Raw genomic sequence first — 113774 nt, 5'->3', positions numbered from 1 at the left:
CTTCTTCAGCACCGCGCGCGCCGCCTCCTGAATCCCCAGTTCCTACCGGAAACCCGTTTTCCTCATCCAAGACGTACGAGGTCCCCCATGAGCAAGCATCTCACCACCACCGTTTCCCGCACCCTGCTGGGCCTGGCCGCCGCGCTGGTCCTGGCCGCCGGCGCCCATGCCACGCCGAAGATCGTCAAGAAGGTGCCGCCGGAGTTCCCGGCCGAGGCCGCCCGCCAGTCGATCTCGCAAGGTTCCGTGCGCGCCAAGATGAACATCGAGCCGGACGGCAAGGTCTCGGGCGTCGAGATCCTGGAAGCCGAGCCGCGCAAGGTCTTCGACAAGGCCGTGACCCGCGCGCTGATGGACTGGAAGTTCGAGCCCAGCGGCCAGAAGGAAACGCACGAGGTCAAGCTCGTGTTCAAGAACGAGGACTGATCGCCGCCGCCGGTCCCCTGGGCCGGCCGCTCGATGTCACCGAAGGGCCGCGCAAGCGGCCCTTGTCTTTTGCGGCCGGCCGGCCGCGTCGTCCGCATCGAATCCCCAGGCGCGTGCCCGCCCCTGTGCCGATCCGGAACCGGGCGTCACATCGTGCGCTGTCGCTTGGTCGGCGGCTCGGTCACGACGTTCGGCGCGAGTCTGGCCTGGATCTGCCTCAGTGCCGGGAGCAGCGTGTCCAGACGAGTCTGGCGGAGCGCCGCGTCGATCGCCTTCAGCTTCTCGAAGGTGGCCGCTTGCAGCGCCTCGTCCTCATCCTCGCCCTCGCCCTCCTCCTGCAAGCGCTCGTAGTCCCTCAGCACTTCCTGTCTGGCCTCGCGCAGGGCCTTGCAAGCGGGTTCCTGGTCGACGCGGGACTGCAGCATCTCGCCCAGCGGATCGTTCTCGACCGACAGGAGAAGCACGACGCCGGGGCAGTCGTCATCGGACTCGGCGGTGACCAGCGCGAGCGCCGCCTCCTGGAACTTCTCGCTGCGTTTCGCCGAGTTCCAGTCGTCGCCCGCGCCGACAGCACCGAAGACCGGCTTGTCGGCGACGCGGACCCGATCGGCGCCGAGCAGTCCGGCGAGCACCCGGGACACGTGCCAGCGCAGCACCATGGCCTCCTCGAGCACCTCGTCGAAATCGGGCTGGCGCTGTACGCAATCCGCGTCAACGCGCGCGAGGCAGGCCTGGACGAAGACGTTGCCGGCCACTTCGGACAAGGAGTTCGCCTCCGTCGCATCCCGCATCGCTGACATGGCCGACAAGGTCAGCATGCCGGCGTCCACGCAAGGGCCGACCGGCCGTTCGACCATGGCGCGGCAGCGGCGCGCGAAGTCGGCATCGCTGGCGAGTCCGTCGACGATGGTGGCGAGGTGGGCGCAGAAGGCGATGTCCCTGGCGCTGAACTCTCCGACCACCGCGCGCAGCTGACGCACGTTGGCGATGTAATACAGAACCGGTTCGCCGTCGGGCAGCACGTTGACGGCGCGCGCCCGCAGCGCGGGCGGGAGACGGTCTTCCGGCCACAGCGCCCGGATCGGTTCCAGGCGCTGCCGGTTGGCGTTGCGACGGCGGTGGAAGAGCACCCCCTCGACGCCGGTGGTCCAATCGGGCGGAAGGGCGTCGGGCGGCAGCGTCCGGCCGCACTCCGGCAGCCGGATCAGATAGAGCGACGGCAGGGCGCCGCTCAGGTGGCGGATTCGCCTCGCCAGGTCCGCGGGTGCCAGTGCGTGAGCGTGGTGCAGCGTGACGACGGAGATGTCGGCGTCACGCAGGCTCGAGGGGAGCGTCGAATGCGTCAGCGGCGGCGTCGCGATGTCGATGTGACGGACGCCCAGACGGTCCAGCAGCTTGGCCATGCCATCGCTGTCGTGCAGCCGTTCGCCGCGCCAGATCAGCGTGCCGCGATCGTTCAGGCTGTCCGGCGGCACCAGTTTCAGCAGCGCGTCCATCGGGGGCAGCGCACAGCCGCGGCGCAGCATGGGCGCGGACAGCAGGATCCGTCCGTCAGGGTTGGCCGCTCTCTCGCAGAGCAGTTCCACCCAACGCTCCCGGCGCACGCCTTCACGGCCCTGCGCCTGACGGGCCCACGCGACGAGTGTGGCGGCGGTCTCGACATCCCCGTTGTAGCGCGACAGGGGCGCACCGCTGATGCCTGCCACGGCCGGGGCATGCGCCACCCTGGTCATGCGCAGGTGGCAATGCGTCGCCAGACGCAACAGCGACATCTGCTCCGGTGACGGGGTGGCGGTGGGGTTGTCGGTCAGATCATCCAGGACGGCAAAGGCCTGCGCGCGCAGCCATTCGTGCGCTGCGGTGATCAGGTTGCGATCCAGGGACGCCAGGTGCGCGCGCAGGGCTGCCGGACCGTCGAGCGAGCGCGGGATGACGGCGAAGTCCAAGGCTGCGCCGGGACTGTCGAGCGACAGCAGGTTGGTCGACGGCAGCCACTGCACGGATTCGAGCGAGGGCAGGTTGGCCTCGGACGCGACATGCGACTCCCGCGGGCTGCGACTGCTGGTCAACAAGGGGGCGAGGCCCGTCGCCTGGCGGCGTACGACCAGTGACGGTGGCCGCGACGACGTGTGCTCATCGGAGACCTGCCCGGACGTCGAATGCCCGTCGCCGTCGGGATCCTGCGTCTCGATGTCGCTCAGCAGACGTTCGAAGAAGGGGATGTTCAATCCCGCGCCAGGAGTCCTGGGCGGTCCCTCGTGGACCGGTCCGGGGGGCGTCACGGGATCGATCGCATCGATCCCATCGATTCCATCGATCGTCGGCCAGACGGCACCGAGCGACGGCAAGGGCCGGCCCGGGGTGAAGGGCGTGCCAGTCACGCTCACAGGCGTCTGCTGGCTGTCGATCGACGACAGACTCGCGATCGATGACGTCGGTGGGGAGCTCGACGGGTCCGGCGAGGTGGGGCGCGGCAGGCAGGATGGCGGCATGTCCCTGGCGGCCTGGAGCACCTCCCCCAGCAGCATCACCCGTCGTGCCGGCAATGCGTCGGGTTGTGGTCGCGCGTGTGCAGCCGCCAGGGCCGCAGTGAGGTCGTCTCGCATTACGCGGTCGACCAACTGGCAGATCTCGGCGGCGGTGGCTGCGGAGATGGGCGGACAGCTTGCGCCGGCGGTGGCGCGAATCTGATCCAGCAGTTCCGGCACGCCCGCCGCATTCAGGCGTCGCCATGCAATGCGAGTGCCCGAGTGCAATTCGGCCATCGGCCCCAGCGCCGCGATCGACGCCCGGGGATCGCCTGCCTGCAGCTGCCGGCCCAGCATGTGACGCAGTTGGCCAGGGCCATCCGTTCTGACCGTGCCGGCGATCTCCGCAGGCGCAGCGGCGCCCGCCCATCGGGCAAAGACGTCGCTCGCCGAAAGCAGGCGAATGCCGGGCTCCGATCCGGCCGGGCAGGACAAGGCGGTCGGCGCGAACGACGTCGGCAGGTTCGATGCCAACCTGTCCAAGTCGCCGAAGTCGGAATGAGGATGAGTGGATTCGGGACGAAGAGGGTTCATGGGGCACGTTCTGGGGTCAGCGGAGCTCCCTCAGTGTTCGCACGGCTCCACTCGACCTGTCCTACACTCGTGCTCCATGTCCCGCCTGAACGCACCCGGTCCGCGCCGGCTCCTCTGGAGCCGCTGGCTGGTGCTCGCGTTGCTGAGCCTGACCCTGCCGTTGCAGGGCGCGCTGGCCGCGACGATGGGCATCGGCATGGCGCTGATGCCGTCGAACGCCGGCGCGGCCGTGATGACGATGCCGAGCGACTGCCAGGACATGGGTCACGACATGTCCGCCATGGCGGGGATGTCGCAGGACATGCCTGGCATGGACCACGCCGGCATGACCGCGACGGGCCACGGTGCGTGGCAGGACGACGGCGCGGATCATGCGTCCACCTCCGATCATCATTGCGGCATCTGCCTGCAGTGCTGCATCGGCGCCGCGATGCCGGTCGCCCCGCTGACGCCGGTCGCGCACGACCTGCGCGACCCGGCTCCCTCGCTCGACGCCCACGGTGCGCCCGAGCAGTCTCCCCAGCCGCTTGAGCGGCCTCCCAAGACCCTCCTCGCCTGAACGCCGGCGCCCGTCCTGGACGAGGCGCCGTCCGAGCCGTCATCCGTCTGCACCTTCGCAGCGGATCGGCATCGATCCTGTTCATCTGCGAGGACGCCATGTCTTCTCGTTTCATTCCCGCACTCGCGTTGACGATGTGCCTGGGCGCCGCCATGGCCGCGCCGCCCGATCCCGCCGACGCGCGCCAGGGCACCGCTCCGCCGCGGCCCAAGCCCCCCGCCGCCGCCTCGAGTGCCGCGGTCGTCGATCCCGGCGTCGGCGACTGGCGCCAGGCCAACCGTCGCGTGCTCGACGCCGGTGGCTGGCGCGCGTTGCTGCGTGAGAGCCAGGCCGCCTCGGCGCCGGCCGGCGGCCATCATCACCATTGAGGAGCGTCCGATGCCCTCCACGATGATTCCTGGTCGACCCGAAGGCCGATACACGCCGCGACTGCTGGCACTGGCGGCGGCCTTCACGCTGTCGGCCTGCGCCTCGCTGTCGCCGGAGCAGGCCGTCGCGCCCGTCCAGCAGAAGAGCCGCGACTGGCTCGGTGCCGATCTGCCGCTGCAGCGTTCCGACGATCAACGCGCCGCCGCGCGCGCGCGCACCGAGGCGCTGCTCGCGCAACCGCTCGACGCGCAGGGCGCGGTGCAGCTGGCGCTGCTCAATCACCGCGGCTTGCAGGCCGGGCTGTACGGCCTCGGCATGGCGGAAGCGGAGCGCGTGCAGACGTTGCTCTGGCCGAACCCGGTGCTCAACATCGGCCGGCTGGTCCGGGGTGACGAACGCGAGATCGAACGCGGCCTCCAGTTCAACCTGCTGAGCCTGCTGGGCCGCGGTGCCCGCCAGGACGCCGGCGCCCGGGCGCTCGAACGCGAGCAGGCCCGCGTCGCGCAGCAGTTGCTCGACGTCGCCGGCCAGGCACGCCGCGGCTGGATCCAGGCGGTCGCGTCGCAGGAGCAACTGCGGCAGGCGCGGACGGTGCTCGACTCGGCGTCGGCAGGCGCCGAGCTCGCGCTGCGGATGCGGCAGGCCGGCAACGTCAGCGCGTTGCGACTCGCCCGCGAGCGCACCGTGCTCGCCGAGGCGCAGCTCGCGCTGGAACAGGCGCAGCTGCAGGCCGAGGGTGACCGCGAGGCGCTGATCCGCGCGATCGGCCTCTGGGGCGACGACCTCGCCGCGCTGAAACTGCCCGGGCGCCTGCCGGACGTGCCCGCCGATTTCCGGACCGCGGACGACGTCGAGCGCCAGGCCGTCGCGCAACGGCTGGACATCCTGGCGGCGAAGCGCGAGTCGGAACAGCTGGCCGCGCAACTGGGGCTCACGCGCCGGACCGGCCGGGTCAACGTGCTCGAACTCGGCCTGCAACGCAACAGCAGCAACGAGGAGCCGACACAACGCGGCGTCGAACTCAGCATCGAACTCCCGCTGTTCGACTGGGGTCAGGCGCGTGTGGCCGGCGCTCGCGAGGCCTACGGCCAATCGCTGGAACGGACCGCGCAGATCGCGATCGAGGCGCGTTCCGAAGTGCGCGTCGCGCGTGCCCGCGCCGAAGCCGCCTGGCGCATCGCGCGGCGTCATCACGACGACGTGCTGCCGCTGGCCAGGCAGGTCTCCGACGAGACCCTGCTCCGCTACAACGGCATGCTGGTCGGCGTGATGGACCTGCTCGCCGACGCGCGCGCGCAGGCACGCGCCGTGTCCGCGACGCTGAACGCGCAGCGCGACTTCTGGCTCGCGGAATCCGAGCTGTCGCAGAGCCTGCTCGGCCCCTTGCGCGACGGCGCCGCCGCGGCCGCCCCTTCTTCATCGACCGCCGGCGCGCCTGAAGCCGCTGGCGGCGCCGCGCACTGAGCGCGCGGCATCGAAAGGACCTACCGATGATTTCCCGGAGAAACCTCTTCGCCCGAGCGGCCGCCGGTGCGGCGCTCGGCGCTGCCGGCGCGGTGAACGCGAGCGGGGTCTCGCGCGTCGCCATGGCGGCGCTGCCCGAGCCCGCCCAGCGCGACAACGCCGAGACGGCCCCGCCGCTGGTGCCGCCGAACGGCCGGCCCTACAACCCGGTCGTCACGCTCAACGGCTGGACGCTGCCCTGGCGCCTGCGCGACGGCGTCAAGGAGTTCCACCTCGTCGCCGAGCCGGTGCTGCGCGAACTGGCGCCCGGGTGCACGGCGCACCTGTGGGGCTACAACGGTCAGTCGCCCGGCCCGACCATCGAGGTCGTCGAGGGTGATCGCGTCCGCATCTACGTGACCAACCGGCTGCCGGAGCACACCAGCGTGCACTGGCACGGCCAGCGGCTGCCCAACGGCATGGACGGCGTGTCCGGCCTGACGCAGCCGGCGATCAAGCCGGGCGAGACCTACGTCTACGAGTTCGTCGCGCGGCGTCCCGGCACCTTCATGTACCACCCGCACGCCGACGAGATGACGCAGATGGCCATGGGCATGATGGGCTTCTGGGTCACACATCCGAAGGGCCGGCATCCGCAGATCGCCGAGGTACAGCGCGACTTCTGCTTCCTGCTGTCGAGCTACGACATCGATCCCGGCAGCTACACGCCGCGCACGATGACGATGACCGACTTCAACCTGTGGACCTGGAACAGCCGAATCTTCCCCGGCATCGACACGCTCAACGTGCGCCAGGGCGACCGGGTGCGGATCCGCGTCGGCAACCTGACGATGACCAACCACCCGATCCATCTGCACGGGCACGAGTTCGAGGTCACCGGCACCGACGGCGGCCCCGTGCCGAAGACGGCGCGCTGGCCGGAGGTCACGACCGACGTCGCGGTGGGGCAGATGCGGCAGGTCGAGTTCCTCGCCGACGAGCCCGGCGACTGGGCGATCCATTGCCACAAGAGCCATCACACGATGAACGCGATGGGGCATGAGGTGGACACGCTGATCGGCGTGGATCACCGCGGTCTCGCGGCGCGCATCAACAAGGTCATCCCCGACTACATGGCGATGGGCGAACGCGGCATGGCCGACATGGCCGAGATGGAAATGCCGCTGCCCGAGAACACCGTGCCGATGATGACCGGGCAGGGGCCGCACGGCTCGCTCGAGATGGGCGGGATGTTCAGCGTGATCAAGGTGCGCAAGGACCAGAAGCCCGGCGACTACGGCGATCCGGGTTGGTACGCGGCTCCGGCGGGCACGGTCGCCCGCGCCGTGACGACACCGGACGGCGCGCCGATCGCTCCCGCTCCGAAGCCTGCCGCTGCTCCCGCCGCGGAACCGTTGCGCGTCCGCAAGCCCGATGGACACGGGCATCAGGGGCATTGAGCTCCGACGCCCCCACATTCACGAATTCAGAAAGTCAGCATCATGAACCGCATTCGCACCACCTTCGCCGCCCTCGTCTTTGTCCTGACCGCTGCCGCTTTGCCGGTCCGCGCACAGGAGCATTCGCACGAAGGCCATGAACAGCACGCGCAGGCGACCGACGCCGCGACGCCGTCTTCGCAGGACTGGATCCCGGCCGAGGTCCGCCGCGTCGATGCCGCGCAGCAGAAGCTCACGCTCAAGCACGGCGACATCCGCCATCTCGACATGCCGGGCATGACGATGCCGTTCCGGCTGGCGTCCGGCGTCGTCAGCGCGGCGCAGCTGTCCGCGATCAAGGTCGGCGACAAGGTGGAGGTCCGCATCGAGTCACGCGACGGCGCACCGACCATCGTCGAGCTGCGTCCGGCGACGGCCTCGAACTGAGGGCAGGCCGCCGCTGGTTCAGGGACGGCTGTGCTTGAGGTTTTGACGCTTGCCGTCAAGGCCTCATGCACTGGCGGCCAAGCGCTGAGAAGACGCAGGTGGAAAGCTGCTTCCCGGATCGCCGACAATCGCCCCCATGGCGATTCAATGGTTTCCCGGGCACATGCACAAGACCCGGGGCGCGATCCGCGAGCGCATGAAAAGCGGGATCGACGTGGTCATCGAGATGCTCGATGCCCGCGTGCCCGCGAGCAGCGCCAATCCGCTGCTCGCGCAACTGACGCAGGGCCGGCCGGCGCTGAAGCTGCTCAACAAGCAGGATCTGGCTGATCCGGCCCGCACGGCGGAGTGGCTGGCGTTCTATCGCGCGCAGCCGGACACGCGGGCCGTTGCGATCCACCAGGGCCAGCCCGGCCTGGCGAAGATGATGGCGGCTGAGTGCCGGGCGCTGGCGCCTCACCGCGGCGGGCTGGACAAGCCGCTGCGCGTGCTGATCTGCGGCATCCCGAACGTCGGCAAGTCGACGCTGATCAACACGCTGGTCGGCAAGCGTGCCGCGGCCACCGGCGACGAGCCTGGCATCACCAAGATCGAGCAGAAGATCCTGCTCGACAAGGGCGTCTACCTGTTCGACACGCCGGGCATGCTGTGGCCCAAGATCCGCGTGCCGGAAGCGGGCATCAACCTCGCCGCGAGCGGCGCGATCGGCCGCAACGCCTTCGAGGAGGAGGTGGTGGCGCTGGACCTGCTCGGGTACCTGCGCCTGCACTATCCCCAGTCGTTGAAGTCCCGCTACCAGCTCGAACCCGACGCCTCGCTGCTCGACGGCGAGGTGCTGCAGCTGATCGGCAAGCGGCGCGGCGCGGTGCTCTCCGGTGGCCGCATCAACATGCAGAAGGCCGCCGAGGTCCTGCTGTACGACCTGCGTCAGGGCCAGCTCGGGCGCATCACGCTGGAGACGCCGGCTGAGTTCGACGAGTGGAGCGCCGCGGCCGAGGCTGCCGAGGCCGCCAGGATCGCCGAGAAGGAAGCCCGCGCCGCCGAAGCCAAGCGCGGCACGCGGGATGCGCAGCAGGCGCATGCCGCGGACGAAGACGAAGACGAAGACGAAGACGAAGACGAAGACGGTGAGGGCCTCGACCGCGAGAAGTGAGCCTCGAGGGACCGAGCACGACGGCAGAAGCCGGGTGCCCCCTCGCTCATACGCTCGCAGGCTCCGCTAAATCGCTCAGGGGCACCCGGCTTCCGCCGTCCGGAAAGGATGGCCGGTGCGCTTGTCAGGGATGCACTTGCAGCATCTGCAGCGCAGGCAGTTGCCAGCCGAAGTACAGCGCCGCCAGGCGCAACGCCGCCACACCCACCATGCCGGTGACGAAAGCCCAGCGCATCGGCACGCCCATCGCCTTCAGCAGGAAATACAACGCGATGCCACCGATCGCGGCCGTCGCGTAGATGTCCTTGCGCAGCAGCAGCGGCGCCTGGCCGCTGAGCAGGTCCCGCAGCACGCCGCCGCCGCACGCCGTCAGCGTGCCCATCAGCAGCGCAGGCATCGGCTTCAAGCCGTGCTCCTCGGCGATCTCCGTGCCGCACAGCGCGAACAGCGCCAGGCCCAGCGCGTCGGCGATCTTCAGGACCCCGATCGCATGCTCCGGGAACGGCCCCACGATCAGCGCCGCCAGGGCACTGGCAATGATCACCAGCAGGTAACGCGTGTCCTTCATCCAGAACACCGGATGCCGGTTCAGCAGCAGGTCGCGCAGCGTGCCACCGCCCACCGCCGTCATCGCGGCAATCACCAGCAGGCCGAACAGGTCCAGCCCCGCCTGCATCGCGGCCAGCGCGCCACTGACGGCAAACACCGCCACGCCCAACAAGTCGAACCAGTAGATCATCGGCATAGGGCGCGGAGTTTAGAGGCGCGTGCCGTCCCCCCCTTGAAATCGGACTGGGCCGGGCCCATCTGTCGCCGCGATAATCCTGGCCCCATCGGGGCTTGCCCTGTCGCACCCCGTTGGCATCCCTTTGGCATCACCGCTCTCACGAACGATGGACAAGCAAACCCATTCCTTCCAGGCCGAAGTCAAGCAGATCCTGCATCTGGTGACGCACTCGCTCTACTCGAACAAGGAAATCTTCCTGCGCGAGCTGGTCAGCAACGCCTCCGACGCCTGCGACAAGCTGCGCTTCGAGGCGCTGGACCATCCGCAACTGTTCGAGGACCAGCCGAACCTCGAAGTCCGCGTGTCCTTCGACACCGAGGCCCGCACCGTCACCATCAGCGACACCGGCATCGGCCTGTCCGCGGAAGAGGCCATCGCCCACCTCGGCACCATCGCCAAGAGCGGCACCCGCGAGTTCATGGCCAAGCTCGAAGGCGACCAGAAGAAGGACGCGAACCTGATCGGCCAGTTCGGCGTCGGTTTCTATTCCGGTTTCATCGTCGCCGATCGCATCACGGTCGAATCGCGTCGCGCCGGCCTGCCGGCCGAGCAGGGCGTGCGCTGGTCCTCCGAAGGCACCGGCGACTTCGAGGTCGAGACCATCACCAAGCCCGGCCGGGGCACCGACGTCATCCTGCATCTGCGCGAAGGCGAGGAGGAGTTCCTCAAGACCTGGCGCCTGAAGTCGACGATCGCGAAGTATTCGGACCACATCTCCCTGCCCATCCTGATGCGCAAGGAAGAGTGGGACGCCGACAACGCGACCCAGGTGCTGAAGGACGAGTGGGAGCCGGTGAACAAGGCCTCCGCGCTGTGGACGCGCGCCAAGAGCGACATCACGCAGGCCGAGTACGACGCCTTCTACCAGCAGATCAGCTACGACACCGAAGCGCCGCTGGCCTTCACGCACAACCGCGTCGAGGGCCGCAGCGAATACACGCAGCTGCTCTACATCCCGGCCAAGGCCCCCTTCGACCTGTGGAACCGCGACAAGCGCGGCGGCGTGAAGCTGTACGTCAAGCGCGTGTTCATCATGGACGACGCCGAGGCGCTGATGCCGGTCTACCTGCGCTTCGTCAAGGGCGTGATCGACTCGGCCGACCTGCCGCTGAACGTCAGCCGCGAACTGCTGCAGGAGAGCCGCGACGTGAAGGCGATCCGCGAAGGCTCGACCAAGCGCGTGCTGTCGATGCTGGAGTCGCTGGCCAACAGCGAGGACGCCGGCGAGCGCGACAAGTACGCGCGCTTCTGGACCGACTTCGGCCAGGTGCTGAAGGAGGGCGTCGGCGAGGACCACGCCAACCAGGAACGCCTGGTCAAGCTGCTGCGCTTCGCGTCGACGCATGCGGACGAGAACGTCTCGTTCGCCGACTACGTGTCGCGGATGAAGGAAGGCCAGGAGGCGATCTTCTACATCACGGCCGACAGCCTGGGCGCCGCGAAGAACAGCCCGCAGCTCGAGATCTTCCGCAAGAAGGGCATCGAGGTGCTGCTGCTGACCGAGCGCGTCGACGAGTGGATGCTGTCGCACCTGCACGAGTTCGAGGGCAAGGCGCTGCAGTCGGTCGCCAAGGGCGCCGTCGACCTCGGCCAGCTCCAGGACGAGGAAGAGAAGAAGAAGGCCGAGGAAGCCGCCGAGCAGTTCAAGCCGGTGCTGGACCGTCTGAAGACCGCGCTGGAAGGCCGCGCCAAGGACGTCCGCGTGACGACGCGGCTGGTGGATTCGCCGGCCTGCATCGTGGTCGAGGAACACGACATCAGCGGCCACCTGGCCCGCATGCTGAAGCAGGCCGGCCAGACCGCGCCGGTGTCGCAGCCGACGCTGGAGATCAACCCCGACCACGCGCTGGTGAAGAAGCTGGGCGCGATCGAGGGCGATGAAGCCGGTGATGCCCGCTTCGGCGACCTGGCGCAGGTGCTGTTCGACCAGGCCTTGCTGGCCGAAGGCGGCGTGCTGGAGGACCCGGCCGCCTACGTGAGGCGCGTCAACGCCTTGCTGCTGGGCTGAGCCGCCGGCCGCCTGATCGTCGCGGCGGCCCCCGGTCCTCGTGGGGGGGCGTTCCGCGGCGTCAGGGTATGGATGCGGCCGTGGCGTGGATCGCGGCCGTTGAGCGGCACGGCGATGACTGCCAGGTCAGCGCCAGGCTCGAGGGGCCGCCGGGCGGCCCCTCGCCGCCCGCCATCGCGTCGATGAACTGCGCGGCTTTCAGCCGCCAATGGGAGGGCGCCGCGGCGGCCGCCGTGCCTGCAAGCGGGATGTCCTGGCCCTGAGCCCGTGCTGCCCCGTCAGCAACGTCAGGGGCCCGCTGCAGCAGCGCCCCTCCGTCTTCAGACCCTTGATCACTCGCCAGCGACCATCTCTGTGGCGCGGTCTGCGAAGCATCGGCCATGAGCGTGGCGAGCGATGCCGGCAGCGCCGCCATGCGCCACGCATCGGGAGCGATCGGATGCCGCAACAGCGCGACGGGTTCCTCGTCGGCGCCGACGGCGGCCACGGCGGCATCGGATGCCGGGATGTCTGGCAGACGGACACGGTCCCAGAGCGCCCCGTCGCTGATCAGCAGGTCGGCGTCGTCTCGGGTCGTTTCCAGTTGGCCGCTGCGCACCGTCAGCAAGGGCCGCGCCAGCGTGCGCGACACCGACGGCCATGCCAGGCAACGCGCCTCGGCTTGACCGGTGATCCGGGTGGACGGGTCGGGCCGCCATTCGTCATCGACAGGATCGTCCGACGGGACCGTGAGCGCGTTGCGGATCCGGATCAATTGGCCGCTGTCCGGGCGGTGGATCAGGAGATCGCTGCCTTCGTAGAAGGCCTCGTCGCCATCGAGCCCGAGGTCGTCCAGGTCGATGCGGCGCGGTGCGCCGTCGATCTCCTCCAGGATCACGATTTCCGCTGCTCCCAGCGCGGTGGCGCCATCCAGGTCGATGGGGCGTCCGTTGCCCTGGATGAGCACCAGCGCCGGCGCCGCCCGACCCGCGAGGAATTGCGCCGTGAAAGCACGGAAGTCGGCGTCGTCCTTCAAGTGGAACGGCGTGGTGTCGCCGTCATCCAGGCGGATGTAGAGGCGGCGACCTTCCGTGAAGCCGAAGTGCGTGCGTCCCTGGGTCGTCGCTTCGAAGCCCGTGTCGTCGAGCTGGAAACCCGAGTAGCCGTCGGGCGACCAGGCGGGAGAGAGCTGCCGCATCCACCATTCGATCAGCCCGCGGGAGAAGGTCTGAGGTCGAGCGGGGTCCGGGTCCGGATCGACGCGCAGGCGCAGGTCCGTGCCCAGCTCCCTGGCGCTGCCGATGTCGGCCCAGTAGAGGTTGTCCCTCGACGTCGCGGAAACGGGCGGGAGTTGGTGGAAGGCGGGATCGGGACGCAGCATCAGCAGGTAGCGGGCATCGCCGTCGTCGTCGTCGATCCGGAACACGTCGCCCGGACGCCCCCCAGGCGTCCGGATGGCCTTGATGTCCTCGGGGCCCGGCACCAGCCGCTGGAGGGCCGCCAGCAACTGACGGCCCAGCAGCGCGTCGTTGGCCAAAGGCGCGTGCGACAACTTCGCGCGGTCCATCTCGTCGCGCACGCGGATCAGCCGATCGCGCAGGGCGGTGGCCGCCGATTCGCGCAGGCAGGACTCGACCGGACTGCGCGGTTCCGCGTGACGTGCGTACCAGGCGTCCAGCGGCAGACCTTGGACGCCCGCCTGGGCCTGCCAGAGCCTGAACGTCGCTGACTCGATCTCCCAGCCGTCCGCGTCGCGTGCGATGCGACCCAGCGTCGATCCGGCGAAGTGCTCGGCGGCGGCATCGTCAGGGCCGCTCAGTCCCGGCGACGGGTCTCGCACGGTCAGGCCGGCACGCCGGATCCGGTCCAGCAGCGTCTGGGGCAGTCCACCCATGCGGCCCTCGGGGCGCAAGGTGCCGGGCTCCGCGGCCCAGGCGGTGAGCGCCTGCTGAAGGGGGCTGTCGACCAGTCCTTCGACACCCGTGGAGGCGAGCACATGGGCGGACCGGTCGTCGCGCGTCAACTGATCGGTCAGGTCCTGCATGAACAGCCGCAGGGTGGGCGGCAGGACGTCGTAGTAGTCGTGCGGGCCGTCCCGGTCGGTGCTGCGCGAGTCGGCCGCCAGCGAGTACACGTCGATCCGGATGTCCACGCAGGCGTCGCGCAACAGGTGGACCAGTTCCGAGGACTCGGATGGCGTCGCCCCCAGCCTGATCCACGCCGACCCGTGGTCCCTGGCGGCCAGATGCTGGTCGAGCAGGTGCTGGAGGCGGTTCACCAGCCCCTGGAGGTGGAGTCGCTGCGGCGCGGTCAGTCGCGGCAGCGCCGGCAGCAGATCCGCGGGTGCCGTGCCCGCGGCCAGGTAGGCCTGTGCCTGGTGGAGGATGAGCCACTGTTTCGTCAGCGCGATGTCGTCGGAGGACAGCGCCCGGACGCCGGGATTGCGCAGGGCGCCGACGCCGACGCCGGCCAGCGACAGCGCGCCGGCCAGCGTGGGATCGGCGGCCAGACTCACCGTCGGCGCGCCGGCCGACAACTGCTCCAGCCGGTCCACCCGGCCCCAGAGCGCCAGGAAACTGGCACCGCCGGACGGACGGAGGGTGGCCGACAGGCGATCGGAGAATTCGATCGCCTCCAGGGGCTGCGGGGGACCGCCGTCGGGGCCGGCGAGCTCCGTGCCTGCCGCGAGCTGCTCGTTCAGGAACGTGGCCAGGCGTTGCGGCGTCCATCGCGGATTCCCCCGGAGCCATCGCAGCAATGCCTCTTCGCCGGCGTCGGTGAGCATCACGGGCTCGCGGGCGAACTCTCCGGATTCCTGCCAGAAGGTGTAGGTGATCGGCTGCAGGAAATGACCGCCGTCGTAGCGGACCGTGGGACGTCCTTCGGGGTCGAGGCTGACCTCCCCGCCGCGCAGGTCATAGCGGGCCCAGGCGCCGGTGCCGAACGTGGCGCCCGGTCTGAAGAGCATCAGATGCCGCTTGCTGTGGAGTGCGGCCGCGCCGGAGTGCGGGTCCATCAGTCCTGACAGCGCCTCGCCGTCCTCCAGCGAACTGGACAGGTGGATCTGCCGGTGGATGTGTTCCTGGGCGAGGGGGAGGAACAGGGTATCGGGACCGACCTCCACCGGCGGTGCCAGCGCGACCAGCGCCTTCCTCAGCGCCGCCTCGGGACGCAGGGTGGCGGACCACGCCGGCAATGCCAGCATCAGCGAGGCCCGCCGGTTGTCGAGATCCAGCAGGACCCGCGCGTCGGGCACCAGGGGGTCCGCCAGCTGGATGACCGCATCGTTCAAGGCCTCGAAGCGCAGCTCCTGGCCGCCGATGCGGACGCCCTTCTGGTCTCCGTCGATGAAGTCGACGGGCTGGCCGCCTCGCGCCAGCCCACCCTTGCGCATGAAGGTCCAGACGTCGCGTCCCTGGCTGGCGGGCAGGATGATGACCGGGTTGCGCACGGTGCCGTCCGGCGGCAGCGCCAGCGTGTAGCGGCCGCCGCCGCCCAGCAGCCGGAGATGGACCAGCGACTGGTCGAGCGGCAGGAGGGTGCGGGCATTCTTGTCGTCGAAGACGAACCGGCTGCCCTCGGCCTCCGAGGCCGCGGGGAGCGCCAGCACGCGGTTCTGGTCGTCGAGGACGACCTCCAGCAGGGTGTCCAGGTACTCGTAGCGCCACAGGTCCGCCGATTTGGCGAAGCTGCTCGAGGTCACGTAGTCGCCGACGAATCGGGCATCGCTGTTCACCTGCATCCGTTCGATCAGGTCGTCGTGCAACAGCGAGAAATCACCGCCGGCCCGGGAGGAGGAATACCCGTCATGGTGGATCCGGACATTGGGCGACGTCATGAGCACCAGCACCAGACCTGGATCGCGCAGCGGCCGGGGAAGCGGCACGCGCGGAACGGTGGCCCGGTCCGCGGTGCGCATCAGCGTCCATAGGTCCATGTCCAGCCCGTCACGCGCATAGGTGGCCTGCCGGTCCGAGCCGTCGGCCACCCACCAGTCGTGCAGTCGCCGGCTGCCGGCCTGCCAGTACAACTGGCTGGCCTGGAGCGCCGAAGCGCCCATCGATGCGTCGGCGAACACCACTTCGCCCTTGCGGAAGTCGATGCGCTTCATCGGCGCCCAGCCGTTGGCCAGCAGCACTTCGGCGCCATGGGTCGGGCCGGCCCGCACGCGCCGCAGCGGTTCGATGTATCCGCGATTGATCTGGCGCAGCGGCCGGAGGTTGCGATCAACGCGCGCGATGGCGCCGGTGACGGCCCGGTTGAGTTCCACGATCCCGTATCCCAGTCCCGTGATCGGCACCAGGGCGCAATCGGCCGCGGCGGCGAGCAGCGAGGCGCCCAGCAGATCCGCGACCGCGGCGGCCCCCGCCAGCAGCAACCCCTCGGAGTCGATGACCAGCTTGACCGTGGCGCGCGAGACGTCGGTGCTGGTGCCGAGATTCAGCGCCTGGACCAGTTCGTTCAGATCGGCCATCAGGACGCCGGCCTGCGCCGCGCCGCCCAGTGTCGACAGCGCCCTGGACAACTGGTTGCTCGAGCGCACGAGGCCGTCCATCGGCAGCAGCGGAGACTGGCTCATGGCCGCGCGGACATCGGCGACCATCGCCGCGACATCGGCGCCCGCCTGCAGACCTTGCTGGGCGACGCCCAGGTACCAGAGTGCGCCCTGATAGCGCATGCCCTCGGGAGAGTTCGTGGACAAGTCCTTCAACGACAGGGCCAGCATGCCGACGTTGAGCAGGTCCAGGCCGCGGCCGGCGGACGTCACGTCGTCGTGGCGGGCCTCGAGGTCGGACAAGCCTTCCTGGATCACGGCGATGCCGGCGCGCAGCGCCTGACGATCGGCGGGCGCGGTGATGGTGCGATTCACCGTGGCGTCCGTCGACAGGTCGAGGTAGGTCAGGGTCAGAGGACCTTCGGCCAGATCGTCGATCCGGGGGAGCAGCACCATGCCCGCGGGGCGATGCTGGTCCACCACTTCCTTGAACCGCCGGCGGATCTGGAAGGTCTCCCAGATCCTGGCACGCGCGAATGCGTGTAACCGCTCGGTCGCGCGGTCGTCCGCGGCGCCTTCCAGGACGACGCAGCAGGCGGCGCGCGCCGGCTCCCCCGCGCCCCCATCGGGGTACTTGTCGCGGACGCGGAGGGTGCCCGTGTCCGGATCGGACCAGTACACCCAGGTCTTTCCCGCGGCACGCCGCACGGCAGGTGCCTGGGGGTGGGGCCGCGTGCCCTTGCGAAGGCGCCGGTGGCCGTAGTCCAGGAGCACGGTGTCGGTGTAGACCGTGGTTTCCATGCCCGGCCGCCCCAGCGCCTGGGTCACGGCTTCGTTCGTGAACTCGCGACCGAAACTGCGAAGCGTGGCGGGCGTCTCCAGCGAGCAGCTGAGCAGATCGACGCTGGAGATTTTCGGAAGCGGACGGTCCGGCGTCTCGAGCCTCGTCATGAGCCCTTTCAGCTCCACGGCCAGGCCCGTCGCGGAGCGGCCACTCAGCAGCCGCTCCTTCGTGATCCAGGCGGTGTGTCCGTGACCGTTCACGATCAGCTTCACGCGCGCATCCGGCATGGCGTTCGCCAGCAACGACTGACCCCGCACCACCTTGTAGCTGCCGTCCGGATGGAGCTGCACCCAGACGAGTTCGTTCGGATGGATGCGGCTGAGCGTCGCCCCGGCGGCATGGATCGCGGCGTCGTCCTCCATCTGCACGAACACGCGCAGCATCGGGCTGCGGGCGTCCGGCAAGGTGTCGGCGGGCAGGCGCGACGTGTAGGTGCCGGTCGTGGCGTTCCAGCCCGACAGGTCGGGAACGCGCGCGCCGTGGAAGGCGGGCTCGCCGAAGATGTGGCGGACCACGGCGGTGCCGTGGGCCTGGAATTCCCAACGCCCGCCGTCACCGCGCTTGACCACGGGAATGTTGCCCACGCGGAACTCGTCCGCGGTCAGGGTGGCTTCGGGAGGCATGCGCTCATGGCGGAAGGGCAGCGAGTCTCCGAACAGCGCGACGCAGAACGCGTCCCCGAGCTCCAGATCCAGGTTCTGCGTACGGATCTCCGCCGGCCCTGCCGACAGGGCGAGCGCCGGCAGATGGAGCTGGAATGTCGGCGCCCCGGGACCTTCGATGCCGGTGAACGTCACGCGCCCGGCCTGCCGGTCCAGGCGCTGCTCCAGGTCGGGCGCGAGCGTGTGGAACAGCGGCAGCGGCACGCGGTCGGAAGCCGGCAGGAGCGGGACCGGCGGGTCGCCGAGAAGGTCCGGGTCGCTGGGCATCGTCTCGGGGACCAGCAGTTTCAGCAGCGCGGACTCCTGATGGGTGATGTACAGGCCGGGCCTGACGCGGGCCCAGGGCACTGAACCGTCCGGCGTGCTGGACAGGAAGTGCAGCGGGCCCATCATGTCCAGGTTGGACAAGGTCCGCAGCGGGCGCCAGAGTTTCCGCAGCGTGCCGACATGGCCTCGCGCCAGGGCGTCGCGTATCCCGACCACCTTCGCCAGATGGTCCAGGTCCAGCAGGAACGGCACGCGGGCGCTCCCCGAATAGAGGGCGGCGGCCGTCAGTCGTGCCGCGGCGATGCGGTCCGCCAGGGCGTCCGGCAGTGAGTCGCCGACCGATTGCCGGACCAGGCTGTTCACCACCAGCAATCCCTCCGCCAGAAGCCCGCTGGCGCGATGCACGGGGATCTTCTGGCGAAGGAGCGGGGACGAGGCTCCCCCCAGGTTCTGCGTGCCGACGTCGCCGATGGTCCAGGTCCTGAGCATCGAGGCGACCCGCAGGTCCTGCGGTTCGAGGATGGCCTTCGCGAGCGTGTCGCGTGGGCCTCCGTTGCCCAGCAATCCCGCGCAGGCGCCATCCAGTACCGCACTCACCAGCCGTTCCGACAAGGTCTGCAGGAACTGCCGTTCCGCGGGCTCGATGCGGGCATCGCGCAGTCGTCCGATCAGGTGGGCGAGCACCTCGTCCCGCAGCGCGTCGCGCCGGTCGGCCAGCAAGGGGTCGGCGTCCGCCGCGTCGTCGCGCACGGCGTGCCCGATCGCCGAGAGGATGACATGCAGACGCCCCTCCTCGGCATGGACGGCCGGATGTCCGGGCGGGGTGAGCAACACCTGTTCAAGGGAGATTCCCGGCCCGGTCCGGGCGGGCGTCGACCGCGCCGGCGTCGGGGTCGACGGCAGCCGGGGCAGCGGGATCTGCAGATGCAGCGAGGACGGCATGGCGAACGCTCCTGAGCAATGGAACGTGGCCTCAGTCGTCCGCGCCGAGCGGCCCCGGCCAGGAAATCGGGGACCTCAGCGCAGGACCTTGATCGCCCTCCCTGCCTCGAATCGGTGAAGGGACCGCTGGAGAGGGCCGTTGCATCCGGAGCGCGTCGACGCGCTCCGGGGCGTCATCCGGGCCAGGCGTCGTGACGGCGCGTTTCCACCTGCATGACATCGAGCTGCTCCCGCAGCTTCACGACCTGGTCGCTCCAATAGTTGGGCGTGCCGAACCAGGGGAACGCCGCCGGGAAGGCCGGGTCGTCCCAGCGTCGCGCCAGCCAGGCGCTGTGATGGATCATGCGTTGCGTGCGCAGCGCCTCGACCAGCCTCAGCTCACGCCAGTCGAATTCGCGCACGCTCTCGTAGCCGTCCAGCAAGGCATCGAGCTGCCGCCGCGCCGCGTCGGGCTCGCCGGACAGCAGCATCCACAGGTCCTGCACCGCGGGGCCCTGCGCGGCGTCGTCGAGGTCCACGAAGTGCGGTCCCCGGTCCGGCGTCCAGAGGATGTTGCCCGGATGGCAGTCGCCGTGCAGGCGAAGCGCGCGTCGATCCGGCAGCGCATCGAAGGCGGCGTCGATGGCGTCGATGCATCGGGCCGCGGCGTCGTGCCAGTTGGCCGCCACCTCGGGGGCCAGCGTGTCGTTCGCGCGCAGCCAGTCGCGCGCCTCGCGCGCGGGCGCTGCGCTGTTCCATGCGAGGCGATGCTGGAAGGGCTCGCGCTGACCGACCTCATGCAGTCGCGCCAGCAGGCGGCCGATCCAGCGCAGCACTTCCGGATCCTCGAGCTCCGGCGCGCGACCGCCCTGCCGCGGCGTCACCGCGAAACGCTGGCCCTGGAAGTGGCCGAGCGTTCCCGACGTGTCGTCGGTCGTCAGCAGCAGCGGCGGGACGACGGGCACCTCGGCATCCGCCAGCGCGCGCGCGAACGCGTGTTCCTCCAGGATCTGCGCGTCGCTCCAACGGCCGGGCCGGTAGAACTTCGCCACCACCGCCGACCCGTCCTCCAGATGCGCCATCAGCACGCGGTTCTCGTAGGAGTTCAGCTGCAACAGGCGGCCGTCGGGGCGCAGGCCCGCGTGCTCGAGCGCGTCGAGCATCAGTTCGGGGGTCAGGAGGCCGAAACCGGCCGTCATGTCAGTCATCGGAGCGGCAAGGGCAGCAAAAACGGCGCCGAAGCGCCGTCGTGTCCTCGAAGAGCGGGCAGGGGCGTAGCTTAGCGCCGCCCGTAGCGCGGCGAGTCGACGACCACGCCGCCGATGTCGGGGTCCGGCAGTTCGCCGGGCAAGGTCGGGAAGTCGCGACCGTACTGGGAGTCGCGGAACTGCGCATCGCGCGCATGCGGGTCCCGGAGCTGGGGATCGCGGAGCTGGGAGTCCCGGAAGCCCGTGGCGTCCTGGGCGCCGGCACGCGGTCGATAGCCGCGGGCACGCGGCTCCGCGGACGGCAGCGGCGCCTGCATCGATTCGCCGCTGAAGGCGTCGTAGCGGCTGTCCGGCGCGAAGAAGGAATCGCTGAACACCGGCGAATCGTTCCACAGCGTGTTGCGCGATGTCGCCGGCGCGGCCGCCGGGGCCTGGCGGCGCGGGGCGACCGGCGGGGCGCTGGGCAGGTGCGTGGCGCCTGTGCGCGGCATCGCCGCCATGCCGGCCCGGCTGCCCTGGTTGCTGTAAGGCACAAGCAGTTGCAATTCGGTGGCGCTCGGCAGGTTGTCCACCGAGGTGCGCAGGTAGCGGATGCGGCACGCGGCCAGGACCGCCTGCTTGATCTGCAGGTTGCGCGTGGAGCCCGGCCGGTCCGTCTCGAGGTCGATCGCGGCGAGCACGCGACCATTGGGGCTGCAGATCGCGAAGTTCACGCTGATGCCGCCCAGCAGCTCATACCAGTAGCGCACGTCGCGGGCTTCGGTCGGCTGGCAGAAGCGCACCATCGGCAGCTTGCACATGACGACGTGGTGCGGCAGCGCCTCGCGCAGCAGGCGGAAGACGCGGCGTTCATCGGCGCTGAAGACGGGACGGGCGTTGAGCGACCACTCCGTGGGCAGCGGCTTGCGCTCGCGACGCGGGCGCCGCAGCAGCAGCGCGGCGGCCAGCCCCAGGACTGCCAGCGCCGACAGCCCCGCGATGATCCACGGAAGCAGGTTCTGCATATCCCAATGAGCTGGACGGACCGGACGGATGGCGCGCGAGGACGCCGGCGGACGCACGGAAGCAGCGGATCAGAGACACCGTACCGGGCGGATCGCGGGAATGTAGCGGAAAGGCGTTACAAATTGCATCCGCAATCGCCCCGGAACCCCCTGGAATCGGGTGGGCCGGCAGGGAATGAAACCGGTACCTGTGCGATCAGCGGGTCGTCAGCGTTTGGAATCCGGGTCGTCGGAACGGTCCCGCACCTTGCGGATGCGGGACTTCACTTCCGCCACGCCGTCCAGGAAGTCGCCGACGGTGCGCATGTGGCGCTTGAACTGGAAGTCCCATTCGGCCATGTGACGCTCGAGGGCCTCGTCCACGTGCGAGGACACCGAGTCCGGCGGCAGGCGCAGCCAGGCTTCGGATTCGCCGCCATCGCGCTCGACGGTCGCACCGGCGTTGCGGGCGATCTTCAGCATCGGGGCGTTCTCGCTGAGCGCGTGGATGAAGAGCGTGTCGATGCCGCGGTTGCGCGCGTGCAGCGACGCACGTTCGAACAGCCGGCCGCCGAAGCCCTTGCCACGGGCGGCGGTGGCGACCGAGACGCCGAATTCCGCCATCGCCGGACGGCCCTTGATCTGCGGCGCCGGCGCGTAGGCCAGGTGGGCCACGGCGATCAGCTGCAGGCGGCGGTTGAAGATGCCCAGCACCTCGTCGCGGACCAGATCCAGGCCGGCGACGTACTTCCCGATCTGCTCGTCGCGCGCCGGATAACCGAAGCGCAGGTAGCGGTCGCGCTCGCCGAGCGCCAGCAGGTGCTGCAGGATGCGCTTGCGGTGGCGCTTGCCCAGCGAGCGGATCGGCACCCAGCCGGTCCAGCGCGCCAGCATCGCGCGCGGGCTCCAGCGGGAGGACGGCGCGGCCTCCGGCGCCTTCGGCCGGGGCGTGTTCGGGCGGGGATCGGGCGGGGTGGACATGGCGGGCTCGGCAATGGGGAGGGATGCTAGCGGGGAACGGTCCCGGCGCCTCCCCCGGATGCGTCACAAATCCGGTCGGAAGGGCGGTGGGCAGGGCGGTCGGAGCAGTGTCGGCGGTCCGGATTTGGGCTTTCGAACGGGTTCTGCTAGACTCGTCGGCTTTCCCGTTTCCAAGGCAGCGGGGGAACGTCCGTGAGAGGCCGCAAGCAAAAGCGTGCACCGAGCGTACGGGGGCAGATCGCCCGAAGTTTCGCCTTTTGAAAGAATCTCATGAAGACCTTCAGCGCCAAGCCGGCCGAAGTGACGCACGAGTGGTTTGTGATTGACGCCACCGACAAGGTGCTCGGACGTGTTGCCAGCGAAGTGGCACTCCGTTTGCGCGGCAAGCACAAGGCCATCTACACGCCTCACGTCGATACCGGTGACTTCATCGTCATCATCAACGCCGAGAAGCTGCGCGTCACCGGCAACAAGGCCACGGACAAGGTGTACTACCGTCACTCGGGTTTCCCGGGCGGCATCTACGCCACCAAGTTCAAGGACATGCAAGCCAAGCATCCGGGCCGTGCCCTGGAAAAGGCCGTCAAGGGCATGCTGCCCAAGGGCCCGCTCGGCTACGCGATGATCAAGAAGCTGAAGGTGTATGCGGGCGACACGCATCCGCACACCGCCCAGCAGCCCAAGGCGCTGGAAATCTAAGGAGCGGAGATGATCGGAAACTGGAACTACGGTACCGGCCGTCGCAAGTCGTCTGTGGCACGTGTCTTCATCAAGAAGGGCACTGGCCAAATCACGGTGAATGGCCGCTCGATCGAGCAGTACTTCGGCCGTCAGACGTCCATCATGATTTCGCGCCAGCCTCTGCTGTTGACGAACAATGGTGAAGCGTTCGACATCAAGGTCAACGTGCACGGCGGCGGCGAGTCCGGCCAGGCCGGCGCGGTCCGCCTGGGTATCACCCGCGCGCTGATCGACTATGACGCGGCCCTGAAGCCCGAACTGAGCCGCGCCGGCTTCGTCACGCGTGATGCGCGTGAAGTCGAGCGTAAGAAGGTCGGTCTGCACGGCGCCCGTCGCCGGAAGCAGTTCAGCAAGCGCTGATCGACTTCCGTCCGCTGGTGGCATCCGGGTTGGGATGTTGCCGGTGGCGAAAGCTCAAGGACAAGGCCGCTGCTTCAGCGGCCTTGTTTTTTGTCCGGCAGGGTGCATATCCTGCTGAAGGGGCTTATCTCCAAACGTCCGTTGCATGTGCGGGGGCTTTGAGATAATTCCGCCATTCCTCCGACACAACAGGATCCACGATGAGCGCAGTCCTCGAAACCACATCCACCGATCTGGGCGGCATGCCGGCACCGCTGGTCTTCACCGACAGCGCGGCTGAGAAGGTGCGCGAGCTGGTGCTCGAAGAAGGCAATCCGGAACTGAAGCTGCGCGTGTTCGTGCAGGGCGGCGGTTGCTCCGGCTTCCAGTACGGCTTCACCTTCGACGAGGCCGTGAACGACGACGACACGCAGATGGCCAAGAACGGCGTGACGCTGCTGATCGACGCGATGAGCCTGCAGTACCTGGTGGGCGCCGAGATCGACTACAAGGAAGACCTGCAGGGCGCCCAGTTCGTGATCAAGAACCCGAATGCGCAGACGACCTGCGGTTGCGGTTCGAGCTTCTCGGTCTGATCGGCGCACGCTCCGGACTCGTCGGATGCACCGGCCCTCGGGCCGAATGACAAAGACCGCCTTCGGGCGGTTTTGTCGTTTCTGGAGAGTGGAACCTGCCCCGAGGTTCTCAGGCGGGTGTGTAGCTGCCCAGCACACGAGGGCCCGACGCGCCAGTCGCTGCAGGCAGGTTGCCTGGCAGTCCGCGCACATGGCGCATGGCCAGCCATGCGAAGGCGGCGCCTTCGACTTGCATCGGCGGCAGTCCCTTCGTCGCCGTGGTGCTGACGGCCACCGTCGGCAGCAGCACCTGCAGCCGCTTCAGCAGCGTGTCGTTGAACGCGCCACCGCCGCAGACGAGCAGCTCGCGCCAAGCGCCCGGCGCAAACGCGACCAGGCTGTCGAGGACGCAAAGCGCGCTCAGTTCAAGCAACGTGGCCTGCACATCAACGGCGGAAACACGCGGCGCGTGCGCCGCGATCCTGGCATCGAGCCAACCGAGGTGGAACAGATCCCGCCCCGTGCTGCGTGGCGGGGCCTGGCGGAAGTAGGGCTCGGCCAGCAGCGCATCGAGCAAGCCCGCATGCACCTGTCCCTGCGCGGCCCATTGGCCGCTGGCGTCGTATTCGGCGCCCTGATGGCGATGGATCCATCCGTCCATCAGGCAGTTGCCGGGGCCGCAGTCGAAGCCACCGCTGCGGCCGTCGGCCCAAAGGAGACTCACATTGCTGATGCCGCCGACGTTCAGCACGACCACGTCGGTGCCGTCCTGCCCCAGTACCGCGCGGTGGAAGGCCGGCACCAGCGGCGCGCCCTGACCCCCGACAGCCAGGTCACGACTGCGCAGATCGTGGACGACGGCAATGCCGGTGAGCTCGGCCAACAGCGCGGCGTTGAGCAGCTGGATCGTGAAGCCGGTGCCATCAAACTCGCCGGGCCGGTGCCGCACCGTCTGCCCGTGCGCGCCGATCGCGCGGACTTCCTGCGGCGCCAGTCGCTGGGACATCAGCAGTGATTGGCAGGCCTGCGCGTAGGCGCGGGCCATGGCGTTGCCGGCGAGCGCCGCACGCTGAAGTTCGTTGTCGCCGGGGCTGTTGAGCGCGAGCAACTCCGCGCGCAGCTCCGGACCGAAGGGCTGGTAGTCGTGGGCGAGGGTGTGAACGCGACCATTGGCCTCGGCCCGCACCAGTACCGCGTCGACGCCGTCGAGCGATGTGCCGGACATCAGTCCGATGTAGAGCTCGGCGCCGGAGGTCGTCATGGCCGGAGGGGCTGGAAAGCGAAGCGCTTGCGTCGAGCGCCGGACGCCTTACTCGCCGACGACGCCGTCGTGGATCGAGGCAGCTGCCTCGAGCGCGTTCTTCGCGCTGGCGACCTGTGCCTTGAATGCGGCCTTGGCGGTCGCGGGCAGCGTGACAGCCTCGGAGGCGCGGGCAATCACACGCGGATCCTGCTGCTTGCCGTTGACGCGGAATTCGAAGTGCAGGTGCGGTCCGGTCGCCCAGCCGGTCGAGCCGACGGCGCCGATCTTCTGCCCTTGCTCGATCTTCTGGCCCTTCTTGACGTCGATCCGGCTCAGGTGGGCGTAGACCGTCATGCGGTTGCCGCTGTGCTTGAGCTGGATGACGTTGCCGAAGCCGTTCTGCCAGCCCGCGAACTCGACGTTGCCGTCGCCGACGCTGCGCACCGCAGTGCCGGTCGGTGCGCCGTAGTCGATGCCCTGATGCTGGCGCCAGGTCTGCAGGATCGGATGGAAGCGCATCGCGAAGCCGGAGGTGACGCGCGAGAACTCCATCGGGCTCGCCAGGAACGAGCGGCGCTTGCTCTCGCCGTCGAAGCCGTAGTAGTTGCTCTTGCCGCTGGTCGGGTCGCGGAAGAACACGGACTGGTAGCTCTTGCCGTTGTTCACGAACTCGGCGGCCAGCAGGCGGCCCGAACGGTTGCCCCAGGTGATGGGTTCGCCGTCCGCGGTCAGGGTTTCGTAGACCAGCGAGAAGCGGTCGCCCTTGCGCAGTTCGCGGTGGAAGTCGATGTCGCCCGAGAACATGTCCGCCAGCTGCGTGGCGATCGCGTCGGGCACGTTGGCCTCGTCGGTCGCGGCGAACAGCGAGGACTGGATCGTCCCGCTGCCCAGGCGCGTCTGGGTCTCGTACGCCACGGTCTCGAGCTTGGAGACGAACTTGTCGCCCTCGCGGGTGATGCTCAGGCGGGTGAAATGGGTGTCCAGCTGCTCGCTGGCCTCGGCGGCGTAGCGGGCGACGATGGACTGGACCTCGCCGCTGGCGGTCGCGACGACCTGGACACGCTTGCCGACACGGCCGGTCAGCAGCTTCTTGGCGGTGTCGTCGGTGCGCAGGAAGGCGGCGGCCGCCGTGTCGAATGCGCCCATGCGCTTGAGCAGCGCATCGGCGGTGTCGGCGGCGCGGGTGACGTCGCTGCGCGAGAGACCCGGATCGAACGCGGCCAGTTCGGCCAGTTGCTCGTCCAGCGACTGCAGCGGGATGGATTCGGAGACGACGCGTTGCGGGAGGTCCGCGGCATCAGGGGCCATCGGCGCGACGCCGAAGGCGGTCACGGCGAAGCAGCTCAGGACACCGACCACCGTGCCGGTCAGGGCGCGCGGGTGTTTGGCCGCGAAGGATTCGGCGCGAGCGAGGGTGCGCTGCACGCGCTGCCATTCGTCATTCCAATTCATCACGCGCCGAAGACCTTTTTCTGGAGCCTGAGAAAGTGCCGCCCGCCGCCACGCCTGCAAAAGCGCGTGGCTCGAACGGCCCGTGCCGGAGATCCGGAGCGCCTGCAAAACGAAGGACGCCCTGAAGGGCGTCCAGATGCTGCGAGGAGCGTCCACTAGAATCGCCGTCTTGCGTTGCAGCGACAGGTCAGGCATGTGAATTGCCCTCTTCGCGCCCCGCAAAAACAGCCGAAAGTATAGCGGCGGGCCCGGGTTACAAATGCTAGAAAACCCGGTAAATCAAGACTTTACGTAAGCCCGTGCGGGCTCCGAAGTGCCATGTCTGACATCCGAACCCCCGCCGCGTCGGCCCCTGAATTTCCGATCACGGACCGGGTCCGTCATGCAATGCAGCAATCCCTGCGCGGCTGCGAGGAATTGCTTCCGCAGGACGAGTGGCTGAAGAAGCTGGCGCGCTCCGAGGCCACCGGCCAGCCCTTGCGGATCAAGCTGGGCCTGGACCCGACGGCGCCCGACATCCACGTCGGCCACACGGTGGTGCTGAACAAGATGCGCCAGCTGCAGGACCTGGGGCACCAGGTGATCTTCCTGATCGGCGACTTCACCTCGATGATCGGCGACCCGTCCGGCCGCAACGCGACGCGCCCGCCGCTGACGCCGGAGCAGATCAAGCACAACGCCGAGACCTACTACAAGCAGGCCAGCCTGGTGCTGGACCCGGCCCGCACCGAGATCCGCTACAACAGCGAATGGAGCGACCCGCTGGGCGCGCGCGGCCTGATCCAGCTGGCCGCGAAGTACACGGTGGCCCGCATGATGGAGCGCGACGACTTCACCAAGCGCTACGCCGCCGGCACGCCGATCTCGGTGCACGAGTTCCTCTACCCGCTGATGCAGGGCTACGACTCGGTCGCGCTGAAGGCCGACCTGGAGCTCGGCGGCACCGACCAGAAGTTCAACCTGCTGATGGGCCGCCATCTGCAGGCCGAGTACGGCCAGGAGTCGCAGTGCATCCTGACGATGCCGCTGCTGGAAGGGCTGGACGGCGTCGAGAAGATGTCCAAGTCCAAGAACAACTACGTGGGCATCACCGAGCCGGCCAACGGCATGTTCGCCAAGATCCTGTCGATCAGCGACGTGCAGATGTGGAAGTGGTTCGACCTGCTGAGCTTCAAGTCGATCGAGGAGATCGCCGCGCTGAAGCGCGAGGTCGAGGGCGGGCGCAATCCGAAGGAAGCGAAGGTGATGCTCGCCAAGGAGATCACCGCGCGTTTCCACAGCGCGCAGGCGGCGGAAGACGCGGAGGCGGACTTCAACAACCGCGCCCGCGGCGGCATTCCGGACGACATTCCCGAGCTGTCGCTGAGCGGTGCGCCGATGGGCATCGCCGCACTGCTGAAGGCGGCGAACCTGGTGCCGTCGAACGGCGAGGGCAACCGCAAGATCGAGCAAGGCGGCGTCAAGATCGACGGCGTGACCATCAGCGACAAGGCCTTGAAGGTCGAGGCCGGCACGATGGTGCTGCAGGTCGGCAAGCGCCAGTTCGCGCGGGTGACGCTGAGCTGAACGCGCGACGCCAACGAAAAACGGGAGGCCAGGGCCTCCCGTTTCTGTTTGCGCAGGTCACTGCTTGATCGGCCGCAGATAAGGCCCCGGCTTGGGCGTCTTGATCGGATCCTTCGCGATCGCGTCCTTCAGCCAGGCGATGGCGGCATCGAGCTGCGCGTCCTGCCCGTTGGCGGTCGCCCGCGGTGGGTTGTCGACCTCGATGTCCGGTGTCACGCCCTTGCCCTCGACGAGGAACTGTCCGTCGACGGTGATCTGGCCGTTCTCCGCGGCGCGCATCAGGCCGTTGTCCATCAGGCGGTTCTGGTCGGACAGCCACACGCCGGCACCCGAGGTCGTCTTGCCGATGACGGGACCCAGGCCCAGGCGCTTGAAGCCTTCGGAGAAGGTCTCGCCGTCGGAGTAGGTCTCCTCGTTGGCGATCACGACGACCTTGCCGCGGAACACCTGCTGCATGTTCGGATACGGCTTGCTGCCGTAGGGCGAGCGCGGCTGCCAGAAGGCCCAGGCGCGGCGCAGCAGCGTCTGCAGGATCCAGCTGTCGATGTTGCCGCCGTTGTTGTGGCGGACGTCGATGATCAGGCCTTCGCGCTCGCTCTGCGCGTAGAACTCACGGACGAAATCGCCGATGTCGTCGCGGGTCATCGCACGCAGGTGCAGGTAGCCGATCTTGCCGTCGCCGCCCTTGTCGACAAGCTTGGCGCGGCTGAAGCGCCAGTCGTTGACACGCAACTGGCTTTCGCGGCGCAGGTCGACCGGCGTCACGACGACCGGGCGTTCCTTGCCGGAGGGCTCGCGGATCTGCAGCAGCACCTGCTTGCCGGCCTGGCCGCGCATCAGCTCGCTGGGATCCGGCACCGACTGGGCCTTGCGTCCGTTGATCTGCGTGATCACGGCGCCTTCGGCGATGTTGAGGCCGGGCGCGGCGAGCGGTCCGGCTTCCGACGGCAACTCCGGATCGCCGGCGAAGATGCGCGTGATCTTCCAGCCGTTGCCCTTCGGATCGCGCTCGAGCTGCGCGCCAAGGCCGGCGTAGCCGGGTTCCTCGGCGCCCTTGCGGAGCTCGCCCGGCGCGACCTGGCTGTGCAGCAGGCTGAGTTCGCCGACCATCTGCGCCATCAGCTCGGCGAGCTCGCCGCGCTCGGTGACGCGCTCGGTCAGCGGGAAGTACTTGGCGCGCATGGCGACCCAGTCCACGCCGTGCATGTCCTTGTCGTAGAAGAAATCGCGCTGCATGCGCCAGGCGTCGTTGAACATCTGGCGCCATTCGGCCTTCGGGTCGACCGCGATCTGCCAGTCGGACCAGCGCACGCGCGACTTGTCCAGGTCGCCCGGCAGCTTCGGACCGGCGTCGACGATCAGGATCTCCGGCGCGGTACCCGGCGCGGCCGAGCGGCGGATCATCAGCTTCTTGCCGTCGGCGCTCAGGTCCCAGGCGGCAACGCCGTCGGCGAAGGTCTCGATCTTGGTCTCCTGCGGACCGATCGGCAGCTGGCGCAAGGCGGTGCCTTCCTGCACATACAGGCGCTTGGAATCGACCGCCAGACCGCTGTAGTTGCCGGCGGCGGCCGGGACCTCGTACAGCCGCAGCGCCAGGCCCGGGATCTGGATCTCGGGTTTGCCGCCCTTCGCGGCGGCGGGTTTGGCTTCCTTGGCCGCGTCAGCCTTGGCTTCCTCGACCTTCTGCTTGGATTCCTTGTTGTCGGGCTTGTCCTTCTCCTGCTCGCGGATCTCGGCTTCTTCCTTGGCCTTCATGCCTTGGAGTTCATCCGGCGCGGCGAACGGGAAGCGCAGGTTCGGCTGCAGTGCGATCGCGTAGATCTTCCAGCCCTTGTCGAAGTAGGGCCCCATGTTGCGGTCGCCCCAGGGGCCGGGGTTGCCGGTCACGCTGAAGGTGCGACGGGACAGGAAGTACAGCCACTGGCCGTCGGGGCTGAAGGCCGGCGCGGTGGCGGCATAGCGGTCGCTGCCGAGCTGATGGACCTTGCCGTCGGCGACGGTGAGCAGCATCAACTGCTCGCGGTACGGATTGGCCGTGGTGCGGACGAAGGCGAGGGATTTGCCGTCCGCCGACCAGCTCAGCGCCGCGGCGCCGTCGCCGAGCGTGTCGTGGTCGACCTCGCGCGTCGCGGCCGCGCGGGCGGGGTTCTTGAGGTCGGTGAGGAAGAGTCGGCCTTCCTTGTCGGTGTGCGCGATCCAGCGGCCGTCGGGCGACGGCGACAGGCTGCGGCGCAGCACGGTGGCGCCTTCGGTGATCTGCCTGGGCTGGCCGGTGCCGTTGGCGGCGAAGCGCCAGATCTCGAATTCGCCGCTGAAGTCGCAGAACGCGAAGACGTCGCGGCTGTCGCCGCTGAAGGCGCTGTCGCGGCAGCGGCCGGCGTCGTCGGCGGAGGCGGGGATCGGCAGTTCGGCGCGGCGCAGCGGACCGACGCCTTGCGTCGCGAGACGGCCGCGCGCGGTCAGCACGACCTGCTCGCCATTGGGCGAGAGCGAGACGCCGGTGAGGAAGTCCTGCGGACGCGCGATCCAGCGCTTGCGCTGCTGGTCGTAGTCGCCGGCCAGGCGGAGGTCGATCTTCCGTTCGGCGGCGCTGCCGTCGAGGTCGACGCGGTAGAGGTCGGCACCGAGCGCGTAGACCGCCTGCGTGCCGTCCAGGCTCGCATGGCGGACGTCCCAGCCCTTGTGGCGGGTGTGCTGGCGCAGGTCGGAGCCGTCGGCCTTCACGGACCACAGGTTGTAGGTGCCGTCGCGGTCGGAGAGGAAGGCGACACGGGCGTTGCCGGACGCGTCCTTGTAGGGCATCGGGCGGCGGTCGTTGGCGCCTTCGGGCAGCAGCGGGCGGGCCTCGGCGGTGCCGGCGAGATCCATCACCCACAGCCGGGCGAGGGCGCCGCCGCGGTACTGGCGCGCGTTGTCGCCGCGCAGGCCGTTGCGGGTGAAGTAGAGGATCTTGCCGTCTGGGCTCAACGCGCCGTCGCTGGCCTGACCGACCGGCAGCGCGCGGTGCAGGCCGCTGGTGAGGGAGACCAGGTGCAGCTGGGTGCCGGGCTCGCCGCGTTCGGTGGCGCCGGAGTAGAGCACCTCGTTGTCGGCGGTGATGCCCCAGACGCGCACGGCGCCGGTGTCCCAGGTCAGGCGGCGGGCGATGCCGCCGGCCGCGGGCATCACGAAGACGTCGCCGGCGGATTCCTGCTGGCCGACGAAGGCGATCCAGCGGCCGTCGGGCGAGACGGCGGGGAAGGTCTCCGCGCCGCCGTGCGTGGTCAGGCGCTGCGCGGTGCCGCCACCGACGTTGGCCTGCCAGAGATCGCCTTCCGCGACGAACACCAGGCGGTCGCCGCGCAGCGCGGGCTGGCGGTAGAAACCGAGCGACGGGTCGACGAGGGTGGGCCGGGCCGGCGTGCTGCGGGCGACGGCATCCGCCGTTCCGGCGGCGGCGGCCGAGGTCGCGGTGGATTCGGCGGCGATGGCGAGGGTGGCCATCGAGCAGGCCGTGGCGATGGCCAGGCGACGGAGCGTGATGCGCATCGGAGGTCTTCCTTGTGGGAGTCCGGGACGGAGCGTCGGAACGTGGATGGGAAGGGCCCGGCCTGACGGCTGCCGGAAGTCATGCGGCGCGGATTCTGGCGCCGCGATCGGCGTCAGCGATTCGTCACCCCCATGGCCACGTGCCCGGCGGGCACGTGCGGGACGGCGTTCTGGACGTGGCCGTGCTGGTCGTCGAAGAAGAAGTCGGGCTCGAACTCCCGGAGGAATTCGCCCTTGGGCAGGCCGCCGAGGAACATCGCCTCGTCGACTTCGACGTCCCAGTCCATCAGCGTGCGGATGGCGCGCTCGTGGGCGGGCGCGCTGCGGGCGGTGACCAGGGCGGTGCGCAGGCGCATCGGCACGGCGGGCGCGGCCTGCAGGCGCTGGAGCTCATGCAGCACCTGCTTGAACGGACCGGCGGGGAGCGGGGTCAGCTTGCGGGCGATCTCGTGTTCCTGGAAGGCGTCGAGTCCGTCGCGCTGGTAGATCTGTTCGGCCTCGTCGGAGAAGAGCACGGCGTCGCCGTCGAAGGCGATGCGGAGCTCATCGGGATACGCGGCGGAGGCGCGCGCCGACTGCGGGAAAACACGGGCCGCGGCAACGCCCGCGATGAGCGCTGATCGCACATCGTCCTCGTTGGCGGAGAGGAAGAGCTGCGCCTTGAGCGGCTTCAGATAGCGCCACGGACTGTGGCCGCGGGTGAAGACGCCGCGTTCGATGTTCAGTCCGTAATGCTGCGCGGAGCGGAACACGCGCATGCCGGAGATCGGGTCGTTGCGCGACAGCACGACGACCTCGACCCGGGGCGTCTCGCCGGCCACGTTGAACGCGAGCAGCTTGCGCACGAGGGAGAACGCGGTGCCGGGTTTTGCCGGCTCATCCAGGCGCTGCTGCTGCAGGCGCATGTAGGCGCGGTCGTCGCTGTCCTCGAAGAGCTGGTTCTCCTCTTCGAAGTCGAACAGCGCGCGGGAGGAAAGGGCCACGACAAGGCGGCCGTCGAGAGAGGCGGGCATGGCCTGGATGATAGGCGCGGTGCCGGGTTGATCCGGCCGGGGGCTTCGCGCCGACCGGAACGCTCCCGAGCGCGAGAACGCTGCTCGACGTATTCGCCGATGGAGGCAGCGCCCTACTGCGTCCTACAACGCGCTACTGCGCCGCCAGCTTGTTCATGTCGATGATCGGCAGCAGCACCGACAGCACGATCAGCATCACCACGCCGCCCATCGCGACGATCAGCAGCGGCTCCAGCAGCGTGGCCAGCGTCATCGCGCGGCGCTTCACTTCATTGCCGAGCTGCTTCGCCGCGCGCTGCAGCATGTCGGGCAGTTGACCCGTCTGCTCGCCCAGTCGCGCGAACATCGAGAGCAGGCCCGGGAAGCGTTTCTTCCCCGCCAGCGCCGCGCCCAGCGGCGCGCCTTCGCGGACCTGCGCCAGCGCATCCATCGCGTCCGCGCGCATCGCCTGGTTGGACAGCGTCTCCGCCGCGGCCTGCAGCGCCTTCAGGATCGGCACTCCCGCGCCCGCCAGCATCGCCAGCGTGCCCGAGAAACGCGCCGCGTTGTAGCCGCGTGCAAGCCGACCCAGCAGCGGCAGGTTCAGGAACGCCGCGTCGAAGCGCTGGCGCGGTCCTTCGCGCTTGAGGATCTGTCGCATGCCGATGACGCCGCCGACGACGACGATCACGATCAGCAGCCCCCAGTTCCGGAGCACGTCGGAGATGCCCATCATGATCCGCGTCAGCAGCGGCAGCGTCTGCCGCGTCTGCGTGAACACCGCCGCCACCTGCGGCACCACGTAGGTCAGCAGGAAGCTCACCGCCAGCACCGCGATGATGCAGACGATCACCGGATATGCCAGCGCACCGAAGAGCTCCGAACGCAGCCGCTGCTGTTCCTCGAGGTCGTCCGCCAGGCTCTCCAGCACCGGTCCCAACGCGCCGCTCTGCTCGCCCGCGGCGACCACCGCGCGGTAGACGTCGTCGAACTCGCGCGGCGCGGTGGCCAGCGCCCGTGCGAAGGACGAGCCCGCATTGACCTCCGCCTTCAGCTGCGACATCAGCTCGCGCTGGCGCGGATCCTCGGCTTCATCGGCCAGCGCCGCCATCGAGCGCTCCAGCGGCAGTCCCGCCGACACCAGCCCCGCCAGCTGTCGCGTCCACACCGCCAGCCCCGCCGCCTTGAACGCGCGCCGCGCGAAGCGCGACTGCTTGCCCGGCTGCGCCGCCACCGCCTTCACCTCCATCGGCACCAGCCCCTGTGCCCGCAACTGCGAGCGCGCGGCTTTCAGGGTGTCGGCCTCCAGCAGGCCCTGGCGGGCTTTGCCGGACGCGTCCAGGGCGTCGTACTTGAAGGCGGGCATCGCTCGGAACCTCGTGTCTCTACTGCTCGTGCGTCCGTGTCATCGCCACGATCACTCGCGCGTGACCCGCAGCACTTCCTCTTCGGACGTGATGCCCGTGGCCACCAGCCGGTCGCCGTCCTCTCGCATCGAGCGCAGGCCGTTGGCGCGAGCCGCGGCCAGCAACTCGGACTCCGCCGCCTGGTTGTGGATCAGGCTGCGGATCGCGTCGTCGCACACCATCAATTCGTACACACCGGTGCGGCCCTTGTAGCCGCTGCTCGAGCAGGCCGGGCAGCCCACCGGGTGGTAACGCACGCCGCCGCCCGGCAGCGGCTCGGACGACTTGCACACCGGGCACAGCTTGCGCACCAGCCGCTGCGCCAGCACGCCCAGCAGCGAGGAGCTCAGCAGGAAGGGCTCCACGCCCATGTCGGTCAGACGCGTCACCGCGCTCACCGCGTCGTTCGTGTGCAGCGTCGCGAGCACCAGGTGACCCGTCAGCGAGGCCTGGATCGCGATCTGCGCGGTCTCGTAATCGCGGATTTCGCCGATCATGATCACGTCCGGATCCTGGCGCAGGATCGCGCGCAGCGCCTTCGCGAAGGTCAGGTCGATCCGCGAGTTCACCTGCGTCTGCCCGATGCCGGGCAGCTCGTATTCGATCGGGTCCTCGACGGTCAGCACGTTCGTCGTCGACGTGTCCACCGTCTGCAGCGCCGCGTACAGCGTCGTCGTCTTGCCCGAGCCCGTCGGACCCGTCACCAGCACGATGCCGTGCGGCTGCTGCACCACGCGCTGGAAACGCTCCAGCCGCTCGCCGTCCATGCCCAGCGCCGACAGCGTGAAGCGTGATTCCGACTTGTCCAGCAGACGCAGCACCGCGCGCTCGCCGTGCGCCGACGGCAGCGTGCTCACGCGCACGTCGATCGCGCGGCCGCCGATGCGCAGCGAGATCCGGCCGTCCTGCGGCAGGCGCTTCTCGGCGATGTCGAGCTCCGCCATGATCTTCAGCCGCGAGATCAGCGCCGCGTGCAGCGCGCGGTTCGGCCGCACGACTTCGCGCAAGGTGCCGTCGACGCGGAAACGCACCGAGCTCTCGCGCTCGTAGGGTTCGATGTGGATGTCGCTCGCGCCGTTGTTCGCGGCCTGCGTCAGCAGCGCGTTGAGCATCCGGATGATCGGTGCGTCGTCGGCGGCTTCCAGCAGGTCCTCGACCGCCGGCAGGTCCTGCATCAGGCGCGACAGGTCGACGGCGTTCTCGACCTCGCCGATCACCAGCGCCGCGTTGTCCTCGCCGCCGGCGTAGGCGGACTGGATGCGCGTCGACAGCTCGGCCACGCTCAGGCATTCGATGCGCGACGGCGCGTAGACGCGCTGCAGTTCGGACAGCACCGGCAGCGTCAGCGCCGGCGAGGCCCACAGCGTGCGCTGCTGGCCGTCGTCCTCGATCAGCAGGTGCTGCGCCTTGGCGACGGCGTAGGGAAGGGGATGGCGGCTGGCCATGATCGCTCCGGGCTCAGCGGCCTTGCGGGTTGCTCGGCGGGGTGTTGCTGGGCGTGGCCGGTCCCGGCACCGGCGACGATGCCGGGTACACCGGCAGCGGCAACTGCTGGGGCAGCGTGCCGCCCGGCGTCGAGGCCGGCTTCTCCGGCAGCAGCGGGGCGCCGGTCTCGGGCAGCACCAGCGTGCTCTTCGGCTGCGATTCCTGCTGGTAGGCGCGGATCGCGTCGTAGCGGTCCATCGTCAGCGCCGCGGCGCTTTCCGGCGTGCGCAGCACCACCGGACGCAGGAAGATCATCAGGTTGGACTTGACCCGCTTGCGGCTCTGGTTCTTGAACAGGTTGCCCAGGATGGGGATGTCGCCCAGGCCGGGGACCTTGTCCTCGCCGTCGGTGTATTCGTCCTTGAGCATGCCGCCGAGCACCAGCACCTGGCCGTCCTCCAGCGTCACCGAGGTCTCCACCGCGCTCTTGTCGAAGGTCGGACCCTGCGTGGCCGAGTTGACCGAGGCCACCACGCTGGAGTTCTCCTGGTACGCCTTCATGCGCACCGTGCCGTTCTCGCCGACGGTGGCGCGCACCTTCAGCCGCAGGCCGACGTCGCGACGCTCGAAGGTCTGGAACGGGCTGGTGGTCGTGCCCGACGTCGTGGTCGAGTTGCCGGTCAGCACCGGCACGTTGCTGCCGATCAGCAGGTCGGCTTCCTCGTTGTCCTGCACGATCAGCGATGGCGTGGACAGCACGTTGGTCCCGGACACCGAGCCGAGCACGTTGGCGATGGCGCCCAGGGTGTAGAGGCTGCCGACCTTCTTGATGATGCCGACGTTCAGGCCGGTCGGGATCGTCCCGCTCGAGATCGCGCTGCTGACGCCCGTGGTGCCGCCGGCCGTGGCGGCCGTCAGGTTCAGGATGTTCGAGAAGCCGGTGCCGAAGTTGGTGCCGACGGCGCCTTCGCCGAAGAGCTGCTGGAACTGCACGCCGAACTGGCCGGCCTTGCTGGCATCGACCTTCACGATCAGCGCCTCGACGTAGACCTGCGCGCGGCGCGTGTCGAGCTGCTCGACGACCGCGCGGATCTGGCGGTACATCGGCTCGGGCGCCGTGATGATCAGCGAGTTGGTCGCGGGGTCGGCCTGGACGAAGCCGCCCGTGCTGACCTGCGCGGTCTGGCTGACCTGCGTGGAGGTGCCGCCGCTGCCGCCCGACCCGCTGGTGCCCGAACTCGACGAACTGCCGCCGAACGACGAGCTGTTGCCCGCGAAGCCGCCGGACTGTCCCGCGCTGCCGGTCTGCGCGCCGGCGAAGCTGCCGGTGCCGCCCTGGCCGCTGCCGGAGCCGCCCGCGCCCGGACCCGCGTTGTTCGTGTAGGCCGCGCGCAGCACGGTGGCCAGGCGCACCGCGTCCGCGTTCTTCAGGTAGATCACGCGGATGCTGCCGCCGGTGTCGCTGCTGGGCTGGTCCAGCTTGGCGATCATCGCGCGCAGCTGCATCAGCTTGGCCGGATTGGCCGCGCGCACGATCAGCGCGTTGCTGCGCGGATCGGCCATCACGCTGCCGCTGCCGCCGCCGGCGCCCCCCTGCACCTGGACGCCCTGCGTGCCGCCGCCGCCGTCCGACAGCCGCTGCACCAGCTGCACGATGTCCGAGGCCACCGCGTTGCGCAGCGGAATCACCTCGATGTCGGTGTTGGACGGCTGGTCCAGCGCCGCGACGATGCGGCTGATCCGCTGCAGGTTGTCGGCGTAGTCGGTGATGACCAGGCTGTTGTTGCCCGGGTTCGCGTTGATCGTGTTGTTCGGCGTGATCAGCGGACGCAGCACCGCGACCAGGTTGTTCGCGTTCTCATGGCTGAGCTTGAAGATCTGCGTCACGACCTGGTCGCCGCGCGTGCGCGACTCGCCGGCGATCGTCACCGCGCCGGTCTGCAGTTTGGCTTCGGCCTCGGGCACGAGCTTCAGCAGTCCGCCCGTCTCGACCATCGCGAAGCCCATGCCGCGCAGCGAGGCGAGGTAGCTCAGGTAGGCCTCCTGCACCGGCACCGGCTGCTCGGCCGTCAGCGTCATCGTGCCCTTGACCCGCGGATCGACCAGGATCGGCTTGCCCAGCGCGGCGGACATCGCGCGGGACACCGCCTCGATGTCGGTGTTGACGAAGTTCAGCGTGACCGGCGTGCTCGCGCGCACGGCCGGCTGTCGGCGGTTCTGCTGCTGATTCGACTGTGCGCCGGCCTGCATCGGCAGGCTGCCCGCGATCAGGGTGATCGCGACGCCCAGCGCCGTCGGTCGCATCATGTGCTTGTTCATGCTCATCCCACCGAGATGATCGAGCGCGCACCGTTGCGGCGCCCGATGATGTTCAACAAATTGGCCAATGCGGCTTCGCTGCCCGGCGCGGCTGTCGCCTCGCCCCGGAATTGCGTCCGCGTCGCGCCCAGGCTCCCCTGGCCGCTCAGTTGCAGCGGGCCCTGGATCGTGGTCAGGATCAGTTGCGGCGCCTCGCTGCCGCCCACGAGCCCCATCCGGTAGCTGCCCAGCGGCGTCACCTGCGCCAGGCGCGAGGAGAAGTCGCGCAGCTCGACCTGGGCCATGCCGTTCACCTTGACCGTCTTGCCCCGGCCCTCGAAGACGAAGCCCTGCGAGCTGACGGCGATGACGCCGTCCGGTGCCAGCGTGTTCCACGGCGTGCCGAGCCCGGCGAGCCAGGCGGCCGGCCAGCGGATCCACGGCTGCTCGGGCGTGGCGTCGGGCAGGCGCACGGTGACCCGGTCCATGCCGAAGCTCGCCGTCAACGGCACGCCGGGCTTGATGCAGCAGGACTGGTCCAGCGTCAGCCGCATGGCCAGTCCGCCGTCGACCCACGCCGGGCGCAACGACCAGCCCAGCCGTTGCGGCAGTTCGCTCGCATCGCGGCTGCCTTCGCCGGGGCTCAGGATCACGCGCGCGCTGCCGTTCCAGAGGCTGCCGCGCGCGTCGGCGAGCAGCAGCCGTTCATTCGTGGCCGAGGCCACCGCCTTCGCCAGCCAGGCCGCCGGGGCCCAGACCACGACCGCGGTCAGCAGGCCCAGCACGGCGCCGGCCAATGCCCAGCGCATGGCGCCGCGATCGGTGCGGACCAGCGCCACGGCCTTGCCCGGAGCGGCCAGGAGCATGAAGGCCGACTGCATGAAAGCCGACTCCATGAAGCGTTGTTGTCGCGACATGGCTCAGTTCCCCGCCGCTGCGGGCAGCAGCACCGTCAGGCGACCGCTGAAACCCTGCGGACCGTTCTGCAGCTCGGCTTCCTGCGGCCGGGCGCGCGCCCCCTGGCGCGCCTCGCCCAACCACATCGCCAGCGCGCCGCCGGGCACGCCGCGCAGCCGCAACTGCGCCTGCGTGCCGGTGATCGTCAGTTCGGCGGCCGGGCCGAGGCGGGCCGTCGCGGCCCGCAGCGCGGTCATCGACTGCTCGGCCGAGACCGGCACGGCCTGCTTCAAGGCCTGCGTCTGCTGAGCCATCGCCCGCATCTGCTGAAGCTCGCGATCAAGCCGGTCGATCTCGCCCGGTGCCTTGCGCAAGGTGGCCCACGCCGGCGCCAGCGCGATCAGCCAGAGCAGCAGCAGGCCGACGATCGCGGCGGTCACCCGCGCGATCAGGCGTTCGCGCGGCGTGGCGGCCTGCCAGCGGGCCCGGAGGTCCCGTTGCATGGTCGTGAGGGCGTTCATCGGTTGTCGGGTCGCAGGCTGAGTTGGAGCGTGTCGCCGTCCTCGGCGACCCGCAGTGCGGGGTCCTGGCCCAGCCGCTCGCGCAGTTGCGCGCGTTGCGGGGGCGAGAGTCCGGCGAGTTGCAGCCGGCCCTGTTCGAAACGGACGTTGGGCAGCGGCGGCTCGCCTTGCGGCCACACGCGCGCCACGGCGCCGAGCAGGTCCTCGAGGTCGCCGGGACCGACCTGGCCGGCGCTGCCGCGCAGCGCCTCGGTCTCGCGGACCATCTGGGCGCGGGCGTCGCGAACCACGCGGACCTGGGGGAAGGCTTGTCGCAGCAGCGCTTCCTGCTCGGCCTTGCGCGCATCGATGGCGCGGCCTTGCTGCCACGCCATCGCGTTCAAGCCGATGACCTGCACGGCGATCAGGCCGATGACGCCCCAGCGGAACGGCCGCCAGGCCGGCGTCTGCAGCGTCTGCCACGCCTGGTGGACGCGCTGCCAGCCGCGCCGGCGCGGGGTCAGGTCGAACTGCAGCAGGTTGATCGGCGCCTCACGGGCCGCCCAGGCGCGCTCGGTGTCGTTGAGGACGCCCACCGGGCGACCCAGCCACTGCTCGGCCACCGCCGAGGCGGCGGGGCTCGCGGTCACCGGTGCGTTCGTCCACCAGTCCTCGCCGAGCCAACCGCGCAGCCCGCCGCTGTCCAGCGGGAAGGTGGCCACGCCGTCGACGCGCGAGACGCGCAGCCGGGCGCGGTCATCGGACCCGGCGTGGATGTGCCCGCCCTCCGTGCCGCCGGCGGTCTGCGGCCACGACAGCGGCAGCAGCGACTCCACCAGCAGCCCGGCGGCTTCCATCGCCTGCAGATGCGCGCGCAGCGGTTCGCGCGCGGTCACGGCGATCCAGTGCGACTGGCCTTCGGTGCCGGAACTTTCCATCAGCGCGAGGTGCAGCCGCTCGGGGTCTTCGAGCAGGTGATCCTCCATCACGCCGACGATGGCGCTGCGCAACTTGGCGCCCTTGATCTTGGGCAATTGCGCGGGGAGCCAGCTGACCTGGTCGTCCCCGATCAGCACCATCACGCGGTCGGCGTGCGGCATCGCTTCCAGCGGAGCACGCTGTCCGTGCCCGCGTGCGTGGGCCGGCGCTTGCGCGTCGTGGCTGAACCAGAATTCGTAGTCGTGCGGGGCGGCACCGTTCTGAGGCGGGCTGGCCGGCAGGAGGATGAGCAGGGTACTCATAGGATCGCGGATTCTAGGAGGGCTTGCGTGACGGAACGGCGCCGCGCGCCCCCGAGCAAGCCCGTAGTCGCGCCTTTACAAGTGCATGCATCCCGTCCCTCTTCTTTCCAATCGTTTCAAGAGCGCGTGGGCGGCGCGCGACGCCGCCTCCGGCGTTCAAGGTGTGGCCCCGTAGCCGTTGGTGGTTCCCGCCAGCGTCGACTGGCGTTGCAGGCGCTGCCGATCGATGACGCGAACGTTAGTGCCGTCCCGGAACACTAGTGAGCGCTGGGCGAGGATCCGATCATCCATGCGCAGCTGGCCTTCGACGAAGAAGTAGTTCGAGGTGAAGGCGGCCATCTGCTGGCGCGTGTCGGTGGCGGGGATCCCCGCCACCAGCGAGGTCAGCCGGTCGTCCCAGGCGGTGAAGGCCTTGCTCTGGCGGACCCGCACGATGCTGTCGGCGACGCCGAGATCGACGCCCAGGACGTCCGCGATGACCTCCCGGGGCGCGGTGTTCAGGTTCAGCGTCGTCTGCGCCTTGGGCAGCAGCACGGCGAGCGTGCTCAGGCGGGCGATCTGTTCGTCGTTGAGGCCGAACCAGCGCAGCTGCTCGATCCGGGCCGGCCTCAACGGCACCTCGCCCTGCTGGTCCGTGCCCTTGCTGCCGGCGGAGGCGATGAGATTCTTCTGGACCTGTTCGGCGATCGAGGCGCTCATGCCCGCGCGCTGGAAGATCCTGCGCGCCGCGTTCAGGTTGTCGAGGGCCTTCTGCACGGCCTGGGGATCGGGCGCCTGTCCGGGCTGGGTCTGCGCCGGCTGCGTCTCCAGGTTGCGCAGGTTGAACAGCCCCTGCGCGTCCTCGATGTGGCCGGAGAGGAACGCGTCCGGCCCCGCGTCCTCCGACTTGTTCTCGTCCTGCGACAGGAAGCTCGACAGCCGCGCCTCGGCCAGCGGCACCGCCCAAACTTCACCGAGGTCGTCGCTCTTCGCGGCGTTGTTGCGCGCGGACCGGACATCCTCGCTCAGGATCAGTCGTGCCCAGTCCAGCGCGCCCTGCAACACCCAGTCCGCCTGGGCGCGACCGCGGTCGGCGGCCTCGATCTGGATCGAGCGCGACTGCCGCCACAACATCGCGGCGGACAAGGTCGTCACCAGCACCACGATCAGCAACGCGGTGAGCAAGGCCGCCCCCCGGCGCGATCGCGTCGACCGCGGGGCGCGGGCGGGAGCGTGAACGGCGCGCATCAGCTGCCCCCCTCCACCGCGACCTCGCGGACCAGCTCGCCGCGGTAGCCGCTGTCCTCGCCGAACTGCAGCCGCATGCGGACGCCGTCAGGCACCGCGTTGGTCGCGGCCGCGTTCTTGTTCGCCGGGTCGCTGTTCGCCGGATCCTTGTCGAGCGTGGACTGCGCGTTGGCCCACGCGCCTTGCTGGAAGAAGTACATCTGCCAGCCGACGACGCGATCGAGCCCCGGCAGCTCGCGCATCTCCTTGGCGTTGAGCTGCTGGCTGCGGAACCACGCGTCCCGCAACGCATCGGCGTTGTTCAGCGTCTGCGACTCCCAGCGCGCCAGCCGGCCTTCCTTCAACTGCCAGGCGACGAGCTGCAGGCCCGTCTCGCGCCGACGTGTGATGCGCAGCGTCGCGCCGTCGAAGGTCAACGCATCGAACACGTCGCTCTTCTGCACCTCGCGCAGATCCAGCTCCCATTGGCGGATCAAGGTCTGCAGCGTCTCGGCGCGATCCATCGCGACCTCGTTGCGCTCGCGGCTGGTCGTCAACGCCGACACCGCGCGCCAGGCCATGACCGACATCACCGCCATCACGACGAGCGCGACGACGACCTCGATCAGCGTGAACCCGCGCGCCGCGCGCCGGGAGGAGCCTGTGGCGCGGCGCATCAGGAGTTGCGTCCCACGATGGTGGTGATGGTCAGCAGCGGCCGGTCCTTGTCGTCGAAGACCTGTGCCTCGACACGGCGGAAGTTCGGATTCGGCGTGCCGCGCACGATCATCTTGACGTTGAAGTCGCGGCCGAGCTGCGAGCAGCTGACGCTGTTGTCGCCGATGCCCGGGAAGGCCTTGGTCAGGCGCATCTCGGTGAGCTCGTTCTCGGCGCACCACTGCGCCAGCGAGTTGATCGCCAGCCGGTCGGAGTTCGAGGTCATCGCGCCCGCCGCGCGCAGCCCGGCGGCCAGACACAGCGCGACGATCGTCAGTGCCACCAGCACCTCGACGAGCGTGAAGCCGCGGTCGCGCGGCGCAGGCCTGGCGGGGGACGTGGGTCTCATGTGCCGCCCTTCGCGATCGCGAACGGCCGCAGCCCATCTGTGGCCAGCGTGATGCGGTGATCGCCGCGGATCAGTGTCACGCGTTGCGCGCCGATCAGCGGCTCGGGCCCCAGGCGGATCGAGCGCCCATTGGCGCTGGCACCCTCGATCTCGACGATCGGCGGGTCGCCCAGCCAGGGCCGCTCCAACTCCAGGCGCTTGATCAGCGCGACCGGCAGGCCGGTGACGCGGTAGCGGCTGGCGTCGCTGTTCGAATCGGGGACCCAGCGCACGTCGAGCGACGCCGCGCGGGCCTCGGAGCGCGCGGTCTCGAGCACGGACGCCAGATGCAGCGCCTCGCGCTCCAGCTGCACGTCGGCGCGGTCGCGCATGGCCACCGCGACGGTGGCGCTGGCGATCGCCACGATCGTGATCGCGACGATCAGCTCGATCAGCGTGAAGCCGCGTTGAAGCAGTCGGCCGGACGGACGCGCGCGCACGGCTCTGGGCAGTCGGTGGGGGAGGGAACGAAGCGCACGGCGGGCCGCGCGCTTATTCCCAGGACCCGATGTCGGCGTCGGAGCCCTCGCCGCCCGGCTTGCCGTCCGCGCCCAGGCTGTAGACGTCGATCTCGCCCTTCAGGCCCGGGTTGTCGTACTGGTACGGATTGCCCCAGGGATCCTTGGGCAGCTTCTCGATGTAGACCTTCCAGTTCGGCGCCGCCGGGCCGTTGGTGGGCTTGGCCACGAGCGCGCCCAGGCCCTGCTCGCCGCTCGGATAGCGGCCGTTGTCCATCTTGTAAAGCTTGAGCGACTGCATCAGCGTGTTGACGTCGGAGCGCGCCGCGGTACGACGGGCTTCGGACACGTGGTTCATCACCGCCGGCACGACCACCGCGCCCATGACGGCGACGATGGTGATGGCGACGATCAGTTCGATCAGCGTGAAGCCGCGGGCACGGCGCGGAGAGAACTTGGAGAAGGGTCGACGCATGGTGTTGCAATCCTCGTGGAGCCACCCTTGGTGGCCCATCGCGCTGCATCATAATCGTCGGATGCATGCACGATGGTTAAGCTTCGTAGTCTGGGCGGCGCTCGCGGCGAGCCTCGCGTATTGGGCGTTGACGCTGATGGTGAAGGGGCCGCAGGCGCCCGCCATGACGCGTTCCGCGACCGGTGAAAGCGCGCCCGCAGACTGGACTCGACTGTTCGCTGCCGCGAAGGCGGCGGAGACGCCGGTCGAATCCACCTCGTCGCGTTTCCAGCTGCTGGGTGTAGTGGCTCCGACCGCCGGCGGGCGCTATCCCGGTGAAGGTGTCGCCCTGATCGCGATCGCCGGTTCGCCGCCGAAGCCCGTGCGCATGGGCGCTTCCGTCGATGGCGACCTGAAATTGATCGAGATCAATCGTCGCGACGTGGGCCTCGGCACCGGCAACGCGGTGACTGTCCGGCTGAGTCTCGCGCCGGGCGCGCCGGATGTGGTGCTCGCTCCGCCGCCGCAGTTCGCGCCGGGTGGCGGCATGGCCCCGCCGCCGAATTTCAACGTTCCGCAGATGCAGCCTCATGCTGGCGCGCCGGGACCCGACGGCATCGTGCCGCCCACCGCCGTCACCGGTTCCTTGCCGCAGATGCCCCCCGGCGACGGCAGCGCCAACCCCATCAAGTAGTTCCAAAGAGGTAGCGCGTGAGGCGTTGAGCACGCCGAGCGGTTGATCGAGCGCGTCGACGCGCGCGCAGGGTCAGTACTTGCTGCCCAGCGTGGACCGGCCCGGACCTGTGTGCAGCGCGCCCGGGTTGCTTGATCCCGTGTCGCGCAGGTCGGACGGACGACTGTGGATGGCCCCGTCGGGCAGGTCCTGGACTTCCGTCAGCAGCGCCGCCGCGCAACGGACCAGCGGCCACGCCAAGGTCGCGCCGGTGCCATCCCCGCATTCCATGCCGAGCTCCAGCAGCGCCGCCGCGTGGAACAGCTGAAGCGCCTCGTCCAATCCGCGATGGGTGGTGCTGCGGCAGAACACCGCGTAATCGGTGACCGGCGGCGCGATCATGGACGCTACCTTCAACGCCGCGCACGCCGCGATGCCGTCGACCAGGATCAACTGCCGCTTCGACGCCGCGACCAGCATCGCCCCGACCATCACCGCGAGTTCGAATCCGCCGAAGGCCGCGAGCACCGCCATCGGTTCGCGCACCTCGCGGTGCCGCTGCTGAGCGCCTTGCAGCACCAGCATCAGATGCGACAGGTCGTCGTGCGGCATGTCGGGGCCGGAGATGATGAAGTCCTGCACCGGCATGTCCATCAACCGGGACAGCACCAGCGCCGATGCCTCCAGCGAGCCTTGGCCCAGCCCCGCGCAGGCGATCACGTTGCCCGCCAGGTTGTCGGAGATCTCCATGCCGACGCGCACGCCGGCATGGGCCTGTTCCACCGTCATCGCCGCGCCGGCCCGCGAGTTGCGCGTCCCGTGCGCGATCTTGCGCGCGAGCAGGCGCTGCTGCGGGCTGAGCGGCTCGGCGATGCCGCAATCGACCACCGTCACATGCATGCCCTGGTTGCGCGCGAATACGGTCGAGGGCAGGCGGTGTTGCAGGGCGAGCAGGGCCTGCTCACGCGTGCTGCGACCGTTGGGCAAGGCGATGCCGTCCACCGCCAGGCCGTGGTCGGCCGCGAACAGCACCAGCGTGGGGTCGCGGAACTTTGGTGTCTGCGTGGCCTGGATCAGTCCCAGCCGCACCGCGAGCGGTTCCAGTTCACCCAGTCGGCCGGCCAGCGTGCAGCGGCGTTCCAGGCGCTGGCGCAAGGCGCGTTCCAGCTCCGGATTGGCGGTCGGCGAGATGAGGGACTGATGAATGGACATGGGGACCGCCATTCTCGGCCCGCGCCGCGGGCGGGCCATCGGCAATTGCCCCCGCCGTCTCGCCTCTGCCCCTTGTCCCGGGGGCAGCTGTTGGTGTCAAGCCGTAACCGCCCGGCCGTCCGGGCGCCGGTGCGCCCGCGCGGTCACGGCCCCTTGACGCGATTCAACGCAGGAAGAGCCGGTACACCGGGTTGTCGGTCTCTTCGGTACAGGGGTAGTTCAACTGGTCGAGGAAGGCCTTGAACGCCTTGCCGTCGCCCTTCGGAACCTGCAGGCCGACGAGGATGCGGCCGTAGTCCGCGCCCTGGTTGCGGTAGTGGAACAGGCTGATGTTCCAGTCCGGGCTCATGCTGGACAGGAAGCGCATCAGCGCGCCGGGCCGCTCGGGGAAGATGAAGCGGAAGAGGCGCTCGTTCTCCGCGAGTTCGGTCCTGCCGCCGACCATGTGGCGGACGTGCTGCTTGGCCAGTTCGTCGTCGGTGAGGTCGACGGTGGCGAAACGATGGCGCTCGAAGCTGCGGACCAGCTTGTCGGCTTCCTCGCGCTTCGTGATGGAGACGCCGACGAAGACGTGCGCCACCTGACGGTCGGAGATGCGGTAGTTGAACTCCGTGACGCTGCGTCCCTGGACCAGTTCACAGAAGCGCCGGAAGCTGCCGCGTTCCTCCGGGATGGTGACGGCGAACAGCGCCTCGCGCTCCTCGCCGACCTCCGCCCGCTCGGCGACGAAACGCAGCCGGTCGAAGTTCATGTTCGCGCCGCAGGTGATGGCGATGTAGGTCTCGCCCCGCGTCCCGTGCTGCGCCGCATACTGCTTGATGGCTGCGACACCCAGGCCGCCGGCCGGCTCCAGGATGCTGCGCGTGTCGACGAAGACATCCTTGATCGCGGCGCAGACGGCGTCGGTGTCGACCAGGATGTAGTCGTCGACCAGCTCGCGGCAGATGCGGAAGGTTTCCTCGCCGACCAGCTTGACCGCGGTGCCGTCCGAGAAGAGCCCCACGTCGGTCAGCGTGACCCGCTTGCCGGCGCGCACGGAGCGCACCATGGCGTCCGAGTCCCTGGTCTGGACGCCGATGATCTTGATCTCCGGCCGCACCGCCTTGATGTAGGCCGCGACCCCCGAGATCAACCCGCCCCCGCCGATCGCGACGAAGATCGCATCGATCGGCCCCGGATGCTGGCGCAGCAACTCCATCGCGATCGTGCCCTGGCCGGCGATGACGTCGGGATCGTCGAACGGGTGGACGAAGCTCAGTCCGTGCTGCTGCTCGAGCTCCAGCGCGTGCCCGTACGCGTCCGTGAAAGACTCTCCGGCCAGCACCACCTCGCCGCCCAGCGCCTGCACGGCGTCGATCTTGACCTTGGGCGTCGTCACCGGCATCACGATGACCGCGCGGCAGCCGAGTTTCTTTGCCGACAGCGCCACGCCCTGGGCATGATTTCCCGCCGATGCGCAAATCACCCCGCGCGCCAATTGCTCGGGCGCGAGATTTGCCATCTTGTTATAGGCACCCCGCAATTTGAAGCTGAATACCGGCTGCTGATCTTCGCGTTTCAGCCAGACTTTGTTGCCGATGCGCTTGGAGAGATTGCGGGCGGCGTCGAGGGAGGTTTCCTGCGCGACCTCATACACCTTGGCGTTAAGAATCCGTTGGAGATAACTCTGGTCGGCCGGGAGTAACGCGGGGTGTTGCGCCGATGGGCGCGTCGAGGTGTTCTTGCGCGATGCGCGGCGGGTGCCGGCCATGGAAATCCCTCCAGTTCCCCCTCCCGCGCGGACGCGGCGGGAGTCGGGCGGACGATGATAGCGAGGGTCTGCCCGGGGCGCGGGCACGCCTGGGGGAGGCGGGGGCCGTGCGCTTTCGCCATTGGAGGAGCGAGCCTTGCGCTGCGGGGTGCGCGCCGACGGACGAAAAAAAGCCCGAGGCTTGTGGCCTCGGGCTGAATCCACCATGGAGGCGGTGGAGGAGACAATCGGTGCGGGGCTGACCCCACAGAGTGGGATAGCGCTGTCGCATGCCTAGAATTCTAGGGGGATGCATGTTGCGCTGCAATATTTTTTGGGGGGGTCCAGCCCTGGAGTCGGGCCTCTAAATGCGCAAAATCACCGCCAGAGTGGGTGACCGTGATGGGCGGTCCCGCAAGAAGTGGGGTCAGATCAGCACCCCGCATGGCTCGAACGGCCCATGGAACGAAGGAACGACGAATGGAATGCACGATCAACTGGATGGGCGCCGACGGCATGAGCTTCATCGCCGAGACCGGCAGCGGCCACATGATCAACATGGACGGCGCGCCTGATGGGGGTGGTCGCAACCTGGCGCCGCGACCGATGGAAACCGTGCTGGCCGGGACTGGCGGGTGCACCGCCTATGACGTGGTGTTGATCCTGAAACGCGGCCGCCACGATGTGCGCGGTTGTCAGGTCAAGCTGAGTGCCGATCGCGCCGAGGCCGATCCGAAGGTCTTCACCAAGATCCACATGCACTTCGTCGTCACGGGCAAGGGCCTGCCGCAGGCGAGCGTGGAGCGCGCGGTTCAGCTCTCCCACGAGAAGTACTGTTCGGCCAGCATCATGCTGGCGAAGACGGCGGAGATCACCACGTCGGTGGAGATCGTCGAGGTCTGATTCCCGCCCGCCCGCCCGCCCGCCCGGCGGGCGGGCGAGGGCGCACGCTAGAGATGGTGCGCCGTGCGCGTCATGACCTTGGCTGCTAGGCGCATCAAACCCCGTACCGGCGCAGGCAGGTCGACGCCGCCGAGCCCGCGCGCCTCTTCCGCGTGACGGGCCTCCTCTTCCTTCATCTGCGCGACGATCGCTCGCGAACTGTGGTCGCCCGCGGGCAGTCGATCCAGATGGCTGGCGAGGTGTGCCTCGACCTGCCGCTCGGTCTCGATGACGAAGCCCAGGCTGACCTTGTCCCCGATCAGCCCGGCGACGGAACCGATCGCGAAGGCGCCGCCGTACCACAGGGGATTGAGCAGGCTCGGGCGGTCGTTCAGGGCACGGAGTCGCCCGGCGCACCAGGCGAGATGGTCGATCTCCTCTTGGGCGGCGTGCTCCAGGTGTTGACGCAGGGCCGCGTCCCTCGTGGTCAGGGCCTGGGCGCGGTAGAGCGCCTGCGCGCAGACCTCGCCGACGTGATTGACCCGCATCAGCGACGCGGCGAGCTTGCGCTGCGGCTCATCCAGCGGCTCGTCGGCGGACGCCGCTTCGGGCGCCGGTCTCGCCATCGGCGCGACACCCGCCAGCGTCTTCAGGCTGTGATCCAGCGTGGATATCCACGCGTCCGCTCGAGAAAGTATGCGCGCCGGGCGCTGAGGCTGGGATTCCATCTTGAATGCTCGCGGTGGGCGTGACGCCGCAGTTTAGGAGCGGGGCGTCAAGTGGTTCGGTGGTGCCGGGTGATCCTTTGTGCGAATGCGTGATGACACAATTTTTTAATCCCATACGCGTTGCTTCGATCCAACGAAATCAGGACTTTTACGGGGTGGCTGCTGGTCAGGCGTGATCGGACCTGTTGCAATACACCACAGCTTCATTGCAGGAGCTTGGTTTGCGGGCGATCTACCAACCGCAACCTCATTGAAGATCTAGGAGTCTCTAATGAAGAAATCTCTCGTCGCGCTGGCTGTGCTGGCTGGTTTCGCTGGTGCCGCTGCCGCTCAATCGTCCGTCACGCTGTTTGGCGTGATCGACGTGGCCGCCCGTTACACGAAGGCCAATGGCCAGGACACGAAGCAACTGACGAACGACGGCAGCTCCTCCAGCCGCATCGGCGTCCGTGGCGTCGAAGACCTGGGTGGCGGCCTGAAGGCTGGCTTCTGGCTGGAAGGCGCCCTGGCTGCCGACACCGGCACCGCTGACGCTAGCCGCTTCTGGGGCCGTCGCGCTTCCGTGAGCCTGATGGGCGACTTCGGTGAAGTCCGTCTGGGCCGTGGCAAGACCTCGACCCGCCTGGTCGTCGATGATTTCGACGTCTACAGCACCACCGGTCTGGGTGATGTGACCCGCACCTACAGCCTGCTGGGCTCGAACATCGACACGATCAACCGTGCCGACAACCTGGTTCAGTACTTCCTGCCGGCCGACCTGGGCGGCGTGTACGGCTCGTTCGACGTGGCTGCTGGTGAAGGCACCGACGGCAAGAAGTCCTTCGGTGGCCGTCTGGGCTACAAGATCGCCGACTTCAACGTCGCCGGCGGCTACCAGTCGACCGACTCGCTGGGCTCGAAGTTCAAGCAACTGTCGCTGGGCGCCAGCTACGACTTCAAGGTCGTGAAGGTGCAAGGCCTGTTCAGCCAGCTGAAGTTCGGTTCGCGCAAGCAGAACCTGTTCACGGTCGGCGCCGTGGTGCCGGTGACGGCTGCCGGTTCGGTGACCGCTCAGTACACCAAGGCTGAGACCAACGGCGCTGCTGACGCAGTGGTGGCTGCGCGCGGCGACGCTCAAGCCTTCACCATCGGCTATCAGCACAACCTGTCCAAGCGCACCGCGCTGTACACGACCGCGTCGATCATCGACAACGACAACTCGAACTTCCGCGTTCAGAACAACGCTGTTGCCGCTGCTCGCGGTGGCAAGTCGGGTGGCCTGGACGTCGGTATCAAGCACAGCTTCTGATCTCCGGATCAGCGCGCTGCGCTACGAAAGCCGCCCCTCGGGGCGGCTTTTTTTCGTCTCAACGTTAGTCCGTAGGGAGTCTGTCGCGCAGGTGCCAGGTCATGCGCCAGTCGATCAAGCACTGTCGCCGCAACGCACTGTTGTGGATTTTGTAGACAGTCTTCGCGGGTTTTCCCTCTGGGAGGGCGTCACAAACTTGACAGGGTTTGCTCGCGTGGGCGATGTGCAACACAAAGCGTCTCCGTCTGGGGGCTTCGCTGAGAATCGATCTCGGCGACCACACCAAACATACAGGAGACATCACATGAAGAAAGCCGCCTTGGCGTTGAGCATCCTTGCAGCAAGCACCAGCGCCGCCTGGGCACAGTCGAGCGTCCAGCTCTACGGCATCGTTGACGTGGGTCTGCGCTGGACCAGCAACGCGAATGCCGGAAGCTCCGAAAAGCAGGTGATCCCCGGTGGCATGTCCCAGAGCCGTCTCGGGGTGAACGTGACCGAGGACATGGGCGGCGGGCTGAAGGCCATCGCCAACCTCGAGCACCGTCTGAACTCCGACACCGGCACCGTGGCCGCCGCCGATTTCTGGCGTCAGTCCTGGGTCGGCATCCAGTCGGCCGACTTCGGCCGCCTCACGCTGGGTCGCCAGTACAACATCCTGTTCGACATCTACACGTCGACCTACGCGTCCTTCAAGTACTCGCCCTACATCGAGGCCTACAAGCCGGAGATCGGCCTGTCGATGGGCGCGCGCCAGGACAACATGGTCAAGTACCTGTTTGAGAAGGGCCCCATCCGCGGTGAGGTCCAGGTGTCGGCGGGTGAAGGCAACTCACAGAACAAGTCGTTCGGCGGCCTGCTGCGCTACAACCAGGGCCCCATCGCCTTTGGCGGCGCCTTCCTGCAGGTCGAGGACACCCTGGGCAAGAAGGTCAAGGGCTACACCGCCGGCGGCGCGTACACGAGTGGCCCGTGGTACATCAACCTGTCCTGGGCGACCAACAAGTTCGACCGGGGCGGCCTCCTGGGCGCGGCCTACACGTCCGGCTTGCTGGGCACGGTGCTGAATGCGGCCGCGAACGATGTGAAGAAGCGGGACATGATCTCGGTGGGCGCCGCCTATCAGCTGACCCCGCAACTGAACTTGGGCGCCCACTATTGGTATGCCACGCAGACGCACTACAGCGCAGCGCTGGCCAACACCAAGAGCAAAGGGCACTACGTGGCCTTCGTCGCGGACTACGCCTTCTCCAAGCGCACCGACGCTTACCTCGAACTGGACTACACCAAGCACGAGGGCGCGGTCCGCTTCGCCAACAACGCCGAGAAGCGTGGTGGTTCGATCGTCGGTATCCGTCACCGCTTCTGATCGTCCTTTGGGAGACGGCGGGCCTGACCACCCCGCCGCCGCCCTCGCAGCAGACCGCCTTCGGGCGGTTTTTTCGTTCTTGTGCGACGGTCAGGGCGACGTCGCGTTCGCGCCGCGTCAAGGGCTAACCCACTTGCCGGTGGGCGTACGCTGCTTGATGATGGTTCCCTTCTGAAGTGCTCCGCCTCCGGGGTCAGGTCGTGCCAGGGCCGATCACAAGTCGCGTCGCCCGAGCCCATGCCGGAGGCCCTCGTCCATGCTGGTTTTCATTCTTCGCCGTCTGGCGCAGGCCGTCGTCGTCATGCTGACGGTGGCCTTCATCGCCTTCATGCTGTTCCAGTACGTCGGGGACCCGGTCAACAACCTGCTCGGCCAGGACGCCACGCCAGAGCAGCGCGAGCAGTTGCGCAAGGATCTGGGGCTCGATCAGAGCTTCATCGTGCAGTTCGCGCATTTCGCCGGCAATGCGGCGCAGGGCGAGTTCGGCGTCAGCCTGAAGCAGGGGCGCAAGGTCTCCGCGCTGATCGCCGAGCGCTTCCCGGCGACGCTCGAGCTGTCTGCGACGGCCGCGCTGATCGCGCTGGTGTTCGGCATCCCACTGGGCGTCTACGCGGCGCTGCGGCGCGGGACCTTCGGCTCGCAGCTGTTGATGACGCTGTCACTGCTGGGCGTGGCGTTGCCGACCTTCCTCATCGGGATCCTGCTGATCCTGATCTTCGCGGTGCAACTGGCCTGGCTGCCGAGCTATGGCCGGGGCGAGGTCGTGATGCTCGGCGCCTGGAGCACCGGGCTGCTCACCGGCGACGGGTTGCGTCACCTGCTGTTGCCGGGCGTCACGCTGGCGGTGTTCCAGCTGACGCTGATCATGCGCATCGTGCGCGCCGAGATGCTGGAAGTGCTGCGCGCCGACTACATCAAGTTCGCCCGAGCCCGCGGCCTCAGCGATAGGACGATCTACTTCGGGCATGCGTTGAAGAACACGCTGGTGCCGGTCATCACGATCACCGGCCTGCAGCTGGGATCGCTGATTGCCTTTGCGATCATTACCGAGACCGTGTTTCAATGGCCCGGCATGGGATTGCTGTTCATCCAGGCGGTGCAGTTCGCCGACATTCCCGTGATGGCGGCCTACCTCTGCCTGATCTCGCTGATCTTCGTCGTGATCAACCTGGTCGTCGATCTGCTGTACTTCGCTGTCGATCCGCGCTTGCGCGTGAGAGGCGGCGCGCATTGACATGAACGCTCCAGAGCACCTGACCGCCGCCGCGGCCGGCACCTACCAGCGACTCTTCGAGGCGCGCGGAGAGCTTGTTGCGCTGCGCCGCGAACTGCACACGATGCCGGAACTCGGCTTCGAGGAGCACCGCACCGCCGCGCGCATCGTGCAGGCGCTGAAGGCCTGCGGCGTCGACGAGATCCACCAGGGCCTGGGCCGCACCGGCATCGTCGCGACCATCCATGGCCAGACGACGCCGGGCACGGCGCCCAGACTTTTCGGGCTGCGCGCCGACATGGATGCGCTGCCGCTGCGCGAGCAGAACGACTTCGCCTGGCGTTCGTCGACGCCCGGCCTGATGCATGCGTGCGGACACGACGGCCACTGCGCGATGCTGGTCGGGACGGCGCGCTACCTGGCGCAGACGCGGCGTTTCGCCGGCACGGCGGTGCTGGTGTTCCAGCCGGGCGAGGAGGGCTATGGCGGCGCGCGCGAGATGATCGCGGACGGGCTGTTCGAGCGCTTCCCGGTGGAATCCATCTACGCGATGCACAACTGGCCGCACCTGCCGCCCGGGAAGATCGGTCTGAACCGCGGCGCGATGATGGCCGCGGCGGACCGCGTGAACATCACGATCCAGGGGCGCGGCGGTCATGGCGCGCATCCGCACCTGAGCGTCGACCCGGTGCTGATCGCCGGTCATGTGATCACCGCGGTGCAAAGCCTGGTGTCGCGCAACATCGCGCCGATCGAGCAGGCGGTCGTCAGCCTCTGTTCGATGCATGCCGGCGAGCCGAGCGCCTTCAGCGTCATCCCCGAGGCTGCGCAGTTGACCGGCACGGTGCGCAGCTTCAAGCCCGAAGTGCAGCAACTGCTCGAGGAGCGGATGACGCGCCTGGTCGAATCGGTCGCCCTGGGTTTCGGCGCGAGCGCCAAGGTCGACTACCAGCGGCTCTATCCCGCGACCGTCAACAGTGCGCGCGAGGCCGACTTCGCCGTGCGCGTCGCACAGTCGCTGGTCGGTCCTGAGAACGTCGACGACAAGCTCGTGCCGAGCATGGGGTCCGAGGACTTCGCCTTCATGCTGCAGGCCCGACCCGGCGCCTATCTGCGGCTGGGACAAGGGGGGCCCTGCGGGCTGCATCAGCCGCGCTACGACTTCAACGACGAGATCCTGCCGCTGGGCTCCGCACTGTTCGCGGCCCTGGTCGAGCAGGGCCTGCCCCTCGCACCGCATTGAGCGGACCTCCGCGTCCCGCCCGCCATCGTCCCGACAGCCCGCCCTCCTGATCTCCGAATGACCGCCTCCCTTCCTCCCCCGCCGGCCTCCGGTGCGCCGGCTCCGCGTCCGCCGAACGCGTTGAAGCGCTTCTTCGACGGCGACGTCTGGCACTCGTTCACCCGATCGCCGTTCGCGATGGTCGCGGCCTTCGTCGCGCTGTGCTGCCTGATCTGCGCGCTGTTCGCGACCTGGATCGCGCCGCACGATCCGTTCGACCTGTCGGCGCTGGAGCTGATGGACTCGCGGCTGCCGCCGGCGTGGATCGAGGGCGGGTCGACGAAGTACCTGCTCGGCACCGACGACCAGGGTCGAGATCTGCTGTCCGCGATCATGTACGGCGCGCGGATCTCGCTGCTGGTGGGCGTGGCCTCGGTGATCCTGTCGATGATCATCGGCGTCGGCCTGGGGCTGCTGTCCGGCTTCGTCGGCGGCAAGGTGGATGCCTTCATCATGCGCATCTGCGACGTGATGCTGTCCTTCCCGTCGATCCTGATCGCGCTGCTGATCGACGGCATCGGCCGTGTCGTGTTCAAGGATGCGCACGAGTCGCTGGCTTTCGCGGTGCTGATCCTCGCGATCTCGCTGACCGGGTGGGTGCAGTACGCGCGCACGGTGCGCGGCTCGACGATGGTCGAGCGCAACAAGGAATATGTGCAGGCCGCTCGCGTGATCGGCGTGCAGCCGATGGCCATCATGTGGCGGCACGTGCTGCCCAACGTGACCGGTCCGGTGCTGGTGCTGGCGACGCTGCAGGTCGCGTCGGCCATCCTGACGGAGGCGACGCTGTCCTTCCTCGGCGTCGGCGTGCCGCCGACCAGCCCCTCGCTGGGGACGCTGATCCGTGTCGGCAACGACTTCCTGTTCTCCGGCGAATGGTGGATCACGATCTGGCCCAGCACGATGCTGGTGTTGATCACGGTGTCGGTGAACATGCTCGGCGATTGGTTGCGCGATGCGCTCAATCCCCGCCTGCGCTGATTGGATGACGGCCCCATGACCGCCTCTGCTCCCCTGCTGCAAGTCCGCCATCTGCGCGTGGAATTCCCGACCCGGCGTGGCACGCTGCTCGCGCTGGACGACGTGTCCTTCGACATCGCGCCCGGCGAGGTGCTTGGTGTCGTCGGCGAATCCGGCGCCGGCAAGTCGCTGACCGGCGCGGCGATCATCGGCCTGCTCGATCCACCTGGGCGCATCGCCGGCGGAGAGATCCTGCTCGACGGTCGTCGCATCGACAACCTGCCCGCGGACCAGATGCGCCGTGTTCGCGGTCGGCAGATCGGCGCGATCTTCCAGGACCCGCTGACGTCGCTCAATCCGCTGTATACGGTGGGCCGGCAACTGGTCGAGACGATCACGACCCACCTCGGGCTCAGTGCGAAGCAGGCACGCGCCCGTGCGATCGAGCTGCTGGCGGCGACCGGCATCCCGGCGCCCGAGGCCCGAGTGGACCAGTATCCGCACCAGTTCTCCGGTGGCATGCGGCAGCGCGTGGTGATCGCGCTCGCACTCGCGGCTGATCCGAAGCTGATCGTCGCCGACGAGCCGACAACGGCCCTCGACGTGTCGATCCAGGCGCAGATCATTGCCTTGCTCAAGCGTGTGTGCAGGGAGCAGGGCGCGGCCGTCATGCTGGTCACGCACGACATGGGCGTGATCGCCGAGACCTGCGACCGCGTGGCGGTGCTGTATGCCGGGCGGGTGGCCGAGATCGGGCCGGTGCAGGAGGTGATCCATCGCCCTGGCCATCCTTACACGTCGGGGCTGATGGGCTCCATCCCCGCGATGGACGAGGACCGCGAGCGGCTTGTGCAGATCGACGGGGCCATGCCGCGCCTCACGTCGATCCCGACCGGTTGCGCCTTCCATCCGCGCTGTCCGCGGGCCTTCGATCGCTGCCACGAGCAGCGCCCCGATTTGATGAAGGCGCCAGCGACCCAGGCGGCGTGCTGGTTGCACGCCGCGGATGTCGCTGTCGTGCAGGGAGGCGTCGCATGACCGTGTTGAACGAGACGCCGCGCGCGACAGGCCCGACGAAATTGGGCGACGGCGAGCGAGCCACGGCGAGCCCCGGTGAGGTGCTGGTCGAGGTGCGTGACTTGGCCAAGACCTTCGACGTGTCGGCCCCGTGGCTGAATCGCGTGATCGAGCGCAAACCACGGCAGTTCGTCCATGCAGTGGATGGCGTCAGCTTCTCGATCGAGAAGGGCCAGACGCTCGCGCTGGTCGGCGAGTCGGGCTGCGGCAAGAGTACCGTCGCACGCCTGCTGGTCGGGCTCTATGCACCGACGCACGGCGAGGTGCGCTTCGATGATGCGGACATCGCCACCACGTTGAAGGGACCGGATGCACTGGCCTTGCGACGCCGGATGCAGATGATCTTCCAGGATCCCTATGCGAGTCTCAACCCGCGCTGGAAGGTCCAGGACATCGTCGCCGAACCGCTGCGCGAGCACGGCCTGGTGCGCGACGCGCAAGCACTGAAGCAACGCGTCGGCGAGCTGCTGCAGTCGGTGGGGCTGTCGCCGGTGGACGCGGAGAAGTTTCCGCACCAGTTCTCGGGCGGGCAAAGGCAGCGCATCTCGATCGCCCGCGCGTTGGCGACCGAGCCGGAGTTCCTGGTCTGCGATGAGCCGACGTCGGCGCTCGACGTCTCGGTGCAGGCGCAGGTCCTGAACATCATGAAGGACCTGCAGCGCAAGCAGGGGCTGACCTACCTGTTCATCTCGCACAACCTCGCGGTGGTGCGGCATGTGGCCGATCAGGTGGGCGTGATGTACCTCGGTCGGCTGGTGGAGCAGGCCGACAAGCGCGCGCTGTTCGCGACGCCGCGACATCCGTACACGCGGATGCTGCTCGACGCGATTCCCGACATCCACATGTCGGGTCGCTCTCGCACCCCCGTGCAGGGGGAAGTGCCCAATCCGCTGAATCCCCCGAGCGGGTGCAGCTTCCACCCCCGTTGTCCGCACGCGAACGCGCGTTGCAGCGCGGAGCGGCCACAACTGCTGGCGTTCCAGGGGATCCGCGTGGCCTGCCACGCGGTGGAGGAAGGGCGGATCTGAGGTCCGCCTCGCGCGGACCTCACGGCGTCAGTTCGCGGCGCTGGCGGCCGAGGCCGGCGAGGAGGCCGTCGACGCCGACGACGACGTCGGATGCTTCGCCTGAGGCAACTGCAGTGGGCGCTTCTGGCCGCAGGCGCTGACGGCGAGCGCAGCCGCGCACAACATCAGGGTTGTCAGGGCCTTGGCGGCGCGGCGGCGGGTCGTCTTGGAGGCAACGCCTACACTTCGCATCTTCACGTTCTTCATGGGCTCGCAGTCTAGTCTCTCGCGAGCCCGCTTCCGACTGCCCATGACGCCCACGCCACTGACCGATGCCGACTACGACGCCCGCACCGACGCCGTGCTGGCCAGCATCGAATCCGACATCGACACCTGGCTCGACGACGACGTGGTCGACATCGACCAGCATCGCACCGGCGGACTGCTGGAACTGGAGTTCCAGGATCGCAGCAAGATCGTCGTGAACACGCAACCGCCGCTGCACGAGCTGTGGCTCGCCTCGCGACGCGGTGGGTATCACTTCAAGTTCGTCGACGGGCAATGGATCGACACCAAGGATGGCGTCGCCTTCTTCGCGCGCCTGTCCGAGGAGGCTTCGCATCACGCGGGCAGGCCGCTGGTCTTCTCCGGGACCTGACTGCCAGTCCTGCCAGTCCTGCCAGTCCTGCGCGAGTCCTGAGCGAGATCGTCCCGACCAGGGGGCCTTTTCTCCATGTCCCTCCTTCAACTGCCTCCCGGCAGTTGAATTCCCTCCTCGACTTCCGAAAAGGCCCCCTGGTCGGGACGATCCGAGAGATCCGGGCGTTCGGGGGAGCTAGCGCTTGAAGAGATCGAGGATGCTCTTCTTCTCTTCCTCGGAGCCGGTGGTCGGTACGTGCTCCTCGTTGCCGAGCGCCTTCACGCCGCTGTTGCCGGCGAATTCGTCGTAGTACCACTCGCCGTTGAAATTCACCACGCCCTCGGGGGGCTGTATTTCCTGGACCGGCGTGTTGCGCAGGGCGTATTGCATGAACTCGATCCACACCGGCAGGGCCAGTCCGCCGCCGGTTTCCCGGTCACCCAGCTTGCGCGGCTGGTCGTAGCCGATCCACACCACCGACACCAGCTCCGGCTGGAAACCCGCGAACCACGCGTCCATCGAGTCGTTGGTCGTGCCGGTCTTGCCGTAGATGTCGGGGCGCTTGAGCGTGGCCTGGGTGCGGGCCGCCGTGCCGCTGCGCGCGACCTCTTGGAGCAGGCTGTCCATCAGGTAGGCGTTGCGAGGTTCGATGGCCCGCTGCGAGTCCTCGAACTGCTTGGGTTGCTGCTGGTACAGCACGCGGCCCGCGTGGTCCGTGATGCGCTGGACCAGCTGCGGTGCGATCCGGTACCCGCCGTTGGCGAAGACCGAATATGCCTGCGCCATCTGCATCGGCGTCACCGACCCGGCACCCAGTGCCATCGTCAGATAGGCCGGGTGCTTGTCCGCGTCGAAGCCGAAGCGCGTGATCCAGTCCTGCGCGTACTTCACGCCCACCGATTGCAACACCCGGATCGAGACCATGTTCTTGGACTTGGCCAGCGCGCGCCGCAGCGGCATCGGACCGTCGAACTGACCATCGTAGTTCTTGGGTTCCCAGGGCTGGCTGCCGGTGGTCGTCGCATCGAAGAACAGCGGCCCGTCGTTGACGATCGTCGCGCCGTTGAACCCCTTCTCCAGCGCGGCTGAATAGATGAACGGCTTGAAGCTCGAGCCCGGCTGCCGCCAAGCCTGCGTGACGTGGTTGAACTTGTTCTTGTTGTAGTCGAAGCCGCCGACCAACGCCCGCACGCTGCCGTCCTTCGGGCTGAGCGCCACCATCGCGCCCTCGACTTCGGGCAACTGGGTGATCGTCCACTCGTCCTTGTTGTTCCTGACCAGCTTGATCACACGGATCACCGCACCACGGCGGATGCGCGTCTTCGGGTTGCCCTTGTCGGACAGCCCCGAGGTGGCTGGCTTGAGTCCCTCGCCGGTGATGGTCACCGACTCGCCGCTCTGCAGCGCCGCGACGACCTGCTTCGGACTGGCTTCAAGCACCACGGCCGCCAGCAGTTCGTCATTGGCCGGGTGGTCTGAAAGCGCCTCGGCGATGCGAGTGTCCAGTTCCTTGGGGTCGGCCGGCAGATCCACATAGGCCTCGGGACCCCGGTACACCTGGCGGCGCTCGTAGTCCATGATCCCGCGGCGCAGGGCGCGGTAGGCACGTTCCTGCTCGTCGGCGTGCAGTGTCAGATAGACATTGAGGCCGCGCGTGTAGGCCTCGTCCCCGTACTGGCTGAAGATCAGCTGGCGGGCCAGTTCGGCGACGTACTCGGCGTGACTCGCGGCTTCCTGCGGTGGCCGGATGCGCAGTTTTTCTGCCTTGGCCTGGGCATGCTGCTCGGGCGTGATGAAGCCCATCTCCAGCATCCGGTCGATGATGTATTGCTGGCGCAACACTGCGCGGCGCGGATTGTTGATCGGGTTGTAAGCAGATGGTGCTTTCGGCAACCCGGCGAGCATCGCCGCCTCGGCGATCGAGAGGTCCTTCAGAGGCTTGCCGAAGTACACCTCGCTGGCCGCCGCGAAGCCGTAGGCGCGGTGCCCCAGGAAGATCTGGTTCATGTAGATCTCGAGGATCTTCTCCTTGGGCAGCGCGCTCTCGATCTTCAGCGCGAGCAGGATCTCGTAGATCTTGCGGGTGAAGGTCTTCTCGGTGGAGAGATAGAAGTTGCGCGCGACCTGCATCGTGATGGTCGAGGCGCCCTGGCTCTTGGACTCGCTGACGTTGGCCAGGCCGGCGCGGATCACGCCCAGGTAATCCACGCCGCCGTGCTGATAGAAGCGCGCGTCCTCGATGGCCAGGATCGCGTCCTGCATCAACTTGGGGATCTCGCGAATGTCCGAGTAGCTGCGGCGCTCCTCGCCGTACTCGGCCAACAGCTGACCTTCGCTGGACATCACTCGCAGCGGCAGCTTCGGCCGGTAGTCGGTCAGTCCGCTGATGTCGGGCAGTTGGGGGTAGGCGATCGCCAGGGCCATGCCGACCAGCAGCACCACTGCGCCCACTCCCGCCAGCACCAGTCCGAAAAGCCAGCCGACCAGCCGCACGAACCAGGGACGGCGCGGCTTGCCGTCGCCCTGGGGCTTCTTGCGGGGGGAGTCGCTCTTCTCTTTCCTGGATGCGGCGCCCTTGCCCGAATCGGACGGGGCGTCGAAGGAGGGTTCGTTGTCGGAGGAATTCTTCGAGGGCATGGGCCGGAGTGTGCAATCTTGCGTGCCTGGCCGCGCCCTATCAGGGCCTGTACGGGTGACGATGCGGGCCGCGAGCGACGATTATAGGAACGGCCCCTACGGGGGCTTCGGCAGGTCAGTCCGCGACCGCTTGACTGTTACAGGAGTTGTGGAGACTTTCGCGGACACTGCGCGGCTGCCTTTTTCCACCGCCCGGGACATCCCTCTTGAAGGTGTCCCGGAGGGGATTCGGCAAAGCGGGAATCTGTCGCAAAACCGTTCCGAATGGGGAGTAAAAGGGCCATTTTTTGGCGCTTTACCACCCGTCGGTGGCGTGTATGTTACGCAACGCTGCGTTACTTGCTGTGACCGCTTTGCCTTGGGGCGACAAAGGCTTTGCTGATAGCATTCAAGTAACTTATTAACAAACCGGCGCATGAGCGGCGCGTTGGGGGAACGCATCATGGGGCTGTTGGACCTACTGCGCGGACGTGCGCATCCACCCATGATTGGCCTGGACATCTCGTCGTCCAGCGTCAAGCTTGTGGAATTGAGTCAAAACTCGAATGGCGAATACGTTCTTGAACGTTTCGCCACCGAGCCATTCGAGAAAGGCTGGATTACCGACGGCCAGATCGAGAAATTCGACGAGGTCGCGGACGCCGTCCGTCGGGTGGTCACGCGCAGTGGCAGCAGGACCCGGCAGGCTTCGCTGGCGATGCCGCAAAGTTCGGTGATCACCAAGAAGATCATGCTGCCGGCCGGCCTCCGCGAGGAGGAGCTCGAGCTGCAGGTCGAGGCCGAGGCCAACCAGTACATCCCGTTCTCGCTGGACGAGGTTTCGCTGGATTTCTGCGTCATCGGCCCGAGCCCGACTTCGGTCGGCGACGTCGAAGTGCTGATCGCCGCTTCCCGCAAGGACCGCGTGCAGGATCGTCAGGCGCTGGCGGAAGCCGCCGGCCTCAAGCCGGTCGTGCTGGACATCGAGTCCCACGCGTCGCGGATGGCCGTGGGCCGTCTGGTGGAGACGCTGCCCAACGAAGGCAAGGACGCGCTGGTCGCGCTGTTTGAGATCGGTGCCGACACCACTTCGCTGAAGGTGCTGCGCGACGATGAAATGCTTTACGACCGCGATCAGGCCTTCGGCGGCTCGCAGTTGACCCAGCTGATCTCGCGACAGTACGGCTTCTCCTTCGAGGAGGCGGAGCTGAAGAAGCTCAGTGGCGAATTGCCGGATGACTACGAGACGCAGGTGCTGAATCCTTTCGTCGATTCGCTGTCGCAGGAAATCGGTCGGGCGCTCCAGTACTTCTTTACCAGCACGCCGCATCACAAGGTCCATTACGTGATGCTCGCTGGCGGTACCGCCACCTTGCCTGGCCTCAAGGAGCGGGTGACCGAACTGACGGGCTTCGCCTGCATGGTGGTCAATCCTTTCGAGAACATGGTGCTCGGGTCTGCGGTGCGCGAATCCAAGTTGCGCCGTGAAGCCCCGGCCTATCTGACAGCGTGCGGCCTCGCCATGCGGAGGTTCTTTCAGTGATTCTGATCAACCTGCTCCCGCACCGCGAGGAGAAGCGCAAGCGCCGCAAGGCCGCGTTCTTCGTCGGGCTGGGAATGTCCTTCGCCGTCGGCGTGCTGATCGCCGCCTTCATCTATCTGCTGCTGCAGCAGTTGACCGCCGCGCAGGCGAGCCGCAATGACTATCTGAAGGCCGAGATCACCAAGCTCGACATCCAGATCAAGGACATTGCGACGCTGCGCGCCGAGATCGACGCGTTGCGTGCCCGGCAACGCGCCGTCGAGAACTTGCAGAGCGATCGCAACACACCGGTGCACCTGCTCAACGAACTGGCGAAGTTCACGCCCGAGGGCGTGTTCCTGCAGTCGGTGCGCCAGGTCAACAAGGCGGTGGTGATCGCTGGCGTGGCGGCATCGAACGAGCGTGTGTCCGAAATGCTGCGCAATCTGAGCCGCGCGGAGTGGGTCGAGAACCCCGATCTCGTCGAGATCAAGGCGGCGCCCGTGAATCCGCGTGATCCGCGCCGGCTCTTCGATTTCTCCATCAAGGTCGGGATCAAGAGTGCGACGCCGGAGCCCGCAGCCGGCGCTGCCAGCGGCCCCGGCACCAAGCCGGCCACGAACGCCCCGGCGAAGAAGGCGTGAGGACCCCATGGCAAGCTTGAAAAACCTGGACCTCAACGCCTGGTTCGCAGACTTCTCCGGCCAGTTCCAGAACCTGAACATGCAGGAGCCGGGCCAATGGCCGCCGGCGCCGCGTTATGCCGCCTTCGTCGTGGTCGCGCTGCTGACCGTGGTGCTGGGCTGGTTCGCCGTGCTGTCGGACGAGCAATCGGCGCTGGACGCTGAGGTTCAGAAGGAACCGCAGTTGAAGGAAGACTTCAACAACAAGCTGACGCAGGCTGTGAACCTGCCTGAGCTGCGCAAGCAGAAGAGCCAAGTCGAAGAGTACGTGCTGCAGCTGGAAAAGCAGCTGCCGGGCAAGGCCGAGATGGATGCGCTGCTGTCGGACATCAACCAAGCGGGCTTGGGCCGCGGCCTGCAGTTCGAACTGTTCCGTCCTGGTGGCATCGTCATGCGCGACTACTACGCAGAACAGCCGATCGCGATCAAGGTGACAGGCCGTTATCACGACATCGGCGCCTTCACGGCGGACGTGTCGAATCTGTCGCGGATCGTGACGCTGCACGATCTGGCGATCGTGGTGCCGGGTGTCTCGTCCAACGCGAATACGCCACCACGCACGGACACCAATGCGGTGTTGTCGATGGAAGCCACGGCTCGGACCTATCGTTACCTCGATCCGGCTGAGGTCGAGGAACAGAGGAAGGCCGCGGCGGCCGCGGAGAAGAAGAAATGACGCGCTTCGTTCGCTCCCGCACAGCGTCGCCCGGCGTGGCGACCCTGGATCGAGCGCCTGTGCGCGCGCTCGGCCTGCTCGGCCTGGCGCTGACAGGCGCGTTGCTGACGGGCTGCACCTCCAGCACCGATGAGCTCCAGCAGTGGATGGAAGAGCAGCGCCAGCAGACGCGCCCGACCGTCAAGCCGCTGACGCCCCCGAAGACCTTCCAGCCTCAGCCCTACGAGGCGCAGGCGGTGGTCGACCCCTTCAGCACGCAAAAGCTGACCGTGGCGTTGCGGCGCGAAGCGACCCAGCCCAGTTCGCTGCTGGCCGCGGAGATGAAGCGCCGTCGCGAACCGCTGGAGGCCTTCCCGCTGGACTCGATGACGATGGTCGGCAGCGTCTCCAGGGACGGTCGTCCGTACGCGTTGCTGCGGGTGGACAACCTGCTGTACCAGGCGCGGGTCGGTGACTACATGGGGCAGAACTTCGGCCGCATCACCAAGATCAGCGAAACCGAAATCACGTTGCGAGAAGTCGTCCAGGACGCTGCGGGCGAATGGATTGAACGCACCAGTACTCTCCAGCTTCAGGAGCAGGGACGATGAAGAACACTGTTGTGGAGAACGCTTCGATGAGCGTCCGTACGAGGGAACGAGAAGGGCGCGTCAAGCGCTGGCAAGCCTTGGCCTGCGCGGTGGGTCTGGCGGTTCTGTTGCCGGCACAGGCCTGGGCGCAGAACATGATCCGGTCGATCAGCGCGACGCAGCAATCCGGTACGGACATCGTCCGCATCGAGTTGGCACAGCCGCTGACCGAAGTGCCGCGCGGGTTTGCTGTGCAGGTGCCGCCGCGTATCGCGCTGGATCTGCCTGGCGTATCGAACGGTCTTGGCCGCAGCGCGGTCGAGATCAATTCGGGCAACATGCGTTCGGCCAACGTGGCGCAGGCAGGGGATCGCTCCCGCGTCGTGCTGAACCTGCGTCAGGCGAGCACTTATCGCGCCCAGTTGCAGGACAACTCGCTGCTGATCTTCCTTGATGGCGCGCCCGCCGCGGCACCCGCTGCCGCTGCCGCCACGACGGCCGCGTCTGACCCGGTGCACTTCGCCCCCAGCCAGAATGCCGCCGCGCAAGGCTTGCAAGACATCGACTTCCGTCGCGGCAATGACGGCGCGGGTCGCGTGGTCGTGAACTTGCCGAGCAGCCAAGTCGGTGTGGACATTCAGCAGCAAGGTCAGAATCTGGTCGTCGAGTTCCTTCGCAGCACGCTGCCGGAACGTCTGCGCCGCAAGCTGGACGTCACGGACTTCGGCACGCCGGTTCAGTCGATCACCGCGACTCAGCAGGGCGATCGCGTACGCCTGGTCGTGACGCCGAAGGGCATCTGGGAGCACAGCGCCTATCAGAGCGACAACCAGTTCGTGCTGGAAGTCCGTCCTCAGAAGGTCGACCCGAACAAGCTCACGCAAGGTCCGGGTTATGCCGGTGACAAGCTGAGCCTGAACTTCCAGAACATCGACGTGCGCGCGTTGCTGCAGGTCATCGCCGATTTCACCAACTTCAACGTCGTCACCAGCGACACCGTCACCGGCAATGTGACGCTGCGCCTGAAGGATGTGCCTTGGGACCAGGCGTTGGACATCATCCTGCAGGCCAAGGGCTTGGGCATGCGCAAGTCCGGCAACGTGCTGTGGATCGCGCCGAAGGAAGAGCTGGCCAACAAGGAGAAGGCCGAACTGGAGGCCAAGCAGGCAGTCGCGCAGCTGGAGCCGCTGCGCACGCAGTCCTTCCAGATGAACTACACGAAGGCCGAGGAGGTCGCGAAAGGACTGACCGGTCAGAACAACCAGGGTGGTGGTGGCACCACGCAGACCTCGCGCATCCTGTCGCCGCGCGGTAGCGTGATCTGGGAGACGCGTACGAACCAGCTGTTCGTCAGCGACATCCCGTCCAAGCTGGAAGAGATCCAGGCGCTGATTGCGAAGATCGACGTGCCGGTCCGTCAGGTGTTGATCGAAGCGCGCATCGTCGAGGCCGACGACAAGTTCGGGCGTGCGCTGGGTGTCAAGCTGGGCGCGAGCGACCTGCGCGGACGTCAAGGTGGCATTCCCGGCTATAGCGTTGGTGGCAGCAACTATGTGACGGTTGGCGGGAACTACTCGGCGGTCGGCTCGGCGACCAATCAGCAGACGGCATACAACTATGCGGACTCGCAGTTTGTGAATCTGCCCGCCAACGTGGCTGGCGATGCCTTCGGCGGCGCGACGGCCGCGAACTTCGCACTGTCGCTGTTCAGCGCCACGGCGAACCGGTTCCTGAATCTCGAAATCTCGGCGCTGGAAGCCGATGGTCGCGGCAAGGTGGTGTCCAGCCCGCGTGTCGTCACGGCTGACCAGACCAAGGCGCTGATCGAACAGGGCGAGGAAATCCCCTATCAACAGTCGACATCGAGCGGCGCGACCTCGATCACATTCAAGAAGGCTGTGCTGAAGCTGGAAGTCACGCCGCAGATCACGCCAGAGGGCAACGTGATCCTGACAGTCGACGTCAACAAGGACAGCCGCGGCACGCTGACTCCGCAGGGTTATGCGATCAACAACAAGCATGTGCAGACGCTGGTGCTGGTCGAAAACGGCGGCACGGTCGTGATCGGCGGCATCTACACGCAGGAAGACCTGGAGAGCGAGAACAAGGTGCCGTACCTTGGCGACATCCCGCTGCTGGGTAACCTGTTCAAGAACAAGTCGCGCAGCACCGCGAAGACGGAACTGCTGATCTTCATTACCCCGAAGGTGGTGAGCGACCGGGTGACGGCGACCACACGCTGAGCGGAGCCGGCGCTTTGCGCCGGCCGCTCGCGGCATGATGCCAAGCAGCTAAGCGCGTTCGCGAGAGAACAGCCGCCACAAGAGCCGGAAAGGGCCGGTGGCGCGAACGCATTTCAGAGAGGATGCCGTGGCCAGGCAAGTGCCGCGGACGCAGGAGTAGCAAGACATGAAGCGAATCGAACGAGTGGCCAGCGTGGGCGGCAAGTCCGTGGTGATGCACGGCACCGCCCGGCTGGTGTTGACGGGCACGATGGTGGCAGTGCTGGCTGCTTGCGGCGGCGGCGGTGGTGGCGATGCTGGTACGCCGGTGGTCGGGCCGGGTAGCGGCTCGGGCAGCACCCCGACGACGCCGGTAGTGACTGCGCCGACGATGACGCTCAAGCTGACGTCTGTGACTGTCACTGCCAGTGCCCCGGCCACGGTGACCGCCTCGTTGCGGACCGCAACCGGTGCTCCTGTAGCCAACACTGTGGTGACCTTCACGACCGCTGCGGGTCTGGGCAAGTTCGATTCGACGACGGCCCTGACCAACGACAGTGGCGATGCCACGGTGACGCTGAGTCCCGCGAGCGCGACGACAGCGGGTGCGGACACGATCAACGCAACGGCCACGGTGGCGGGAGCGAGCATTACGGCGAGCAGCGGTTTCCAACTTGCGGCGACCAATGTGACGATTGACTCACTGACCTCCGACTTGGCGCTGTCTGCATTGCCCCCGAACGGTGAGACGACCCTGACGGTCGGCCTGTCCTCCACCGCGATCGGTACGCCCGTCAACGTGTCGTTGACGTCCGCCTGTGTCGTGGCTGGAAAGGGCACGCTGACTCCGACCGGCACAGTCACGACGACCACCGGATCGGCCAGCTTCCGTTTCCGTGATAACAGCTGTGGCAGCTTCCAGGGAACGGACACCTACCAGGCCACCATTGTTGGCAGCACTTCGACGCGTCAACTTGTGCTGACTCTGGGCACGCCACAGGCACAAAGCCTGCAGGCCACGGACACAGCGACGAAGACGATCTACCTGAAGGGTTCCGGCTACACCGAATTCGCGAACGTCACGTTCCGCTTGGTCGATGCCGGCGGCAACGGCGTGCCGAACCAACCGATCGATCTGTCGGCCAACGTCTGGTCGGGCGGCTTGACGTTGGATGGCGTCACCGGAGCGACGATCACCAAGAATACGGATACCAACGGCGACGTGGTGGTTCGCATCAATTCTGGGACGGTGCCGACGCCGGTGCGCGTGGCGGCAACGTTGAAGAACACGACCATCTCGACGGTGTCGAGTTCCCTGTCCATCGCTGTCGGCCTGCCGTCGCAGCTGAATTTCTCGCTCGCCCAAGGATCGGCGAACATCGAGGGCGCGGACCGGGACGGTACGCCAAACACCTATTCGATCATCGCGTCGGATCGACTGGGTAATCCGGTGCCGGATGGCACAGCCATCAACTTCGTGTCGGAGGCAGGTCAGGTGGTGAACACGGTGTTCACGGCCAAGGACACCAACGGCATTTCCCGTGCGACCTCCAATTTCGCTGCGGCGGAACCGCGTCCTGCCGATGGCCGTGTGACGGTGCTCGCTTATGCCCTGGGCGAAGAATCGTTCATCGACAAGAACGGCAACAACGTCTACGACGCGGGTGAGCAATTCCAGAATCTGGGTTCTGTGTTCCTGGATCGCCTGTACAACAATAACTACAGCACGACAGACCAGTTCATCAAGCAGAACGACAGCACCGGTACCGGTGTTTGCGCGAACGATCCGAACAACGTTCTGACAGAGCCGGCCAAATCGCTGTTCGCGTTCGGTTCGTACACGCCGTACGTGCCGGGTACCTGTGACGCCGGGCAAGGTCGCGCTTACGTCCGGCGCGCAGTCGAGACGGTGTTCTCGACTTCCAAGGCCAACATCGTCTGGGGCCTCAAGGCTCCGGGAAATCTCCGCCAGGCTGCTGTCAACGGAACTTGTCCGGACACGCGCAAGCTGATCGATTTCGGCGCTTTCGCAAAGGGGTCGGGTGTTGATGACAACGGCGCTACGGCGAACTGGTGGGGTTATTCGGAGGACGGCCGTGACGCACCGAACTGGGTGACGGTGTCGCGAGTCGGCTCCGGCAACAACGTGCTGTACGGCGGCGCTGCCACGATGTCGCTCTATTTCCTGGTGAGCGACAACAACGGGACCGCGTTCAATCCGATGCCCGCAAGCTCCAAGGTGACGGCAACTGGCAGCGACGGTCTGACTGTGACAGTCCAGGCGGGCAGCTCCACTCCGAGCACCCTTGTGCCTACCGGCGCGACGGTGGACGTGAAGTTCGCGGACGCGACGGATAGCGGCACGGTGTACATCACTGTGACGTCGCCCGCGGGCCTGGCCACCACCTTCTCGCAAGCGGTGGCCAAGGCTGGACCGACCGGAACGGCGTGCCCCTGACGATCTCCCTGGTCGGTATGCCCGGCGGTGGCAAGTCCACCGTCGGCCGGTTGCTGGCCAGGCAGCTTGATATCGCCTACGTCGACTCCGACGCCGAGATCGAAAAGGATCTCGGCGGCGAGTCGATCAAGGACTACTTCGCCCGTGAGGGCGAAGCGTCGTTTCGGGACCTCGAATCGCGCATCATCGCGCGGCTACTGGACAGCGCGAACGGCGGCCGGGAGCTCATCCTGGCGACCGGCGGCGGCGCAGTGCTACGCGAGATCAATCGCGATCGGCTCAAGGCGCATTCGACAGTCGTGTACCTTCGCTCGTCACCTGAAGAACTCTTCAGACGTCTGAGGCACGACACCCAACGCCCGCTGCTGCAGGTGGCCAATCCGCTGGCGAAGCTGCGCGAACTCTATGGGCAGCGCGATCCGCTTTACCGGCGTTGCGCGCATTTCGTGCTCGAATCGAGTCGTCCATCGGTGCATGGCTTGGCGAACATGATCCTGATGCAGCTGGAGTTGGCGGGGTTGATCGATCCAGCGCGGGTCGCGGCCACCGTGGGGGCGAGCGAGGCCCCGTACACTTCCGGGAATGACCGCTCCGGCTCCTGATTCCACATCCACCGTCGCCATCGACCTCGGCGACCGGCGCTACGACATCCTCATCGGCTCGGGCCTCTTCGACGCCTCGTCGTCCTGGTCCGGCTTGCCGCATGCCTCCGCTGCGCTGATCGTCACCAACGACGTGGTTGCGCCGCTGTACCTCGAACGCCTCCAGCGACAGCTCGCATCCCATTACTCGCGTGTCGAGACGGTGATCCTGCCGGACGGGGAGCAGCACAAGAGCTGGGAGTCGCTCGACGCGGTCATCGACCATCTGCTGGCCGGCGCGGCCGACCGCAAGACGGTGCTGTTCGCACTGGGCGGTGGCGTGGTCGGCGACCTGACCGGCTTCGCGGCCGCGATCTACATGCGCGGCGTGCCGTTCGTTCAGGTGCCGACGACCTTGCTGGCGCAAGTGGACTCATCGGTCGGCGGCAAGACGGCGATCAATCATCCGCGCGGCAAGAACATGGTCGGCGCGTTCTATCAGCCGGTCCGTGTTGTCGCTGATCTGGACACGCTTGATACGCTGCCGGAGCGCGAACTCTCGGCCGGTCTCGCCGAAATCATCAAGTACGGACCGATCGCCGATGTGTCCTTCCTCGAGTGGATCGAGGACAACCTGGACGCCATGCTGGCCCGTGACAAGTCAGCGCTCGCTTATGCAGTGAAGCGCAGCTGCGAGATCAAGGCGTGGGTCGTCGGACAGGACGAGCGCGAGGCCGGCCTGCGTGCCATCCTCAATTTCGGCCACACCTTCGGCCATGCGATCGAGACCGGCCTGGGCTACGGTGCATGGCTGCACGGCGAAGGGGTGGGCTGCGGCATGGTGCTGGCCTCCGAGTTGTCGGCCCGACTGGGGCTGATGCCGGCGTCGTTCGTCGACCGGATGACCCGGTTGATCGAGCGGGCGAGCCTGCCGGTGAAAGCACCCCGGATGCCGATCGATCGCTGGCTGGATCTCATGCGTGTCGACAAGAAGAACGAGGGTGGCGAGATCCGGTTCGTCGTGATCGAGAGCCTTGGCAAGGCCGGCATGAGGGGCGCGTCCGATGTGCTCGTGGCCGAGGTGATCGACGCTCACACTGAGACCGGACCCCGTTGAAGGCTTGAACCGACGATGATGATGCTGCGCGCGCCCTTTGCCTCCGATCCCGCGCGCAGCCGCGGTCGACGGCACGCCGAGGTGTCCGCGCCGACGCGCAGCGAGTTCCAGCGCGATCGCGACCGCATCGTTCACAGCACGGCGTTCCGCCGGCTGGTCTACAAGACCCAGGTCTTCCTCAACCATGAAGGCGACCTGTTCCGCACGCGGCTGACACATTCGCTCGAAGTCGCGCAGTTGGGGCGATCGATCGCGCGCAGCCTGGCATTGGACGAAGACCTCGTCGAGACCATCGCGCTCGCGCACGACCTCGGGCATACGCCTTTCGGGCATGCCGGGCAGGACGTGCTGGACGACTGCATGAAGGCGCACGGCGGCTTCGAGCACAACCTGCAATCGCTTCGAGTCGTCGACAAGCTCGAGCAGCGCTACCCGGCATTCGACGGGCTCAACCTCAGTTTCGAGAGCCGCGAGGGCATTCTCAAGCATTGCAGCAAGCGCGACGCCCAGCGCATCGAGGATCGCGAGCCCGGCGGTGTCGCGGCTCGCTTCCTTCGCGGCGGGCAACCGAGCCTGGAGGCGCAACTCTGCAACCTTGCGGACGAGGTCGCCTACAACGCCCACGACGTCGATGACGGCGTGCGATCGGGACTGGTGACGCTGGAGCAGCTGGAGCAGGTGCCACTGGTCCATCGTTACCTGCGCGAGACCTTGGCCGCATACCCGGGGCTCGTGGGGAAACGGCTTCTGGCGGAGACCATCCGCCGCATGCTGTCGCAGCAGGTCTACGACATCATTGACGCTACCCGCACCGCGATCGAGGTGGCTGATCCAGTCGATGCTGAAGACGCGCGCACCAAGGGGCCGCTGGTGCGTTTCAGCCCGGAGATGCGTCACGCGAGCACCGAGCTCAAGCGATTCCTGTTTGCCAACCTCTATCGCCATCCCATGGTGCAGCAGCAGCGCGACCGCGCCGAGCAGGTGCTGCGGGAACTCTTTCAGCTTTACCTCTCAGATGCGGGACACCTGCCTGCGGATTTCGCCGACGGTGAAGACCATGCCCGCGCGTGTTCGGACTACATCGCGGGAATGACCGACCGCTTTGCCCTCAAAGAGCACGAGCGGCTGACCGGGAAGAAGCTGATCCCAGCATAATTGGGGACAGACTACTGCTGTCCCTGTCATGGCAAGACTCCCACGGCTGGCGCTCGCCGGCCATCTGCATCATCTGATCCACCGCGGGCATAACCTGCAGCCCATCGTCGTCGACGACGAGGATCGAAATGCCTTGCTTGCTGCGCTGCAGGACAGTGCTGCCACTCACCGAGTCGCCATCCACGCGTACGTCGTGATGCCGAACCATCTCCATCTGCTGGCCACGCCCTCCTCGGACGACGGCCTGAGCCGAATGATGCAGGCGCTGGGACGGCGTTACGTGAGCGCTTTCAATTTGCGACATGGCCGCCTTGGCACGCTCTGGGAAGGGCGTTTCCGCGCCGCGCCGCTGGAAGCCGACAGCCACCTGCTGGCGGTCATGCGCAGCATCGAGTTGAACCCGCAGCGCGCCGGGCTGAATGGGGATCCCGGCGAGTTCGTCTGGTCCTCGGCCGCGCACCATCTCGGTCGACGGCGTGATCCGCTCATCACAGATCCGCCGGGGTTCTGGGCACTCGGCAATACGCCTTTCGAACGCGAACTGGCTTGGCGTCGCTGGCTGGAAGAGGGGGAGTCCGAGACGGAGCGTCAGAAGCTGATCGATTCGGCGCTGAAGGGTTGGCCGCTGGGCTCGGCACGTTTCCTGCAAACGCTTGGTGAAATCAGTGCCCGACCGATGAGCCCCCGTCCTCGTGGTCGGCCACGCAAGGAGACACCGCCACGGACGCCTTGAGTCGTCCGAATGATCTGTCCCCAATTAACAGGCGCGAATTCACCACGCATTCATTTAATCGACACCGACCCCATTTAGTTGTGCTTGTGCCGTTGCTGCACGCGTCTTAATCTGCGCGGGTTTCGTTTTCGAGTCCAGGAGGCCACCGATGTCGGCAGCTCAAGATCCGCGCACCGCGCACCCGTCGTCCAGTACCACGAGCCCGGCAACGATGCCGGCCAGCGGGCCGTCCACGAATGAGATCCGCGAGCTTGCCGCACACGGCCTCTACGACGGCGCCAATGAGAAGGACGCCTGCGGCCTGGGCTTTGTCGCTCACATCAAGGGCCAGAAGGCGCACCACATCGTCCAGCAGGGTCTGAAGATCCTGGAAAACTTGGACCACCGCGGCGCGGTGGGCGCGGACAAGCTGATGGGCGACGGTGCCGGCATCCTGATCCAGATCCCGGACGAGTTCTATCGCGCGGAGATGGCCAGGCAAGGTGTCACGTTGCCCCCGCCCGGCGAATACGGCGTCGGCATGATCTTCCTGCCGAAGGAGCATGCCTCTCGCCTGGCCTGCGAGCAGGAACTGGCGCGCGCCATCAAGGCCGAGGGTCAGGTGCTGATCGGCTGGCGCGACGTGCCCGTGGATCGCGACATGCCAATGTCGCCGACCGTGCGCGAGAAGGAGCCGATCATCCGGCAGATCTTCATCGGTCGCGGTCCGGACATCATCGTCCCCGACGCGCTCGAGCGGAAGCTGTACGTGATCCGCAAGACCGCCTCCAGCGCGATCCAGGCGCTCAAGCTGACGCACAGCCGCGAGTACTACGTGCCGTCGATGAGCTGCCGCACCGTCATCTACAAGGGCCTGCTGCTGGCCGACCAGGTCGGGAAGTACTACCAGGACCTGGCCGATCCGCGCGTTGTCAGCGCGATCGCGCTGGTGCACCAGCGTTTCTCGACCAACACTTTCCCCGAGTGGCCACTGGCGCATCCGTACCGGATGGTCGCTCACAACGGGGAGATCAATACCGTCAAGGGCAATTTCAACTGGATGCGCGCCCGCGAGGGCGTCATGAAGTCTCCCGTGCTGGGCGACGACCTCAAGAAGCTGTATCCGATCAGCTTTGAGCACCAGTCCGACACGGCCACCTTTGACAACGCTATCGAGTTGTTGACGATGTCGGGGTACCCGCTCGCGCACGCGGCGATGATGATGATCCCCGAAGCCTGGGAGCAACACGAGTGGATGGACGAACGCCGCCGCGCGTTCTACGAGTATCACGCGGCGATGATGGAACCGTGGGACGGTCCGGCCGCGATGGTCTTCACCGATGGCCGTCAGGTCTGCGCCGCACTGGACCGCAACGGCCTGCGCCCGGCCCGCTACTGGGTCACCGACGATGATCTCGTTGTCCTGGCGTCCGAATCCGGCGTCCTGCCGATTCCCGAGTCGCGCGTCGTCAAGAAGTGGCGGCTGCAGCCGGGCAAGATGTTCCTGATCGACCTGGAGCAGGGTCGCATCATCGACGACGAGGAGCTCAAGACCCAGTACGCAAATGCCCGTCCGTATCGCCAGTGGATCGAGAACGTCCGCGTCAAGCTCGACGAGATCCCAGCGCCGGAGGTCACCGCGCCCGTGTTCCCTGCCTCCCTCCTGGACCGCCAGCAGGCTTTCGGCTTCACGCAGGAAGACATCAAGTTCCTGCTCGCGCCGATGGCCGCGAACGGCGAGGAAGGCATCGGCTCGATGGGCAACGACAGCCCGCTGGCCGTGCTCTCCGATAAGAACAAGCCGCTCTACAACTACTTCAAGCAGCTTTTCGCACAGGTCACCAATCCTCCGATCGATCCGATCCGCGAGGCGATCGTGATGTCGCTGAACAGCTTCATCGGCCCGAAGCCCAATCTGCTCGACATCAACGCGGTGAACCCGCCGATGCGGCTCGAGGTCACGCAACCGGTGCTGGACTTCGAGTCGATGGCCCGCCTGCGCGCGATCGAGCATCACACCAACGGCAAATTCAAGCCTTACGAACTCGACATCACCTACCCGCTGGACTGGGGTCGCGAAGGCGTCGAGGCGCAACTCGCGTCGCTGTGCGCCGAGACCGTCGACGCGATCAAGAGTGGTCACAACATCCTGATCATCACGGACCGCCACCTGAGTGCGAACCGGGTCGCCATCCCGGCGCTGCTCGCGCTGTCGGCTGTCCATCATCATCTGGTGCGCGAGGGCCTGCGCACGACGGCGGGTCTGGTCGTCGAGACCGGCACCGCGCGCGAGGTGCATCACTTCGCCGTGCTGGCCGGCTTCGGCGCCGAAGCGGTCCACCCCTACCTGGCACTGGAAACGCTGCAGGCGATGACGTCGGAACTTCCGGCCTCGCTGTCGGCCGACAAGGCCGTCTACAACTACATCAAGGCGGTTGGAAAAGGCTTGTCGAAGATCATGTCCAAGATGGGCATTTCGACTTACATGTCCTATTGCGGCGCGCAGATCTTCGAGGCCATCGGTCTGAAGGCCGACCTCGTCGCCAAGTACTTCCGGGGCACGCCGACCCAGGTCGGCGGCATCGGCGTTTTCGAAGTCGCGGAAGAGGCATTGCGCCTGCACCGCGCTGCCTTCGGCGATGACCCGGTCCTGGAGCACATGCTCGACGCCGGCGGCGAGTACGCGTGGCGCGCCCGCGGCGAGGAGCACATGTGGAGCCCCGACGCCATCGCCAAGTTGCAGCACAGCACGCGTTCGGGCAAGTTCGACACGTACAAGGAATACGCTCAACTGATCAACGACCAGAGCAAGCGTCACATGACGCTGCGCGGCCTGTTCGAGTTCAAGTTCGATCCTGGCCAGGCGATTCCGCTGGAGGAGGTCGAATCCGCCGCCGACATCGTCAAGCGCTTTGCCACCGGCGCGATGTCGCTGGGATCGATTTCCACCGAAGCACACGCGACGCTGGCAGTCGCGATGAATCGCATCGGCGGCAAGAGCAATACCGGCGAGGGCGGCGAGGATCCGGCGCGTTACCGCAATGAGCTCAAGGGGATCAAGATCACGGCCGGCACGAAGATGTCGGACGTCGTTGGCAGCAAGGTGGTCGAGGCCGACTACGAACTGCAGGACGGCGATTCGATGCGCTCGCGCATCAAGCAGGTCGCGTCGGGCCGCTTCGGCGTGACGACGGAGTACCTGGTCAGCGCCGACCAGATCCAGATCAAGATGGCCCAGGGCGCCAAGCCCGGCGAGGGCGGTCAACTGCCTGGCGGCAAGGTCACCGACTACATCGGCTTCCTGCGCCATTCGGTGCCTGGCGTGGGTCTGATCTCGCCGCCGCCGCACCATGACATCTATTCGATCGAGGATCTGGCGCAACTGATCCACGATCTGAAGAACGTCAATCCGCGTGCCGATGTCTCGGTGAAGCTGGTGTCCGAGGTCGGCGTCGGCACGATTGCGACCGGCGTGGCGAAAGCCAAGGCGGACCACATCGTGATCGCGGGGCACGACGGCGGGACCGGCGCTTCGCCTTGGAGTTCGATCAAGCACTGCGGCACGCCGTGGGAGTTGGGGCTGGCGGAGGCTCAACAGACATTGGTGCTGAACCGGCTGCGTGGCCGCGTCCGCGTGCAGGCTGACGGTCAGATGAAGACCGGCCGCGACGTCGTCATCGGCGCTCTGCTGGGTGCGGACGAATTCGGCTTCGCGACGGCGCCGCTGGTCGTCGAGGGCTGCATCATGATGCGCAAGTGCCACCTGAATACGTGCCCGGTCGGCGTCGCGACGCAGGATCCGGTGCTGCGCAAGAAGTTCAGCGGCAAGCCCGAGCACGTGGTGAACTACTTCTTCTTCGTCGCGGAAGAGGCGCGCCAGATCATGGCGCAGCTCGGTATCCGCAAGTTCGACGACCTGATCGGCCGCGCCGACCTGCTCGACACCAGGAAGGGCATCAGCCACTGGAAGGCCAAGGGGCTGGACTTCACCCGCGTCTTCCACCGTCCGGAACTGGCGGCTGACGTGGCACGCCTGCACAACGACAAGCAAGACCACGGACTGGATCGCGCGCTGGACGTCAAGCTGATCGAGAAGTGCCTGCCTGCGTTCGACAAGGGCGAGAAGGTGCGCTTCATGCAGGAGGTGACCAACGTGCGCCGCACCGTTGGCGCCATGTTGTCGGGCGAGCTGATCCGTCGCCGTCCGGAGGGACTCGACGACCAGACCATCTTCATCCAGATGGAAGGCACGGGTGGTCAGAGCTTTGGCGCCTTCCTTGCTCCGGGCATCACCTTCTACCTGATCGGCGACGCCAACGACTACACCGGCAAGGGCTTGTCCGGCGGTCGTATCGTGGTGCGGCCGTCGATCGACTTCCGCGGCGATGCGACGAAGAACATCATCGTCGGCAACACCGTGCTGTACGGCGCGACCAAGGGCGAGGCCTTCTTCCGTGGTGTCGCCGGGGAACGCTTCGCGGTGCGCCTGTCCGGCGCGACCGCGGTCGTCGAGGGCACGGGCGACCACGGGTGCGAATACATGACCGGCGGTACTGCGGTCGTGCTGGGTCGGACCGGTCGCAACTTCGCCGCCGGCATGAGCGGAGGACTCGCGTACGTCTTCGACGAGGACGGTCAGTTCGCCAAACGCTGCAACACCAGCATGGTGTCCCTGGACAAGCTGCTGCCCGCGCATGAGCAGGAGGCCACGATGGACAAGGCGCTCTGGCACAAGCTCGGCGACGGGCAGGCCCGCACCGACGAGGCGCTCCTCAAGAAGCTGATCGAGGACCATCACCGCTGGACCGGCAGCCAGCGTGCGCGGGACATCCTGGACCACTGGGCCGAATCTCGTGCCAAGTTCGTCAAGGTGTTCCCGAACGAGTACCGCCGCGCCTTGGGCGAGATGGGTGCCGCCAAGGAAACCGCCGCCACGATTGCCCAAGCCAAGGCGCCCGCCGCCAAGGCCAAGGCTTGATCGTCATCGCATCGAGATTCAGGAATTCAGGAGCGAGCCGTCATGGGAAAAGTCACCGGCTTCATGGAGTACGAGCGTCTGGAAGAGGGCTATGAGCCCGTCGAGGCGCGACTCAAGAACTACAAGGAATTCGTCATCGGCCTCAATGTCGAGCAGGCGAAGCAGCAGGGCGCGCGCTGCATGGACTGCGGCACGCCGTTCTGCAACAGTGGCTGCCCGGTCAACAACATAATTCCGGACTTCAACGATCTGGTGTATCGGGGCGGAGATACGGACTGGAAGAGCGCCATCGCGGTGCTGCACTCGACCAACAACTTCCCCGAGTTCACCGGCCGCATCTGCCCAGCGCCCTGTGAAGCAGCCTGTACGCTGAATGTCAATGACGACGCCGTCGGGATCAAGTCGATCGAGCACGCGATCATCGATCGTGCCTGGGCCGAGGGCTGGGTGCCGCCGCGTCCGGCGAAGGTGAAGACGGGGAAGACCGTTGCCATCGTCGGTTCCGGCCCGGCGGGCCTGGCCGCCGCGCAGCAGCTGGCGCGCGTTGGGCACAGCGTCACGGTGTTCGAGAAGAACGATCGTGTCGGCGGTCTGCTGCGCTACGGCATCCCCGACTTCAAGATGGAGAAGAGCCACATCGATCGTCGCGTCCAGCAGATGGAGGCGGAGGGCGTGGTCTTCCGGACCGGTGTGATGGTGGCGCATCTGCCGGAGGGGTCCAAGGTCACGAACTGGGCCAAGGACGTGATCACCGCGGACGAGCTGATGCAGCAATTCGATGCTGTGCTGCTCGCCGGCGGCGCGGAACAGTCGCGTGATCTGCCGGTGCCGGGGCGCGACCTGGCTGGCGTGCATTTCGCGATGGAGTTCCTGCCGCAGCAGAACAAGGTCAATGCCGGTGACAAGCTCAAGGGCCAGTTGCGCGCCGACGGCAAGCACGTTGTCGTGATCGGCGGCGGCGATACCGGCAGCGACTGCGTGGGCACCAGCAATCGCCATGGCGCCACGAGCGTGACGCAGTTCGAGTTGATGCCGCAGCCGCCCGAAGTCGAGGACCGGCCGATGACCTGGCCCTATTGGCCGATCAAGCTGCGCACCTCGTCCAGCCATGAGGAGGGTTGCGAGCGCGAGTTCGCGATCGCAACCAAGGAATTCCTGGGCGAGAAGGGCAAGGTCACCGGCGTGAAGACGGTGCGCGTGCAATGGGTCAACGGCAAGGTCGTCGAGGTCCCGGGCAGCGAGCAGATCCTGAAGGCCGATCTCGTGCTGCTGGCGATGGGCTTCGTGAGCCCGGTATCGGCGATCGTCGAAGCATTCGGGGTGACCAAGGACGCGCGTGGCAACGCCAAGGCAACGACCGAATTCAACGGCGGCTACAAGACGAACGCAGCCAAGGTCTTTGCTGCCGGAGACATGCGACGTGGTCAGTCGCTGGTGGTCTGGGCCATCCGGGAGGGGCGGCAGGCAGCTCGGGCGATCGATGAGTTCCTGATGGGGGACAGCGCGTTGCCACGCTGAGCCACGCCGGCGGCGTATGTAGGCCTGCTGCCGCAAGGCAGCGGGCCTTTTTCATTCGTCGCGCGGATCTGCTGCGACAACGCCTCCGGACAAACGCCGCTCTTTCTTCAGGCGACGTCCCCCGTCGTCCCGAGTCTTCACAAAAGGTGCCCCGTCCCAAATGCGTTGAAACGCCCTATGCGGCACCACCACAACCAGCTCAACACCGTCGAGCGCTCCCAGGGCCGCTACTTGGCTTCGCGACTGCCTCCACGTCGGTACGTCCCCTCGTACCTGCGCAACAACAGCCAACTGAAGGCCGTCGTGTATTCGCGCCGCGTTCTCTTCACCCTCGAATTCATCGACATCGCCGTGTTGACCAGCCTCAGGGTCAAGGTGGGGCTGGACGGTCACGCCCGGAAAAAAGCCCGGCGAGGGCCGGGCTTCTAGGGAACGTGGGGATCGTCAAAGGCTGCCGTTGGTCGGCGTCCGCAGCGGAATCTCGCGCCAGTTCAGGATCTTTGTGCCGTAGTTCGGATCCTCGCCGGCTTCCTGGTTGCAGGTGATCTGTCCCGGCGGGCAGCAGTCCTTGTCGCCCGGCTTGCAGATCTTCTCCACGCACGTGGGATCGTTGGCGGCGCAAGTGTTCTTCGAGCCCGACGATTCGTTGGACCCACCGATCGTCAGAGAGATCTTCTTGTCGCCGCGTGTGAACATCAAGTCGGTCACTGAGAAGCCGGGTTCGACGTAGACCGCGTTGTTGGCGAAGCGCGTCTTTCCGCTGCCCAGATCGATCATGTACACACGGCTGGAACCTGACGGGTTGCAGGGATTTTGCGAAGTCGGCAGCGTGGCGGCGAAGGCAACCGTACCCAGGTAATACACCGGATCGTTCAGCACGCGATAGCCTCCCGGCAGGTCGAAGTACCAGCCGGCCTTGCTGTTGAAGTCGATCACCGCCGGTTGCGACAGATCGGTCAGTTGGACCAGGTTGGCACTGGTGATGGGCAGACTGACGCCGGCTGGCAGATCGGCGCTGGACTCGACAAACCTGCCCAGTGAACCGTCGACCACCGCATACAGGCGCTGCAAATCCGTCGTGTTGATGTCGTTGGCGTTCAGCAACTTGCCGGTGCCAAAGGCGAGGAACCGGCGGTAGGTCTGGGGATCGACGATCGGGACCACCTGCGTCGTGATCGACTGCGGGGTGCTGTTCGGGCCGACCGCGCGAGCGACCTTGACCATGTTGCTGAAGCCGCCGGATGTGTTGCGGAGATCCGCACGCCAGACGTTGCCCTTCAAGTCGCCGATGTACACGGATTCGACCTGCATGGTCGTCAGATCCTGATAGAAGGTAGACGGCTGGCCCAGCCCGGACGGCGAGGCCGCCGTGCCGTCATCGGTGATGTCGCCGTTGAGGGTGGTGATCAGCGCGCCGGTGCGGGCGTTCAGCACGTAGAGATGCACTTTGCCGGTGGCATTGTTGTACCCGCTCGACACCAGCACCACCCAACCGTATTGCGCGGTCTTTGTGATCACAGGTTCTCCGAACATGAAACCCATGTCGGCGGCTGAGAACTCCCACAGGACCTTGCTCGCAGCCACCGTCTCCGAATTGACGTTCGACAGGTCGGTCAGGTCCAGCGCATAAACGCGCTTGCCGCCCTTGCCCAAGCCGCCGACGACGATGGTGCGCCAGTCGGTGCCCGAGCCACCGACCGTCTTGCCGAAGTCGACGTCCATGGCGGTCGGACGTGCGTCCACGAAGAAGCGGTGGTTGAAGCTGGGGTTGCCCAGCGAGGCGAGACCGTCCACGCCCGGGGTCGACGGCGTGCTTGGGCCGTCGAAGGCTGCGCCTGGAACATACGAGAAGATCTCGCGACCTGCGGTGCTGCCGGTCAGCGAGCCGTCGATCACGTGCACGACGCCGCTGTTGGTGCCGACCACCAGATAGTTCGGACGGGTTTTCTTCGCCACCACGTAAGCGCCGTAGCCTGGGTTGGCCCCTTCGGACAAGGTGAGCGATGGCGGCGCCACCACGGTGACCTTCGAGTTCACGATGTCACCGACCAGCGAAGAACGCGTGCGGTAGGCCTTGGAACTGCCGGCGACGAGGGAACCCTGTTCCTGACTGGTGTCGCCGCGCAGATAGTTCAGATAGTCCTGGGCATCGTTGCCGCGATACGCGGTGTTCAGCAGGCTGAACTGGGCGGCCGGGATGTTGGCCTTGCGGAACGGCACCCCCACGTTGGTGGTGTTGCTCCAGGTGACCATGTAGCGGTTGGTGTCCCAACCGGTACCAGCCAACTGCGTCGCCAGCTTGGTGGAGAAGCGCCAAGCCTCCTCCTGCGTCAGGCTGCTGCTGCCATCGACGGCCTTCAGCGTGCTGGCGATGACTTCGCCGGTCCAATCCTTCGCATCGAACTGCGTCGCGTAGCTGGCCACGCCGATCGAGGTGATCTGCTGTTGCGCGGTACTGAAGCCGGTCGAGTAGGCCTTCATCCGCGAGGCGATGCTCGTGAACGCGCTAGCCAAACCGCTGACCATCGTGTCGGCCTTGGCCGCGGTGAAGTACGTGTCCGGGCGCAACTGGCCTCCGACCGTGTCGTTGGCCGGGCCGGTGTGCCACCACGACTGGTTCAAATCGGTGGTACGGGTCGCCGGATTGAAGTCGGCCGGCAGATTGGCGCCACCATACTTCGTGGCCAGGTAGTACTGGTTGTTAGTCTTGAAGGTCTGCAGCTCCAACACGTCCACCCAGTAGGTCTGCACAGTCTGCATCCCGGTGGTCTTGATGTCGGACGTGTCGGGGCGGATGTCGTTCGTATTGGCCCAGTAGGCCATGCCCGCCATCAGGGCGCCGTTGTTGGTGCAGCAGCCGCCGTAGGGTTGCTGGCCCGCCAGGTTGTTGATGCCGGCCATCGCGCCGACGTAATTGGTGTACGTCGTCGCGTTCAGCGCCGTGTCTGCGGACACCTCCGCCGGCTTGGACGGCTCCGAATTTCCAGTGGCGCCGGGTAGATTGCGGTCCGCGTGAGTGTTGACGTCGCCGATGCCGAGGATGAAGTTCTTCTGGCAGGAATATTGGATCGGGTCATCCCAGGTGGAGATCACCGGGAAGCCATCGGCGTAGGTAGCCTTGGTCGTTGCGCTGCTCGAATTGGGCGCCGACCAGGTTGAGACATTGCCAAGGTTGCGGTAGTAGCGAAGTGCTGCGTAGTAGAGCTCGCCGACCGGGTCATAGGTCTTGTAGCTCTTGGACGCGCCGAACTTGTTGAGGTAGTTCATCACCCCGCTGTTGGCGATGGAGCCGAAGATGGCCGAAGTGGCGGTGGCGTCGGCCGCGTCCGGATTCACAATCATCACGCCGGTCTTGGCGTCCCACTCTGTGACGGCATTCGTCGTCGGATCACCGCCCGGTACGGGTTGAGTCGGACCGACGAACTTCTGACGAGCGCGCAGCACGCCGCCATCGCGCGATAGATTGCCGTCGTTCAGATAGCCGAAGGCACTGAAGCGGATCTGATTCGAGTATTGTTGGATCAGGCCTTCGGGTTTGTAGCCCGACGAGTAGGGCCTGCAGTTGGACTCGAGAAAGCTTGCCCCGAGCGTCGCATCGCAGACGCGTGGCCGGACGGAGACGACCCAAGACGTGGCGCCGTTCCAGCTCGTGGCGCTTGGGTCGAACGCCGTCGGGTTGCCGGAGTTGTTGTCCCCGCTGTTGGCGAAGCGCAGTTGGACGCCCATGCCCTGCACGCGCAGCTTGAGGCCGTTCCAGGTCGTGCCGTTCGAATTCTTCAGTGGCGTCGCGCCGGCGATCGTCGTGCTGTTAGTGATCGACCGGTCCGGGAAGTTGCCGGTGCCGCCTTGGCCGCTCGCATAGGCCTTTTCCAGCACGGTGGCGTTCGGTGTGTCGAAGACACGGAAGCCGCCCGTCAGTGCCCACCGGAATGGGTCGATGGTCTGCATCGTGGCCCAGTTCAGGAAGTTACCGCTCCATTTGTTGGAGCAGACGTGTGCTGCCGCCTTGGCTGCGGGCACGAAGTGATCCACGGTGATCGCATTGGCGCCGGTGGCCGCCAGCTTGTAGTCGTAGCACTTGTCCGGGTCGAAGTAGCCCAGGTACGTCGTTGCGGGAACATAGGTGCTGTCGATGTGCGCGTTGCCGACGGCCGTCGGAAACTCCACGGACAGCGCCAGTGCCAGGTTGCCAGGCACGGAAACCGAAGCCAGGACCGGCTTGTCGGCCAGCACCGTCTGTGCCGCAGCCGGGTACACGGCCACGGCGATGAGCGCCGCCGCGCCCGCGCCGCTCAGGCGCGAAATGAATCGGGAGGTGGACGACATCGAGGACCTCTTAATCCAGGGTGGTGAACGTGCTCTGATAGAACGAGTACGCGTTGTTGGGGCCGGTCACGCGCACGGTGATCCGGTAGGTCGGCTGGGGGGGCGGCGTCGGGGGCCCCTGTCTGTTCCCGAACGAAATGAAGTTGCCGCGCTTCTGGCAGGTGATCGGGTTGAAGGCGCCTGTGTTGATGCAGATCCGGTCGATCAGGTAATGGACGGTGATGCCGTCCGCGGTGGACTTGATCGCATTGCCCGCCGCTCCGAACCCGCCCATGCCGTCCGCATTGGTCATGTTCAGCATGACCAGGGGAATGCCGGAGGCGTCGCTTGGCAACATCCTCGCGCTGTAGTTCTGCGCCGAGTTGTCGTTCCAGCGCGATCCTGTTGCAGACAGCGCGCCGGTGGTCAAGGCGGTCGTGGCGAGACGCAGTCCACGCTCGGCCTGATTGGTCATGTCACGCTTGAAGCCAAAGAAGCCGACGCTGGCTAGCGTCACGTTCATTGAACGCATGGCTGCGGCTGCGCCGATCAGCAGCACGGCGAGCGTGATGAGCGCGATCACCATGATCACGCCACGTTCGTGACGCATGCGGCGCGCCTGGTGTTCATGGAAGGAGAGAGTGCGCATCGGTATGTTCTCTGGAGAAGAGTCGGAACAGGCGCTCATGTCGGTGGGATCCGCTTCGGCGCGGAGAGGATCGCGTTGCGGATCGGGATCGAGAGCTCGATCAGCCGGTAGTTCCGGCGGCGTTCCTGGTCATCGATGGCGACCGTCCGGGCGAAGCCGGGCAGTGCTGAGAACATCGTCAACGATGTCGGAGCGACACGGGGATCGGACTCTTTTTCGATACGGTCGCCGCGAACGACCAATGACAGCCGCAGCGCCACGATGCTGGCCATGGCCCCCTGTGCTGCTGTCGTGTTGTTGTTCATGGTCGCCGGGTCGAAAGGCGCCGTCGACGGCGCGACCCAGCGGTCGACAATGCCATCTTCGTTGTTGTCGACGCCATACAGCGCGCGCATGTCCATGACGTTCTCGGCCAGCGGCACGGGAACGTCGGAATTGGGGACGTTGTTGAACTGCAGTGCGTCGTAGGCGACGAGCTGCTGGCTGGCATTGATGCCGATCAGTTGGATCTGCGGCTGGTTGCCATTGGCGTTGCCGATCGGCATGACGTTCGCGGCGCCGGTTCTGCCGTAAGCGACGATATTGGTGAGACCCACCGCTGCGGCGAACCGTGGACCGGCGAGCGGCAGCACCGTCGTCGCGGGAGCAGCAGCGAAGGTGGGGTCGATCTGCACGATCAGGCAGTTCAACGCGGCCTCCTGCATCATCAGCAAGTCTCCGGCGCGAAGTCCCAGCGTGTTGAACAGCGTCATCGAATTGACGGTGACCGTATTCGGCTGGACCTGGAGCGGCGATTCGCTCGTGCCCGAGGCGAAGGTCGTGACCTGGATGAGGTCGGAGCCACCCTGACCGGCCCCGGGAAACACGATGAGCGGAATTGCGCGCAGGTTCACCGGCACGGTAGCAAAGGGGGCGGGGAAGGCTGTCAGCCGAGGCAGGATCTGGGCGCCGTTGCGGGCGGCCGCCAAGGGACAGCCGAAACTTGCTCCTTTGCTCGTGAACATCCCGGAGCCCGCGCTGCGGATCTGCCGATCCAGGTCGTAGGCCATGTAGCCCGTGCCTTGGGCCAGGTCCATGGTCGTCGAGTTCTGGTTCTTGGACTGCTCGAACCTGGCCATGATGATGCCCAGCGCGCCGATCAGCACGAGGCCGATCGTCATCGAGATGAGCAGTTCGATCAGCGTGAAACCGCGCGACGCGCGGCCGGATCGAAGAGAAGGGCGGCGGGAAAGGGTCATGGTCAGTTCAGCCGCACGTTGGTGAAGTAAACGCGGCGGGAAACGTTGACGTCCTTGGCGCCGGCGGCCGTCCAGACGATCGTGATCCGCGCAACGTTCTGTCCTGGAAATGTCACGGTGCCGGTCGCGCCGTTGAGCCCTGATTGGGCCGGCGTCGCGACGCGCGTCTGCCAAGCCGTCTGGGTGGGTGGATTGGTGCTGTTGTAAATCCACATGTCGTTGGCCAACTCCGCAGCCAGCAGCGCAGCGCGCTGGTTGTCATCGGCGCCGGCTGCGGCCTGCGAGGCGCGCGCCATCATGGCGACCAATCCCACGATGCCGATCGTCATGACCAGCATCGCGACCATCAATTCGACGAGCGTCATGCCGCGGGCTGCGCGGCGGGAACGATGTGTCATGACGTGTACCCCTTGTTCGCCGTGGTGCAGCCTTCGGGCGTCGTGTCGGAGATCGCGGTCTCACGTGCGCAGGTCCGGATCGTGCCGCCGAGCGTCGTCCACACCGACAGCTTGCGCATGTTGTTGACCGTGGCGGAGGAGTCGACCCAGTAGACGATCACGCCGTCCGCGTTGACGTTGCAATTCGCCACGCCGGGAATTGGCCCAGTCACGGGAATCGGACGACCGTTGGGGCCGAAGCAGACCGCGGTCGGGCCGTTGATCGTGAGATTGGCCGTGTTCTCAGTCATCACGCCGCAAAGCGCCGGAGCCTGCGCCGACGGCAGTGTCAAGACCGCATTCGGGATGACCTTGACGACCCAGTACTTGCCGCCTGCGTTCGCGCTGGAGTTCGTCGAGCAGGTGGCGTCGTTCGTACGATAGAAGATCACCGGCTGGTAAGTGCGGATCGCTTCCGCCTGGGCCATACGCAGGCTGGTGGCCAGCGAGCTGGCCGCTGTCTTCACCTGCGCGTTGGCCGACCAGCTGCGCAGTGCCGGAGCAGCCAGCGCCGTTGTGATGCCGACGATCGCCAGCACGATCATCAGTTCGATCAGCGTGAAGCCGCGCGCAGCGCGGTGCCGCGTTGTCAGCATGCTTCGCCCTTGGACATTACCCAGCGAGCGCAAGGCAACGTGTTGGTCCAGCCAGTCGGGGCGTTGACGGTGCTTCGCGTGTCCTGCTGGTTCACCGTGAAGATGAAATCCTTCAGGAGGTTGTCGGTGCTCACCGCCTGGAGTCTGAAGCTGTCGGCTGCGACCATGCCGTTGGCGCCGGTGCAACTGACCACGAACTTTCCGTACTTGGCGCCGGTGGCGCACGGCGGCGTGCCGCCATTTGCGGCCGCGTAGCTGCGGTAGTTCTGGTAATAGGTCTCCATGTCCGCCCGCATCGACGTCAGACCGGTCGCCGCGTCGGTCAACGAGCCGCGGATCGCATAACTGCGGTAGCTGGGAATGGCGATCGCGGCGAGCACGCCGATGATGGCCACGACGATCATCAGCTCGATCAGCGTGAAGCCCCGGCCGTCGCGGGTCCGGCGTTGAGCGGAAGAGGTCTTGAAGGTCCCGAACATGAAGCGCTCCTTGTTTCCGAAATTATCGACAGCGGCCCTCGGAAGGCGAGGCCGCTCGTCGTGCCTTGGATTCCGCCCGTCTCGCGACGACCTCCGAATGTGACGTCCGTCACGCCTGGGCGGCGGACCCCTGGCACGAACGCTTCCGGGTCGCCTCATATATCTGCACCCCGCCCCAGGTGTCCTCCGGCATCAATTCGGGCTTTACCCTATGATCCCGGCTCCCGGACGCCTGCCGCCCGGCATCGTCCCGGATCGATCCCAAGGAAATGGCATTCACTGATCCCAATTCATCCAGAAGCGTCCGCCCACTGATCGAAGTGAAGGATGTGACCGTCGGCTATGGCGACCGGATCATCCTGAAAGACGTCAACGTCACCTTGCCACGCGGCAAGGTGATGGCGCTGATCGGCTCATCGGGCGGCGGCAAGACCACGTTGCTGCGGCTGCTGACCCGGCAATTGCGGCCGCGCTCCGGACAAGTGCTGTTCGATGGGCAGGATCTTGCGCCGATGGGCCAGACCCAGCTCTATGCTCAACGTCGCCGGATGGGCATGCTGTTCCAGTTCGGCGCGTTGTTCACCGACTTGAACGTATTCGAGAACGTCGCGTTCCCGTTGCGCGAGCACACACGGCTGCCTGAACCCATGATCCGCGACCTCGTCCTGATGAAGCTCAACGCGGTCGGGCTGCGCGGTGCCCGCGACCTGATGCCGAACGAGGTGTCCGGCGGCATGGCACGTCGCGTTGCTCTGGCGCGCGCGATCGCCCTGGATCCGGATCTGGTGCTGTACGACGAACCCTTCGCGGGCCTGGACCCGATCTCGCTGGGCGTGACTGCGCGGCTGATCCGCGATCTCAACGACGCGTTGGGCCTGACCAGCGTGATCGTCTCCCATGACATCCACGAGATTTTCGGCATCGCCGATCACGTCGTGATGGTGGCCAACGGCGGTGTCGTCGCCCAGGGGACGCCGGACGAGTTGCGCCACAGCACGGATCCGCTGGTGCATCAGTTCGTCAATGCCGAAGCCGACGGCCCGGTGCGTTTCCACCAGCCCGCCAAGCCTGTCCGCGAGGACTTCGGTCTTCCGCAGGAGGCATCGGCATGATCGGTTTCGCCACCTCGATCGGGCGCGGTCTGCGCCTGAAGCTTGGCGATTGGGGCGCCTCGGCCCGGCTCCTCGGTACGCTGATGATGCATCTGGGCGCCTGCCTGCGCCGCTTCTCGCTGGTGCGGGAGCAGATCTACTTCCTCGGCAACCGTTCGCTCTCCATCATTGGCGTGTCCGGACTGTTCGTCGGTTTCGTCCTGGCACTGCAGGGCTACTACACGCTGCAGCGCTACGGATCGGCGGAGGCCGTCGGACTGCTGGTCGCGCTGAGCCTGGTGCGCGAGCTCGGCCCGGTTGTGGCGGCCTTGCTGTTCGCTGGCCGCGCCGGGACTTCGCTGACCGCCGAGATCGGCCTGATGAAAGCCGGCGAGCAGCTCAGCGCCATGGAGATGATGGCTGTCGATCCGGTGCAGCGTGTGCTCGCGCCGCGCTTCTGGGCCGGCTTCATTGCGATGCCACTGCTCGCGGCCGTGTTCTCCGCAGTCGGCATCATTGGCGGCTGGCTCGTGGCCGTGCCGCTGATCGGCATCGACGCGGGTTCGTTCTGGTCGCAGATGCAAGGCGGCGTCGACGTGTTCAAGGACGTCGGCAACGGGTTCGTCAAGAGCGTCGTGTTCGGCGTGACGGTCAGCTTCGTCGCCCTGTTGCAGGGATACGCCTGCAAACCCACGCCCGAAGGCGTGTCCCAGGCGACGACGCGCACCGTGGTGCTGTCGTCGCTGGCGGTACTGGGTCTGGATTTCATCCTGACCGCCATGATGTTCTCGATCTGACGCGCGGCGCGCGATCCATCGACACCACAACCGAATTCAAGAGATATCTCGGAGTTGCCTGATGCAATCCTCTCGTTATGACGCGCTGGTCGGATTCTTCGTGCTGCTGGGCGGCGCGGCCCTGCTGTTCCTGGCCTTGAAGGCGGGCAACCTGCTGTCGTTGAACTTCCAGGACACGTATACCGTGACGGCCAAGTTCGACAACATCGGCGGACTGAAGCCCGGCGCGGCCGTGAAGAGCGCGGGCGTTGTCGTCGGCCGGGTGGGCACGATCACTTTCGACGACAAGAGCTTCCAGGCGCGTGTGATCCTGAACATGAACCAGGGCGTCGCGTTTCCGAAGGACAGCTCGGCCAAGATCCTCACGTCCGGCCTGCTGGGCGAGCAATACATCGGCCTCGAGCCGGGTGCGGAAGAAAAGAACCTCGCCACGGGCGACATCATCACGCAGACGCAGTCGGCCGTGGTGCTGGAGAACCTGATCGGCCAGTTCCTCTATAACAAGGCGGCCGACGCGTCCTCGACGCCGGCCTCGGGAGAGAAGCAATGACCACCATCACCACGGTCGGGATCGCCGGAGCGGCCCGGACTGAACTCGCGGCTGCGCTGCTGAGTGCCACGCTGCTAGGCGCGGCGGCACCAGCCCTGGCGCAGACGGAGCCGCCGCTTGAGCGGCCCCAGACGTATGCCTTGACGGCGCTGCCCGTCCAGCAGGCCATCGAGGAGCCGCAGGCCGTCGAGCAACAGCAGGCTGACGAATCGAAGGCTGCTGAGCCGCAGGCCGACCAGGAAGAGAAGGCCCAGGATCAGGCAGCAGTCGCGGCGTCTGCGGCCTCCGCCGCCGCGCCTGCGTCCGGCGCCTCGTCCGCCGAGCCTGCCGCGGCAGGACAGGCCGGCGCGACTGCGGCTGCGGCTGCGGCCCAGGATGCGCCAGCGCCGGGCCCGCGGGTGCGCAATCGCCTGGACCCCTGGGAAAGCTGGAACCGCAAAGTCTTCAACTTCAACGAGAAGCTCGACGAGAACCTGCTGCGTCCCGTCGCCACGGCGTACTCGGACCTCGTGCCGCAGCCGGCTCGTCAGGCCGTGGACAACTTCTTCGGCAACTTCTCGGACGCCTGGTCGGCGGTCAACCTGTTCCTGCAGGGGCGCTTCAAGACCGGCGCATCCCAGACGATGCGCGTGGCCGTGAACTCGGTGTTCGGCATCGCCGGCCTGATCGACATCGCCACGCCCGCAGGTCTGGAGAAGACCTCCGAGGACCTGGGGCGCACGCTCGGCTACTGGGGCGTCAAGACGGGTCCGTATATCGTGTGGCCCTTGCTGGGCCCCTCGTCGTTGCGTGATTCGGTGACGCTGCCGGCCAACATCTACTACTCGCCGGCCTATCTGTTCGACGGCGGCGAATACAAGTTTGCGATCTCGGCGCTTCAGCTGATCAACACCCGCGCCAACCTGCTGCGAGTGACCGACATGCTGGATGGCATCGCGCTGGACAAGTACACCTTCGTGCGTGACGCCTACATGCAGCGCCGCAATATCAAGACGCACAAGGAACAGGAAGAGGACGATGACTACGAAGTCATCACCCCGGACGAGAAACCGGTCAACCCGCAAGGCGATCGCTGAGCGACGCGTGAGAGATCGTTGAGCGCCGCAACAACCGGTAACGCCCATTGGAGGGCGGCCGGTGAACCGGTACCGGACTTGCCGCGTTGTGATCCGGTCCGTGTCATGAAGAGAAAGAAAGGACAAGCATGAATGCCACCAAACGACTGCTGCTGGGCGCGATCGTCTCGATCGCCACGCTGAGCCCGCTGGCCTCCTTCGCCGCCGACAGCTCGGCGCCGGACCAGTTGATCCGCGACCTGTCGATCGAGACGCTGGACGCCGTCAAGGGCGACAAGGCCATCCAGGGCGGCGACGTCAACAAGATCATGCAGCTGGTCGACAGCAAGGTGATGCCGCACGTGGACTTCCAGCGCATCACCGCGACGGCGGTGGGCCGCTTCTGGCGCCAGGCGACGCCGGAGCAGAAGCAGCGCCTGCAGGAGGAGTTCAAGACCCTGCTGGTGCGCACGTATGCCGGCGCGCTGACGCAGGTCAAGGACCAGACGATCGCGATGAAGCCGATGCGCGCGGCGCCCGAGGACAAGGAAGTCATCGTGCGTACCGAGATCCGCGGCAAGGGCGACCCGATCCAGCTGGACTATCGCCTGGAAAAGCTGGATTCCGGCTGGAAGATCTACGACGTGAATGTGCTGGGCATCTGGCTGGCGGATCAGTACAAGAACAGCTTTGCGCAGGAGATCAACGCCAAGGGCATCGACGGCCTGATCAAGTCGCTGGCCGAACGCAACGCGCGTCCCGCAACGGCGGCCTCGGGCGCGAAGAAGGGCTGACGCGATGCTGAAGCTGCCGTCGCGGCTGCGGCTGGAGAACGTGCCTGAAGAATGGGTGCGGCTCGAGAGCGCGCTGCGCGCCGAGTTGGCTCAGGTCGGCAATGCCGCCGGGAGAAGCGTGACCCTGGATGCGAGCGGCCTGATCGACTTCGACTCGGCGGCGCTGAGCTTGCTGCTCAGCGCGCTGCGGCTGTGCGGTCAGGACGGTTGGCAGCTGACGCTTCAGCAGGCGCCGCGCGAGTTGCGCGAGTTGGCGCGCGTGTACGCGCTGGAACATCTGTTCTGGGCCGATGCGACGGCTCCCGCCGAGATGGTGTGACCTTCTGTCGCACTGAATGAAATCGGGCCGCTGATGCGGCCCGATTGTTTTTCAGCGTCGCGTGCCGACGAGTATGGGAGTCACTGTGCGTAACGCTTGGTGCGGAGGTTGCGTTTGATCTCCTGCAGCATCGGACGCAGGTTTTCGCCCAGTCGCAAAGCGACGCCGGTGGTCAGCACGTCCACGACGATCAGGTGCAGCAGCCGCGACACCATCGGGCTGTAGCGGTCGTAGTCTTCCGGGTGGTCGACGGCCAGCAGCACCTGGCCTGGCAACTGCCCCATCTGGGCCAGCGGCGAGCCGCTGGCGGTGATGATGATCGTCGTCGCCCCCTTCTTGCGGGCGATCTCGGCGGCATCCATCAGGTCGCGGCTGCGTCCCGAGTTGGAGATGATCACCGCGCAGTCGCCCGAGCCCAGCATCGTGGCGCTCATCAGCTGCACGTGTCCATCGCTGCAGGCGAAAGTATTGGCCCCGAGCCGGAAGAACTTGTGCTGCGCGTCCTGCGCCACGATGCCGGAGTTGCCGACGCCGTAGAACTCAATGCGCTGACGCTGACGGGCCGTCTCGGACAGCGCCGCAATGGCGCGTTCGAAGGCGTGGCTGGCGGCGTCGTTGCGGTAATGGAGCAACGCCGCGACCGCGTTGTCGACGACCTTCACGATCAGGTCGCCGGGCTTGTCGTCCTCGTCGACGGCGCGGTGCACGAAGGGCACGCCTTCATTGACGCTGCCGGCGAGCTTCAGCTTGAAGTCGGCCAGGCCGTCATAGCCGACGCTGCGGCAGAAGCGCACGACGGTCGGCTTGCTGACATGGGAACGATCGGCGAGTTCGCTGACCGGCAAGCTCGCGAACGAGCGCGGATCGGCCAGCAGCAGCTTGGCGACACGCTGTTCGGCGGGCGGCAGCGCGGGCAGCGCGGCCTTGACTCGTTCGAGCATGCTCATCGCTTCAGCATTCCTCGATCCAGGAGTGGCCGTCGCGCGCCACGAGCGCGCTCGAGGCGGGAGGGCCCCAACTGCCGGCGACGTAGGTGCGCGGTCCGGTGCTGTCCTGCTTCCAGAAGTTCAGGATCGGCTCGACCCAGCGCCAGGCCTGCTCCTGCTCGTCGCTGCGGACGAAGAGGTTGAGCCGTCCGGCGATGGCGTCCAGCAGCAGCCGTTCATAAGCGCCGACCCGCGTGTGGGCGAAGGCCTTGTCGAAGTCCAGGTCCAACGAGACAGGGCTCAGGGCCTCCGTGCTGGAGCCGCCCTTGTTGGCCATCAACTGCAGCTCCAGGCCGTCCTCGGGCTGCAGCTTGATGATCAAGCGGTTGGGACAGCTGCTGCCCGGGAAGATCGGATGTGGCACCGGACGGAAATTGATGACGATCTGCGCGTCCCGCGCGGCGAGGCGCTTGCCGGTACGCAGGTAGAAGGGAACGCCTGCCCACCGCCAGTTCTGGATCTCCGTCTTCAGGGCGACGAAGGTCTCGGTGTGGCTGTCCGCGGGGATCTTGCCTTCGTCCAGATAACCCGGCACCGGCTTGCCCTCGGCGTTGCCGGCACGGTACTGGCCACGCACGACGTCGCGCGCGACGCTCTCCGCGGTGAACGGCTTGAGCGCGCGCAGCACCTTCAGCTTCTCGTCGCGGATCGCATCGGCGTCGTTGCTGGAGGGGGCCTCCATCGCAATCATCGTCAGCAGTTGCAGCGCATGGTTCTGGATCATGTCCCGCAGCGCGCCGGTGCCGTCATAGAACGGACCGCGTGTGCCCACGCCCAAGCCTTCGGCCAGCGTGATCTGGATGTTGGCGATGCTCTCGCGCCGCCACAGCGGTTCGAACAGCGCGTTGCCGAAGCGTAGCGCCATCAGGTTCTGCACCGAAGGCTTGCCCAGGTAGTGATCGATACGGAAGGCCTGCGTCTCCGAGAACACCGAGCGCACGACGCGGTTGATCTCCTGCGCGCTGGCCAGATCGTGGCCCAGCGGCTTTTCCAGCACGACGCGCACGTTCGCGCCGTTGAGGCCCGCGGCGCCGAGCTGCTGGCAGATCTGCGTGAACAGGTGGGGACTCGTCGCCAGATAGAACACGACGGTGTCTGCGTTGCGCTCGCCCAGCCACTCCTTCAGCCGCGCATAGTGGTCGGGCTGGGACAGGTCCATGCGGCGGTAATGCACCAGCTCGGAGAAGCGGGCGAATTCTTCGTCGTTCGGCCGCTTGCCGGCCTCGACCTCCTGGAAGCGCTCCTTGAGCCATTCGCGATAGCGCTCGTCGGATTGCTCGTCGCGGGCGACGGCCAGGATGCGGCCGCCTTCGGGCAGCTTGCCGTGGCGGAACGCCTGGAAGAGCGCGGGCATCAGCTTGCGCCAGGTCAGGTCACCAGTGCCACCAAAGAAGACGAGGTCGAAGGACATGAGCGCGGCACCCCGCATCGGGGCGTAAGAGTTGTTGGCGATGTCTTGATGTAACGAAGTTACCGGAATTATGATGCCCCAGTTTCTTGGGCCGGTCAACGGCGTGGCAGCTCGGAAGGCGGGCGCCGCAAGCAGTTCTAATACGGGTTTCCCTGTCGTCGTCGAGGGGCAAAGCCCATGCCTCCGACGCGTCCCGTCCGTTCTCGATCGCCTCAGGCGCCTACGCTCATGAACCAGCTCGAACAACTCAAGGCCTTCACCACCGTCGTCGCCGACACCGGCAATTTCAAGCAGCTGGCGCAGTTCACGCCGCGCGATGCCACGACGAATCCGTCGCTGATCCTGAAGGCGGTGCAGTCGCCGGACTACGCCCACCTGCTGGAGGACACCGTCGCCGCCAGCAAGACCGATGCGTTGGACCTGATCGTCGACAAGGTGCTGGTGGCCTTCGGCCTGGAGATCCTCAAGGTCGTCCCGGGCCGCGTGTCGACCGAGGTCGACGCCCGACTGAGCTTCGACACCGTCGCCACGCTGGCGCGCGCGCGCCGCCTGATCCAGATGTATGAGGACGCGGGCATCGGCCGCGACCGCGTGCTGATCAAGGTCGCGTCGACCTGGGAAGGCATCCAGGCTGCGCGCGAGCTGGAGCTCGAAGGCATCCACACCAACCTGACGCTGCTGTTCTCCTTCTGCCAGGCGGTGGCCTGCGGCGAGAACGGCATCCAGCTGATCTCGCCCTTCGTCGGCCGCATCTACGACTGGTACAAGAAGGCCGCCGGCCCGAACTGGGACGAGGCCGCCAATGCCGGCGTCAACGACCCCGGCGTGAAGTCGGTCGCCGCGATCTACAACTACTTCAAGAAGCACGGCATCCAGACCGAGGTGATGGGCGCGAGCTTCCGCAACATCGGGCAGATCCAGGCGCTCGCCGGCTGCGACCTGTTGACGATCAGCCCCGATCTGCTCGCCCAGCTGCAGGGCAGCGAAGCGCCGCTGGCGCGTGCGCTCGACGCCGACGCCGCCAAGGTCCAGGACTTGCCCAAGGTCTCCTTCAACGAGGCGGCCTTCCGCTTCGCCCTCAACCAGGACGCCATGGCCACCGAGAAGCTGGCCGAAGGCATCCGCCTGTTTGCCGTCGATGCCGGCAAGCTGGACCAGATGATCGAAAGCCTGCGATGACCGAGTTCCCGCGTTGCGACCGCAGCCCGACCTGGGCGGCCTTGCAAAGTCATTTCCAGCAATCCGGACGCGCGTTCGACGTGCGCCAGGCCTTCGCGACCGATGAGGGCCGCTTCGCGGCCTGGTCGCTGCAGACGCCGGAAGTGTTTGCGGATCTGTCGAAGAACCGCATCGACGCTCGCACGCTGGAACTGCTGCTGACGCTGGCCCGGGACGTTCAGCTGGAGTCGCAGCGCGAGGCGCTGTTCAACGGTGATCCCATCAACGCGACCGAAGGCCGCGCCGTGCTGCACACGGCGCTGCGTGCGCCGGCGGGGCAGGGGCCGCACTCGGACGAGGTGCAGGCTTCACTCGCGCGCATGCTGGCCTTCGCCGACTCGGTGCGCGATCAGGCGAGGAGCGGCATCACCGACATCGTCCACATCGGCATCGGCGGCTCGGACCTCGGGCCGGCCATGGTCGTGCAGGCCCTGCAGTCGTATGTGCCGGCTGGCCTGACGCTGCATTTCGTGTCGAACGTCGACGGGCACGACCTGGCCCCGGTGCTGCGCGGGCTGGACCCGAAGACGACGCAATTCGTCGTCGCCTCCAAGACCTTCACGACGCAGGAGACGCTGGCCAACGCGATGGCGGCGAAGGCCTGGTTCCAGCAGAACGGGGGCACCGACATCGCGAAGCACTTCGCCGCCACGACCAGCAATGCGAAGGCCGCCGCCGCGTTCGGCATCACGACGACCTTCGGTTTCTGGGACTGGGTGGGTGGGCGCTACTCGCTGTGGTCGGTGATCGGGCTGCCGATCGCGATCGCGGTGGGCTCGGCCCACTTTCGCGCGCTGCTGGCCGGTGCGCATGCCATGGACCAGCACTTCCGCAGCGCTCCGCTGGAAAAGAACCTGCCGGTGCTGCTGGGCCTGCTGGACGTCTGGTACCGCAACTTCCACGGTTTCACGAGCCGCTCGGTGGCGCCTTACCACCAGGGGCTGCGCCGGCTCCCGGCCTATCTGCAGCAGCTGGAGATGGAAAGCAACGGCAAGGGCGTCGATCGCGCCGGCGATCCGCTGAGCTTCGCGACCAGTCCGGTCGTCTGGGGTGAGGCCGGCACCAATGGCCAGCATGCCTACTTCCAGATGCTGCACCAGGGGACCGATGTGATCCCGGTGGAGTTCATCGCCGTGAAGACGCCGAACTTCGGCCCGCAGGTCGGCGGAGAGCTGTTGGACAAGCTCAAGGACCAGCACGTGAAGCTGCTGGCGAACTGCCTCGCGCAATCGCAGGCGCTGATGCAGGGCAAGACCGCGGAGGCCGCGCGTGCCGAGAAGGCGCCGACCGCATCGCAGGATCTTGATCCGGATGTGCTGGCACGGCATCGGAGCTTCACCGGCAACCGGCCGAGCACGATGCTGTTGCTCGATGCGCTGACGCCGTCGTCGCTCGGCGCGTTGATCGCGCTTTACGAGCACCGCGTGTTCGTCAGCGGTGCCGTGTGGAACATCAACAGCTTCGACCAGTGGGGCGTGGAGCTGGGCAAGGCGCTGTGCAACAGCCTGCTGCCGCGCTTGACCAGCGGCGATGTGTCGGGCTTGGATGCCTCCACGGCCGGACTGCTCGCCAAGCTGCGCGGCTGATCCCCTCTCTCCGATTCCCACGCAGTAGAGAACCCGTCAGATGAAGATCGTTTTTGATTTCGGTGCGGTGCTGTTCCGCTGGCACCCGCCGAGTTTCCTGGCCCGCGTCTGGGCCCACCGTGTCGCCGACGAAGTCGAAGGCGCGGCCATTGCCAAGGACTTCTTCCAGGCCTACAGCGGCGATTGGGGTGCGTTCGACCAGGGTCTGGCCGATGCGCCGACCACGGCCGATCGCATCCATGCGCGCACCGGCTGGTCGCGCGAGGACATCGTCGCCGTGATGGAGGCAGTGCCGTCGGAGCTCAAGCTCATCGAAGGGACCGCGGCGCTGATCCGGGAGTTGAAGGCACAGGGGCACACGCTGTACTTCCTCTCGAACATGCCGGAGCCCTATGCCGACTACCTCGAGCAGAGCTTCCCGCTGAAGGAGTGGTTCGTCTCGGGTGTCTTCTCGGGTCGAGTGAAGCAGTCGAAGCCGTCACGCGAGATCTTCGACCTCGCGCTCGAACAGTTCGGCGCCAAGCCCGAAGAGGTGCTGTTCCTCGACGATCATCCGGCCAACATCGCGGCAGCGAAGGAGCTCGGCTGGCACACCCACCTGTTCACGACGCCGGAACTGGCGCGGGAAGACCTGGTGCGTCGGGAACTGCTTCCGGCCTGAAGGACGTCGGCCGGCGCGCAGCCTGCGCGCGATGCGGCCTACTTCGAGGCGTCGTCCTCGTCGATCGTCGTCGGCGGCGCGGCCACGCGGAACGATTCGTCGGACCAGTGGCCCAGATCGATCTGACGGCAGCGCTCGCTGCAGAACGGGCGCCAGAGATTGCTTGGCGCGAACAGGCTGTCACCGCCGCAGGTCGGGCAGGGCACGATGCGCGGCGCAGGCGTGGCGGGGATGAATTTCTCGGTCATGACGAAATCGGAACTGCGGTGTGCGGTGGGCGCATTCAGCGCCGAGCGCACCAGGTCAGGAACACAGGGTCAGTTCGAAGGTGGCGTCCACGGGCGCTGGTTTCAAGCGCCCGTCCTCATCCTGGCGCATCAGCCGGATCGAGACCATCAGGCGGTGGCCGCTGATTTCCGGGATCAGGCCCAGGCTGGGGTCGATGCGCATGCGCAGCATGTGGAAGCTGCGCCCCGGCGGGAGGCTCTGCTGGTACTGGCCGCCGTGGGCGGCCACCTTGTGCGGCGAGCCGCTGTCACGCAGCAGGCCCAGCAGGACGTTCAGCGCCTCGGCCAACGGCATCAGCGTCTGCGCCCACTGCATCAGGTCGTTGCGGCGGCGTACCGGCAGCAGTTGCTGCCACGCGTAGTAGGCGGGCAGATCGAACTCGCAGGTGCCGCCCGGGATCGAAATCCGGCTGCGGATGCTCATCAGCCACTCGTTGGTCGTCAGCGCATGACCGGCCTTGCCGGGCAACTGGTTGAGCTTGTCGAAGGCGGCATCGATGCGACCCACCACCTCGTCCAGCACGGCTTCAGACACCGCCGGATTGCCGCGGTAGCTGTTGAACTGCGTGCGGTGGCGCTCCAGCTCCTTGAGCAGGTCAGCCTTGAGGTCGGCACGCGAGGCGACGTCCATCACCTCGAAGATGGTGGCCAACGCGAAGTGGTGATCCATCGCGGTGTCGCGCGCCATCAGCTGACCGAGCCGATCGAACAGGTGTTCGAGTCTGAGCATCGTGCGGATGCTCTCGTTGAACGGGTATTCGTAGAGGACCAAGTCGACATCCCTTTGCGGCAAGTGACCATTGTTCCACAGTGTCACAGCGCCCCCCATCCGGTAGCGGGGTCAGAGCAGGGGACTGGCCAGCAGCATGCGGACTTCTTCTTTCAGCTGTTCGAGCGTGAGGCCGTCGTTGTGGATCACCGCGTCCGCAGCGGCACGGCGTTGAGCGCGCGTCGCCTGCTGCGCCAGGATGGCGCGCACGGCCGGCTCGCTCAGGCCTGATCGGGCGATCACGCGGGCGAGCTGAGTCTCTTCCCGGCAGTCGACGACCAGCACGCGGTCGACCAGGCGCCGCCAACGGCCAGATTCGACCAGCAGCGGCACGTCGAACACGACCCGTTGTCCCGGTGTCGCGAGCGCTGCCTGCCGCGCCGTTTCCGCGCCGATCATCGGATGCAGGATGGCTTCGAGCGCGCGTTTGGCCTGCGGATCCCGAAAGGCCAGTTCCCGCATCGCGGCCCGGTCGAGCGCACCGTCAGGCGCGACGAAGGTCGGACCGAACCGCAGCGCGATGGCCGACATCGCGCCACCATCAGGCTGGGTGAGTGCGCGGGAAATCGCATCGGTGTCGATCAGCAGCGCGCCGCCCAGCGCCACCAGTGCCGACGCCACGGTGCTCTTGCCGCTGCCGATGCCGCCGGTGAGACCGATGCGCACGAGTTGCTCCGAGGAGAGATCAGACCGGCTGAAGTCCCAGCCAGACGGCGACCTTCGCAGTCCCGATGAGCAGCACCGCAAGTCCGCCGCCGGCCAGGAAAGGCCCGAACGGCACATAGCGACCCTCGCGCAGGCCCCCTCGGAGTTTCAGTCCGATGCCCACGAAGGCGCCGATCAGCGAGGCGAACAGCGCGACCGGCAGCACCATCTGCCAGCCCAGCCACACCCCCAGGGCTGCCAGCAGCTTGAAGTCGCCGTAGCCCATGCCTTCCTTGCCGGTGGCCAGCTTGAACACCCAGTAGATGGACCACAGCGAGAGATAGCCTGCGAGCGCCCCGATCAACGCATCGGTCAGCGAGACCGGAATCCATCCGGCGTACGCCGCGATCAGGCCGGCCCACAACAGGGGCTGGTTGATGCTGTCGGGCAGCAGCGTGGTGTCCCAGTCGATGCCGGCCAACGCAACCAGCGCCGCAGCGAAACCGCAATACAACAGGCTGGCCGGCTGAGGGCCCAAGCGCCAGGCGATGCCCGCGAACAGCAGGCCCGTGAGCAGCTCGACGAACGGGTAACGCGCGGAGATCGGCGCCTTGCAGGACGCACATTTCCCACCCAATCGCAGCCAGCCGATCAGCGGCAGATTCTCGTGCCAGCGCAACTGGTGGCCGCAATGCGGGCATCGCGATGCCGGACGGACCAGCGAGAACGCGGGCTGGCGATCGAGCGACTCACGCAAGGGGCCTGCGGCGGCCGCCAGGTGACGCGTAGCAGCCTCGTCGAGCCCGGCGTGGGCGCGCAGATCGTCTTCCAGCGCCAGTTGGTCGGCGCAGTCGGACAGCCACTCGCGGTGCAGCATCACCGGCAACCGGTAGATGACGACATTGAGGAAGCTGCCGACACACAGGCCGATGAGGCCGAGGAACGCGGGCGAGAGCAGCGCGTCCAGCAGAGCCGGGTCCAGCACTTACACCACCGCGCCCAGCTTGAAGATCGGCAGGTACATCGAGATCACGATGCCGCCGATCAACGTGCCCAGGAACACGATGATGATGGGTTCCATCAGGCTGGACAGCGCCTTGACGGCGTCATCCACCTCTTCTTCATAGAAGTCGGCCGCCTTGCCCAGCATGTGGTCCAGCGAGCCGGATTCCTCGCCGATCGACGACATCTGCAGGACCATGATCGGGAAGATGCCGGTCGTCTGCATCGATGTGGTCAGCGAAGCGCCGGTCGACACGTCGCGCTGGATCTTTTCGGTTGCCTCGACGAATACCGCATTGCCGGAAGCGCCCCCCACCGAGTCCAGGGCCTCCACCAGCGGCACGCCCGCGGCGAACATCGTTGCCAGCGTGCGCGTCCAACGGGCGACCGCCGACTTGTAGATCAACTGGCCGAACACCGGGATTTTCAGCAGGAGCCGGTCCATGAACTTCTGCATCTTCTCCGAGCGTTTCCAGCTCTGGAAGAAGAAGTACAGGCCACCGCCGATGACGCCGAAGATCAGCCACCAATACGCAACGAAGATCTCCGACATCGCCATCACGAACAGCGTCGGGGCCGGGAGATCGGCACCGAAGGACTTGAACACGTCCTTGAAGGCCGGGATCACGAAGATCATGATCACCGCCGTCACGACGAAGGCCACGACCATCACCGCGATCGGGTAGGTCAGGGCCGACTTGATCTTGCCCTTCAGCGCAACGGTCTTTTCCTGGTAGATCGCCAGACGGTCCAGCAGGGCTTCCAGGATACCGCCCTGCTCGCCGGCCTCGACCAGGTTGCAGTACAGCGCGTCGAAGTAGAGCGGATGCTTGCGGAAAGCGGCCGACAGCGAAGTGCCCGTCTCGACATCCTGACGGATGTCGGTCAGCAGCTTGGTCAGGCGGGGGTTCGGGCTGCCCCGGGCGACGATGTCGAACGACTGCAGCAGCGGGACGCCCGCGCGCATCATCGTCGCGAGCTGACGTGTGAAGACCGAGATGTCCTTCTGCTTGATGGACTTGCCGCCGGAGCTGCGCCGCTTCTTGATCTTGCTGACCAGGATGCCCTGGCGCCGCAGCGACGCGCTGATGACGGCTTCGCCGCCGGCCCGCATCTCTCCGCGAACGATCTTGCCGTTGCGGTCCTTGCCTTCCCATTCGAAGACGTATTCCTTGATGCCCTTGGCCGCGCTCTTGGCGCCTGCGGTGGTCGTCGCCATATCACCTCCTGCCGTCGCGCCAGACGAGTGGCGCTCCCAATCTTTGACTCGTTCGATCGGTCCTGGTGACCTGACGCCGGACATGCCAACGCGGCGCCCGAGGACGCCGCGTCATGCTCCCAGTGTCATTCGTTGGTGGCCGCCAGCACCTCTTCCAGTGTCGTGACGCCCGCCCGGACCTTGACCAGCCCGGACTGCCGCAAGTCCCGCACGCCATCCGCGCGGGCTTGCTGGGCGATGTCCACGGCCGTTCCCTCGGACAGGATGATCCGCTGGATCGCCTCCGTGATGGGCATCACTTGGTAAAGGCCGACGCGTCCACGATAACCATTGTTGCAATTCGAGCAGCCGACGGCCCGATAAGGCTTCCAGCTGCCGTCGAGGTCCGACTCCACGAAGCCGGCGCGAAGCAGTGCTTCACGCGGATATTCGGCCGGCGCCTTGCAGTTCTCGCACAAGCGGCGCGCCAATCGCTGCGCGGTGATCAGCAGCACGCTCGAGGCGATGTTGAAGGGCGCCACGCCCATGTTCAGCAGGCGGGTCAGCGTTGTCGGCGCGTCGTTGGTGTGCAACGTCGACATCACCATGTGACCGGTCTGTGCGGCCTTGATGGCGATGTCCGCCGTCTCCAGATCCCGGATTTCACCGACCATGATGATGTCGGGATCCTGGCGCAGGAAGGCCTTGAGCGCGGCCGAGAAGGTCAGCCCCGCCTTGTCGTTGACGTTGACCTGGTTGATGCCGGGCAGGTTGATTTCCGCCGGATCCTCGACGGTGGAGATGTTGGTGCCCGGCACATTCAGGATGTTCAGGCAGGTGTACAGCGACACCGTCTTGCCCGAGCCGGTCGGCCCGGTGACCAGGATCATCCCGTAGGGCCGCTGGATGCAATGGAGCAGCCGTTCCTTTTCAATCTTCTCGTAGCCCAGGGCTTCGATGCCGAGCTTGGCCGAGGAAGGGTCCAGGATCCGGATCACGATCTTCTCGCCGAACAGCGTCGGCAGCGTCGAGACCCGGAAGTCGATTGCCTTGGAGCCGAACTTCAGCTTCATCCGGCCGTCCTGGGGGACGCGGCGTTCGGAAATGTCCATCCGCGATATCACCTTGATCCGCGATGAGAGCTTGTCCTTGATCGCGATCGGCGGCTGCGTGATCTCGCGCAGCTCGCCATCGACCCGGAACCGGACGCGGTAGTGGTACTCGAACGGCTCGAAATGCAGGTCCGAGGCCCGCATGTTGATGGCGTCCACCAGCATCTTCTGGAGGAAGCGCACGACCGGCGCATCCTCCACGTCCGTGATTTCCTGCGATTCCTCGGGCGGTGGTGTGTCGTCTTCGGCGATGTCGAAGTCGAAGTCCTCGCCGGAGATCGCTTCCAGTGCCTCGGCGGTCGAAGCGGCGGCGATGCCCAGCAGTTTCGTGAGCTTGTCGTGCTCGACGATGATCCATTCAGGTGTCAGCTGGGTGGCGAACTTGATGCGCTCGACGACTTCCTGCTCGGTCGGATCCGCCCCGCCGATGAACAGCCGGTTGCCGCGGCGCGCCAGTACCACGACCTGGTACTGCGCCGCGAGCTTCGCGTCGATGATGTTCTGCGGCAGCTTGTGCCCGTCGACCGCATTCAGATCCAGCAACGGCAAGGCGAGCGCGTGCGACAGCGTGTGGGCGAGGTCCGTCGACGAGACGGTGCCCGAGGCCATGACCGCATTGATGAAGCTGGTCTTCTTTTCCCGCGCGAGTTTGACCAGGTCCTCGGCCGCCTGCGGCTTGAGCTTGCCGGCGTGCACGAGCACGCGGGCAACGCCTGACAGGGCGGACTGAGGGGGTTCGGCCAGAGTGGTGTCCACGGATATCGCCATCGGGTAGGGTCTTGCCGGATGCCGGCGCGCGCGCCGGAGCAGCCCCTCACTTTACCCCCATGAACGGAGGGCCGGCAGCAGGGGCTGTCCTGGCTTTCACTGAAGTCAGACGCTTCGTGCAATTTCGGCCTTGGTCACTGGAAATTGAGCGCGAAATGTGCGAGACACCCCCAGTGCCGCCGGCTTCTGCGCAAGGCCTGACCCTCGGATCGTCGGAGCAGCGCGCGACGACGCCTTGCGTGGCGGGATCTGGCGCGCAAAGAAAAACGCCGCGAATCCTGCGATTCGCGGCGTCATCGATGTGCCTGGTCGGGGTGAGAGGATTCGAACCTCCGGCCTCTACGTCCCGAACGTAGCGCTCTACCAGGCTAAGCTACACCCCGTTTTGTCACTCGATAGAGAGTCTGTTCAAGAACTTCTCTCCACCGACTGAGCCGCAAATTCTAGCAGGCTTTCTTTCCACTTGGAAAGAGGTAGCGCGGACAAATGTTGTCTCGCCTGTGCGACTTCCGCGCGGGCGGCTTCGCGCGTCGCTTCCAGCGCGCCGGTGCGGCGCACGATCGCGACGATGTCCTGCAGGCGCTCGACCTCGCCGTGCTCGATGGCGTGACGGATCAGCGCGCGGTCGTCCTCGGTGCCTCGCTCCATCGCGATGAGCAACGGCAGCGTGGGCTTGCCCTCGCGCAGGTCGTCGCCGACGTTCTTGCCCAACGATTCGCTGGTGCCTTCGTAGTCCAGCGTGTCGTCGATCAGCTGGAAGGCCGTGCCCAGGGCGCGGCCGTAGCCGGCACAGGCTTCCTCCAGCGCGCGCGGGGCATCGGCCAGCACGGCGCCAAGGCGCGCGCTGGCCTCGAACAGCTTGGCCGTCTTGTAGCGGATGACACGCAGATAGCTGTCCACCGCGACGTCCGGATCATGCATGTTCATCAACTGCAGGACTTCACCTTCGGCGATCACGTTGGTCGCGTCCGCCAGCACTTCCAGCACGCGCATCCGGTTCACGGACACCATCATCTGGAAGGCGCGCGAGTACAGGAAGTCGCCCACCAGCACGCTCGCCGCGTTGCCGAACAGCGCGTTGGCGGTCTGCTTGCCGCGACGCAGCGCGGACTCGTCGACGACGTCGTCATGCAACAGCGTCGCGGTGTGGATGAACTCCACGACCGCGGCGAGTTCCCGACTGGCGGGGGAGTCGGCATCCAGTGCGTTGGCGAACATCAACACCAGCTTGGGCCGCATCCGCTTGCCACCGGCGTGGATGATGTAGGCGGAGATCTGGTTGATCAGGGCGACGTCCGAGCGAAGCCGCTGCGCGATCACGGCGTCGACTTCATTCATCTGCGCATTCAGCGCCTCGAGGACCTCGGTAACTGGGGTAGAGGCAATGGGCTGCACTCTGGACTCACTGTGAGGGGAAGCGCGGATTATAGGAAGGTGCGGACGCGGGCCCGTCCGTGAAGTCCACGCCTTCGCACGGGCGCGTCGTCGTTGCCTGTGGGGCGGGTTCCGGCGCGTGCCCGAATCGGACGCAAATTTCCGCGGAGGCGCCGCGCAAGGCCGGTGGTTGCGGGCTTTGCGGCTGCTCAGGGTTTGCATCAGTGCAGCAGGTTGTGCTACATTCTCGGGCTCCGCATCTTTGTGCGGTGTTTTTTCTTGGGCGGTCGACAGGCGCTTCTGGCGCCTGGTGGGCCGCTCTCATGTGAAAGGGCTGATATGTACGCGGTCATAAAAACCGGCGGCAAGCAATACAAAGTTGCTGCTGGCGAAAAGATCAAGGTAGAACAGATTGCTGCGGACGTTGGCCAAGAGATCGTGATTGACCAGGTGCTGGCTGTCGGAAACGGCGCGGACCTGAAGATCGGGACTCCCTTGGTTGCGGGTGCAAGCGTCAAGGCCACCGTGGTGGCTCATGGCAAGCATGACAAGGTGCGCATCTTCAAGCTGCGTCGTCGCAAGCACTACAAGAAGAGCCAAGGCCATCGCCAGACGTTCACCGAGCTGGAAATCAGCGCGGTCAACGGCTGATTCCCTGACTCTCTCGTAATCTGATCAAGGAGTAATCCATGGCACAGAAAAAGGGCGGCGGCTCGACACGAAACGGCCGCGACTCGAAGCCGAAGATGCTTGGCGTCAAGGTGTACGGCGGCCAGACCATCTCGGCTGGCTCGATCATCGTCCGCCAACGCGGCACGAAGTTCCACGCTGGTACCAACGTGGGCATGGGCAAGGACCACACGCTGTTCGCGCTGATCGACGGCACGGTGTCCTTCACCGTCAAGGGCGAAAACAGCCGCTCCACGGTCGTCGTCACGGCGATCTGAGCGACTTGATGTCCTGACGCCGCGACGCGGGAGACCTGGTCTCCCGTGTTCGGCGGACCCAGAGCCCCGGCATCGTCCGGGGCTTTGTTTTTCTCGGTGCCTGATACCGTCGGGCGCCGCGCCGACCGCGAGTCCCGGCGAAACCTGACTCGCTCCGATTCAAAGCATGGCCTCGCGCGGGAGCGCGGGGGCGTGAATTACGATAGCCCCGCTCCGGGACTGAAGGCCATCCATGAAGTTCGTTGACGAAGCCACCATCGATATCGCCGCCGGCAACGGCGGGGCGGGCTGCGCCAGTTTCCGCCGCGAGAAGTTCATTCCGTTCGGCGGCCCGGACGGCGGGGATGGCGGCCGCGGCGGCAGCGTCTTCGCGGTGGCCGACCGCAACCTGAACACGCTGATCGACTACCGCTACGCGCGCCGCCATGAGGCTCGCAATGGCGAGGCTGGCCGTGGCTCGGACCAGTTCGGCGCTGCCGCGGACGACATCACGCTGAAGGTGCCGGTGGGCACCATCGTGCGCGACCTGGAGACCGACGAGATCATTGCCGAGCTGCTCGAGCCCGATGTGCCGGTGCTGCTGGCCAAGGGCGGCGACGGCGGCTTCGGCAACCTGCACTTCAAGACCTCGACGAACCGCGCGCCGCGTCAGAAGACGCCTGGCTGGCCCGGCGAGATCAAGAAGGTGAAGATGGAGTTGCGCGTGCTGGCCGACGTCGGCCTGCTGGGCCAGCCCAACGCCGGCAAGTCGACGCTGATCGCGGCCGTGTCGAACGCACGTCCGAAGATCGCCGACTACCCGTTCACGACCCTTTACCCGAATCTGGGCGTGGTGCGTGTGGGTCCGGAGAAGAGCTTCGTCATCGCCGACATCCCGGGCCTGATCGAGGGTGCCGCAGAAGGCGCCGGCCTGGGCCACCAGTTCCTGCGTCACCTGCAGCGCACGCGCGTGCTGCTGCACGTGGTCGATCTGGCGCCGTTCAACCCGGACGTGGACCCGGTCGCCGAGGCCAAGGCCATCGTCAAGGAACTGAAGAAGTACGACGAGGCGCTGTACGAGAAGCCGCGCTGGCTGGTGCTGAACAAGCTGGACATGGTGCCCGCGGAAGAGCGCGCCGCCCGTGTGAAGGACTTCGTGAAGCGCTACAAGTGGAAGGGCCCCGTCTTCGAGATCTCCGCGCTGACGCGCGAGGGCTGCGAGCCGCTGATCCGCGCCATCTACGAGCACGTGGCGGCGATCCAGTCACCGCCGGTGGAAGACCCGGATGCACGCTTCGACGCACCGACGATCGATCCGCCCAAGGCCTTCCAGGAAACGCGCAAGACGCGCGCCACGAAGGCCAAGGTGATCAAGGCGGCGAAGGCTGAGAAGGCCGACAAGGCGGAAAAGCCGCCCGAGCGCGATCCGCGTTTCGACCCGCTGCCCTGACTTCCGTCTTCGACCTCACGGCACCCTGATCCTCCGCGCATGAGCAACGACAACTTGAACGGCCACTCGACGGGTGTCTTGAAGGACGCACGACGCATCGTCGTGAAGGTCGGCTCGAGCCTGGTGACCAATGAAGGCCGTGGCGTCGACGCCGAGGCCATCGGCAACTGGTGCCGGCAGCTCGCGGAACTCGCCCGCGAAGGTCGGGAAGTGGTGATGGTGTCCAGCGGCGCGATCGCCGAGGGCATGAAGCGCCTGGGCTGGGCGAGCCGGCCCAAGGAACTGCACGAACTGCAGGCTGCGGCGGCCGTCGGCCAGATGGGCCTCGCGCAGATGTACGAGACCAAGCTTCGCGAGCAGGGCTTGACGAGCGCGCAGGTGCTGCTGACGCACGCCGACCTGGCCGACCGCGAGCGCTACCTCAACGCGCGTTCGACATTGCTGGCCTTGCTGCAGCATCGCGTGCTGCCGGTGATCAACGAGAACGACACCGTCGTCAACGACGAGATCAAGTTCGGCGACAACGACACGCTGGGCGCGCTGGTCGCGAACCTGGTCGAGGCGGACGCGCTGGTGATCCTCACGGACCAGAAGGGCCTGTACTCGGCGGACCCGCGCAAGGATCCGAACGCCCGCTTCATCGATCGTGCGACGGCGGGCAAGCCCGAGCTCGAGGAGATGGCCGGCGGCGCGGGCACCAGCATCGGGCGCGGCGGCATGATCACGAAGATCCTGGCCGCCAAGCGCGCGGCCAGCAGCGGCGCCAACACCGTGATCGCCTGGGGGCGCGAGCCCGATGTCCTGCTCCGCCTGGCGGCCGGCGAGGCCATCGGTACGGCGCTGATGGCATCGACCGCGAAACTCGCGGCGCGCAAGCAATGGATGGTCGATCACCTGCAGTTGCGCGGGAAGGTCGTCGTCGACGCGGGCGCGGCGATCAAGTTGCGGGAAGAGGGCAAGAGCCTGCTGCCGATCGGTGTGCAGGAGGTGTCGGGTGAATTCCATCGCGGCGACGTCATCGCGATCGTTGATCTGGCCGGGCAGGAGCTCGCACGTGGCCTGACCAACTACGGCAGTGCCGAGGCCCGGCTGATCGCGCGCAAGCCGTCGTTCGACATCGAGCGTGTGCTGGGTTACGCGGCCGAGCCGGAGCTGATCCACCGCGACAACCTGGTGCTGCGCTGACGCAGTGTCGATTCGTCGCCGAAGCGCGAACACCAAGAACAATGGCGCCCGAGGGCGCCATTTTCATTTCCACTGCGGGATGCGGACCGTCAGTCCTTCGCAGGCTCCACAGGACCACCATGGGCCGCCGCGGGCGGTGCGACCTCACGGGCATCGCGCGATTCCTGATGGGAAGCCTCCGCATGCGCGGCACCATCGTGCTCATGGGGCCGGTGATCGAAGCGCTCATGCCGGTGATGGTCCTGATCACCATGGTCGCCATGTCCGCCCTGGCGGTCGCCGCGCGGAGGCGGCCGCATGCCGGCGCGCAGGTAGCGGTTGTGGTGATTCAGGCGCGGCAGGAAACGCGCCAGTTCAGTCAGCGCCATCTGATACACGCCGCGCTTGAATTCGATCACGGCCTCCAGCGGCACCCAGTACTCGTTCCACCGCCAGGCATCGAACTCGGGATGGTCGGTGGCGCGCAAGTTCATGTCGCTGTCGCGCCCCATCATCTGCAGCAGGAACCAGATCTGTTTCTGCCCGCGGTAATGACCGCGCGCGTCGCGCCGGATGAAGTGGTCGGGAACCTCGTAACGGAGCCAGTCCCGCGTGCGCGCGATGATGCGCACGTGGTCCGCAGTGAGGCCAACTTCCTCATGCAGCTCCCTGAACATCGCCTGCTCGGGCGTCTCTCCATGCTTGATGCCCCCTTGGGGGAACTGCCAAGAATGGGTGCGTATGCGCTTGCCCCAGAACACCTCGTTCTTGTGGTTGAGCAGGATGATGCCGACGTTGGGCCGGAAGCCTTCACGGTCGAGCATAATCAACCTTCAAATCATTCGTTGGATTGATTATTGCACCGGGGCTGCAACCCGGCGCGATCATCGCTAACCCTCGGTGATGCACGGTTTTTTCCGCGGCGGCCTAGCTGACCGCGGACTTTTATTTTCTGCGCCCATGAAAGCCTCCCAGTTCTTCATCTCCACGCTCAAGGAAGCGCCCGCCGATGCGGAAATCGTCAGCCACAAACTGATGATGCGGGCCGGCATGATCAAGCGCCTGGGCGCGGGCATCTACAACTACATGCCGATGGGCCTGCGGGTGATCCGCAAGGTCGAGAACATCATCCGCGGCGAGATGAACCGCGCCGGCGCGGTCGAACTGCTGATGCCGGTCGTGCAGCCGGCCGAGCTGTGGCAGGAGACGGGCCGCTTCGACAAGATGGGCCCGGAGCTGCTGCGCGTGAAGGATCGCCACGGGCGTGACTTCATCATCCAGCCGACCTCGGAGGAGGTCATCACCGACATCGCGCGCCAGGAGCTCCGCAGCTACAAGCAGCTGCCGAAGAATTTCTATCACATCCAGACCAAGTTCCGCGACGAGCGCCGCCCCCGCTTCGGGATCATGCGCGGTCGCGAGTTCACGATGAAGGATGCGTACTCGTTCGACCGTGACAAGGACGCGGCCGGTCGCAGCTACGACGCCATGTACACGGCCTACGGCAGGATCTTCGACCGCCTGGGGCTGCAGTACCGCGCGGTGGCGGCGGACACCGGCGCGATCGGTGGCGATCGCTCGCATGAGTTCCAGGTCATCGCCGAGACCGGCGAAGACGCGATCATCTATTGCCCGACCAGCGACTACGCGGCCAACATCGAGCTGGCTGAAGCGCTCTCGCTGATCGCCACGCGCGGCGCCGCGACGCAACCGCTGGCGAAGACGCCGACGCCCGGCAAGGCCACCTGCGCCGATGTCGCCGAGCTGCTGAAGCTGCCGCTGACGCAGACGGTGAAGTCGCTGGTGCTGGCGACCGACGAGGTCGACGAGCACGGCACGATCGTCAAGTCGCAGGTCTGGCTGCTGCTGGTTCGCGGCGATCACGACCTGAACGAGGTGAAGGTCGGCAAGCTCGAGGGCCTGAAAGGCGGCTTCCGCTTCGCGACCGCCGCGGAGATCGACGCCCACTTCGGCTGCAAGCCCGGCTACCTGGGCCCGATCGGCCTGAAGCAGCCGCTGAAGATCATCGCCGACCGGACCGTCGCCAACATGGCGGACTTCGTCTGCGGCGCCAACGAGGCCGACTTCCACTTCACCGGTGCGAACTGGGGCCGTGACCTGCCCGAGCCCGACCTGGTGGCCGACATCCGCAACGTCGTCGAAGGCGATCCCTCGCCGGACGGCAAGGGCGTGCTGGCGATCCAGCGCGGCATCGAGGTCGGCCACGTCTTCTATCTCGGCACGAAGTATTCGGCCGCGATGAACGCGAGCTACCTCGACGAGAACGGCAAGCCGCAGCTGATGGAGATGGGTTGCTACGGCATCGGCGTGACCCGGATCCTGGGCGCGGCGATCGAGCAGAACCATGACGAGCGCGGCATCGTCTGGCCCGACGCGATCGCGCCCTTCACCGTGGTGGTCTGCCCGATCGGCATGGATCGCAGCGAGGAGGTGAAGGCCGCCGCGACCAAGCTGCACGAAGAGCTGCTGGATCTTGGCATCGACGTGCTGCTGGACGACCGCGGCGAGCGCCCCGGCGCGATGTTCGCGGACTGGGAGCTGGTCGGCGTGCCGCACCGCGTGGTGATCTCCGACCGCGGCCTCAAGGAAGGCCAGGTCGAGTACCAGGGCCGCCGCGATGCCGCCGCGACCAAGCTGGCGCTGGCCGAGGTCGTCGCTCATCTGAAGCAACGCCTGGCGTGAATCCGGCCCGTCCGCCGCAGCGCGTCGCGGCGGTGGACGCGCTGCGCGCGCTCGCACTTTTCCCGGTGATCGCCGTCAACTGGGTCGGTTACCCGGCCCTGCCGGATGCCGGACCGCTGAGCCCGCCATCGCCTGCCGATGGGGTCGTGGCCCAGCTGATCTCCTGGTTCCTGCATGCGCTCATCGCGGGGAAGGGCATCGCGCTGCTCGCCTTCCTGTTCGGCTACAGCCAGGGGCTGTCCCAGTCGCGGGGCGATGAGGCCTTGGGCAAGCGACGGCGTCGGCTGGTCAAGATGCTGACGCTCGGCCTGCTGCACGGGACCTTGCTCTACATGGGCGACATCCTGACGCTCTACGCCGTCGCCGGCGCGGTGCTGGCGATCTGGGCCGGGCATTCGATGGCGATGCTGAAGGTTCGACTGCGCGTGTTGATCGCGCTGGAACTCGCGGTGATCGCGCTGACCGTCCTGATGGCCAGCATGCCGCTGGCAGGCGAGCCCTCGATGCCGCTGTCGGCGCCGGCGTCCTGGGGCGACTGGACGCTGCGCAACGCGGGACACTTCCTCGCGTCGACAATCGCCTTCGCCACCCTGGGTCTGCCGACGCCGCTGCTCTTGATGACCGCGGGATTGATGGCGGCACGCTTGCGGCTGTTGTCCCACCCGCGCTGGGAGCCTGCGCTACGGCGTTGGTCGCGCCGCTGGCTATGGCCGGCGGTGGCGACGAACATCGCGTTCGCCACGCTGCTCTGGCCCGGGCTGCGAGATGGCGACACCTATGTCAGCAGCCGCTACGCGATCTTCTATCTCTATCCGACGATGCTGCTGCTGAGCGCCGCCGTGCCCACGCTGGTGTTGCAGATGCGCGGCAACCCACGACTACTGAACGCGCTCGCGCCGCTGGGGCGGCACACGCTCACGCTGTATCTCTCCAGTTCGGTCCTGAGCTTTGCGCTGTTCAGCGGTGCTGGCTTGGCGTGGCAGCCGGGTACGGCGGTGGCGGCCGGTCTGGCGCTCGCGTACTGGACCGGGGGTCTGCTGCTCGCACGGGCGCGCGGTCCGCGACCTTTGCCGCTGGAGCGCTGGCTGTCCCGCTGACGGCGGCGGCTCGCGCCGTTATGCTGCCGCGCCTCTTCCTTCCGCATTCCGATCGATACCGATCCCGCTGTTCCCGTGACTGATCCTGGCTTCAAGAAGATCGCCCCGACTTCGCGCCGCGCGCTGCTGCTCGCCGGCGCGGCCGTCTGCCTGCCGCGCCAGGCGCTCGCCGGCGCGCAGGTGGAGGAGCCGCTCGCCGACGCGGTCCGCTCCGCGCTGTCGGCGGCGATCGCCTCGGACGCGCCGCCCAAGCCGCATTTCGATTCGATCGAGCCGCGCCTGGCTTACCTGCGCTGGCTCGGCGAAATGAGCGAGCGCATGAAGCGCAAGAAGAGCGAGACGCAGACGCGGATCGAGTTCCTCGAGACCATCTGGTACGAGAGCGCCCGCGCGGGCCTCGAGACGGCGCTGGTGCTGGGACTGGTGCAGGTGGAGAGCGGCTTCCGCAAGTACGCGATCAGCGTTGCGGGCGCGCGCGGCTACATGCAGGTGATGCCGTTCTGGACGCGCTCGATCGGCGACGGACAGGTCTCGCGGCTGTTCCACATGCAGACCAACCTGCGCTTCGGCTGTGTGATCCTGCGGCACTACCTCGACCGCGAGAAGGGGGACCTCTTCCTCGCGCTGGGGCGCTACAACGGCAGCCGTGGACGGCCCGAGTACCCGAACATGGTGATGGGCGCCCGCAAGGCCTGGCTGATGCCTGGGCAGACCTGACGCCAGGTCAGTCCCGATGTCAGATCAGGACTGAGGCCGCAGGCCCAGCCACGCCTGCGGCGTCGCGCCGGGCAGTTGCGCCAGTTCGAGCACGCGCTCGACGGTCTCCGCCACCATCTCGTCGATCGACTTCGGCTTCAGGTACAGCGCCGGCAGCGGCGGAAAGATGATGCCACCCATCTCGGTCACCGCGGTCATGTTGCGCAGGTGGGCGAGGTTGAACGGCGTCTCCCGGACCATCAGGATCAACCGCCGGCGCTCCTTGAGCGTGACGTCGGCGGCGCGGGTCATGAGGTTGTCCGACAGCCCGTGCGCGACCGCGGCCAGCGTGCGCATCGAACAGGGCGCGATGACCATCGCGGCGGTCGGGAAGCTGCCGCTGGCGACGCAGGCACCGATGTCGCCGGGCGCGTAGGCGAAGTCCGCCTCGCGCTCCAGCGCGTCGCGTGCGAGCCCCAGTTCGTGATGGGCGTTGAGCACGCCCGCGGGGCTCAGGATCAGGTGGGTCTCAGCGCCGATCGCCCGGGCCCGGCGCAGCAGTTGCAGCCCGTAGGCGGCGCCGGTCGCGCCGGTGATGCCGACGGTCAGGCGCGGCCGCGGCGCCGCTGCTGCCGTCATCAGGCCTTGGCCAGCAGCTGCTGCAGCTCGCCGCTCTCGTACATCTCCATCATGATGTCGGAGCCGCCGACGAACTCGCCGTCGATGTAGAGCTGCGGGATCGTGGGCCAGTTGGCGTAGTCCTTGATGCCCTGGCGGACGCTTTCGTCCTCGAGCACGTTGAAGGTCTTCAACTCGCTGGCCCCGCTGGCCTTGAGGATCTGGATCGCGCGCCCGGAGAAGCCGCACATCGGGAACTGCGCAGTCCCCTTCATGAAGAGCACGACGCGGTTGCTCTTGACCAGGTCATCGATGCGTTGCTGAACGTCGCTCATGGCGGAGATCCTCTGAAAACTGATGCGGGAAGGCGTATGCGCTGCACGGCAGGACCCGTTCCGGGCTACAGAGGCCTGGGCCGGCGCGGTGCCGCGCGATTCATGGATTATCAAGCAGCGCGCAAGCCCGCGCTGGGCAGGGCTCAAGTCGCTCGCGCGGCGTCCGGCCAGCAGGGGAGGATCAGAAGCTGTAGCTGACGCCGAACTGGACGACCGGCTTGTAGCGCAGGTCCTGCGACAACTCGCCTTGCGGGGCGCTGTTGCCCAGGCGCAGGCTGGAAGCGCCACCGCCCACCACGCCCACGTCGGCGCTGAAACCCCAGCCGCCGCGCAGCGAGTAGCTGGTGTAGCCGACGCCCACGTAGGACAGCGACAGGTTGGGCTCGCGCTCCGGCCCGGTGAGCAGACTGAGGCTCCGACGGCCGGCCGACAGCGATGGCGAGACCGCCGCGCTCTGGCCCAGTGCCAGGCCGGAACTGCTCTGCAGCAGCGACATCGGGCCGAACATCAGCCCGCCGGTGGCCCGCAGGCCGCCGCGCGTGCCGGCGCCCAGGCCGGATCCGGTGAGGTAATAGTCGGCCAGCAGGTTCGCGCTCAGCAGGCGGCTGCCGTTGCGGGCGTCGAAGGAGAGACCGTCGCCGTCCTGGCTCTGGCTCAGCTGAAGCCGGCCCTGCCAGTTGGTGAACGCCTTGCGATCCGGTTTCAGTTGCAGGCCCTGTTGGGCCCAGGCGGCGCCAGCCATGCAGACACTGCCGGCCAGAACCACGGCAACGCGCAGAAGCAAGGGGGCGGCGCTCATGACAGGTCTCCCAGACTGACGACAAACCCGTTTCAAGATGGATCAAAACGGGCGCCAAGTCAGACCATGCTACGCCCGCCCCGGTGACCGCGCCAGATCGAGTTGAGGGGGATTTCCGGCACTGTTGCGGATTCCCGGCGCGGTTTCCCGCAGTGTGGAAACAGTCTGTGAGGCGCGCCACATTCCTGTGAGGCGCGGCACATTCCTTACGCCGGCCAGCGGCCGCCGGTGGCGCGGGCTTGGCCGCCCAGGTCGCGGCGGTTCTCCACGTCGACGAAGCCGCGTGCGCTCAGCAGATCGGCCACCGCGTCGGCCTGGTCATACCCGTGTTCGAGG

At 67.0% G+C, this 113774-nt stretch carries 99 protein-coding genes and 1 tRNA gene (2 of these 100 running past the window's edge); 53 read left to right on the top strand and 47 right to left on the bottom strand.

The features are described from left to right. On the top strand, positions 1–31 hold the end of the coding sequence (locus tag ACQ4L4_RS18005) for a methyl-accepting chemotaxis protein (protein ID WP_431100280.1). 1529 nt of this gene lie to the left of the window's left edge; only the last 31 of its 1560 coding nucleotides appear in the window; the start codon falls outside the window, past its left edge; it ends in the stop codon at positions 29–31. 56 nt (positions 32–87) lie between these two features. Beyond that, positions 88–426, top strand: coding sequence for an energy transducer TonB (locus tag ACQ4L4_RS18000; RefSeq protein WP_331613150.1), 339 nt, complete (start codon positions 88–90; stop codon positions 424–426). A gap of 146 nt (positions 427–572) precedes the next feature. Here the strand turns inward: ACQ4L4_RS18000 and ACQ4L4_RS17995 are convergent, their stop codons facing one another. Beyond that, complete coding sequence (locus tag ACQ4L4_RS17995) at positions 573–3251, bottom strand: hypothetical protein (RefSeq protein ID WP_431100279.1); 2679 nt, start codon at positions 3249–3251, stop codon at positions 573–575. A 34-nt stretch (positions 3252–3285) separates the two neighbouring features. Here ACQ4L4_RS17995 and ACQ4L4_RS17990 point away from each other — a divergent pair, with 34 nt between their 5' ends. From ACQ4L4_RS17990 to ylqF, 7 genes are all read left to right on the top strand, one after another. Continuing rightward, a complete protein-coding gene (locus ACQ4L4_RS17990; protein ID WP_431100277.1) occupies positions 3286–3456 on the top strand; it encodes a hypothetical protein in 171 nt (56 codons plus the stop codon). A 108-nt stretch (positions 3457–3564) separates the two neighbouring features. Further along, positions 3565–4047 (top strand): hypothetical protein, encoded by a 483-nt coding sequence (locus ACQ4L4_RS17985; protein ID WP_431100276.1) that lies wholly within the window; start codon positions 3565–3567, stop codon positions 4045–4047. A gap of 98 nt (positions 4048–4145) precedes the next feature. Continuing rightward, a complete protein-coding gene (locus ACQ4L4_RS17980; RefSeq protein ID WP_431100275.1) occupies positions 4146–4415 on the top strand; it encodes a hypothetical protein in 270 nt (89 codons plus the stop codon). Positions 4416–4425: 10 nt separating this feature from the next. Next, on the top strand, positions 4426–5880 hold the full coding sequence (locus ACQ4L4_RS17975; protein WP_431100274.1) for a TolC family protein: 1455 nt from the start codon (positions 4426–4428) through the stop codon (positions 5878–5880). A gap of 26 nt (positions 5881–5906) precedes the next feature. Beyond that, the gene (locus ACQ4L4_RS17970) at positions 5907–7319 is read left to right on the top strand and encodes a multicopper oxidase family protein (RefSeq protein WP_431100273.1); all 1413 of its coding nucleotides are present in this window, start codon (positions 5907–5909) and stop codon (positions 7317–7319) included. Between the two features lie 42 nt (positions 7320–7361). After that, positions 7362–7745: a copper-binding protein gene (locus tag ACQ4L4_RS17965; RefSeq protein WP_431100272.1), complete on the top strand. Its 384-nt coding sequence runs from the start codon at positions 7362–7364 to the stop codon at positions 7743–7745. 136 nt (positions 7746–7881) lie between these two features. Further along, the gene (gene ylqF, locus ACQ4L4_RS17960; protein ID WP_431100271.1) at positions 7882–8898 is read left to right on the top strand and encodes a ribosome biogenesis GTPase YlqF; all 1017 of its coding nucleotides are present in this window, start codon (positions 7882–7884) and stop codon (positions 8896–8898) included. 124 nt (positions 8899–9022) lie between these two features. Here the strand turns inward: ylqF and ACQ4L4_RS17955 are convergent, their stop codons facing one another. Next, positions 9023–9643 (bottom strand): trimeric intracellular cation channel family protein, encoded by a 621-nt coding sequence (locus tag ACQ4L4_RS17955; RefSeq protein WP_431100270.1) that lies wholly within the window; start codon positions 9641–9643, stop codon positions 9023–9025. A gap of 148 nt (positions 9644–9791) precedes the next feature. Here ACQ4L4_RS17955 and htpG point away from each other — a divergent pair, with 148 nt between their 5' ends. After that, positions 9792–11693, top strand: a complete 1902-nt coding sequence (gene htpG, locus ACQ4L4_RS17950) for a molecular chaperone HtpG (protein WP_431100268.1) — start codon at positions 9792–9794, stop codon at positions 11691–11693. A gap of 61 nt (positions 11694–11754) precedes the next feature. Here htpG and ACQ4L4_RS17945 read toward each other — a convergent pair whose 3' ends face one another. The 4 genes from ACQ4L4_RS17945 to ACQ4L4_RS17930 all read right to left on the bottom strand — a co-directional run bounded on the left by ACQ4L4_RS17945 (position 11755) and on the right by ACQ4L4_RS17930 (position 22033). Next, on the bottom strand, positions 11755–18882 hold the full coding sequence (locus ACQ4L4_RS17945; protein WP_431100266.1) for a C80 family cysteine peptidase: 7128 nt from the start codon (positions 18880–18882) through the stop codon (positions 11755–11757). A 173-nt stretch (positions 18883–19055) separates the two neighbouring features. Further along, positions 19056–20060 carry a serine/threonine protein kinase gene (locus tag ACQ4L4_RS17940; protein ID WP_431100264.1) on the bottom strand — a complete coding sequence of 335 codons (1005 nt, stop codon included), beginning with the start codon at positions 20058–20060 and terminating at the stop codon, positions 19056–19058. Positions 20061–20140: 80 nt separating this feature from the next. After that, positions 20141–21073 carry a DUF2726 domain-containing protein gene (locus ACQ4L4_RS17935; RefSeq protein ID WP_431100262.1) on the bottom strand — a complete coding sequence of 311 codons (933 nt, stop codon included), beginning with the start codon at positions 21071–21073 and terminating at the stop codon, positions 20141–20143. Between the two features lie 207 nt (positions 21074–21280). Then, positions 21281–22033, bottom strand: coding sequence for a GNAT family N-acetyltransferase (locus ACQ4L4_RS17930; RefSeq protein ID WP_431100261.1), 753 nt, complete (start codon positions 22031–22033; stop codon positions 21281–21283). 270 nt (positions 22034–22303) lie between these two features. Here ACQ4L4_RS17930 and rplM point away from each other — a divergent pair, with 270 nt between their 5' ends. The 3 genes from rplM (at position 22304) to erpA (ending at position 23709) form a co-directional block, all read left to right on the top strand. Continuing rightward, positions 22304–22732: a 50S ribosomal protein L13 gene (rplM, locus tag ACQ4L4_RS17925; protein ID WP_067065533.1), complete on the top strand. Its 429-nt coding sequence runs from the start codon at positions 22304–22306 to the stop codon at positions 22730–22732. Between the two features lie 9 nt (positions 22733–22741). Further along, a complete protein-coding gene (gene rpsI / locus ACQ4L4_RS17920) occupies positions 22742–23134 on the top strand; it encodes a 30S ribosomal protein S9 (protein ID WP_067065532.1) in 393 nt (130 codons plus the stop codon). A 200-nt stretch (positions 23135–23334) separates the two neighbouring features. After that, on the top strand, positions 23335–23709 hold the full coding sequence (erpA, locus tag ACQ4L4_RS17915; protein WP_088407855.1) for an iron-sulfur cluster insertion protein ErpA: 375 nt from the start codon (positions 23335–23337) through the stop codon (positions 23707–23709). A 109-nt stretch (positions 23710–23818) separates the two neighbouring features. Here erpA and ACQ4L4_RS17910 read toward each other — a convergent pair whose 3' ends face one another. After that, complete coding sequence (locus tag ACQ4L4_RS17910; protein ID WP_431100260.1) at positions 23819–24949, bottom strand: anhydro-N-acetylmuramic acid kinase; 1131 nt, start codon at positions 24947–24949, stop codon at positions 23819–23821. Positions 24950–24997: 48 nt separating this feature from the next. Further along, positions 24998–26383, bottom strand: coding sequence for a peptidoglycan DD-metalloendopeptidase family protein (locus ACQ4L4_RS17905; RefSeq protein WP_431100259.1), 1386 nt, complete (start codon positions 26381–26383; stop codon positions 24998–25000). A gap of 387 nt (positions 26384–26770) precedes the next feature. On the opposite strand from ACQ4L4_RS17905, the gene tyrS reads away from it, so the two are divergent. Beyond that, entirely contained in the window at positions 26771–27949 is a 1179-nt protein-coding gene (gene tyrS / locus ACQ4L4_RS17900) for a tyrosine--tRNA ligase (RefSeq protein ID WP_431104969.1), read from the top strand. 57 nt (positions 27950–28006) lie between these two features. On the opposite strand, the gene ACQ4L4_RS17895 is transcribed toward tyrS, so the two are convergent. The 13 genes from ACQ4L4_RS17895 to gspG form a co-directional block, all read right to left on the bottom strand. Beyond that, complete coding sequence (locus ACQ4L4_RS17895) at positions 28007–31477, bottom strand: S41 family peptidase (protein ID WP_431100258.1); 3471 nt, start codon at positions 31475–31477, stop codon at positions 28007–28009. A gap of 113 nt (positions 31478–31590) precedes the next feature. Further along, positions 31591–32490, bottom strand: coding sequence for a 5'-nucleotidase (locus tag ACQ4L4_RS17890; protein ID WP_377160042.1), 900 nt, complete (start codon positions 32488–32490; stop codon positions 31591–31593). 133 nt (positions 32491–32623) lie between these two features. Then, complete coding sequence (gspF, locus tag ACQ4L4_RS17885; protein ID WP_377160044.1) at positions 32624–33835, bottom strand: type II secretion system inner membrane protein GspF; 1212 nt, start codon at positions 33833–33835, stop codon at positions 32624–32626. Positions 33836–33886: 51 nt separating this feature from the next. Beyond that, positions 33887–35320 carry a type II secretion system ATPase GspE gene (gene gspE, locus ACQ4L4_RS17880; protein WP_431100257.1) on the bottom strand — a complete coding sequence of 478 codons (1434 nt, stop codon included), beginning with the start codon at positions 35318–35320 and terminating at the stop codon, positions 33887–33889. Positions 35321–35333: 13 nt separating this feature from the next. Beyond that, positions 35334–37619: a type II secretion system secretin GspD gene (gene gspD / locus ACQ4L4_RS17875; RefSeq protein WP_431100256.1), complete on the bottom strand. Its 2286-nt coding sequence runs from the start codon at positions 37617–37619 to the stop codon at positions 35334–35336. Between the two features lie 2 nt (positions 37620–37621). Continuing rightward, entirely contained in the window at positions 37622–38515 is an 894-nt protein-coding gene (gene gspN / locus ACQ4L4_RS17870; RefSeq protein WP_431100254.1) for a type II secretion system protein N, read from the bottom strand. A 3-nt stretch (positions 38516–38518) separates the two neighbouring features. Continuing rightward, positions 38519–39016: a type II secretion system protein GspM gene (gene gspM / locus ACQ4L4_RS17865; RefSeq protein WP_431100253.1), complete on the bottom strand. Its 498-nt coding sequence runs from the start codon at positions 39014–39016 to the stop codon at positions 38519–38521. Then, entirely contained in the window at positions 39013–40236 is a 1224-nt protein-coding gene (gene gspL, locus ACQ4L4_RS17860; RefSeq protein WP_431100252.1) for a type II secretion system protein GspL, read from the bottom strand. The genes gspM and gspL overlap by 4 nt, the downstream gene beginning before the upstream one ends. A gap of 156 nt (positions 40237–40392) precedes the next feature. Beyond that, on the bottom strand, positions 40393–41400 hold the full coding sequence (gspK, locus tag ACQ4L4_RS17855; protein WP_431100251.1) for a type II secretion system minor pseudopilin GspK: 1008 nt from the start codon (positions 41398–41400) through the stop codon (positions 40393–40395). A 62-nt stretch (positions 41401–41462) separates the two neighbouring features. Next, the gene (locus ACQ4L4_RS17850) at positions 41463–42119 is read right to left on the bottom strand and encodes a PulJ/GspJ family protein (protein ID WP_377160060.1); all 657 of its coding nucleotides are present in this window, start codon (positions 42117–42119) and stop codon (positions 41463–41465) included. Then, complete coding sequence (gspI, locus tag ACQ4L4_RS17845) at positions 42119–42508, bottom strand: type II secretion system minor pseudopilin GspI (RefSeq protein WP_431100249.1); 390 nt, start codon at positions 42506–42508, stop codon at positions 42119–42121. The genes ACQ4L4_RS17850 and gspI overlap by 1 nt, the downstream gene beginning before the upstream one ends. Continuing rightward, positions 42505–42987 (bottom strand): pilus assembly FimT family protein, encoded by a 483-nt coding sequence (locus ACQ4L4_RS17840; protein ID WP_431100248.1) that lies wholly within the window; start codon positions 42985–42987, stop codon positions 42505–42507. The genes gspI and ACQ4L4_RS17840 overlap by 4 nt, the downstream gene beginning before the upstream one ends. A gap of 52 nt (positions 42988–43039) precedes the next feature. Further along, entirely contained in the window at positions 43040–43480 is a 441-nt protein-coding gene (gene gspG / locus ACQ4L4_RS17835; protein WP_377160066.1) for a type II secretion system major pseudopilin GspG, read from the bottom strand. On the opposite strand from gspG, the gene ACQ4L4_RS17830 reads away from it, so the two are divergent. Further along, entirely contained in the window at positions 43479–44153 is a 675-nt protein-coding gene (locus ACQ4L4_RS17830; RefSeq protein WP_431100247.1) for a hypothetical protein, read from the top strand. The genes gspG and ACQ4L4_RS17830 overlap by 2 nt on opposite strands. Positions 44154–44225: 72 nt before the next feature. Here ACQ4L4_RS17830 and ACQ4L4_RS17825 read toward each other — a convergent pair whose 3' ends face one another. Together ACQ4L4_RS17825 and ilvA are read right to left on the bottom strand one after the other, a co-directional pair. After that, positions 44226–45344 carry a nicotinate-nucleotide--dimethylbenzimidazole phosphoribosyltransferase gene (locus tag ACQ4L4_RS17825; protein ID WP_431100246.1) on the bottom strand — a complete coding sequence of 373 codons (1119 nt, stop codon included), beginning with the start codon at positions 45342–45344 and terminating at the stop codon, positions 44226–44228. Between the two features lie 163 nt (positions 45345–45507). Next, positions 45508–47094 carry a threonine ammonia-lyase, biosynthetic gene (gene ilvA / locus ACQ4L4_RS17820; protein WP_431100244.1) on the bottom strand — a complete coding sequence of 529 codons (1587 nt, stop codon included), beginning with the start codon at positions 47092–47094 and terminating at the stop codon, positions 45508–45510. A gap of 459 nt (positions 47095–47553) precedes the next feature. On the opposite strand from ilvA, the gene ACQ4L4_RS17815 reads away from it, so the two are divergent. Next, positions 47554–47976: an OsmC family protein gene (locus ACQ4L4_RS17815; protein ID WP_431100243.1), complete on the top strand. Its 423-nt coding sequence runs from the start codon at positions 47554–47556 to the stop codon at positions 47974–47976. A 47-nt stretch (positions 47977–48023) separates the two neighbouring features. Here the strand turns inward: ACQ4L4_RS17815 and coq7 are convergent, their stop codons facing one another. After that, entirely contained in the window at positions 48024–48683 is a 660-nt protein-coding gene (gene coq7 / locus ACQ4L4_RS17810) for a 2-polyprenyl-3-methyl-6-methoxy-1,4-benzoquinone monooxygenase (RefSeq protein WP_431100242.1), read from the bottom strand. A gap of 271 nt (positions 48684–48954) precedes the next feature. On the opposite strand from coq7, the gene ACQ4L4_RS17805 reads away from it, so the two are divergent. The 7 genes from ACQ4L4_RS17805 (at position 48955) to ACQ4L4_RS17775 (ending at position 56897) form a co-directional block, all read left to right on the top strand. Further along, the gene (locus ACQ4L4_RS17805) at positions 48955–49971 is read left to right on the top strand and encodes a porin (RefSeq protein ID WP_431100241.1); all 1017 of its coding nucleotides are present in this window, start codon (positions 48955–48957) and stop codon (positions 49969–49971) included. Positions 49972–50275: 304 nt separating this feature from the next. Next, positions 50276–51337 (top strand): porin, encoded by a 1062-nt coding sequence (locus tag ACQ4L4_RS17800; protein WP_431100240.1) that lies wholly within the window; start codon positions 50276–50278, stop codon positions 51335–51337. Between the two features lie 256 nt (positions 51338–51593). Then, on the top strand, positions 51594–52571 hold the full coding sequence (locus ACQ4L4_RS17795; RefSeq protein ID WP_431100239.1) for an ABC transporter permease: 978 nt from the start codon (positions 51594–51596) through the stop codon (positions 52569–52571). Between the two features lies 1 nt (position 52572). Continuing rightward, positions 52573–53793, top strand: a complete 1221-nt coding sequence (locus ACQ4L4_RS17790; RefSeq protein WP_377160082.1) for a M20 aminoacylase family protein — start codon at positions 52573–52575, stop codon at positions 53791–53793. Positions 53794–53850: 57 nt separating this feature from the next. Then, entirely contained in the window at positions 53851–54813 is a 963-nt protein-coding gene (locus ACQ4L4_RS17785; protein ID WP_431100238.1) for an ABC transporter permease, read from the top strand. Positions 54814–54828: 15 nt separating this feature from the next. Continuing rightward, complete coding sequence (locus tag ACQ4L4_RS17780; protein ID WP_431100237.1) at positions 54829–55830, top strand: ABC transporter ATP-binding protein; 1002 nt, start codon at positions 54829–54831, stop codon at positions 55828–55830. After that, positions 55827–56897 (top strand): ABC transporter ATP-binding protein, encoded by a 1071-nt coding sequence (locus ACQ4L4_RS17775; RefSeq protein WP_431100236.1) that lies wholly within the window; start codon positions 55827–55829, stop codon positions 56895–56897. Before ACQ4L4_RS17780 ends, ACQ4L4_RS17775 begins: the two co-directional genes overlap by 4 nt. A gap of 27 nt (positions 56898–56924) precedes the next feature. Here ACQ4L4_RS17775 and lptM read toward each other — a convergent pair whose 3' ends face one another. Then, complete coding sequence (gene lptM, locus ACQ4L4_RS17770; RefSeq protein ID WP_431100235.1) at positions 56925–57143, bottom strand: LPS translocon maturation chaperone LptM; 219 nt, start codon at positions 57141–57143, stop codon at positions 56925–56927. A gap of 43 nt (positions 57144–57186) precedes the next feature. Between lptM and cyaY the strand changes: the two genes are divergently transcribed. Then, a complete protein-coding gene (gene cyaY / locus ACQ4L4_RS17765) occupies positions 57187–57534 on the top strand; it encodes an iron donor protein CyaY (RefSeq protein WP_431100234.1) in 348 nt (115 codons plus the stop codon). Between the two features lie 177 nt (positions 57535–57711). On the opposite strand, the gene ACQ4L4_RS17760 is transcribed toward cyaY, so the two are convergent. Further along, complete coding sequence (locus tag ACQ4L4_RS17760) at positions 57712–60153, bottom strand: penicillin-binding protein 1A (protein WP_431100233.1); 2442 nt, start codon at positions 60151–60153, stop codon at positions 57712–57714. Between the two features lie 442 nt (positions 60154–60595). Here ACQ4L4_RS17760 and ACQ4L4_RS17755 point away from each other — a divergent pair, with 442 nt between their 5' ends. The 13 genes from ACQ4L4_RS17755 (at position 60596) to ACQ4L4_RS17695 (ending at position 78752) form a co-directional block, all read left to right on the top strand. Beyond that, entirely contained in the window at positions 60596–61675 is a 1080-nt protein-coding gene (locus tag ACQ4L4_RS17755) for a pilus assembly protein PilM (protein WP_297528858.1), read from the top strand. After that, positions 61672–62298, top strand: coding sequence for a PilN domain-containing protein (locus ACQ4L4_RS17750; RefSeq protein ID WP_377160097.1), 627 nt, complete (start codon positions 61672–61674; stop codon positions 62296–62298). The genes ACQ4L4_RS17755 and ACQ4L4_RS17750 overlap by 4 nt, the downstream gene beginning before the upstream one ends. A gap of 7 nt (positions 62299–62305) precedes the next feature. After that, positions 62306–63013 (top strand): type 4a pilus biogenesis protein PilO, encoded by a 708-nt coding sequence (locus ACQ4L4_RS17745; RefSeq protein WP_431100232.1) that lies wholly within the window; start codon positions 62306–62308, stop codon positions 63011–63013. After that, the gene (locus ACQ4L4_RS17740; protein ID WP_431100231.1) at positions 63010–63603 is read left to right on the top strand and encodes a pilus assembly protein PilP; all 594 of its coding nucleotides are present in this window, start codon (positions 63010–63012) and stop codon (positions 63601–63603) included. Before ACQ4L4_RS17745 ends, ACQ4L4_RS17740 begins: the two co-directional genes overlap by 4 nt. A gap of 26 nt (positions 63604–63629) precedes the next feature. Further along, entirely contained in the window at positions 63630–65825 is a 2196-nt protein-coding gene (pilQ, locus tag ACQ4L4_RS17735; protein WP_431104968.1) for a type IV pilus secretin PilQ, read from the top strand. A 166-nt stretch (positions 65826–65991) separates the two neighbouring features. Continuing rightward, positions 65992–68262 carry a hypothetical protein gene (locus ACQ4L4_RS17730; protein WP_431100230.1) on the top strand — a complete coding sequence of 757 codons (2271 nt, stop codon included), beginning with the start codon at positions 65992–65994 and terminating at the stop codon, positions 68260–68262. Beyond that, complete coding sequence (locus tag ACQ4L4_RS17725; protein ID WP_431104967.1) at positions 68259–68864, top strand: shikimate kinase; 606 nt, start codon at positions 68259–68261, stop codon at positions 68862–68864. The genes ACQ4L4_RS17730 and ACQ4L4_RS17725 overlap by 4 nt, the downstream gene beginning before the upstream one ends. Beyond that, positions 68845–69960 carry a 3-dehydroquinate synthase gene (aroB, locus tag ACQ4L4_RS17720; RefSeq protein ID WP_431100229.1) on the top strand — a complete coding sequence of 372 codons (1116 nt, stop codon included), beginning with the start codon at positions 68845–68847 and terminating at the stop codon, positions 69958–69960. Before ACQ4L4_RS17725 ends, aroB begins: the two co-directional genes overlap by 20 nt. A 21-nt stretch (positions 69961–69981) precedes the next feature. Further along, positions 69982–71115, top strand: a complete 1134-nt coding sequence (locus ACQ4L4_RS17715; RefSeq protein ID WP_431104966.1) for a deoxyguanosinetriphosphate triphosphohydrolase — start codon at positions 69982–69984, stop codon at positions 71113–71115. A 28-nt stretch (positions 71116–71143) separates the two neighbouring features. Continuing rightward, positions 71144–71848, top strand: coding sequence for a transposase (locus tag ACQ4L4_RS17710; protein WP_431100228.1), 705 nt, complete (start codon positions 71144–71146; stop codon positions 71846–71848). Positions 71849–72059: 211 nt separating this feature from the next. Further along, the gene (locus ACQ4L4_RS17705) at positions 72060–76805 is read left to right on the top strand and encodes a glutamate synthase-related protein (protein WP_431104965.1); all 4746 of its coding nucleotides are present in this window, start codon (positions 72060–72062) and stop codon (positions 76803–76805) included. A 42-nt stretch (positions 76806–76847) separates the two neighbouring features. Next, a complete protein-coding gene (locus ACQ4L4_RS17700; RefSeq protein ID WP_431100227.1) occupies positions 76848–78323 on the top strand; it encodes a glutamate synthase subunit beta in 1476 nt (491 codons plus the stop codon). A gap of 177 nt (positions 78324–78500) precedes the next feature. Then, a complete protein-coding gene (locus ACQ4L4_RS17695) occupies positions 78501–78752 on the top strand; it encodes a hypothetical protein (RefSeq protein WP_431100226.1) in 252 nt (83 codons plus the stop codon). A gap of 15 nt (positions 78753–78767) precedes the next feature. Here ACQ4L4_RS17695 and ACQ4L4_RS17690 read toward each other — a convergent pair whose 3' ends face one another. The 6 genes from ACQ4L4_RS17690 to ACQ4L4_RS17665 are packed head-to-tail and all read right to left on the bottom strand — an operon-like array spanning position 78768 to position 86027. After that, entirely contained in the window at positions 78768–82649 is a 3882-nt protein-coding gene (locus tag ACQ4L4_RS17690; protein WP_431100224.1) for a pilus assembly protein, read from the bottom strand. Between the two features lie 10 nt (positions 82650–82659). Next, a complete protein-coding gene (locus ACQ4L4_RS17685) occupies positions 82660–83316 on the bottom strand; it encodes a pilus assembly PilX family protein (protein ID WP_431100223.1) in 657 nt (218 codons plus the stop codon). Then, complete coding sequence (locus tag ACQ4L4_RS17680; protein WP_431100222.1) at positions 83313–84515, bottom strand: PilW family protein; 1203 nt, start codon at positions 84513–84515, stop codon at positions 83313–83315. Before ACQ4L4_RS17680 ends, ACQ4L4_RS17685 begins: the two co-directional genes overlap by 4 nt. 2 nt (positions 84516–84517) lie before the next feature. Next, on the bottom strand, positions 84518–84913 hold the full coding sequence (locus ACQ4L4_RS17675) for a type IV pilus modification PilV family protein (RefSeq protein ID WP_377160117.1): 396 nt from the start codon (positions 84911–84913) through the stop codon (positions 84518–84520). After that, positions 84910–85548 (bottom strand): GspH/FimT family pseudopilin, encoded by a 639-nt coding sequence (locus tag ACQ4L4_RS17670; protein WP_431100221.1) that lies wholly within the window; start codon positions 85546–85548, stop codon positions 84910–84912. The genes ACQ4L4_RS17675 and ACQ4L4_RS17670 overlap by 4 nt, the downstream gene beginning before the upstream one ends. Then, a complete protein-coding gene (locus tag ACQ4L4_RS17665) occupies positions 85542–86027 on the bottom strand; it encodes a type IV pilin protein (RefSeq protein ID WP_431100220.1) in 486 nt (161 codons plus the stop codon). The genes ACQ4L4_RS17670 and ACQ4L4_RS17665 overlap by 7 nt, the downstream gene beginning before the upstream one ends. Positions 86028–86296: 269 nt before the next feature. Between ACQ4L4_RS17665 and ACQ4L4_RS17660 the strand changes: the two genes are divergently transcribed. The 6 genes from ACQ4L4_RS17660 (at position 86297) to ACQ4L4_RS17635 (ending at position 90633) form a co-directional block, all read left to right on the top strand. Continuing rightward, positions 86297–87139 (top strand): ABC transporter ATP-binding protein, encoded by an 843-nt coding sequence (locus ACQ4L4_RS17660; protein WP_431100219.1) that lies wholly within the window; start codon positions 86297–86299, stop codon positions 87137–87139. Continuing rightward, on the top strand, positions 87136–87915 hold the full coding sequence (mlaE, locus tag ACQ4L4_RS17655) for a lipid asymmetry maintenance ABC transporter permease subunit MlaE (RefSeq protein WP_431100218.1): 780 nt from the start codon (positions 87136–87138) through the stop codon (positions 87913–87915). The genes ACQ4L4_RS17660 and mlaE overlap by 4 nt, the downstream gene beginning before the upstream one ends. A 61-nt stretch (positions 87916–87976) precedes the next feature. Beyond that, positions 87977–88465 carry an outer membrane lipid asymmetry maintenance protein MlaD gene (mlaD, locus tag ACQ4L4_RS17650; RefSeq protein ID WP_431100217.1) on the top strand — a complete coding sequence of 163 codons (489 nt, stop codon included), beginning with the start codon at positions 87977–87979 and terminating at the stop codon, positions 88463–88465. Continuing rightward, entirely contained in the window at positions 88462–89541 is a 1080-nt protein-coding gene (locus tag ACQ4L4_RS17645; RefSeq protein WP_431100215.1) for an MlaA family lipoprotein, read from the top strand. The genes mlaD and ACQ4L4_RS17645 overlap by 4 nt, the downstream gene beginning before the upstream one ends. Positions 89542–89669: 128 nt before the next feature. Beyond that, on the top strand, positions 89670–90314 hold the full coding sequence (locus tag ACQ4L4_RS17640) for an MlaC/ttg2D family ABC transporter substrate-binding protein (RefSeq protein ID WP_431100214.1): 645 nt from the start codon (positions 89670–89672) through the stop codon (positions 90312–90314). Positions 90315–90318: 4 nt separating this feature from the next. Beyond that, a complete protein-coding gene (locus ACQ4L4_RS17635; protein ID WP_431100213.1) occupies positions 90319–90633 on the top strand; it encodes an STAS domain-containing protein in 315 nt (104 codons plus the stop codon). 80 nt (positions 90634–90713) lie between these two features. On the opposite strand, the gene ACQ4L4_RS17630 is transcribed toward ACQ4L4_RS17635, so the two are convergent. Both ACQ4L4_RS17630 and zwf read right to left on the bottom strand, forming a co-directional pair. Beyond that, positions 90714–91574 (bottom strand): MurR/RpiR family transcriptional regulator, encoded by an 861-nt coding sequence (locus ACQ4L4_RS17630; protein WP_377160135.1) that lies wholly within the window; start codon positions 91572–91574, stop codon positions 90714–90716. Between the two features lie 10 nt (positions 91575–91584). Further along, positions 91585–93030, bottom strand: coding sequence for a glucose-6-phosphate dehydrogenase (gene zwf / locus ACQ4L4_RS17625; protein ID WP_377160137.1), 1446 nt, complete (start codon positions 93028–93030; stop codon positions 91585–91587). Positions 93031–93258: 228 nt separating this feature from the next. Between zwf and tal the strand changes: the two genes are divergently transcribed. Genes tal through ACQ4L4_RS17610 form a run of 3 tightly spaced genes read left to right on the top strand, consistent with a single transcriptional unit; the run spans position 93259 to position 96495 of the window. Continuing rightward, positions 93259–94209, top strand: a complete 951-nt coding sequence (gene tal / locus ACQ4L4_RS17620) for a transaldolase (RefSeq protein WP_431100211.1) — start codon at positions 93259–93261, stop codon at positions 94207–94209. Beyond that, positions 94206–95834 (top strand): glucose-6-phosphate isomerase, encoded by a 1629-nt coding sequence (gene pgi / locus ACQ4L4_RS17615; RefSeq protein WP_431100210.1) that lies wholly within the window; start codon positions 94206–94208, stop codon positions 95832–95834. The genes tal and pgi overlap by 4 nt, the downstream gene beginning before the upstream one ends. Positions 95835–95874: 40 nt before the next feature. Then, positions 95875–96495 carry an HAD family hydrolase gene (locus ACQ4L4_RS17610; protein ID WP_431100209.1) on the top strand — a complete coding sequence of 207 codons (621 nt, stop codon included), beginning with the start codon at positions 95875–95877 and terminating at the stop codon, positions 96493–96495. Positions 96496–96533: 38 nt separating this feature from the next. Here ACQ4L4_RS17610 and ACQ4L4_RS17605 read toward each other — a convergent pair whose 3' ends face one another. From ACQ4L4_RS17605 to ACQ4L4_RS17570, 8 genes are all read right to left on the bottom strand, one after another. Continuing rightward, a complete protein-coding gene (locus ACQ4L4_RS17605) occupies positions 96534–96743 on the bottom strand; it encodes a DNA gyrase inhibitor YacG (RefSeq protein ID WP_377160145.1) in 210 nt (69 codons plus the stop codon). Between the two features lie 55 nt (positions 96744–96798). Continuing rightward, on the bottom strand, positions 96799–97554 hold the full coding sequence (gene zapD, locus ACQ4L4_RS17600) for a cell division protein ZapD (protein WP_088407952.1): 756 nt from the start codon (positions 97552–97554) through the stop codon (positions 96799–96801). Positions 97555–97623: 69 nt separating this feature from the next. Next, positions 97624–98217, bottom strand: a complete 594-nt coding sequence (coaE, locus tag ACQ4L4_RS17595) for a dephospho-CoA kinase (protein WP_431100208.1) — start codon at positions 98215–98217, stop codon at positions 97624–97626. A 19-nt stretch (positions 98218–98236) separates the two neighbouring features. Further along, positions 98237–99181 carry a prepilin peptidase gene (locus tag ACQ4L4_RS17590; protein ID WP_431100207.1) on the bottom strand — a complete coding sequence of 315 codons (945 nt, stop codon included), beginning with the start codon at positions 99179–99181 and terminating at the stop codon, positions 98237–98239. Next, positions 99182–100417 carry a type II secretion system F family protein gene (locus ACQ4L4_RS17585; RefSeq protein ID WP_431100206.1) on the bottom strand — a complete coding sequence of 412 codons (1236 nt, stop codon included), beginning with the start codon at positions 100415–100417 and terminating at the stop codon, positions 99182–99184. A 125-nt stretch (positions 100418–100542) separates the two neighbouring features. Beyond that, the gene (gene pilB / locus ACQ4L4_RS17580) at positions 100543–102276 is read right to left on the bottom strand and encodes a type IV-A pilus assembly ATPase PilB (RefSeq protein WP_431100205.1); all 1734 of its coding nucleotides are present in this window, start codon (positions 102274–102276) and stop codon (positions 100543–100545) included. 306 nt (positions 102277–102582) lie between these two features. Continuing rightward, positions 102583–102659: transfer RNA gene (locus tag ACQ4L4_RS17575), tRNA-Pro, on the bottom strand. Positions 102660–102684: 25 nt separating this feature from the next. Further along, positions 102685–103614, bottom strand: coding sequence for a polyprenyl synthetase family protein (locus ACQ4L4_RS17570; RefSeq protein WP_431100204.1), 930 nt, complete (start codon positions 103612–103614; stop codon positions 102685–102687). A 375-nt stretch (positions 103615–103989) separates the two neighbouring features. Between ACQ4L4_RS17570 and rplU the strand changes: the two genes are divergently transcribed. From rplU to proB, 4 genes are all read left to right on the top strand, one after another. Beyond that, on the top strand, positions 103990–104301 hold the full coding sequence (gene rplU / locus ACQ4L4_RS17565; RefSeq protein WP_297531896.1) for a 50S ribosomal protein L21: 312 nt from the start codon (positions 103990–103992) through the stop codon (positions 104299–104301). Between the two features lie 38 nt (positions 104302–104339). Continuing rightward, complete coding sequence (gene rpmA / locus ACQ4L4_RS17560) at positions 104340–104597, top strand: 50S ribosomal protein L27 (protein WP_088407914.1); 258 nt, start codon at positions 104340–104342, stop codon at positions 104595–104597. 232 nt (positions 104598–104829) lie between these two features. Next, positions 104830–106026: an Obg family GTPase CgtA gene (gene cgtA, locus ACQ4L4_RS17555; protein ID WP_431100203.1), complete on the top strand. Its 1197-nt coding sequence runs from the start codon at positions 104830–104832 to the stop codon at positions 106024–106026. Between the two features lie 39 nt (positions 106027–106065). After that, positions 106066–107211: a glutamate 5-kinase gene (gene proB / locus ACQ4L4_RS17550; protein ID WP_377160156.1), complete on the top strand. Its 1146-nt coding sequence runs from the start codon at positions 106066–106068 to the stop codon at positions 107209–107211. An 89-nt stretch (positions 107212–107300) separates the two neighbouring features. Here proB and ACQ4L4_RS17545 read toward each other — a convergent pair whose 3' ends face one another. Then, complete coding sequence (locus ACQ4L4_RS17545; protein ID WP_431100202.1) at positions 107301–108014, bottom strand: RNA pyrophosphohydrolase; 714 nt, start codon at positions 108012–108014, stop codon at positions 107301–107303. Between the two features lie 136 nt (positions 108015–108150). On the opposite strand from ACQ4L4_RS17545, the gene ACQ4L4_RS17540 reads away from it, so the two are divergent. The 3 genes from ACQ4L4_RS17540 (at position 108151) to ACQ4L4_RS17530 (ending at position 111707) form a co-directional block, all read left to right on the top strand. After that, positions 108151–109893 (top strand): proline--tRNA ligase, encoded by a 1743-nt coding sequence (locus tag ACQ4L4_RS17540; RefSeq protein ID WP_431100201.1) that lies wholly within the window; start codon positions 108151–108153, stop codon positions 109891–109893. Next, positions 109890–110990 (top strand): DUF418 domain-containing protein, encoded by a 1101-nt coding sequence (locus tag ACQ4L4_RS17535; RefSeq protein WP_431100200.1) that lies wholly within the window; start codon positions 109890–109892, stop codon positions 110988–110990. Before ACQ4L4_RS17540 ends, ACQ4L4_RS17535 begins: the two co-directional genes overlap by 4 nt. Positions 110991–111065: 75 nt before the next feature. Beyond that, on the top strand, positions 111066–111707 hold the full coding sequence (locus ACQ4L4_RS17530; protein ID WP_431100199.1) for a lytic transglycosylase domain-containing protein: 642 nt from the start codon (positions 111066–111068) through the stop codon (positions 111705–111707). Positions 111708–111731: 24 nt separating this feature from the next. On the opposite strand, the gene ACQ4L4_RS17525 is transcribed toward ACQ4L4_RS17530, so the two are convergent. From ACQ4L4_RS17525 to prmC, 4 genes are all read right to left on the bottom strand, one after another. After that, complete coding sequence (locus tag ACQ4L4_RS17525; RefSeq protein ID WP_431100198.1) at positions 111732–112325, bottom strand: UbiX family flavin prenyltransferase; 594 nt, start codon at positions 112323–112325, stop codon at positions 111732–111734. Then, entirely contained in the window at positions 112325–112639 is a 315-nt protein-coding gene (gene grxD / locus ACQ4L4_RS17520) for a Grx4 family monothiol glutaredoxin (RefSeq protein WP_431100197.1), read from the bottom strand. The genes ACQ4L4_RS17525 and grxD overlap by 1 nt, the downstream gene beginning before the upstream one ends. Before the next feature lie 181 nt (positions 112640–112820). Further along, positions 112821–113438 carry a hypothetical protein gene (locus ACQ4L4_RS17515; RefSeq protein WP_431100196.1) on the bottom strand — a complete coding sequence of 206 codons (618 nt, stop codon included), beginning with the start codon at positions 113436–113438 and terminating at the stop codon, positions 112821–112823. Positions 113439–113644: 206 nt separating this feature from the next. Continuing rightward, a protein-coding gene (gene prmC, locus ACQ4L4_RS17510) for a peptide chain release factor N(5)-glutamine methyltransferase (RefSeq protein WP_431100195.1) crosses the window boundary here: on the bottom strand, positions 113645–113774 show its 3' end. It continues 710 nt past the right edge of the window; the window shows 130 of its 840 coding nt (coding positions 711–840); its start codon lies off the right edge, out of view; it ends in the stop codon at positions 113645–113647.

Source organism: Roseateles noduli (assembly GCF_050626985.1).
In the GTDB taxonomy this organism is placed as follows: Bacteria; Pseudomonadota; Gammaproteobacteria; order Burkholderiales; family Burkholderiaceae_C; genus Roseateles; species Roseateles noduli_A.
This window is presented reverse-complemented; position numbering and strand designations above follow the sequence as displayed.

Coding starts and splice junctions, on each gene's coding strand:
- pilQ (WP_431104968.1), top strand. CDS start 63,630: ATGAGCGTCCGTACGAGGGAACGAGAAGGGCGCGTCAAGCGCTGGCAA.
- ACQ4L4_RS17890 (WP_377160042.1), bottom strand. CDS start 32,490: ATGCCCGCCTCTCTCGACGGCCGCCTTGTCGTGGCCCTTTCCTCCCGC.
- ACQ4L4_RS17795 (WP_431100239.1), top strand. CDS start 51,594: ATGCTGGTTTTCATTCTTCGCCGTCTGGCGCAGGCCGTCGTCGTCATG.
- rplM (WP_067065533.1), top strand. CDS start 22,304: ATGAAGACCTTCAGCGCCAAGCCGGCCGAAGTGACGCACGAGTGGTTT.
- ACQ4L4_RS17755 (WP_297528858.1), top strand. CDS start 60,596: ATGGGGCTGTTGGACCTACTGCGCGGACGTGCGCATCCACCCATGATT.
- ACQ4L4_RS17740 (WP_431100231.1), top strand. CDS start 63,010: ATGACGCGCTTCGTTCGCTCCCGCACAGCGTCGCCCGGCGTGGCGACC.
- ACQ4L4_RS17730 (WP_431100230.1), top strand. CDS start 65,992: ATGAAGCGAATCGAACGAGTGGCCAGCGTGGGCGGCAAGTCCGTGGTG.
- ACQ4L4_RS17825 (WP_431100246.1), bottom strand. CDS start 45,344: ATGTCCATTCATCAGTCCCTCATCTCGCCGACCGCCAATCCGGAGCTG.
- ACQ4L4_RS17540 (WP_431100201.1), top strand. CDS start 108,151: ATGAAAGCCTCCCAGTTCTTCATCTCCACGCTCAAGGAAGCGCCCGCC.
- ACQ4L4_RS17910 (WP_431100260.1), bottom strand. CDS start 24,949: ATGACGACCTCCGGCGCCGAGCTCTACATCGGACTGATGTCCGGCACA.
- ACQ4L4_RS17930 (WP_431100261.1), bottom strand. CDS start 22,033: ATGTCCACCCCGCCCGATCCCCGCCCGAACACGCCCCGGCCGAAGGCG.
- proB (WP_377160156.1), top strand. CDS start 106,066: ATGAGCAACGACAACTTGAACGGCCACTCGACGGGTGTCTTGAAGGAC.
- tal (WP_431100211.1), top strand. CDS start 93,259: ATGAACCAGCTCGAACAACTCAAGGCCTTCACCACCGTCGTCGCCGAC.
- ACQ4L4_RS17945 (WP_431100266.1), bottom strand. CDS start 18,882: ATGCCGTCCTCGCTGCATCTGCAGATCCCGCTGCCCCGGCTGCCGTCG.
- erpA (WP_088407855.1), top strand. CDS start 23,335: ATGAGCGCAGTCCTCGAAACCACATCCACCGATCTGGGCGGCATGCCG.
- pilB (WP_431100205.1), bottom strand. CDS start 102,276: ATGGCGATATCCGTGGACACCACTCTGGCCGAACCCCCTCAGTCCGCC.
- ACQ4L4_RS17800 (WP_431100240.1), top strand. CDS start 50,276: ATGAAGAAAGCCGCCTTGGCGTTGAGCATCCTTGCAGCAAGCACCAGC.
- ACQ4L4_RS17935 (WP_431100262.1), bottom strand. CDS start 21,073: ATGCAGAACCTGCTTCCGTGGATCATCGCGGGGCTGTCGGCGCTGGCA.
- ACQ4L4_RS17995 (WP_431100279.1), bottom strand. CDS start 3,251: ATGCTGGGCCGGCAGCTGCAGGCAGGCGATCCCCGGGCGTCGATCGCG.
- ACQ4L4_RS17985 (WP_431100276.1), top strand. CDS start 3,565: ATGTCCCGCCTGAACGCACCCGGTCCGCGCCGGCTCCTCTGGAGCCGC.
- ylqF (WP_431100271.1), top strand. CDS start 7,882: ATGGCGATTCAATGGTTTCCCGGGCACATGCACAAGACCCGGGGCGCG.
- ACQ4L4_RS17610 (WP_431100209.1), top strand. CDS start 95,875: ATGAAGATCGTTTTTGATTTCGGTGCGGTGCTGTTCCGCTGGCACCCG.
- gspM (WP_431100253.1), bottom strand. CDS start 39,016: ATGAACGCCCTCACGACCATGCAACGGGACCTCCGGGCCCGCTGGCAG.
- ACQ4L4_RS17660 (WP_431100219.1), top strand. CDS start 86,297: ATGGCATTCACTGATCCCAATTCATCCAGAAGCGTCCGCCCACTGATC.
- ACQ4L4_RS17585 (WP_431100206.1), bottom strand. CDS start 100,417: ATGGCGACGACCACCGCAGGCGCCAAGAGCGCGGCCAAGGGCATCAAG.
- mlaE (WP_431100218.1), top strand. CDS start 87,136: ATGATCGGTTTCGCCACCTCGATCGGGCGCGGTCTGCGCCTGAAGCTT.
- ACQ4L4_RS17685 (WP_431100223.1), bottom strand. CDS start 83,316: ATGAGCGCCTGTTCCGACTCTTCTCCAGAGAACATACCGATGCGCACT.
- gspN (WP_431100254.1), bottom strand. CDS start 38,515: ATGTCGCGACAACAACGCTTCATGGAGTCGGCTTTCATGCAGTCGGCC.
- ACQ4L4_RS17940 (WP_431100264.1), bottom strand. CDS start 20,060: ATGACGGCCGGTTTCGGCCTCCTGACCCCCGAACTGATGCTCGACGCG.
- ACQ4L4_RS17980 (WP_431100275.1), top strand. CDS start 4,146: ATGTCTTCTCGTTTCATTCCCGCACTCGCGTTGACGATGTGCCTGGGC.
- grxD (WP_431100197.1), bottom strand. CDS start 112,639: ATGAGCGACGTTCAGCAACGCATCGATGACCTGGTCAAGAGCAACCGC.
- gspF (WP_377160044.1), bottom strand. CDS start 33,835: ATGCCCGCCTTCAAGTACGACGCCCTGGACGCGTCCGGCAAAGCCCGC.
- ACQ4L4_RS17785 (WP_431100238.1), top strand. CDS start 53,851: ATGACCGCCTCCCTTCCTCCCCCGCCGGCCTCCGGTGCGCCGGCTCCG.
- mlaD (WP_431100217.1), top strand. CDS start 87,977: ATGCAATCCTCTCGTTATGACGCGCTGGTCGGATTCTTCGTGCTGCTG.
- ACQ4L4_RS17515 (WP_431100196.1), bottom strand. CDS start 113,438: ATGAGCGCCGCCCCCTTGCTTCTGCGCGTTGCCGTGGTTCTGGCCGGC.
- ACQ4L4_RS17680 (WP_431100222.1), bottom strand. CDS start 84,515: ATGACCCTTTCCCGCCGCCCTTCTCTTCGATCCGGCCGCGCGTCGCGC.
- ACQ4L4_RS17760 (WP_431100233.1), bottom strand. CDS start 60,153: ATGCCCTCGAAGAATTCCTCCGACAACGAACCCTCCTTCGACGCCCCG.
- ACQ4L4_RS17780 (WP_431100237.1), top strand. CDS start 54,829: ATGACCGCCTCTGCTCCCCTGCTGCAAGTCCGCCATCTGCGCGTGGAA.
- gspL (WP_431100252.1), bottom strand. CDS start 40,236: ATGAGTACCCTGCTCATCCTCCTGCCGGCCAGCCCGCCTCAGAACGGT.
- pgi (WP_431100210.1), top strand. CDS start 94,206: ATGACCGAGTTCCCGCGTTGCGACCGCAGCCCGACCTGGGCGGCCTTG.
- zwf (WP_377160137.1), bottom strand. CDS start 93,030: ATGTCCTTCGACCTCGTCTTCTTTGGTGGCACTGGTGACCTGACCTGG.
- gspE (WP_431100257.1), bottom strand. CDS start 35,320: ATGGCCAGCCGCCATCCCCTTCCCTACGCCGTCGCCAAGGCGCAGCAC.
- ACQ4L4_RS17670 (WP_431100221.1), bottom strand. CDS start 85,548: ATGCTGACAACGCGGCACCGCGCTGCGCGCGGCTTCACGCTGATCGAA.
- ACQ4L4_RS17705 (WP_431104965.1), top strand. CDS start 72,060: ATGCCGGCCAGCGGGCCGTCCACGAATGAGATCCGCGAGCTTGCCGCA.
- ACQ4L4_RS17830 (WP_431100247.1), top strand. CDS start 43,479: ATGGTGTTGCAATCCTCGTGGAGCCACCCTTGGTGGCCCATCGCGCTG.
- cyaY (WP_431100234.1), top strand. CDS start 57,187: ATGACGCCCACGCCACTGACCGATGCCGACTACGACGCCCGCACCGAC.
- ACQ4L4_RS17665 (WP_431100220.1), bottom strand. CDS start 86,027: ATGTTCGGGACCTTCAAGACCTCTTCCGCTCAACGCCGGACCCGCGAC.
- gspD (WP_431100256.1), bottom strand. CDS start 37,619: ATGAACAAGCACATGATGCGACCGACGGCGCTGGGCGTCGCGATCACC.
- tyrS (WP_431104969.1), top strand. CDS start 26,771: ATGCAGCAATCCCTGCGCGGCTGCGAGGAATTGCTTCCGCAGGACGAG.
- ACQ4L4_RS17700 (WP_431100227.1), top strand. CDS start 76,848: ATGGGAAAAGTCACCGGCTTCATGGAGTACGAGCGTCTGGAAGAGGGC.
- ilvA (WP_431100244.1), bottom strand. CDS start 47,094: ATGGCCGGCACCCGCCGCGCATCGCGCAAGAACACCTCGACGCGCCCA.
- rpsI (WP_067065532.1), top strand. CDS start 22,742: ATGATCGGAAACTGGAACTACGGTACCGGCCGTCGCAAGTCGTCTGTG.
- ACQ4L4_RS17640 (WP_431100214.1), top strand. CDS start 89,670: ATGAATGCCACCAAACGACTGCTGCTGGGCGCGATCGTCTCGATCGCC.
- rpmA (WP_088407914.1), top strand. CDS start 104,340: ATGGCACAGAAAAAGGGCGGCGGCTCGACACGAAACGGCCGCGACTCG.
- ACQ4L4_RS17635 (WP_431100213.1), top strand. CDS start 90,319: ATGCTGAAGCTGCCGTCGCGGCTGCGGCTGGAGAACGTGCCTGAAGAA.
- ACQ4L4_RS17905 (WP_431100259.1), bottom strand. CDS start 26,383: ATGAATTGGAATGACGAATGGCAGCGCGTGCAGCGCACCCTCGCTCGC.
- gspI (WP_431100249.1), bottom strand. CDS start 42,508: ATGAGACCCACGTCCCCCGCCAGGCCTGCGCCGCGCGACCGCGGCTTC.
- ACQ4L4_RS17605 (WP_377160145.1), bottom strand. CDS start 96,743: ATGACCGAGAAATTCATCCCCGCCACGCCTGCGCCGCGCATCGTGCCC.
- ACQ4L4_RS17790 (WP_377160082.1), top strand. CDS start 52,573: ATGAACGCTCCAGAGCACCTGACCGCCGCCGCGGCCGGCACCTACCAG.
- ACQ4L4_RS17645 (WP_431100215.1), top strand. CDS start 88,462: ATGACCACCATCACCACGGTCGGGATCGCCGGAGCGGCCCGGACTGAA.
- ACQ4L4_RS17955 (WP_431100270.1), bottom strand. CDS start 9,643: ATGCCGATGATCTACTGGTTCGACTTGTTGGGCGTGGCGGTGTTTGCC.
- ACQ4L4_RS17965 (WP_431100272.1), top strand. CDS start 7,362: ATGAACCGCATTCGCACCACCTTCGCCGCCCTCGTCTTTGTCCTGACC.
- ACQ4L4_RS17630 (WP_377160135.1), bottom strand. CDS start 91,574: ATGCTCGAACGAGTCAAGGCCGCGCTGCCCGCGCTGCCGCCCGCCGAA.
- ACQ4L4_RS17805 (WP_431100241.1), top strand. CDS start 48,955: ATGAAGAAATCTCTCGTCGCGCTGGCTGTGCTGGCTGGTTTCGCTGGT.
- gspG (WP_377160066.1), bottom strand. CDS start 43,480: ATGCGTCGACCCTTCTCCAAGTTCTCTCCGCGCCGTGCCCGCGGCTTC.
- ACQ4L4_RS17525 (WP_431100198.1), bottom strand. CDS start 112,325: ATGACGGCAGCAGCGGCGCCGCGGCCGCGCCTGACCGTCGGCATCACC.
- ACQ4L4_RS18000 (WP_331613150.1), top strand. CDS start 88: ATGAGCAAGCATCTCACCACCACCGTTTCCCGCACCCTGCTGGGCCTG.
- ACQ4L4_RS17775 (WP_431100236.1), top strand. CDS start 55,827: ATGACCGTGTTGAACGAGACGCCGCGCGCGACAGGCCCGACGAAATTG.
- lptM (WP_431100235.1), bottom strand. CDS start 57,143: ATGAAGAACGTGAAGATGCGAAGTGTAGGCGTTGCCTCCAAGACGACC.
- ACQ4L4_RS17710 (WP_431100228.1), top strand. CDS start 71,144: ATGGCAAGACTCCCACGGCTGGCGCTCGCCGGCCATCTGCATCATCTG.
- ACQ4L4_RS17975 (WP_431100274.1), top strand. CDS start 4,426: ATGCCCTCCACGATGATTCCTGGTCGACCCGAAGGCCGATACACGCCG.
- coq7 (WP_431100242.1), bottom strand. CDS start 48,683: ATGGAATCCCAGCCTCAGCGCCCGGCGCGCATACTTTCTCGAGCGGAC.
- ACQ4L4_RS17815 (WP_431100243.1), top strand. CDS start 47,554: ATGGAATGCACGATCAACTGGATGGGCGCCGACGGCATGAGCTTCATC.
- ACQ4L4_RS17895 (WP_431100258.1), bottom strand. CDS start 31,477: ATGCGCATCACGCTCCGTCGCCTGGCCATCGCCACGGCCTGCTCGATG.
- ACQ4L4_RS17675 (WP_377160117.1), bottom strand. CDS start 84,913: ATGACACATCGTTCCCGCCGCGCAGCCCGCGGCATGACGCTCGTCGAA.
- rplU (WP_297531896.1), top strand. CDS start 103,990: ATGTACGCGGTCATAAAAACCGGCGGCAAGCAATACAAAGTTGCTGCT.
- ACQ4L4_RS17570 (WP_431100204.1), bottom strand. CDS start 103,614: ATGAATGAAGTCGACGCCGTGATCGCGCAGCGGCTTCGCTCGGACGTC.
- aroB (WP_431100229.1), top strand. CDS start 68,845: ATGACCGCTCCGGCTCCTGATTCCACATCCACCGTCGCCATCGACCTC.
- ACQ4L4_RS17715 (WP_431104966.1), top strand. CDS start 69,982: ATGCTGCGCGCGCCCTTTGCCTCCGATCCCGCGCGCAGCCGCGGTCGA.
- cgtA (WP_431100203.1), top strand. CDS start 104,830: ATGAAGTTCGTTGACGAAGCCACCATCGATATCGCCGCCGGCAACGGC.
- ACQ4L4_RS17690 (WP_431100224.1), bottom strand. CDS start 82,649: ATGTCGTCCACCTCCCGATTCATTTCGCGCCTGAGCGGCGCGGGCGCG.
- htpG (WP_431100268.1), top strand. CDS start 9,792: ATGGACAAGCAAACCCATTCCTTCCAGGCCGAAGTCAAGCAGATCCTG.
- ACQ4L4_RS17850 (WP_377160060.1), bottom strand. CDS start 42,119: ATGCGCCGCGCCACAGGCTCCTCCCGGCGCGCGGCGCGCGGGTTCACG.
- ACQ4L4_RS17695 (WP_431100226.1), top strand. CDS start 78,501: ATGCGGCACCACCACAACCAGCTCAACACCGTCGAGCGCTCCCAGGGC.
- ACQ4L4_RS17545 (WP_431100202.1), bottom strand. CDS start 108,014: ATGCTCGACCGTGAAGGCTTCCGGCCCAACGTCGGCATCATCCTGCTC.
- ACQ4L4_RS17745 (WP_431100232.1), top strand. CDS start 62,306: ATGGCAAGCTTGAAAAACCTGGACCTCAACGCCTGGTTCGCAGACTTC.
- ACQ4L4_RS17970 (WP_431100273.1), top strand. CDS start 5,907: ATGATTTCCCGGAGAAACCTCTTCGCCCGAGCGGCCGCCGGTGCGGCG.